The organism is Burkholderia sp. AU45251 (assembly GCF_030482905.1).
Taxonomy (GTDB): Bacteria; Pseudomonadota; Gammaproteobacteria; order Burkholderiales; family Burkholderiaceae; genus Burkholderia; species Burkholderia aenigmatica.
The window spans coordinates 113302-226557 of record NZ_JAUJQH010000009.1 but is presented as its reverse complement, the minus strand read 5'-3'; the positions used below and the strand labels follow the sequence as shown (position 1 = coordinate 226557).

The 113256-nt window shown below is 66.7% G+C and carries 107 protein-coding genes and 1 tRNA gene; 72 read left to right on the top strand and 36 right to left on the bottom strand.

Translation table 11 applies throughout. The features are described 5' to 3' along the window. Positions 1-98 precede the first annotated feature (98 nt). From secA to QZM67_RS20075, 4 genes are all read left to right on the top strand, one after another. A complete protein-coding gene (secA, locus tag QZM67_RS20090) occupies positions 99-2897 on the top strand; it encodes a preprotein translocase subunit SecA (RefSeq protein WP_043191460.1) in 2799 nt (932 codons plus the stop codon). 144 nt (positions 2898-3041) lie between these two features. Next, positions 3042-4283: a bifunctional glutamate N-acetyltransferase/amino-acid acetyltransferase ArgJ gene (argJ, locus tag QZM67_RS20085; RefSeq protein WP_175021534.1), complete on the top strand. Its 1242-nt coding sequence runs from the start codon at positions 3042-3044 to the stop codon at positions 4281-4283. Between the two features lie 19 nt (positions 4284-4302). Continuing rightward, positions 4303-5172, top strand: a complete 870-nt coding sequence (locus QZM67_RS20080) for an ATP-binding protein (RefSeq protein WP_301806075.1) — start codon at positions 4303-4305, stop codon at positions 5170-5172. After that, entirely contained in the window at positions 5169-5612 is a 444-nt protein-coding gene (locus QZM67_RS20075) for an NUDIX domain-containing protein (protein ID WP_301806073.1), read from the top strand. The genes QZM67_RS20080 and QZM67_RS20075 overlap by 4 nt, the downstream gene beginning before the upstream one ends. Positions 5613-5672: 60 nt before the next feature. Here the strand turns inward: QZM67_RS20075 and QZM67_RS20070 are convergent, their stop codons facing one another. The 7 genes from QZM67_RS20070 to QZM67_RS20040 all read right to left on the bottom strand — a co-directional run bounded on the left by QZM67_RS20070 (position 5673) and on the right by QZM67_RS20040 (position 12189). Beyond that, positions 5673-5873 (bottom strand): DNA gyrase inhibitor YacG, encoded by a 201-nt coding sequence (locus tag QZM67_RS20070; RefSeq protein WP_027788444.1) that lies wholly within the window; start codon positions 5871-5873, stop codon positions 5673-5675. A gap of 25 nt (positions 5874-5898) precedes the next feature. Continuing rightward, a complete protein-coding gene (gene zapD / locus QZM67_RS20065) occupies positions 5899-6654 on the bottom strand; it encodes a cell division protein ZapD (RefSeq protein ID WP_043191449.1) in 756 nt (251 codons plus the stop codon). Between the two features lie 109 nt (positions 6655-6763). Then, positions 6764-7372 carry a dephospho-CoA kinase gene (gene coaE / locus QZM67_RS20060; protein ID WP_301806072.1) on the bottom strand — a complete coding sequence of 203 codons (609 nt, stop codon included), beginning with the start codon at positions 7370-7372 and terminating at the stop codon, positions 6764-6766. 1 nt (position 7373) lies between these two features. Further along, the gene (locus QZM67_RS20055; RefSeq protein ID WP_301806069.1) at positions 7374-8285 is read right to left on the bottom strand and encodes an A24 family peptidase; all 912 of its coding nucleotides are present in this window, start codon (positions 8283-8285) and stop codon (positions 7374-7376) included. A 45-nt stretch (positions 8286-8330) separates the two neighbouring features. Further along, the gene (locus QZM67_RS20050) at positions 8331-9542 is read right to left on the bottom strand and encodes a type II secretion system F family protein (RefSeq protein ID WP_301806066.1); all 1212 of its coding nucleotides are present in this window, start codon (positions 9540-9542) and stop codon (positions 8331-8333) included. Then, on the bottom strand, positions 9539-10813 hold the full coding sequence (locus tag QZM67_RS20045; protein WP_301806063.1) for a GspE/PulE family protein: 1275 nt from the start codon (positions 10811-10813) through the stop codon (positions 9539-9541). Before QZM67_RS20045 ends, QZM67_RS20050 begins: the two co-directional genes overlap by 4 nt. An 83-nt stretch (positions 10814-10896) precedes the next feature. After that, positions 10897-12189 carry an HlyC/CorC family transporter gene (locus QZM67_RS20040; protein ID WP_051890409.1) on the bottom strand — a complete coding sequence of 431 codons (1293 nt, stop codon included), beginning with the start codon at positions 12187-12189 and terminating at the stop codon, positions 10897-10899. Between the two features lie 222 nt (positions 12190-12411). Between QZM67_RS20040 and QZM67_RS20035 the strand changes: the two genes are divergently transcribed. Next, the gene (locus tag QZM67_RS20035) at positions 12412-13176 is read left to right on the top strand and encodes a hypothetical protein (protein ID WP_301806060.1); all 765 of its coding nucleotides are present in this window, start codon (positions 12412-12414) and stop codon (positions 13174-13176) included. A 442-nt stretch (positions 13177-13618) separates the two neighbouring features. Here the strand turns inward: QZM67_RS20035 and QZM67_RS20030 are convergent. After that, positions 13619-13695 (bottom strand) — tRNA-Pro (locus QZM67_RS20030). Positions 13696-13870: 175 nt separating this feature from the next. Then, positions 13871-14866, bottom strand: coding sequence for a polyprenyl synthetase family protein (locus QZM67_RS20025; protein ID WP_175021541.1), 996 nt, complete (start codon positions 14864-14866; stop codon positions 13871-13873). A 210-nt stretch (positions 14867-15076) separates the two neighbouring features. On the opposite strand from QZM67_RS20025, the gene rplU reads away from it, so the two are divergent. The 4 genes from rplU to proB all read left to right on the top strand — a co-directional run bounded on the left by rplU (position 15077) and on the right by proB (position 18186). Continuing rightward, a complete protein-coding gene (rplU, locus tag QZM67_RS20020) occupies positions 15077-15388 on the top strand; it encodes a 50S ribosomal protein L21 (protein WP_006025184.1) in 312 nt (103 codons plus the stop codon). A 24-nt stretch (positions 15389-15412) separates the two neighbouring features. Next, on the top strand, positions 15413-15676 hold the full coding sequence (rpmA, locus tag QZM67_RS20015) for a 50S ribosomal protein L27 (RefSeq protein ID WP_006476999.1): 264 nt from the start codon (positions 15413-15415) through the stop codon (positions 15674-15676). Between the two features lie 188 nt (positions 15677-15864). Beyond that, complete coding sequence (obgE, locus tag QZM67_RS20010; protein WP_175021542.1) at positions 15865-16977, top strand: GTPase ObgE; 1113 nt, start codon at positions 15865-15867, stop codon at positions 16975-16977. A gap of 90 nt (positions 16978-17067) precedes the next feature. Beyond that, entirely contained in the window at positions 17068-18186 is a 1119-nt protein-coding gene (gene proB / locus QZM67_RS20005; protein WP_301806055.1) for a glutamate 5-kinase, read from the top strand. 99 nt (positions 18187-18285) lie between these two features. Here the strand turns inward: proB and QZM67_RS20000 are convergent, their stop codons facing one another. Together QZM67_RS20000 and QZM67_RS19995 are read right to left on the bottom strand one after the other, a co-directional pair. After that, entirely contained in the window at positions 18286-18894 is a 609-nt protein-coding gene (locus QZM67_RS20000; protein ID WP_301806052.1) for a CNP1-like family protein, read from the bottom strand. Between the two features lie 13 nt (positions 18895-18907). Then, entirely contained in the window at positions 18908-19555 is a 648-nt protein-coding gene (locus QZM67_RS19995; RefSeq protein ID WP_011350862.1) for an RNA pyrophosphohydrolase, read from the bottom strand. Positions 19556-19783: 228 nt separating this feature from the next. On the opposite strand from QZM67_RS19995, the gene QZM67_RS19990 reads away from it, so the two are divergent. Both QZM67_RS19990 and QZM67_RS19985 read left to right on the top strand, forming a co-directional pair. After that, positions 19784-21520, top strand: a complete 1737-nt coding sequence (locus QZM67_RS19990; RefSeq protein ID WP_175021544.1) for a proline--tRNA ligase — start codon at positions 19784-19786, stop codon at positions 21518-21520. 21 nt (positions 21521-21541) lie between these two features. Further along, positions 21542-22144, top strand: a complete 603-nt coding sequence (locus QZM67_RS19985; RefSeq protein WP_043191416.1) for a MarC family protein — start codon at positions 21542-21544, stop codon at positions 22142-22144. Positions 22145-22238: 94 nt separating this feature from the next. On the opposite strand, the gene QZM67_RS19980 is transcribed toward QZM67_RS19985, so the two are convergent. Further along, positions 22239-22790, bottom strand: coding sequence for a hypoxanthine-guanine phosphoribosyltransferase (locus tag QZM67_RS19980; RefSeq protein WP_043191413.1), 552 nt, complete (start codon positions 22788-22790; stop codon positions 22239-22241). Positions 22791-22884: 94 nt separating this feature from the next. Continuing rightward, positions 22885-24252, bottom strand: coding sequence for a signal recognition particle protein (ffh, locus tag QZM67_RS19975; protein ID WP_021159890.1), 1368 nt, complete (start codon positions 24250-24252; stop codon positions 22885-22887). An 89-nt stretch (positions 24253-24341) separates the two neighbouring features. Here ffh and QZM67_RS19970 point away from each other — a divergent pair, with 89 nt between their 5' ends. From QZM67_RS19970 to QZM67_RS19940, 7 genes are all read left to right on the top strand, one after another. Next, complete coding sequence (locus tag QZM67_RS19970) at positions 24342-25235, top strand: inner membrane protein YpjD (RefSeq protein ID WP_043191410.1); 894 nt, start codon at positions 24342-24344, stop codon at positions 25233-25235. Positions 25236-25248: 13 nt separating this feature from the next. Beyond that, complete coding sequence (locus QZM67_RS19965) at positions 25249-25566, top strand: PP0621 family protein (protein WP_175021545.1); 318 nt, start codon at positions 25249-25251, stop codon at positions 25564-25566. Then, complete coding sequence (ampD, locus tag QZM67_RS19960) at positions 25563-26153, top strand: 1,6-anhydro-N-acetylmuramyl-L-alanine amidase AmpD (RefSeq protein WP_175021546.1); 591 nt, start codon at positions 25563-25565, stop codon at positions 26151-26153. Before QZM67_RS19965 ends, ampD begins: the two co-directional genes overlap by 4 nt. A 451-nt stretch (positions 26154-26604) precedes the next feature. Continuing rightward, on the top strand, positions 26605-29601 hold the full coding sequence (locus tag QZM67_RS19955) for a ribonucleoside-diphosphate reductase subunit alpha (protein WP_301806045.1): 2997 nt from the start codon (positions 26605-26607) through the stop codon (positions 29599-29601). Between the two features lie 365 nt (positions 29602-29966). Then, positions 29967-31178, top strand: a complete 1212-nt coding sequence (locus QZM67_RS19950) for a ribonucleotide-diphosphate reductase subunit beta (RefSeq protein WP_043191395.1) — start codon at positions 29967-29969, stop codon at positions 31176-31178. Positions 31179-31261: 83 nt separating this feature from the next. Next, positions 31262-31588, top strand: coding sequence for a hypothetical protein (locus QZM67_RS19945; RefSeq protein ID WP_175021548.1), 327 nt, complete (start codon positions 31262-31264; stop codon positions 31586-31588). 28 nt (positions 31589-31616) lie between these two features. After that, on the top strand, positions 31617-32366 hold the full coding sequence (locus QZM67_RS19940) for a histone H1-like DNA-binding protein (RefSeq protein ID WP_301806042.1): 750 nt from the start codon (positions 31617-31619) through the stop codon (positions 32364-32366). Between the two features lie 249 nt (positions 32367-32615). On the opposite strand, the gene QZM67_RS19935 is transcribed toward QZM67_RS19940, so the two are convergent. From QZM67_RS19935 to QZM67_RS19890, 10 genes are all read right to left on the bottom strand, one after another. Continuing rightward, the gene (locus QZM67_RS19935; RefSeq protein ID WP_021161893.1) at positions 32616-33089 is read right to left on the bottom strand and encodes a glycine zipper 2TM domain-containing protein; all 474 of its coding nucleotides are present in this window, start codon (positions 33087-33089) and stop codon (positions 32616-32618) included. Positions 33090-33108: 19 nt separating this feature from the next. After that, on the bottom strand, positions 33109-34047 hold the full coding sequence (locus tag QZM67_RS19930; RefSeq protein ID WP_301806040.1) for a carbohydrate kinase family protein: 939 nt from the start codon (positions 34045-34047) through the stop codon (positions 33109-33111). An 85-nt stretch (positions 34048-34132) separates the two neighbouring features. Further along, the gene (tpx, locus tag QZM67_RS19925; protein ID WP_043191388.1) at positions 34133-34636 is read right to left on the bottom strand and encodes a thiol peroxidase; all 504 of its coding nucleotides are present in this window, start codon (positions 34634-34636) and stop codon (positions 34133-34135) included. Between the two features lie 73 nt (positions 34637-34709). Further along, complete coding sequence (locus QZM67_RS19920; RefSeq protein WP_301806037.1) at positions 34710-36056, bottom strand: DUF3426 domain-containing protein; 1347 nt, start codon at positions 36054-36056, stop codon at positions 34710-34712. Positions 36057-36101: 45 nt separating this feature from the next. Continuing rightward, the gene (gene prmA / locus QZM67_RS19915) at positions 36102-37004 is read right to left on the bottom strand and encodes a 50S ribosomal protein L11 methyltransferase (RefSeq protein ID WP_205822259.1); all 903 of its coding nucleotides are present in this window, start codon (positions 37002-37004) and stop codon (positions 36102-36104) included. A gap of 2 nt (positions 37005-37006) precedes the next feature. Then, the gene (gene accC, locus QZM67_RS19910) at positions 37007-38374 is read right to left on the bottom strand and encodes an acetyl-CoA carboxylase biotin carboxylase subunit (protein ID WP_021161890.1); all 1368 of its coding nucleotides are present in this window, start codon (positions 38372-38374) and stop codon (positions 37007-37009) included. Positions 38375-38458: 84 nt separating this feature from the next. Then, positions 38459-38929: an acetyl-CoA carboxylase biotin carboxyl carrier protein gene (accB, locus tag QZM67_RS19905; RefSeq protein WP_175021552.1), complete on the bottom strand. Its 471-nt coding sequence runs from the start codon at positions 38927-38929 to the stop codon at positions 38459-38461. Positions 38930-38995: 66 nt separating this feature from the next. Further along, entirely contained in the window at positions 38996-39448 is a 453-nt protein-coding gene (gene aroQ, locus QZM67_RS19900; protein ID WP_060372817.1) for a type II 3-dehydroquinate dehydratase, read from the bottom strand. Between the two features lie 194 nt (positions 39449-39642). Next, a complete protein-coding gene (locus QZM67_RS19895) occupies positions 39643-40194 on the bottom strand; it encodes a TlpA disulfide reductase family protein (protein WP_175021632.1) in 552 nt (183 codons plus the stop codon). Positions 40195-40201: 7 nt separating this feature from the next. Then, the gene (locus QZM67_RS19890) at positions 40202-40846 is read right to left on the bottom strand and encodes a hypothetical protein (protein ID WP_043191369.1); all 645 of its coding nucleotides are present in this window, start codon (positions 40844-40846) and stop codon (positions 40202-40204) included. Between the two features lie 246 nt (positions 40847-41092). Here QZM67_RS19890 and mpl point away from each other — a divergent pair, with 246 nt between their 5' ends. From mpl to QZM67_RS19800, 18 genes are all read left to right on the top strand, one after another. Continuing rightward, positions 41093-42478, top strand: coding sequence for a UDP-N-acetylmuramate:L-alanyl-gamma-D-glutamyl-meso-diaminopimelate ligase (mpl, locus tag QZM67_RS19885; RefSeq protein ID WP_175021554.1), 1386 nt, complete (start codon positions 41093-41095; stop codon positions 42476-42478). Beyond that, positions 42475-43044, top strand: coding sequence for a YqiA/YcfP family alpha/beta fold hydrolase (locus QZM67_RS19880; protein WP_175021555.1), 570 nt, complete (start codon positions 42475-42477; stop codon positions 43042-43044). Before mpl ends, QZM67_RS19880 begins: the two co-directional genes overlap by 4 nt. Positions 43045-43124: 80 nt before the next feature. Beyond that, on the top strand, positions 43125-45212 hold the full coding sequence (locus QZM67_RS19875; protein WP_301806030.1) for a ribonuclease catalytic domain-containing protein: 2088 nt from the start codon (positions 43125-43127) through the stop codon (positions 45210-45212). Beyond that, a complete protein-coding gene (aroE, locus tag QZM67_RS19870; protein WP_175021557.1) occupies positions 45209-46075 on the top strand; it encodes a shikimate dehydrogenase in 867 nt (288 codons plus the stop codon). The genes QZM67_RS19875 and aroE overlap by 4 nt, the downstream gene beginning before the upstream one ends. 14 nt (positions 46076-46089) lie before the next feature. Then, the gene (mtgA, locus tag QZM67_RS19865; protein WP_301806029.1) at positions 46090-46827 is read left to right on the top strand and encodes a monofunctional biosynthetic peptidoglycan transglycosylase; all 738 of its coding nucleotides are present in this window, start codon (positions 46090-46092) and stop codon (positions 46825-46827) included. Positions 46828-47264: 437 nt separating this feature from the next. Beyond that, positions 47265-48875, top strand: coding sequence for a S10 family peptidase (locus tag QZM67_RS19860; RefSeq protein WP_175021559.1), 1611 nt, complete (start codon positions 47265-47267; stop codon positions 48873-48875). Positions 48876-48957: 82 nt separating this feature from the next. After that, the gene (locus QZM67_RS19855) at positions 48958-49356 is read left to right on the top strand and encodes an EF-hand domain-containing protein (RefSeq protein ID WP_301806026.1); all 399 of its coding nucleotides are present in this window, start codon (positions 48958-48960) and stop codon (positions 49354-49356) included. A 351-nt stretch (positions 49357-49707) separates the two neighbouring features. After that, positions 49708-50607 carry an IclR family transcriptional regulator gene (locus tag QZM67_RS19850; protein ID WP_175021561.1) on the top strand — a complete coding sequence of 300 codons (900 nt, stop codon included), beginning with the start codon at positions 49708-49710 and terminating at the stop codon, positions 50605-50607. Next, the gene (locus tag QZM67_RS19845; protein ID WP_301806023.1) at positions 50604-51629 is read left to right on the top strand and encodes a 2-dehydro-3-deoxygalactonokinase; all 1026 of its coding nucleotides are present in this window, start codon (positions 50604-50606) and stop codon (positions 51627-51629) included. The genes QZM67_RS19850 and QZM67_RS19845 overlap by 4 nt, the downstream gene beginning before the upstream one ends. A gap of 22 nt (positions 51630-51651) precedes the next feature. Continuing rightward, positions 51652-52329: a 2-dehydro-3-deoxy-6-phosphogalactonate aldolase gene (locus QZM67_RS19840; protein WP_043191348.1), complete on the top strand. Its 678-nt coding sequence runs from the start codon at positions 51652-51654 to the stop codon at positions 52327-52329. Further along, positions 52329-53108, top strand: coding sequence for an SDR family oxidoreductase (locus QZM67_RS19835; RefSeq protein ID WP_301806100.1), 780 nt, complete (start codon positions 52329-52331; stop codon positions 53106-53108). The genes QZM67_RS19840 and QZM67_RS19835 overlap by 1 nt, the downstream gene beginning before the upstream one ends. A gap of 102 nt (positions 53109-53210) precedes the next feature. Next, complete coding sequence (locus tag QZM67_RS19830; RefSeq protein ID WP_043191343.1) at positions 53211-54206, top strand: arabinose ABC transporter substrate-binding protein; 996 nt, start codon at positions 53211-53213, stop codon at positions 54204-54206. A gap of 67 nt (positions 54207-54273) precedes the next feature. After that, the gene (gene araG / locus QZM67_RS19825) at positions 54274-55785 is read left to right on the top strand and encodes an L-arabinose ABC transporter ATP-binding protein AraG (RefSeq protein WP_089449879.1); all 1512 of its coding nucleotides are present in this window, start codon (positions 54274-54276) and stop codon (positions 55783-55785) included. Between the two features lie 70 nt (positions 55786-55855). Further along, entirely contained in the window at positions 55856-56872 is a 1017-nt protein-coding gene (gene araH / locus QZM67_RS19820) for an L-arabinose ABC transporter permease AraH (protein WP_175021564.1), read from the top strand. A gap of 23 nt (positions 56873-56895) precedes the next feature. Further along, positions 56896-57702, top strand: a complete 807-nt coding sequence (locus QZM67_RS19815) for an SDR family NAD(P)-dependent oxidoreductase (RefSeq protein WP_301806018.1) — start codon at positions 56896-56898, stop codon at positions 57700-57702. A 49-nt stretch (positions 57703-57751) separates the two neighbouring features. After that, a complete protein-coding gene (locus QZM67_RS19810) occupies positions 57752-58813 on the top strand; it encodes an aldose 1-epimerase (RefSeq protein ID WP_301806015.1) in 1062 nt (353 codons plus the stop codon). Positions 58814-58852: 39 nt separating this feature from the next. Continuing rightward, positions 58853-59680 (top strand): orotidine-5'-phosphate decarboxylase, encoded by an 828-nt coding sequence (gene pyrF / locus QZM67_RS19805; protein ID WP_047899773.1) that lies wholly within the window; start codon positions 58853-58855, stop codon positions 59678-59680. A gap of 216 nt (positions 59681-59896) precedes the next feature. Beyond that, on the top strand, positions 59897-60955 hold the full coding sequence (locus QZM67_RS19800) for a haloacid dehalogenase-like hydrolase (RefSeq protein ID WP_301806009.1): 1059 nt from the start codon (positions 59897-59899) through the stop codon (positions 60953-60955). A gap of 43 nt (positions 60956-60998) precedes the next feature. Here QZM67_RS19800 and QZM67_RS19795 read toward each other — a convergent pair whose 3' ends face one another. The 3 genes from QZM67_RS19795 to thiL are packed head-to-tail and all read right to left on the bottom strand — an operon-like array spanning position 60999 to position 63052. Beyond that, positions 60999-61499: a CinA family protein gene (locus tag QZM67_RS19795; RefSeq protein ID WP_034186407.1), complete on the bottom strand. Its 501-nt coding sequence runs from the start codon at positions 61497-61499 to the stop codon at positions 60999-61001. Positions 61500-61530: 31 nt separating this feature from the next. After that, positions 61531-62064: a phosphatidylglycerophosphatase A gene (locus tag QZM67_RS19790; protein WP_301806006.1), complete on the bottom strand. Its 534-nt coding sequence runs from the start codon at positions 62062-62064 to the stop codon at positions 61531-61533. Then, a complete protein-coding gene (gene thiL, locus QZM67_RS19785; protein ID WP_301806003.1) occupies positions 62054-63052 on the bottom strand; it encodes a thiamine-phosphate kinase in 999 nt (332 codons plus the stop codon). The genes QZM67_RS19790 and thiL overlap by 11 nt, the downstream gene beginning before the upstream one ends. A 135-nt stretch (positions 63053-63187) precedes the next feature. Between thiL and QZM67_RS19780 the strand changes: the two genes are divergently transcribed. The 6 genes from QZM67_RS19780 to QZM67_RS19755 all read left to right on the top strand — a co-directional run bounded on the left by QZM67_RS19780 (position 63188) and on the right by QZM67_RS19755 (position 69558). Beyond that, positions 63188-65530: an NADP-dependent malic enzyme gene (locus tag QZM67_RS19780; protein WP_043191318.1), complete on the top strand. Its 2343-nt coding sequence runs from the start codon at positions 63188-63190 to the stop codon at positions 65528-65530. A gap of 379 nt (positions 65531-65909) precedes the next feature. Next, entirely contained in the window at positions 65910-66341 is a 432-nt protein-coding gene (locus QZM67_RS19775; RefSeq protein ID WP_043191316.1) for a ribonuclease domain-containing protein, read from the top strand. A 16-nt stretch (positions 66342-66357) separates the two neighbouring features. Continuing rightward, a complete protein-coding gene (locus QZM67_RS19770; protein ID WP_301805999.1) occupies positions 66358-66921 on the top strand; it encodes a barstar family protein in 564 nt (187 codons plus the stop codon). Positions 66922-67133: 212 nt separating this feature from the next. Beyond that, a complete protein-coding gene (locus tag QZM67_RS19765) occupies positions 67134-67871 on the top strand; it encodes a hypothetical protein (protein WP_301805997.1) in 738 nt (245 codons plus the stop codon). Positions 67872-67906: 35 nt separating this feature from the next. Continuing rightward, entirely contained in the window at positions 67907-68662 is a 756-nt protein-coding gene (locus QZM67_RS19760) for a hypothetical protein (RefSeq protein ID WP_235995842.1), read from the top strand. A gap of 161 nt (positions 68663-68823) precedes the next feature. After that, the gene (locus QZM67_RS19755; protein WP_301805995.1) at positions 68824-69558 is read left to right on the top strand and encodes a hypothetical protein; all 735 of its coding nucleotides are present in this window, start codon (positions 68824-68826) and stop codon (positions 69556-69558) included. Between the two features lie 57 nt (positions 69559-69615). Here QZM67_RS19755 and QZM67_RS19750 read toward each other — a convergent pair whose 3' ends face one another. The 3 genes from QZM67_RS19750 to speE all read right to left on the bottom strand — a co-directional run bounded on the left by QZM67_RS19750 (position 69616) and on the right by speE (position 71836). Then, complete coding sequence (locus QZM67_RS19750) at positions 69616-70383, bottom strand: 16S rRNA (uracil(1498)-N(3))-methyltransferase (RefSeq protein WP_301805993.1); 768 nt, start codon at positions 70381-70383, stop codon at positions 69616-69618. Positions 70384-70400: 17 nt separating this feature from the next. After that, the gene (locus tag QZM67_RS19745; RefSeq protein ID WP_043191303.1) at positions 70401-70817 is read right to left on the bottom strand and encodes a glyoxalase/bleomycin resistance/extradiol dioxygenase family protein; all 417 of its coding nucleotides are present in this window, start codon (positions 70815-70817) and stop codon (positions 70401-70403) included. A gap of 161 nt (positions 70818-70978) precedes the next feature. Continuing rightward, entirely contained in the window at positions 70979-71836 is an 858-nt protein-coding gene (gene speE / locus QZM67_RS19740) for a polyamine aminopropyltransferase (protein WP_043191302.1), read from the bottom strand. Positions 71837-72052: 216 nt separating this feature from the next. Between speE and tkt the strand changes: the two genes are divergently transcribed. Beyond that, complete coding sequence (gene tkt / locus QZM67_RS19735) at positions 72053-74125, top strand: transketolase (RefSeq protein ID WP_301805988.1); 2073 nt, start codon at positions 72053-72055, stop codon at positions 74123-74125. Between the two features lie 87 nt (positions 74126-74212). Further along, the gene (gene gap, locus QZM67_RS19730; protein WP_122944451.1) at positions 74213-75223 is read left to right on the top strand and encodes a type I glyceraldehyde-3-phosphate dehydrogenase; all 1011 of its coding nucleotides are present in this window, start codon (positions 74213-74215) and stop codon (positions 75221-75223) included. Between the two features lie 89 nt (positions 75224-75312). Here the strand turns inward: gap and QZM67_RS19725 are convergent, their stop codons facing one another. After that, the gene (locus QZM67_RS19725; RefSeq protein WP_175021575.1) at positions 75313-76215 is read right to left on the bottom strand and encodes a LysR substrate-binding domain-containing protein; all 903 of its coding nucleotides are present in this window, start codon (positions 76213-76215) and stop codon (positions 75313-75315) included. Between the two features lie 151 nt (positions 76216-76366). Here QZM67_RS19725 and QZM67_RS19720 point away from each other — a divergent pair, with 151 nt between their 5' ends. From QZM67_RS19720 to QZM67_RS19705, 4 genes are all read left to right on the top strand, one after another. Next, positions 76367-77140, top strand: a complete 774-nt coding sequence (locus tag QZM67_RS19720; RefSeq protein WP_043191894.1) for an SDR family NAD(P)-dependent oxidoreductase — start codon at positions 76367-76369, stop codon at positions 77138-77140. 149 nt (positions 77141-77289) lie between these two features. After that, entirely contained in the window at positions 77290-78738 is a 1449-nt protein-coding gene (locus tag QZM67_RS19715; protein ID WP_301805983.1) for an MFS transporter, read from the top strand. 69 nt (positions 78739-78807) lie between these two features. Continuing rightward, positions 78808-79761: a 2-hydroxyacid dehydrogenase gene (locus QZM67_RS19710; protein ID WP_301805980.1), complete on the top strand. Its 954-nt coding sequence runs from the start codon at positions 78808-78810 to the stop codon at positions 79759-79761. A gap of 10 nt (positions 79762-79771) precedes the next feature. Beyond that, positions 79772-80830: an L-idonate 5-dehydrogenase gene (locus QZM67_RS19705; protein WP_175021577.1), complete on the top strand. Its 1059-nt coding sequence runs from the start codon at positions 79772-79774 to the stop codon at positions 80828-80830. Between the two features lie 112 nt (positions 80831-80942). Here the strand turns inward: QZM67_RS19705 and QZM67_RS19700 are convergent, their stop codons facing one another. Next, positions 80943-82142 carry an MFS transporter gene (locus tag QZM67_RS19700; protein WP_301805978.1) on the bottom strand — a complete coding sequence of 400 codons (1200 nt, stop codon included), beginning with the start codon at positions 82140-82142 and terminating at the stop codon, positions 80943-80945. A gap of 312 nt (positions 82143-82454) precedes the next feature. On the opposite strand from QZM67_RS19700, the gene cynR reads away from it, so the two are divergent. Continuing rightward, positions 82455-83345 (top strand): transcriptional regulator CynR, encoded by an 891-nt coding sequence (gene cynR, locus QZM67_RS19695; RefSeq protein ID WP_301805977.1) that lies wholly within the window; start codon positions 82455-82457, stop codon positions 83343-83345. A 45-nt stretch (positions 83346-83390) separates the two neighbouring features. Here cynR and QZM67_RS19690 read toward each other — a convergent pair whose 3' ends face one another. Next, positions 83391-84113, bottom strand: coding sequence for a FadR/GntR family transcriptional regulator (locus QZM67_RS19690; protein ID WP_080741831.1), 723 nt, complete (start codon positions 84111-84113; stop codon positions 83391-83393). A 212-nt stretch (positions 84114-84325) separates the two neighbouring features. Between QZM67_RS19690 and QZM67_RS19685 the strand changes: the two genes are divergently transcribed. The 3 genes from QZM67_RS19685 to QZM67_RS19675 all read left to right on the top strand — a co-directional run bounded on the left by QZM67_RS19685 (position 84326) and on the right by QZM67_RS19675 (position 87294). Continuing rightward, a complete protein-coding gene (locus QZM67_RS19685; protein ID WP_175021580.1) occupies positions 84326-85648 on the top strand; it encodes a C4-dicarboxylate transporter DctA in 1323 nt (440 codons plus the stop codon). 105 nt (positions 85649-85753) lie between these two features. After that, a complete protein-coding gene (gene alc / locus QZM67_RS19680) occupies positions 85754-86761 on the top strand; it encodes an allantoicase (protein ID WP_301805972.1) in 1008 nt (335 codons plus the stop codon). Positions 86762-86775: 14 nt separating this feature from the next. After that, on the top strand, positions 86776-87294 hold the full coding sequence (locus QZM67_RS19675) for an ureidoglycolate lyase (protein WP_175021582.1): 519 nt from the start codon (positions 86776-86778) through the stop codon (positions 87292-87294). Positions 87295-87489: 195 nt separating this feature from the next. Here QZM67_RS19675 and fur read toward each other — a convergent pair whose 3' ends face one another. Continuing rightward, entirely contained in the window at positions 87490-87918 is a 429-nt protein-coding gene (fur, locus tag QZM67_RS19670; RefSeq protein ID WP_043191276.1) for a ferric iron uptake transcriptional regulator, read from the bottom strand. A gap of 142 nt (positions 87919-88060) precedes the next feature. Between fur and QZM67_RS19665 the strand changes: the two genes are divergently transcribed. The 9 genes from QZM67_RS19665 (at position 88061) to QZM67_RS19625 (ending at position 97357) form a co-directional block, all read left to right on the top strand. Then, entirely contained in the window at positions 88061-88876 is an 816-nt protein-coding gene (locus QZM67_RS19665) for an outer membrane protein assembly factor BamE (RefSeq protein WP_043191275.1), read from the top strand. Positions 88877-88938: 62 nt separating this feature from the next. Beyond that, positions 88939-89736, top strand: a complete 798-nt coding sequence (gene dapB / locus QZM67_RS19660; RefSeq protein ID WP_122944462.1) for a 4-hydroxy-tetrahydrodipicolinate reductase — start codon at positions 88939-88941, stop codon at positions 89734-89736. A gap of 18 nt (positions 89737-89754) precedes the next feature. Next, positions 89755-90423 carry a MotA/TolQ/ExbB proton channel family protein gene (locus QZM67_RS19655; protein WP_301805963.1) on the top strand — a complete coding sequence of 223 codons (669 nt, stop codon included), beginning with the start codon at positions 89755-89757 and terminating at the stop codon, positions 90421-90423. Positions 90424-90450: 27 nt separating this feature from the next. Continuing rightward, on the top strand, positions 90451-90912 hold the full coding sequence (locus QZM67_RS19650) for a biopolymer transporter ExbD (protein WP_122944464.1): 462 nt from the start codon (positions 90451-90453) through the stop codon (positions 90910-90912). 292 nt (positions 90913-91204) lie between these two features. Further along, positions 91205-93799, top strand: coding sequence for a leucine--tRNA ligase (leuS, locus tag QZM67_RS19645; RefSeq protein WP_175021585.1), 2595 nt, complete (start codon positions 91205-91207; stop codon positions 93797-93799). A gap of 38 nt (positions 93800-93837) precedes the next feature. Then, positions 93838-94392: an LPS assembly lipoprotein LptE gene (gene lptE / locus QZM67_RS19640; RefSeq protein WP_301805955.1), complete on the top strand. Its 555-nt coding sequence runs from the start codon at positions 93838-93840 to the stop codon at positions 94390-94392. 18 nt (positions 94393-94410) lie between these two features. Then, positions 94411-95505 (top strand): DNA polymerase III subunit delta, encoded by a 1095-nt coding sequence (holA, locus tag QZM67_RS19635; RefSeq protein ID WP_043191265.1) that lies wholly within the window; start codon positions 94411-94413, stop codon positions 95503-95505. A 138-nt stretch (positions 95506-95643) separates the two neighbouring features. Beyond that, the gene (locus QZM67_RS19630; RefSeq protein WP_175021586.1) at positions 95644-96915 is read left to right on the top strand and encodes a glutamate-5-semialdehyde dehydrogenase; all 1272 of its coding nucleotides are present in this window, start codon (positions 95644-95646) and stop codon (positions 96913-96915) included. A 19-nt stretch (positions 96916-96934) separates the two neighbouring features. Next, the gene (locus tag QZM67_RS19625) at positions 96935-97357 is read left to right on the top strand and encodes a CopD family protein (RefSeq protein WP_089449897.1); all 423 of its coding nucleotides are present in this window, start codon (positions 96935-96937) and stop codon (positions 97355-97357) included. A 96-nt stretch (positions 97358-97453) separates the two neighbouring features. Here QZM67_RS19625 and QZM67_RS19620 read toward each other — a convergent pair whose 3' ends face one another. After that, the gene (locus QZM67_RS19620; protein ID WP_011350936.1) at positions 97454-98302 is read right to left on the bottom strand and encodes a MurR/RpiR family transcriptional regulator; all 849 of its coding nucleotides are present in this window, start codon (positions 98300-98302) and stop codon (positions 97454-97456) included. 281 nt (positions 98303-98583) lie between these two features. Here QZM67_RS19620 and edd point away from each other — a divergent pair, with 281 nt between their 5' ends. From edd to QZM67_RS19600, 4 genes are all read left to right on the top strand, one after another. Beyond that, positions 98584-100440 (top strand): phosphogluconate dehydratase, encoded by a 1857-nt coding sequence (edd, locus tag QZM67_RS19615; protein WP_301805950.1) that lies wholly within the window; start codon positions 98584-98586, stop codon positions 100438-100440. 19 nt (positions 100441-100459) lie between these two features. Then, complete coding sequence (gene eda / locus QZM67_RS19610; RefSeq protein WP_301805947.1) at positions 100460-101086, top strand: bifunctional 4-hydroxy-2-oxoglutarate aldolase/2-dehydro-3-deoxy-phosphogluconate aldolase; 627 nt, start codon at positions 100460-100462, stop codon at positions 101084-101086. Between the two features lie 220 nt (positions 101087-101306). After that, positions 101307-102668: a GntP family permease gene (locus tag QZM67_RS19605; protein ID WP_043191253.1), complete on the top strand. Its 1362-nt coding sequence runs from the start codon at positions 101307-101309 to the stop codon at positions 102666-102668. Between the two features lie 13 nt (positions 102669-102681). Next, on the top strand, positions 102682-103185 hold the full coding sequence (locus QZM67_RS19600; protein WP_175021588.1) for a gluconokinase: 504 nt from the start codon (positions 102682-102684) through the stop codon (positions 103183-103185). Positions 103186-103265: 80 nt separating this feature from the next. On the opposite strand, the gene QZM67_RS19595 is transcribed toward QZM67_RS19600, so the two are convergent. Then, on the bottom strand, positions 103266-103913 hold the full coding sequence (locus QZM67_RS19595) for a TetR/AcrR family transcriptional regulator (protein WP_301805942.1): 648 nt from the start codon (positions 103911-103913) through the stop codon (positions 103266-103268). Positions 103914-104190: 277 nt separating this feature from the next. Between QZM67_RS19595 and QZM67_RS19590 the strand changes: the two genes are divergently transcribed. Next, entirely contained in the window at positions 104191-105612 is a 1422-nt protein-coding gene (locus QZM67_RS19590) for an FAD-binding oxidoreductase (RefSeq protein WP_175021591.1), read from the top strand. Positions 105613-105682: 70 nt separating this feature from the next. On the opposite strand, the gene purB is transcribed toward QZM67_RS19590, so the two are convergent. Next, complete coding sequence (gene purB / locus QZM67_RS19585; protein WP_043191242.1) at positions 105683-107071, bottom strand: adenylosuccinate lyase; 1389 nt, start codon at positions 107069-107071, stop codon at positions 105683-105685. A gap of 231 nt (positions 107072-107302) precedes the next feature. Between purB and QZM67_RS19580 the strand changes: the two genes are divergently transcribed. The 6 genes from QZM67_RS19580 to QZM67_RS19555 all read left to right on the top strand — a co-directional run bounded on the left by QZM67_RS19580 (position 107303) and on the right by QZM67_RS19555 (position 113174). Further along, positions 107303-108256, top strand: coding sequence for a LysR substrate-binding domain-containing protein (locus QZM67_RS19580; protein WP_039361477.1), 954 nt, complete (start codon positions 107303-107305; stop codon positions 108254-108256). 264 nt (positions 108257-108520) lie between these two features. Continuing rightward, positions 108521-109807 (top strand): Glu/Leu/Phe/Val dehydrogenase, encoded by a 1287-nt coding sequence (locus QZM67_RS19575; protein ID WP_301805938.1) that lies wholly within the window; start codon positions 108521-108523, stop codon positions 109805-109807. Positions 109808-110056: 249 nt separating this feature from the next. Then, a complete protein-coding gene (locus QZM67_RS19570; RefSeq protein ID WP_175021594.1) occupies positions 110057-110950 on the top strand; it encodes a glutamate/aspartate ABC transporter substrate-binding protein in 894 nt (297 codons plus the stop codon). Positions 110951-111034: 84 nt separating this feature from the next. Continuing rightward, the gene (locus QZM67_RS19565) at positions 111035-111775 is read left to right on the top strand and encodes an amino acid ABC transporter permease (RefSeq protein ID WP_175021596.1); all 741 of its coding nucleotides are present in this window, start codon (positions 111035-111037) and stop codon (positions 111773-111775) included. Further along, positions 111775-112452 (top strand): glutamate/aspartate ABC transporter permease GltK, encoded by a 678-nt coding sequence (gene gltK, locus QZM67_RS19560; protein ID WP_043191232.1) that lies wholly within the window; start codon positions 111775-111777, stop codon positions 112450-112452. The genes QZM67_RS19565 and gltK overlap by 1 nt, the downstream gene beginning before the upstream one ends. Continuing rightward, positions 112449-113174 (top strand): amino acid ABC transporter ATP-binding protein, encoded by a 726-nt coding sequence (locus QZM67_RS19555; RefSeq protein ID WP_011350949.1) that lies wholly within the window; start codon positions 112449-112451, stop codon positions 113172-113174. Before gltK ends, QZM67_RS19555 begins: the two co-directional genes overlap by 4 nt. Positions 113175-113256: the final 82 nt, after the last annotated feature.

Genomic DNA, 113256 nt, shown 5'->3' with positions numbered 1-113256 from the left:
CTCGTTTGAGTCCACTAATTCGCTAAGCCGCCGAGGCTCGGGCGTCGGGGCGCGCAATACGCGCCGGGCGCCGGTGCTGCGACGCAGGATCCGATCCGATGACAACCGGTTTTCTCCAGAAAATTTTTGGCAGCCGCAACCAGCGGCTCGTCAAGCAATACCAAAAGACCGTCACGACGATCAATGCGCTCGAAACGCAGATCGAGAAGCTGACGGACGACCAGTTGCGCGGCAAGACGGACGAATTCCGCCAGCGAGTCGCGGCCGGCGAGTCGCTCGACAAGCTGCTGCCCGAGGCGTTCGCGGTTTGTCGCGAGGCCAGCCGCCGAGTGCTGAAGATGCGGCACTTCGACGTGCAGATGATCGGCGGCATGGTGCTCCACTACGGCAAGATCGCGGAAATGCGCACCGGCGAGGGCAAGACGCTCGTCGCGACGCTGCCCGTGTACCTGAACGCACTGGCTGGCCGCGGCGTGCACGTCGTGACCGTCAACGATTACCTCGCGCAGCGCGACGCCGAATGGATGGCGCGCCTCTACAACTTCCTCGGTCTGTCGGTCGGCATCAACCTGTCCGGCATGGAGCACGACCAGAAGCAGCAGGCCTACGCGGCGGACATCACGTACGGCACGAACAACGAGTTCGGCTTCGACTACCTGCGCGACAACATGGTCTACGAGACCGACGCGCGCGTGCAGCGGGCACTGAACTTCGCGGTCGTCGACGAAGTGGACTCGATCCTGATCGACGAGGCGCGCACGCCGCTGATCATTTCGGGTCAGGCCGAGGATCACACCGAGCTGTACGTGCGGATGAACGCACTGCCGCCGCTGCTCGAGCGCCAGATCGGTGAAGAGAAGGCCGACGGCACGGGCGTCGAGAAGCCGGGCGACTACACGCTCGACGAGAAGGCCCGCCAGGTGTTCCTGACGGAATCGGGCCACGAGAAGGCCGAGCGCCTGCTCGCCGAATGGGGCCTGATCGGCGAGGGCGAGAGCCTGTACGCGCCGCAGAACATCACGCTGATGCACCACGTGTACGCGGCGCTGCGCGCACACACGCTGTTCCACAAGGATCAGCACTACGTCGTGCAGAACGGCGAAGTGGTCATCGTCGACGAATTCACCGGCCGCCTGATGGCCGGCCGCCGCTGGTCCGACGGCCTGCACCAGGCCGTCGAGGCGAAGGAACACGTGAAGATCCAGAGCGAGAACCAGACGCTCGCATCGATCACGTTCCAGAACTACTTCCGGATGTACGCGAAGCTGGCCGGCATGACCGGTACCGCCGACACCGAAGCGTACGAATTCAACGAGATCTACGGTCTCGAGACGGTCGTGATCCCGACCAACCGCCCGCCGAAGCGGATCGACAAGCAGGACCAGATCTACAAGACGGCCAAGGAGCGTTATGACGCGGTGATCCGCGACATCCGCGAATGCTATGAGCGCGGTCAGCCGGTGCTGGTCGGCACGACGTCGATCGAGAACTCAGAGCTGCTGTCGCACCTGCTGAAGCAGGCCGGGCTGCCGCACGAGGTGCTGAACGCGAAGCAGCACGAGCGCGAAGCCGCGATCGTCGCGGAAGCCGGCCGTCCGAAGCGCGTCACGATCGCAACCAACATGGCCGGTCGCGGTACCGACATCGTGCTCGGCGGCAATGCCGAGAAGCAGGCTGCGTTCATCGAGGCCGACGAAGCCATCCCGGCCGACGAGAAGGCGCGCCGCATCCAGCAGCTGCACGACGAGTGGGAAACGCTGCACGAGCAGGTGAAGGCCGCGGGCGGCCTGCACATCATCGGCACCGAGCGTCACGAATCGCGCCGGATCGACAACCAGCTGCGCGGCCGTGCGGGCCGTCAGGGCGATCCGGGCTCGTCGCGCTTCTACCTGTCGCTCGACGATCCGCTGCTGCGCATCTTCGCGGGCGACCGCGTGCGTTCGATCATGGACCGCCTGAAGATGCCGGAAGGCGAGGCGATCGAGGCCGGCATCGTCACGCGCTCGATCGAGTCCGCGCAGCGCAAGGTCGAAGCGCGCAACTTCGATATCCGCAAGCAGCTGCTCGAATACGACGACGTGTCGAACGACCAGCGCAAGGTGATCTACCAGCAGCGTAACGAGCTGCTCGAAGCGCACGACATCACCGAGACGATCACCGCGATGCGTCATGGCGTGGTGACCGAAGTCGTCCGCCAGTTCGTGCCGGAAGGCAGCATCGAAGAGCAGTGGGACGTGCCCGAGCTCGAGGAAGCGCTGCGCAACGACTGGCAGCTCGACCTCGCGATCCAGGAAATGGTGAACGAGTCGTCGTCGATCACCGCCGAGGAGATCCTCGACGCCGTGATGACGGCCGCCGACGAGCAGTACGAGGCGAAGGTCGCGATGGTCGGCCGCGAATCGTTCAGCGCGTTCGAGCGCTCGGTGATGCTGCAGACGGTCGACCGCCTGTGGCGCGAGCACCTCGCGGCGCTCGACCACCTGCGCCAAGGTATCCACCTGCGCGGCTACGCGCAGAAGAATCCGAAGCAGGAATACAAGCGTGAAGCGTTCGAGCTGTTCGCCGCGATGCTCGAAGCGATCAAGCAGGAAGTCACGCGCGTCGTGATGAACGTGCAGATCCAGTCGCCGGAGCAGCTCGAGCAAGCCGCCGAGCAGATCGAGGAGCGCAGCGGTCATCTCGAGAACGTCGAGTACCAGCACGCCGATTACGCGGAAGCCGGTGCGCCGGTGGCGAACGTCACCGCTGCCGCGGCGGCCACGGCGACGGCCGAGATGGTCGGCAGCGCGATGACGCACAGCGGCCCCGGCGGCGAAATGCCGAAGGTCGGCCGCAACGATCCGTGCCCGTGCGGCAGCGGCAAGAAGTACAAGCAATGTCACGGGAAGCTGTCATGATCGACGGCGGCGCGCATCACGCGTGCCGCTTCGTTCGCAGCTTCGAGTGAGTGATGTGAGTTGCGGCGGCCCGCGCGTGCGGCCGCCGGTTCTTCCAATCGATGCCGGCGCATGCCGGCATTTTCCATCCGGCAGGTGTGCCCCATGGCTGTCAATTTTCCGTCGATCGATCCCGCCCAACTGCATCCCGTCGCCGGCGTCACGCTCGGCTGGGCGGAAGCGAACATCCGCAAGCCGAATCGCAAGGACGTGCTGGTCATCTCCGTCGACGAAGGCGCGACGGTCGCGGGCGTGTTCACCGAAAACCGTTTCTGCGCCGCGCCGGTCATCGTCTGCCGCGAGCACCTGGCAAAGGTGCGCGCGGGCGGCGCGGGCATTCGCGCGCTCGTCGTGAATACGGGTAATGCGAACGCGGGCACCGGCGAGCCGGGCCTCGTGAACGCGCGCGAAACCTGCATGGAACTCGCGCGCCTCGCGGGCATCGAGCCGGCGCAGGTGCTGCCGTTCTCGACCGGCGTGATCCTCGAGCCGCTGCCGATCGACCGCCTGAAGGCCGGGCTGCCGGCCGCGCTCGCGAACCGCAAGGAAGCGAACTGGTTCGACGCCGCGCACGCGATCATGACGACCGACACGCTGCCGAAGGCCACGTCGCGCCAGGTGACGATCGACGGCCACACGGTCACGCTGACGGGTATCAGCAAGGGTGCGGGCATGATCAAGCCGAACATGGCAACGATGCTCGGCTTCCTCGCGTTCGACGCGAACGTCGCGCAGCCGGTGCTCGACACGCTCGTGAAGGAAGTGGCCGACCGCTCGTTCAACTGCATCACGATCGACGGCGATACGTCGACGAACGACTCGTTCATCCTGATCGCGTCGGGCAAGAGCACGCTGCCGGCGATCACGTCGACCGATTCGCCGGCCTATGCGGCGCTGCGCGATGCGGTGACGGAAGTCGCGCAGGTGCTGTCGCAACTGATCGTGCGCGATGGCGAAGGCGCGACGAAATTCATGACGGTGCAGGTTGAAGGCGGCAAGAATGTCGCGGAATGCCGCCAGATCGCTTACGCGATCGGCCATTCGCCGCTCGTGAAGACGGCCTTCTACGCATCCGACCCCAACCTCGGCCGGATTCTCGCGGCGATCGGCTATGCGGGCGTCGCGGATCTCGACGTCGACAAGATCGACCTCTATCTCGACGACGTTCTCGTCGCGAAGGCAGGTGGCCGCAACCCGGCCTACCAGGAAGAGGACGGCCAGCGCGTGATGAAGCAAAGCGAAATCACGATCCGCGTGCTGCTCGGCCGCGGCGACGCGCAGGCCACGATCTGGACGTGCGACCTGTCGCACGACTACGTGAGCATCAACGCGGATTACCGTTCCTGATCGGGAGCGGTCGAACGACATGGACAAACTTGAACAGTTTCTGACGCGCGCCGAAGCGTTGCTCGGCCGTCTCGAGGGGATGCTGCCGCCTGCACCGGCGGCGGTCGATTGGAATGCCGCACACGCGTTCCGCTGGCGCAAGCGCCAGGGGCGCGGCTATCTGCAGCCGGTGCCGGCCGTGTCGTCGATCACGCTCGACGATCTCCACAACATCGATCGCCAGAAAGGGCTGATCGAACAGAACACGCGGCAGTTCGTGCAGCAGAAGCCGGCGAACAACGTGCTGCTGACCGGCGCGCGCGGTACCGGCAAGTCGTCGCTGATCAAGGCGTGCCTGAACGCGTATGCGAAGGACGGCCTGCGCCTGATCGAAGTCGACAAGGACGACCTGCATGATCTCGGCGACATCGTCGACCTGATCTCGCAGCGTCCCGAGCGCTTCATCGTGTTCTGCGACGACCTGTCGTTCGAGGAAGGCGAGTCGGGTTACAAGGCGCTGAAGGTCGCGCTAGACGGCTCGATCACCGCGCAGTCGGACAACGTGCTGATCTACGCGACGTCGAACCGCCGCCATCTGCTGCCCGAGTACATGAGCGACAACGAGACGTACAAGCATCTCCCGGATGGCGAGATTCACCCCGGCGAAGTCGTCGAGGAGAAGATCTCGCTGTCGGAGCGCTTCGGCCTGTGGGTCAGCTTCTATCCGTTCAAGCAGGACGATTATCTCGACATCGTCGGGCACTGGCTGCGTCATTTCGGCTGCCCGGATACGGAGATCGAGTCCGCACGCGGCGACGCGCTCGTGTGGGCGCTCGAGCGCGGCTCGCGATCGGGGCGCGTCGCGTGGCAGTTTGCGCGTGACTGGTCGGGCCGCAAGGAGCAAGCATGAGCGCGGATCTCGCACAAGGCGCGGTGCGCGCACCCGATGGCCGCAAGGTGACGGAAGTCGCGGTCGGCGTGATGGTGCAGCCGGACGGCAGCTACCTGCTCGCGCAGCGGCTGCAAGGCAAGCCGTATGAAGGTTACTGGGAGTTTCCGGGCGGCAAGCTGGAGGCCGGCGAAAGCGTCGAGGACGCGCTTGCGCGCGAACTGCACGAGGAGCTCGGCATCGAAGTCACGGCCAGCCATCGCTGGCACACGCTCGAGCACGATTATCCGCATGCCTACGTGCGGCTTTATTTCTGCAAGGTGACGGGATGGACGGGCCAGCCGCACAGCAAGGAAGGGCAGGCGTTCGTATGGCAGCAACTGCCGGTCGAGGTCGCGCCGTTGCTGCCGGCTGCGCTGCCGGTGCTCGAACTGCTCGAGAAGGAAGCGGCGTCGAACTGACGCCATGATGGCCTGCCGGAAAGGCGGGCCATATCACTAGCGGGCGGTGCCGCGCACCGCTCAGCTGTCGCGGCGGCCGTCCGTGCCGTCTTCTTCCGACGAGGGGCCCTCGTCGGAGGAGCCGCCGATCCGGTACTTTTCCGCGGCCCATGCGCCGAGGTCGAGCTGCTTGCAGCGGGCCGAGCAGAACGGGCGGAACTGATTTTCGGGTGTCCAGCGCACTTCGGCGCCGCACGACGGGCACTTCACAACGGTAGTCATACGAAAGCGATCCGGCACGCGGCCGTTACAGATTGCATAGTGTCAGATGGAACGGCACGTCGATGTCCACCGCGCGCGGCCGCACATCGCCGTCCTGCATGGTGAACCGTACCCACAGCATGTATTTGTTGGCGCTCGCTTCGGGAATGACGCGTAGCTCCGGCGCTACACGCACCTGCATCAACTGGTAGGTGCGGCCGGACAGCATCTGCTGGTAGCTGCCCTGCATCGCCATGACCTTCGACGCCTGGCCCGATTCGCGCGCGAGCCGCAGCACGATCGTCACGGCGTCGCGCAGCGGCAGCATCGGCAGGATCCACTTCGCGATGTCCTGGCGCCGCTGCTCGGCGGGCCATTGCTGCCACGCATAGTACGACGGCAGGTCGAACTTGCACGTGCCGCCGGGAATCACTGCGCGGCTGCGGATGCTGGCGAGCCACTCGTTGTCGACGAGGTGCTGCCCAGTCTTGCCCTGCATCTGCGCGAGATTCGCGAGCGTCTGCTCGATTTCGCCGAGCACCGCTTCGAGCGCGTTCTGCTCGATGCCCGGATTGCCGCGAAAGGGGGCGAGCGTCTGGCGCTGACGTTCGAGCTCTTTCATCAGATCCGATTTCAGATCCGCGCGGCCCGTTACCTCGGCGATTTCGAACAGCGTCGTCAGCGCGACGTGGTGTTCACGCGGGTCCTCCTGAGCCAAAAAGAACGCGAAGCGCTCGAAGAGATCTTCGAGGCGCAACAGCGTGCGAATTCGCTCGTTGAACGGATACTCGTAAAGAATCAAGCGCGCTCGCCTCTAGGGTAGGAATTGAAACAATGCAGGACATTCTAATGCTCACTCTCTACCCTAGCAACGCGCCAATTTCGTACACCATCACGATTGCGCACGATGCTCAGCGCGCGGCGGCTGCCAACCCGAGATAACGTTGGTGCAGTGCATCGACCTGCGCGGCGAGCACGTCGGGCGTCGTCGCATCGTTGACGATCACGTCGTCGGCCGCCGCGAGACGGGCCTCACGCGTTGCCTGTTTCGCGATGATCGCTTCGACCTGCTCGCGCGTGAAGCCGTTGCGCTGCATCACGCGTGCGATCTGCGTTTCGACCGGGCAATCGACGACGAGTACGCGATCGCTGCGCGTCTTCCAGTTGCCTGACTCGACGAGCAGCGGCACGACGAACATCACGTACGGGCCCTGCGCGTCGCGCGCTTCGCGATCGGTCTCCGCGCGGATCAGCGGGTGCGTGATCGCTTCGAGGCGCCGGCGCGCGGCGTCGTCGCCGAAGATCAGTGCGCGCATTTTCGCGCGGTCGAGTGCGCCGTCGGCGGCAACGAAGCCGTGGCCGAAAGCCTGTTCGATCGCGGGCATCGCGAGGCCGCCCGGTGCGGTGATGCGATGGGCGATCAGATCGGTATCGACCAGCGACGCGCCGCGGGCGCCGAACAGATCGGCGACGGTTGTCTTGCCGCTGCCGATGCCGCCGGTGAGTCCAATTGCGAACATGTCAGCCTCCGAGCGCCGAATAGAAAGGGGTGCCGAAAAACAGCGTCGCGACGCCGCCTGCCGCGAGGAACGGGCCGAACGGAATCGGCTCCTCGAAGCGCATGCGGCCGCGCCAGGTCGCAACGAGCCCGACGATCGCGCCCGTCACCGCGGCGAACAGCACGACCTGCGGCAGCGCGGCCCAGCCCATCCATGCGCCGAGCGCAGCGAGCAGCTTCAGGTCGCCGAACCCGATCCCCTCGATGCCGCGCAGCCATTTGAACAGCCAGTAGATCGACCACAGGAACAGGTAGCCGGCCATGGCTCCGATCACGGCCGAGCGCAGCGACGTGAACGTGCCGCCGAGGTTCAGCACGAGCCCGGCCCAGAGGAGCGGCAGTGTCATCGAGTCGGGCAGGTAGCCGGTCCGGATATCGATTGCGCTCATGGCGAGCAGCGCGGCACACAGCGCGAACGCGGCAAGTGCGGCGACGGTCGGGCCGAATGCGGCGAGGGAGCCGGCGGCGAGCAGTGCGCACGCGAGCTCGACGAGCGGATAACGGATGCCGATCGCGTGGCCGCAGCGACGGCAGCGCCCGCGCAGCATCAGGTAGCTGACGAGCGGGATGTTTTCCCATGCGCGCAGTACATGGCCGCAATGCGGGCACGCGCTGCGCGGGCGCCACAGATTGTAGTGCGGCGGGTAGCCGTCGTCGGGCGGGGCGCTCGCGTTGCCGGTCGCTTCATCGATCTCGGCTTGCCATGCGCGCTGCATCATCACGGGCAGCCGGTGCACGACCACGTTCAGGAAGCTGCCGATGCAGAGGCCGATGACGGCCGCGAATGCATACTGCAACGTAGGCGGCAGCATCGCCAGCGCGAGCAGCGTACTCTCGGGCGAATCGGTAACGGCGTACAGGGGCGCTGGCGTCATGAGGCTCAAGGTTCGGACAAAAGGGCGACAGAATCGGTTGCGATGCTACACCACGTTGCCGAGCTGGAGGATGGGCAGGTACATCGCGATCACGAGGCCGCCGACGAGTGCGCCCAGCACGATCACGATCAGCGGTTCGCCGAGCGCGGCAAGTGCATCGAGACGCGCGTCGAGCTGGCGTTCGCATAGCGCGGCGATGTCGGCGAGCATCGTGTCGAGCGCACCGGTTTCCTCGGCGACGGCGATCGGCTGCACGACGTCATCCGGAAAGCAGCCGGCCGACTGCATTGCATCCGCGAGACGCGCGCCGCGCAGCACGCGAGCCGCGATATGCGCGGTGGCGCGCTCGAACACCGGATGGCCGGCCGCGCGCTCGAGCGTGGCAAAGGCGTCGGCGAGCGGTACGCCGGCGCCGAGCAGCGTCGCAAGCGAGCGGCACCAGCGTGCGGCTGCGTACCGGCTGAGCGCACTACCCGCGAGCGGCGCGTGCAGCAGGTGCCGCGCGACCGCGTGGCGCAGCGGTGCCGACTGCCGCAGCGTGTAATGTGCGGCCAGCCCGGCTGCTGCCGTACCGGCAACGAGCACGCCGCCCCACGCAGACAGCGCGGAGGACAGCGCGAGCAGCGCACGGGTCGGCGCCGGGAGTGCGGCGCCAAAACCGTCGAAGAGCTGCCGGAACGTCGGCACGACCCATACCATCAACGCGGCCGAGATCGCGACTGCGAACAGGATGACGGCCATCGGATAGGCGAGCGCGGCCCGCAGCTTGCGCCACTGCGCGTCGGCGCGCTCGCGGTGTTCGGCGACCCGTGTCAGCACGACGCCGAGCGAGCCGGACGCTTCGCCGACCTCGATCAACTGGCGATACAGCATGCCGAACTGCGATGGATAGCGTGCGAGCGCATCGGCGAAGCGCCGGCCGGCGAGAATCTCGCGGGCGAGACCCGCGGCGATGCGCGGCAGTCCGTCGCGCGGCCGCGTACACGCGAGCATCTCGAGCGACGGCGCGAGCGGCAATCCGGCCTGTAGCAAGCTCGCGAGCTGGCGCGTGAAGCGTGTGACGTCCCGCGCGCCGGCCGTTGGCGGCCGGGCCGGCCCGCGGACGTCGAGCGACAGCACGGCGATGCCGTCGCGTGCGAGCGCGGCGCGCGCCGCTTCGATGTCGAACGCGATGACGATCCCGCTGCGTGGCGTGCCATCGCGACGGCGGCCGCGCCACGCGAAGCGGGTTTCGCGCGGCGGTGTGCGCATGCTCATGCCGCAGGTGTCGCGGCGAGGGCTTCGGCGATGCTCGTCGTGCCGTCGTGGACGCGCGCGAGCGCCGCATCGCGCAGACTGCGCACGCCTTCGGCTGCCGCGCATTGCGCGAGTTCGCCGACGCTCGCCCGTGCGACGATGCGCTCCGCCAGCCTGGGCGACACCGGCATCGTCTGATGCAGGCCGACACGGCCGCGATAGCCGATTCCATGACAGGTCGAACAGCCTCGCGCGACGAACGGCCGCCATCCGGCTGCGAGGGCGGCGGGGTCGCAGCCGGCCTCCCGCAGGACGGGTACCGGTGCGTCCGAGTGCACGCGGCAGGCGGCGCACAGCCGCCGGACGAGGCGCTGCGCGGTGACGAGGTGCAGCGCGGCCGCGAGGTTGTATGGTGCGACGCCGATGTCGAGCAGCCGCGCGACGGCGGCCGGCGCGTCGTTCGTGTGCAGCGTCGACAGCACCAGATGGCCGGTCTGCGCGGCCTTGATCGCGACGTCGGCCGTCTCCGCATCGCGAATCTCGCCGACCATGATGATGTCCGGATCCTGCCGCAGCAGCGCGCGCAGCGCAGTCGCGAACGTGAGCCCCGCCTTTTCGGCGACACCGACCTGGCTGATGCCGTCGAGCTGGATCTCGGCGGGATCCTCGACCGTGCAGACGTTGTGCGCGTCGCGGTCGAGCATCTGCAGCGCGCAGTAGAGCGACAGCGTCTTGCCGCTGCCGGTCGGGCCCGTGACGAGCACGAGGCCATGCGGCGCACGTATCGCGGCCTCCATCGCGGCCGCCTGCTGCGCGTCGAAGCCGAGGCGGGCGAGCCTGAGGTCGGGCGGCAGCGTTTCGAGGCGCCGCAGCACAAGCTTTTCACCGAACAACGTGGGCAGCGAACTGACCCGGAAGTCGCCGCGCGTACCGCCGTCGATCGCGATGCGCAGCCTGCCGTCCTGCGGGAGCCGCCGCTCGGCGATGTCCATGCGCGCGAGCACCTTGATCCGCGTGACGAGCGCGTCACGCAGATGAAGCGGCGGCCGCGCATGTTCGTGCAGCACGCCGTCGATGCGCAGGCGGATGCGCCAGCCGGCTTCGAACGGCTCGACGTGGATGTCGGATGCGTCGCGCACGCGTGCCGCGTGAAGCGTATCCGTCAGCAGCCGCACGGCCGGCGCATCGTCGAGCTGGGCCGCGTCGAGTGCGCGCGGTGCGGTGGCGGGCGACGCATCTGAGTGGGTGGGCGGCGGCTTGCGCAGCGGCGCCCCGGGAGGAGGGAAATGCATGTGAGCCGGCGCGCTGGCCGCCTGTTGACCGTGACCAGCAGATGGTCGCGCGTCTCGGGCGGCGCCGGCAGTCGGCCGTTCGGCTAGCGCGCGTTAGTACGTGCGGTGCGCGAGCTGCGCGGTTTGAAGAGCTTGACCGTGCGCACGGCCTGGTCATCGCTGCGCATCACCTCGAGCATCACGTCACCAATTTTCAGGCACACGTCGTCTTCCGGAATTTCTTCGAGGATTTCGAGAACGAGTCCGTTCAGCGTCTTCGGCCCGTCGGTCGGCAGCTTCAGGTGCAACCAGCGGTTCAGTTCGCGCAGCGGCATGCTCGCCGAGACGATGCATTCGCCGTTCTCGTCCCAGCCGCCCTTGCGTTCGCTGCGCGGCATCGACGTCGTGAATTCGCCGATCAGCTCCTCGATGATGTCTTCGGGCGTGACGAGCCCTTCGAGCTCGCCATACTCGTTGACGACGAGCGCGGTCCGCTGCCGCGTTTCCTGGAAAAACTGGAGCTGCTGAACCACCGGCGTGCCCGACGGCACGTAGTACGGCTCGGCGAGCAGCGTGCGCAGCGTCTCGCGGTCGAACTCCTGGTTGTGCAGCGCAGTCAGCGTCTTGCGGACGTGCAGCACGCCGAGCACCCTGTCGATGTCGCCTTCGTAGACGACGAGCCGGTTGTGGTAGCAGGTTTCGAGCTGGTGCAGGACGTCGTCGAGCGGTGCGTAGAAGTTGAGCGACTCGATCTGGCGGCGCGGCACCATCACGTCGTCGACCGTGATGTTCTCGAGGTCGAACAGATTGAGCAGGATGCTGCGGTGCTTGGTCGGCATGAAACTGCTCGACTCGAGCACGATCGCGCGCAGCTCGTCGGCCGACATGCGCTGGTCGCGCCCCTTCTTCGTGTTGATGCGCAGCACCCACAGCACGCCGTTCGCGAGCGCGTTGACGAACCAGACGACCGGTTTGAACACGCGCATCAGCGGCGCGATCACGAGGCTCGCGGGCAGTGCGATGCGTTCGGGGAACGTCGCGCCGACGATCTTCGGTGCGATTTCCGCAAACACGATGATCAGGAACGCGACGATGCCGGTCGCGATCGACAGCGCGAGGTTGTTGCGGCCGAACGTATGCAGCGCGAGCGACGTCGTCAGGACCGGAATGATCGTGTTGAACAGGTTGTTGCCGATCAGGATCACGCTGAGCAGCAGGTCAGTGCGCGTGAGCAGTCCCTGCGTGGTCTTCGCGCCGAGCGCGCCCTGGGTGGCGAGATGCTTCAGCCGATGGCGGTTGAGCGCCATCATCGCGGTCTCGGAAATCGAAAAGAAGCTGGAACAGAGGAGAAGCAGGAAGACGGCGCCGATTTGCGCCCATAAGGGAATTTGGTCCACGCGTTGGAAGGGCAGTGAAGGACAGGAATGGAGGGAATATAGCAGAGGCCGGCGACCGTGATGTGTCTGACGGGGCCGCGCGCTCGGCAACTCTAGTCAATTCTCGGCAATTTGTAAAAATCTTCGATAACCTTTCACATCTGTCAAGCGGTGGGCGCAAGCTTTGCGTTTCATGAAGCGGGCGTACAGTCGTGCGGCGCCTGCTGACAATTGACGAGACACGTGTATGCCTATGATGGAGCCGGTCGTCCGGAGCGGGGCGAGTCGGACTTCGATACCCTGGCTTATCGATGGGACAAGCGCGGTCAGGTGACATCGGCTGTCGGCCTGCATCAGCCGGCCGAGCATTATCAATACAACGCGGTGATGAATCTCGCGGCCCACGGCAGGCAATCGCCAATCGATACACATCGATATTCGCGAGGCGGTTTGCCGGAGCAGGCAGGTCATCCGCGGTACAAGTGCGATGCCGAACATCAAGATACTGCAATGAATCCGACGGAATTCGACGTTTTGACCGCCATCCGAGGTGGGTGGCTCGCGAGTGTATTGCGCGGCGAGGCGTGTGTGTTCCGCACACCGCCCGAGATCAACGACGACATGCGTCCGACCGATCATGCGGAATTGCTGGAACGCACGCTGTATCCGCTCAGCCGAACGGAAGGTGTCGATTTCGTCCAGCGTGAACTCGAGAACGCTTTGCAAGCCGCATGCAATGACCCGGTGGGTGTCTTCTGTGCGATTCAGTGTTTTTACATGGCGCAGATGGACGAGCAGAGCGGCAGCTCGCCATTCCATCTGAATTGCGACCGGTTGCCGAAGCTTTTGGCATCGGCGTTCCTCAAGGAATCGGCAGGACTGCATGCGCTTGCGTTGCGGCCGAACGATCATCTATATGATCGCTCGTATCGTGTGACGCTATCCCGGATGCGCATGCTGGCAAAGGATTGCAGCATCGATTGGGGAGTTGCCTTGCCGCAACTCTGAAATTCCGGATTATCGGGTTGGCGATCGCGTCTTTTACTCTCCGCGAAGATCGGCAAGGACAGGTGCGCGAAGCCTTTGATGCGTGCCGGGATTGGTCTGGCGGGTCCGAGTAACAGGTTTCGGCTCCGGAGGTGGAGCGGAAAATCCAAGGAGGCCCGATCAATCCGGCCATACGAAGTCCGGAGCTTGAGCTGAGAGATTGCGTGAGCGCAGGATTCCGTATTTCGCGAGGCGGGATGTTTTCGCTTTGGCGTCAATCCGCCCGCGCCGGCGGTTTTGGGGATGGTCTGTTTCGTGCCAAGGACCGGCGCCATCCGGCGTTTGCCGATGTATGGAAAGCGGGCAAAAAAAATGCCCCGTCATTCGACAGGGCATTCTTTGTACAGCGTTGACTACAACATCAAGCTGAAAAGGATCGGTGTTTCGATGATCCTTGAAAATCTGGTCGGGGTGAGAGGATTCGAACCTCCGGCCTCTACGTCCCGAACGTAGCGCTCTACCAGGCTAAGCTACACCCCGATTTACTCTTCCGATTTCGCGGTTTTCTTTAAAACCGCTGCGTCATCAAGCAAGAACATAACTATAACGACGTTTCTTCAAAAAGGGAAGCCCCTGGAGAAGAAATTTTTCGAGACAGGTGATTTTCCCGTGTCGAACGTACGTCGCAGCCGGGGCGGCGACGTACGACATGCACTTACGACTGCCGCGACGTCGAGTACGAGCACAACGTGAGCAGGCTTTCCTTGTAGATCGAATCGGGGAACGCGGCGATCGCCGCCGCTGCCGCCTGCGCTTCCTGGCGTGCGCACTCGAGCGTGTGATCCAGTGCGCCCGAGCGCGTGATCGCTTCGAAGATCGTGTCGAAGCGATCGGTGCCGCCCTGTTCGATCGCCTCGCGTGCCAGCGCCGACTGCTCAGGCGTGCCGCGTTCGATCAGATAGATGAGCGGCAGCGTCGGCTTGCCTTCGCGGAGGTCGTCGCCGGCATTCTTGCCCATTGCCTCGACGGTGCCCGCGTAGTCGAGCCAATCGTCCATGATCTGGAATGCGGTACCGATCCGGCGGCCGTATTCGGCGGCGGCGGCCTCGGTCGGCGCATCGGCGCCCGCGAGCACCGCGCCCAGGCGGGCCGACGCCTCGAACAGCTTGGCCGTCTTGTAGCGGATCACCTGCATGTAGCGCGTTTCGTCGACGTCCGCGTCGTGCATATTGAGGAGCTGCAGCACCTCGCCTTCCGAGATGATCGTCGTGGCTTCGGACAGGATCTCCATCACGCGCATCTTGCCGACGCCGACCATCATCTCGAACGAGCGCGAATAGAGGTAGTCGCCTACCAGCACGCTCGCGGCGTTGCCGAACAGCGCATTGGCGGTCTGGCGGCCGCGGCGCAGCTCGGATTCGTCGACGACGTCGTCATGCAGCAGCGTGGCCGTGTGGATGAATTCGACGACGGCGGCCAGCACGTGCCGCTGGTGCGACGTCTCGCCGAGCGCACCGGCGACGAGCAGCAGCAACGCCGGACGCAGCCGCTTGCCGCCCGCGCCGATGATGTACTCGGCGATCTGGTTGATCAGCAACACGTCGGACGCGAGGCTTTGCCGGATAACGCGATTCACCTGCTCCATGTCACTGGTGATCGGAGCGAGCAGGTGGGCGGCGCTGAGGGTGGGGGAGGCGGTGGACGACGACATGATGATGGAATTGGGTGATGCGGCGGATTATAAGGCGAATCCGAGATATCCCGGTCTGTGACACGTGCCGCAGCCGCGAATTTGGCCATTCGGCCGAGGCCGGCACACGGCAATCGTCGATGGGTTTTGACTTCGGTGCTAAGCCCATGTATAATCACGTGTTTTCCGCGCGTGGTGTGCGGAAAATTTGGATCCAGAGTGAGGTTCTCAATGTACGCGGTCATAAAAACCGGCGGCAAGCAGTACAAGGTTGCCGTTGGCGAAAAACTCAAAGTAGAACAGATACCGGCTGACATTGACGCTGAAATCACGCTCGACCAGGTTCTCGCAGTGGGCGAAGGCGAATCGATTAAGTTCGGTACGCCGCTGGTCAGTGGGGCTTCCGTCAAGGCCACCGTTGTGTCGCACGGTCGTCATGCCAAGGTCACCATCTTCAAGATGCGTCGCCGGAAGCACTACCAAAAGCACGGCGGCCACCGCCAGAACTACACTGAGCTGCGCATCGACGCGATCAACGCGTAAGCGCCTCGGTAAAGGAGCAATCAGATGGCACACAAAAAGGCAGGCGGCTCTTCCCGGAACGGCCGCGACTCCGAGTCGAAACGTCTCGGCGTGAAAGTGTACGGCGGCCAGGCAATCAATGCCGGCGGCATCATCGTGCGTCAGCGCGGTACGCGCATGCACGCAGGCGAGAACGTCGGCATGGGCAAGGATCACACCCTGTTCGCGCTGGTCGATGGTCACGTCAAGTTCGCGACGAAGGGCGCGGACAAGAAGCATCTGGTCATCGTTGTCCCGGCGGCTGCCTAAGTTCAGGCACCCAAGGGCTTCGTAGCCGAAAGGCCCCGCAGTCTTCGCGGGGCCTTTTTTTATTTGGCCGCCGGGCGCGTGTGCGTTCGGGCGGCCATCGCGCAACCGGCGTACGATCGGCCGAACGGCAGATTGTTCAAGCGTGCCGGCGCGCGGCACAATAGCGGAAATACTGGGCGGAGTGACGAATGAAGTTCATTGACGAAGCACGAATCGAAGTCATCGCCGGAGACGGAGGCGATGGCAGCGCGTCGATGCGCCGCGAGAAATTCGTCCCGTTCGGCGGGCCGGACGGCGGCGACGGCGGCCGGGGCGGTAGCGTGTACGCGATCGCCGACCGCAACATCAACACGCTGATCGACTACCGTTACGCGAAGAAGCATCTGGCGCGCAACGGCGAAAACGGGCGCGGCTCGGATTGCTACGGCAAGGGTGGCGACGACGTCACGCTGCGCATGCCGGTCGGCACGATGATCAGCGACATGGATACCGGCGAGCTGATCGCCGACCTGACCGAGCACGACCAGCAGGTGATGCTGGCGCAGGGCGGGTCCGGCGGGCTCGGCAACCTGCATTTCAAGTCGAGCACGAACCGCGCGCCGCGCCAGAAGACGGACGGCAAGCCCGGCGAGCGTCGCATGCTGAAGCTCGAGCTCAAGGTGCTCGCCGATGTCGGTCTGCTCGGCATGCCGAACGCGGGCAAGTCAACGTTCATCTCGTCGGTGTCGAACGCAAGGCCGAAGATTGCCGACTACCCGTTCACGACGCTTGCGCCGAATCTTGGCGTGGTGCGTGTCGGCCCGAGCAAGAGCTTCGTGATCGCCGACATCCCGGGGCTGATCGAGGGTGCCGCCGAAGGCGCGGGCCTCGGCCATCAGTTCCTGCGCCACCTGCAGCGCACCGGCGTGCTGCTGCATCTCGTCGATCTCGCGCCGTTCGACGAAAGCGTCGATCCGGTTGCGGAAGCGACGGCGATCGTCGGCGAGCTGCGCAAGTACGACGAAGCGCTCTACGAGAAGCCGCGCTGGCTCGTGCTGAACAAGCTCGACATGGTGCCGGAAGACGAGCGCAAGGCGCGCGTCGCGGATTTCCTCGAGCGCTTCGAGTGGGACGGCCCCGTGTTCGAGATCTCGGCACTGACGGGCCAGGGCTGTGAAGCGCTGTGCTACGCGATCTTCGACTACCTCTCCGAACATTCGGACGCGCATCGCGCGGCGGAGGCGGAAGATCTCGCGGCGGACGTGCGCTTCCGCGACGCGCCGCCTGCCAAAGGCGATGTGACGCCGGGCGACGACGCCTGAGTTGTTCCGGAACGCGCCGGGCGTGCCGCCCGGCGTCGGCGTTCAATCGCGTCCGGCCGGGCAGGCATCAGATACAGGAGACAGTGCAGGATGCGTTCGATCATCGCGGATTCGAAGCGATTGGTGGTGAAGGTGGGTTCCAGCCTCGTGACCAACGACGGCAAGGGGCTCGATCATGCAGCAATCGGCCGCTGGGCGGCGCAGATCGCCGCGCTGCGTGCGCAAGGCAAGGAAGTCGTGCTCGTCAGTTCGGGCGCGATTGCCGAAGGGATGCAGCGGCTCGGCTGGAGCAAGCGGCCGCGGGAAATCGACGAGTTGCAGGCTGCCGCCGCAGTCGGCCAGATGGGGCTCGCGCAGGTCTATGAGAGCCGCTTCACCGAGCACGACATCCGCACCGCGCAGATCCTGCTCACGCATGCCGACCTGGCAGACCGCGAGCGTTACCTGAATGCGCGTTCGACGCTGCTGACACTGTTACGGCTTGGCGTCGTGCCGATCATCAACGAGAACGACACGGTCGTCACCGACGAAATCAAGTTCGGCGACAACGACACGCTCGGCGCGCTCGTTGCAAACCTGATCGAAGGCGATGCACTGATCATCCTGACCGACCAGACGGGGCTGTTCACGGCCGATCCGCGCAAGGATCCGAACGCGACGCTCGTTGCGGAAGCCAGCGCAGGCGCGCCGGAACTCGAGGCCATGGCGGGCGGTGCAGGCTCGAGCCTTGGCCGCGGCGGGATGCTGACGAAGATCCTCGCGGCGAAACGTGCGGCGCACAGCGGCGCGAATACCGTGATCGCGAGCGGCCGGGAGACTGACGTGCTCGTGCGTCTGGCGGCCGGCGAGGCGATCGGCACGCAACTGATCGCACGTACCGCGCGGATGGCGGCGCGCAAGCAGTGGATGGCCGACCATCTTCAGGTGCGCGGCCACGTCGTGATCGACGCAGGCGCGGTCGAGAAGCTGACGGCCGGCGGCAAGAGCCTGCTGCCGATCGGCGTGGTCGGCGTGCAGGGCGCGTTCGCGCGCGGTGAAGTCATCGCGTGTGTCGATCCTGCCGGGCGCGAAGTGGCGCGTGGGCTTACGAACTACAGCAGTGCGGAGACGAAGCTGATTCACCGCAAGCCGAGCGGCGAGATCGAATCCGTGCTCGGCTACATGCTGGAGCCCGAGTTGATCCATCGCGACAACCTGGTGCTGGTGTGACCATTCGCGTCTTCGGTTCCGGCCATCAAATGTAAAAGCCCGCGTGATGCGGGCTTTTTTCATGCGGCGGACAGGCGGCACGGCGGGCGCCGCGCGCCGTCAGCGCAACTGGCTCATCGCGGTGCGGTGAAACCGGATGTTCTCCAGGATCTGCTGGGTCGTGCCCTGCGGCATCTTGTTCGAGCAGAAGTAGTCCTGATAGAGCGCCGAGTGGTAGGCATTCAGCTCGCCGTTCTCGATGCGCCGCCAGTCGTTCTCGACCGTGCGATCCCAGCCGTCGTGTTCCGAATTCAGGCCGGCATACTGGCGCCACTCGTAAGTGTCGCAGCGGATACCTTCGTAGTTCACGTTGCGCGCACCGGCCGGGCTCGTGATGACGACTGCGAAGCGCACGACGCCATCGGTGCCGACCGCGAGCGACTTCGCATCGACGAAGAACTTGAGCGGTGTGTTCTGCGATACGTTGAACGGCAGCAGGTCACCCGCCTGCGGCAGCGGCGGCAGCGAATCGACCGCGTTTTCCTTCCAGGTTCCCTGGCGGTCCAGCAGATACACGAACTCGCTGTCGTCCTTGTTGGTCGGCGTCTTCGAATTCGCGCAACCTGCCAGCGTGGTCACCGCGGCAATCGATGCGAGCGCGAGAGCAATCGCTTTCAATATGCATTCCTCGTAAAAAAAGGGCGCGACACCAAGGTCGCGCCCGGTCATGCAGTTCGATTCGTCATTTACCGACGATCACGTGGGGCGGCATCTCGTCGAGCGTGCTCGCTTCCACTTCGATCTCCGAACAGACTACCGATGTGTCGACAATCGTCAGCGTCTGCTGGGCCTGCACGCCAATGACGCGCGGATAGCGCGACAGACGCGGCCCGCGCGGCTTCTCGGCTCGCTGCGCCGGGCGGCGCAGGAAGCGCGACAGTTCCGTCAGCGCCAACTGATAGACATCCCGCTTGAACTCGATCACCGCATCGAGCGGCACCCAGTACTCGTTCCAGCGCCACGCATCGAACTCCGGGTGGTCGGTCGCGCGCAAGCAAATGTCGCAATCGCGTCCAACCATCCGCAGCAGGAACCAGATCTGCTTCTGGCCGCGGTAATGACCGCGTACTTCGCGTTTAATGAACTTGTCAGGCACCTCATAACGCAACCAGTCGCGGGTGCGGCCGATTATCTTGACGTGTTCCGGATGCAGGCCCGTTTCCTCGTGCAGTTCCCGGTACATCGCCTGCATGGGGGTCTCGCCGTACTTGATCCCACCTTGAGGAAACTGCCAGGAATGCTCGCGGAGCCGCTTGCCCCAAAACACCTCGTTGCGCGCGTTCAAGAGGATGATGCCGACGTTCGGGCGAAAGCCTTCACGATCCAGCATACAACCACCTTCGAATCCTTTAAAATTGCTTTGATTATAAACAGATAACGGGCGCTGCGCACCGTGACGGAGCGAATCCGCACGGTGCGTGCCGGTTGAATTGTCCCTGATTAGTCTGCTACGTCGTCTGCGCCATCGTCGTTCATCGTTGTTCGCCGCGCGCAGCTTTTTCACCTTGAAACTTTTTCGGGCGCCCCGCCTGGGGGCGCCGTTTTTGGAACCGTCCGCATGAAAGCTTCCCGTTTCTTTATCGGCACCCTGAAAGAAGCACCCGCCGACGCAGAGATCGTCAGCCACAAGCTGATGGTGCGCGCCGGCATGATCCGTCGTGTCGCCGGCGGCATCTATAACTACCTGCCGGTCGGCCTGCGTTCGATTCGCAAGGTCGAGGCGATCGTGCGCGAGGAAATGAACCGGGCGGGCGCCATCGAGCTGCTGATGCCGGCCGTGCAACCAGCCGAACTGTGGCAGGAATCGGGCCGCTGGGAACAGTACGGCCCCGAGCTGCTGCGCTTCAAGGACCGCAAGGACAATGACTTCGTGATCGGGCCGACGCACGAGGAAGTCATCACCGACATCGCGCGCAACCAGATCAAGAGCTACCGGCAGATGCCGGTGAACTTCTACCAGATCCAGACGAAGTTCCGCGACGAGATCCGCCCGCGCTTCGGCGTGATGCGCGGCCGCGAATTCATCATGAAGGACGCGTACTCGTTCGACAAGGATGCGGCCGGCCTGAACGAGTCGTATCGCAAGATGTACGACGCGTACGTGCGCATCTTCACGCGCCTCGGCCTGGAATTCCGCGCGGTCGCGGCCGACAGCGGCTCGATCGGCGGCAACTTCTCGCACGAATTCCACGTGATCGCCGACACCGGTGAAGACGCGATCGCCTACTGCCCGACGTCCGAATTCGCGGCGAACATCGAGGCGGCCGAAGCACTGCCGCTGATCGCCGAGCGCGCGGCGCCGGCCGAAGCGATGGAGAAGGTCGCGACGCCCGGCAAGGCGAAGTGCGAAGCCGTCGCCGAACTGCTGGCCATCCCGCTCGAGCGCACGATCAAGTCGATCGTGCTCGCGACCGACAACGAAGGCGCCGAGCCGACCATCTGGCTCGTGATGCTGCGCGGCGATCACGATCTGAACGAGATCAAGGTGTCGAAGCTGCCGGGCCTGAAGAACCACCGCTTCGCGACCGAACAGGAAATCGTCGAGTGGTTCGGCACGCCGCCGGGTTATCTCGGCCCGGTCGGCACGAAGAAGCCGGTGAAAGTGATTGCCGATCGCACGGTCGCAAACATGAGCGACTTCGTCGTCGGCGCGAACGAGGTCGACTATCACATCGCGGGTGTGAACTGGGGCCGCGACCTGCCGGAGCCGGACGTTGCCGACGTGCGCAACGTGAAGAAGGGCGATCCGTCGCCGGACGGCAAGGGCGTGATCGACATCTGCCGCGGCATCGAGGTCGGCCACGTGTTCCAGCTCGGCACCAAGTATTCGGAAGCGATGGGTGCGACGTTCCTCGACGAATCGGGCAAGCCGCAGCCGATGCTGATGGGTTGCTACGGCGTCGGCGTCACGCGTATTCTCGGCGCGGCGATCGAGCAGAACTTCGACGACAAGGGCATCATCTGGCCGGAATCGATCGCGCCGTTCGAAGTCGTGCTGTGCCCGATGGGCTATGACCGCAGCGACATGGTGCGCGAGACCGCCGACAAGCTGTACGCGGAACTCGTCGCAGCCGGCATCGACGTGATCCTCGACGACCGCGGCGAGCGCCCGGGCGTGATGTTCGCCGACTGGGAGCTGATCGGCGTGCCGCATCGCCTCGTGATCGGCGAGCGCGGGCTGAAGGAAGGCAAGATCGAGTATCAGGGCCGCCGCGACGCCGAAGCGACGCTGCTGCCGGCGGAATCGGCCGCGGCCACGGTCGTGGAGAAGATCCGCGCCGCGCTCGCGCGCTAAGCGCACCGACCGGGGAACGCGGTGGAATACACCTTCATGTCGGCCACCGTGCTCCTGGTGCTGATCACCGATCCGCTCGGTAACATCCCGCTGTTCATTTCGGCGATGCGGGATGTGCCGCGCGAGCGGCGCGTGAAGCTGATCCTGCGTGAAGTGGGGATCGCGTTCGTGATCCTGCTGTTCTTCATGCTGGTCGGCGATCGCTTCCTGCGGATGATGAGTCTCACCGACCTGTCGCTGCGGCTCGGCGGCGGGATCGTGCTGTTCCTGATCGCGCTGCGGATGATCTTCCCGCATCCGGACGGTGCGCTCGGCAGCGATCCGCGCGCGGGCGGCGAGCCGTTCATCGTCCCGCTCGCGATTCCGGCGCTCGCCGGGCCGTCCGCGCTCGCGACGGTGATGCTGCTGACGTCGCAGGGGCCCGGCAAGATGCTCGAGTGGGTCGGCGCGCTGACGGTCACGATGATCGTCTGCGCGGTGACGCTGGTGCTGGCCGAGCGGATCCAGCAATGGATCGGCGAGCGCACCGTCGCGGCGTTCGAGCGGCTGATGGGGCTCGTGCTCGTCGCGATTTCGGTCGAGATGATGCTGGGCGGTATCCGCGCGTTCGTGCACCAGTTGTAGGGCGGGGCGGCGCGCACCCAAGACGCCCCAAAAAAAGCGGCGCTCCGGGAAACCGGAGCGCCGCTTTCTATTGATAGCGTGCGGAGCGGGGCGCTCAGACGTTCGTGGTCAGCGCACGGATCGTCGGCAGGTTGCGCCAGTAGCCCTTTGCATCCATCCCGCAGCCGAACACGTAACGGTCCGGCACCGCGAAACCGCAGAAGTCGGGGTGCAGCGGCTTGGCCTTCGCGAGCGTCTTCTCGCACAGCACGGCCGACATGAAGCGCTTGGCGCCCATGTCCAGGATACGGTCGCGGATCGCGGCCATCGTCTCGCCTTCGTCGAGGATGTCGTCGAGCACGAGCACGATCCGGTCCTTCACCGATTCGCGCGGCGCGACGCGCCAGTGCATTTCCGGGCTGCCCTGCGTCGTATTGCGGTAGCGGGTCAGGTGGATGTAGTCGAATTCGAGCGGGAAATCGAGATGCGGCAGCAGCATCCCGGTAAACACCGCGGCGCCACCCATCACCGAGAGAACGAGCGGGAACGCATCGCCGATCTCGGCGCGGATCGCGTCGGCCATCCGGGAGATCGACGCATTGACGGCGTCCACCGAGACGATCTCTTCGGAGTGGTTGAAAATGTGGAGGGCTTCTTCGCGGTTCATGTGTTCTGGCGGGCAGTCGGTATACAAATAAGAATGAAGCAGAACGGCTGGCGCGCGCTACAGCAAAAACCCGCGCGCCGGCCGCCGGGCGGAATCAGCGCATGCCGGGCATCATGCCCTTCAGGCCGCGCATCATCTTCTGCATGTTGCCGCCCTTCAGCTTCTTCATCATCGTACGCATCTGGTCGTACTGGTTCAGCATCCGGTTGACTTCCTGCACCGGCACGCCCGCGCCGGCTGCAATGCGGCGCTTGCGCGTCGCCTTGATGATCTCGGGTTTCGCGCGCTCGGCGGGCGTCATCGAGCTGATGATGCCTTCCATCCGGCGGATCGACTTCTCGGCCTGGCCCATGTCGGCGCCGGCCGCCGCCTGCTGGAACTGCGCAGGCAGCTTGTCCATCAGCGACGACAGGCCGCCCATGTTCTTCATCTGCGAGATCTGCGCGCGGAAATCGTTCAGGTCGAAGTCGCCGCCTTTCTTGACCTTGTCGGCGAGCTTCTGTGCGGCCTGCACGTCGACGCCGCGTTGCGCCTCCTCGACGAGCGCGAGGATGTCGCCCATGCCGAGGATCCGGTTCGCCATCCGGTCGGGGTGGAACACCTCGAGGCCGTCGAGCTTTTCGGCGACACCGACGAACTTGATCGGCTTGCCCGTGACGTGACGCACCGACAGCGCGGCGCCGCCGCGCGAATCGCCGTCGAGCTTGGTCAGCACGACGCCGGTGAGCGGCAGCGTGTCGTTGAACGCCTTCGCGGTGTTGACCGCGTCCTGGCCGAGCATCGCGTCGACGACGAACAGCGTTTCGGCCGGCTTCAGCGTGCCGTGCAGCGCGGCGATTTCCTGCATCATCGCCTCGTCGATGCCGAGGCGGCCGGCCGTATCGACGATCAGCACGTCATGGTAGTGGCGCTTCGCCCAGTCGACGGCCGCGACTGCGATGTCGACGGGTTTCTGGTCCGGCGTGGACGGGAAGAAGTCGGCACCGACCTGTTCGCTCACCGTTTTCAGCTGCATGATTGCGGCCGGGCGATACACGTCGCACGATACGGTCAGCACCTTCTTCTTGTACTTCTCGCGCAGCAGCTTCGCGAGCTTGCCGGCGGTCGTGGTCTTGCCCGCGCCCTGCAGGCCGGCCATCAGGATCACCGCGGGCGGCGTGACCGCGAGGTTCAGCTCGGCGGCCTTGCCTTCGTAGTCGCCGCCGATCACGGCGGTCAGTTCCTTCTGGACCACGCCGACCAGCGCCTGACCCGGCGACAGGCTGCTGATCACTTCTTCGCCGAGCGCCTTTTCCTTGACCTTGGCGATGAATTCGCGGACGACCGGCAGCGAGACGTCGGCCTCCAGCAATGCGAGACGCACCTCGCGGAGCATCTCCTGCGTGTTCGCCTCGGTAAGCCGGGCCTCGCCGCGCAGCGTCTTGACGACGCGCGCCATCCGTTGAGTGAGATTGTCGAGCATGGGGAGCGATGGACAGTGGGGCCCGAAGGCGCGGCGGAACCGAACAAAGGGAGCCGTCGCGGGAAGGGGGCCTAGTGTAAACTTCGAACATGGATATTGTACTGTATGCCCTCACTGCATTCCTGTACGGCGGCCTTGCCGTCGCAGGCTGGCGCACGCACCGCCAAGGCGCGACGCCGCTCGTCGCGAGCGTGCCGGCCGTGCCGGTTCCCGCGTCCGCCGCGTCCGGGATGAGCGGGGCCGGCCGCGCGCTGCTGTTCGCCGCGCTGGTCGCGCATGGCGTACTGCTCCACATGACGATCTTTCCGAACGACTCGATGGTGTTCGGCTTCGCGTTCGCGCTGTCCGCGATGTTCTGGCTCGGCGCCGGCATCTACTGGATCGAGAGCTTCTTCTTCCCGCTCGACAGCCTGCGCCTGCTGGTGCTGCCGCTGGCGTGCGTCGCGTCGTTGCTGCCGCTCGTGTTTGGTGGCGTGCGGGTGCTTCCTTATGCCGCAGCGCCGCTGTTCAAGCTGCATTTCCTGATCGCGAACATCGCATACGGCCTGTTCGCGATCGCGGCGCTGCACGCGATCCTGATGCTGATGGTCGAGCGGCGCCTGCAGTCGCTGAGGAGCGGCGGGCGCGACGGCTCGACGGGCTGGATCGCGAGCTGGCTCGAGACGCTGCCGCCGCTGCTGACGCTCGAGAAGCTGCTGTTCCGCCTGATCGGCGCCGGCTTCGTGCTGCTCACGCTGACGCTTGCGTCGGGCATCCTGTTCAGCGAGCAGGTCGACGCGCGCGCGCTGCGGCTCGACCACAAGACCGTGTTCGCGATCCTGTCGTGGCTGATGTTCGGCGGCCTGCTGGTCGCCCGCAAGACGTCGGGCTGGCGTGGCCGTGGCGCCGCGCGCTGGGTGCTCGTGTCGTTCGCCGCGCTGCTGCTCGCGTATGTCGGCAGCCGGTTCGTTTTCGAGGTGCTGCTGCACCGTTCCGTGGTTTGAACGCAGGTTTCCGATGCGACAGATTCTTCTCCTGATTCTTCTCTTCTTCGCGGGTTCGTGGATCACGCGCAAGCTGCGCCAGGCCCAGGAACAAGCGCAGGCGCGCACCGGCCGTGGCGCCGGCTACGACGGTACGCCCGGCGCCGGCGGCGCGGGTTCGGCGCGCCCGAACGGCGACGCGCGGTCGCTGCCCGAGCCGATGGTGCGCTGCGCCGAATGTGGCGTGCATGCGCCGAAGGGCGACGCCGTCACCGCGGGCGGCGAATACTTCTGCAGCGCCGAGCACGCGCAGCGCCACGCTGCGCGTACGAGCGGTCACGACGCACGATGAGCGACGCGCCGCTGCTGTCGGTCGACGCGAACGGTTGGGTGCGCGAAGCGCGCCATGCACCGTCGCCGAACTTCGAGGTGCGGCCCGCGGGCGCGGTGCCGACGCTCGTGGTCGTCCACAACATCAGCCTGCCGCCCGGCGAATTCGGCGGCGATGCGATCGAGGCGCTGTTCCTCAATCGCCTCGACTGCGATGCGCACCCCTATTACCAGCGCCACCTGCTCGACGTGCGCGTGTCTGCACACTTCCTGATCCGCCGCAGCGGCGAGCTCGTGCAGTTCGTGTCGTGCGACGAGCGCGCGTGGCACGCGGGCTCGTCCGAGTTCTTCGGCCGGCCGCGCTGCAACGACTTCTCGATCGGCATCGAGCTCGAAGGCGCGGACGACGTGCCGTTCGACGACGCGCAGTACGCGATGCTCGCCGCGCTCTCCCGCGCGCTCGCCGCACGCTATCCGGTCGATGCATTCGCGGGACACTCGGACGTCGCGCCGGGCCGCAAGACCGACCCGGGCCCGCATTTCGATTGGCAACGCTTCGCGAGCGATGCCGGTTTTTCCGCCGAATACTTTCCTTTCCGTCAGCACTGATCGCGGGGTTTTTTGAGCGGAGAAAGTTTTTTCTCCGACCAATGCCTTGTCGTGTCTGCGCGTGAGCGATGTCAAGACCTCCATCGCAAATTATCCGTTTGGACGTCCTCCGAATGTCCACTATACTTGGTGCCAGTTGAGCAGTTCTGCACTAGATCTAGTGTGTGTCGCAGGGGAAACCCGAGCGGCACCGGCCGGCGGGCAACGCCGGCGGACAGGGTTCTCAGGGCGGCGCGTCAGGCCGGGCGGTCCGGGCGTCGCGATCAGCGCAGCGAACTTCGACGGGGCAGGGTACACATGACGAAGCACACGACCGGATCGGTTGTCGCGCATCGACCGAACCGGCTTCCCCGACGCATCGCTCGCCTCTTACCGCTCGCGCACCGCGTTGCGCAGCGTTCGTTTTAATCCGCGGTTCTCTCCGCACCATCCAACACCAGGAGCTTTGCACATGCAAACCACCGACAACGCGACGTCCCAGTACGAGAGCGCCTCGAGCCGTCCGCTCGGCGGGACCGAACAGGGCGCGAAGGCGCTCGCGCCGCAGGCCACGTTCGCCGACTACAAGGTGATCCGCCGCAACGGCAGCGTCGTGTCGTTCGAACCTTCGAAGATCGCGATCGCGGTGACCAAGGCTTTCCTGGCCGTCAATGGCGGGCAGGGTGCGGCATCGGCGCGCGTGCGCGAGCAGGTCGAGCAACTGACGCACAACGTCGTGCGCGCGCTCGTGCGCAGCCGCCCGAACGGCGGTACGTTCCATATCGAAGACATCCAGGACCAGGTCGAACTCGCGCTGATGCGCGGCGGCGAGCACAACGTCGCGCGTGCGTACGTGCTGTATCGCGAGAAGCGTCACCTCGAGCGCCAGAACGCGGGCGAGGAAGCAGCGGCAGCAGGCGGCGAGGCGAGCACCGGCATCAACGTCGTCGACAACGGCGTCACGCGTCCGCTCGACCTGAACGCGCTGCGCGCACTGATCGTGTCGGCCTGCGAAGGCCTTGGCACCGCGGTTAACCCTGATCCGATCGTCGCCGAAACGGTGAAGAACCTGTACGACGGCGTGCCGATGAGCCAGGTCTACGACTCGGCGATCCTGGCTGCGCGCACGATGATCGAAAAGGATCCGGCATACAGCCAGGTCACGTCCCGCATCCTGCTGCACACGATCCGTCGCGAGATCCTCGGCGAGGAAGTGGTCCAGGCCGAGATGTCGACCCGTTACGCGGAATACTTCCCGCAGTTCCTGAAGCGCGGCGTCGACGCCGGCCTGCTCGACGACAAGCTGCTGCAGTTCGACCTGACGCGCCTCGGCGCAGCGCTCGACGCGAACCGCGACCTGCAGTTCGGCTACCTCGGCCTGCAGACGCTGTACGACCGCTACTTCCTGCACGTCGACGGCAGCCGCATCGAAATGCCGCAGGCATTCTTCATGCGCGTCGCGATGGGCCTGTCGCTGAACGAGATCGACCGCGAAACGCGCGCGATCGAGTTCTACAACGTGCTGTCCAGCTTCGACTTCATGAGCTCGACGCCGACGCTGTTCAACTCGGGCACGCACCGCTCGCAGCTGTCGTCGTGCTACCTGACGACGGTCGCGGACGATCTCGACGGCATCTATGAAGCGCTGAAGGAAAACGCGCTGCTGTCGAAGTTCGCCGGCGGCCTGGGCAACGACTGGACGCGCGTGCGTGCACTCGGCTCGCATATCAAGGGCACGAACGGCAAGTCGCAAGGCGTGGTCCCGTTCCTGAAGGTCGTCAACGACACGGCCGTCGCGGTCAACCAGGGCGGCAAGCGCAAGGGCGCGGTCTGCGCGTACCTCGAATCGTGGCACCTCGACATCGAGGAGTTCCTCGAGCTGCGCAAGAACACGGGCGACGACCGCCGCCGTACGCACGACATGAACACGGCGAACTGGATTCCCGACCTGTTCATGAAGCGCGTGATGGAAGGCACCGACTGGACGCTGTTCTCGCCGTCGACCTGCCCGGACCTGCACGACAAGTTCGGCGCGGAATTCGAGGCGGCTTACACGGCTTACGAAGACAAGGTCGCGCGCGGCGAGATCAAGCTGTTCAAGAAGATCCCGGCGCAGCAACTCTGGCGCAAGATGCTCGGCATGCTGTTCGAGACGGGCCACCCGTGGATCACGTTCAAGGATCCGTGCAACGTGCGCTCGCCGCAGCAGCACGTCGGCGTCGTCCACTCGTCGAACCTGTGCACGGAAATCACGCTGAACACGAGCGACACCGAAATCGCGGTGTGCAACCTCGGCTCGGTGAACCTGGTCGCCCACCTGGTGAAGCAGGCCGACGGCAGCTACGCGCTCGACCACGAGAAGCTGAAGCGCACGATCAGCGTCGCGATGCGCATGCTCGACAACGTGATCGACATCAACTACTACGCGGTGCCGAAGGCGCGTAACTCGAACCTGAAGCACCGTCCGGTCGGCATGGGCATCATGGGCTTCCAGGACTGCCTGCACCTGCTGCGCACGCCGTACGCGTCGGAAGCGGCCGTCGAGTTCGCCGATCGTTCGATGGAAGCGGTCTGCTACTACGCGTACTACGCGTCGACTGAGCTGGCCGAAGAGCGCGGCCGCTACTCGAGCTACCGCGGCTCGCTGTGGGATCGCGGCATCCTCCCGCAGGACACGCTGAAGCTGCTGACGGAAGCACGTGGCGGCTACGTCGAAGTCGACACGTCCGAATCGCTCGACTGGACGTCGCTGCGTTCGCGGATCGCCTCGCACGGCATGCGCAACTCGAACTGCGTCGCGATCGCGCCGACGGCGACGATCTCGAACATCATCGGCGTGTCGGCGTGTATCGAGCCGACCTTCCAGAACCTGTACGTGAAGTCGAACCTGTCGGGCGAATTCACGGTGGTGAACGAGTACCTGGTGCGCGACCTGAAGGAACGCGGCCTGTGGGACGAAGTGATGGTCGCCGACCTGAAGTACTTCGACGGCATGCTGTCGCGCATCGACCGCATCCCGGCCGACCTGCGCGCGATCTACGCGACCGCGTTCGAAGTCGACCCGACGTGGCTGGTCGAAGCGGCGTCGCGTCGCCAGAAGTGGATCGACCAGGCGCAGTCGCTGAACATCTACATGGGCGGCGCGTCGGGCAAGAAGCTCGACGAGGTCTACAAGCTCGCATGGCTGCGCGGCCTGAAGACGACCTACTACCTCCGCACGATGGCGGCGACGCACGTCGAGAAGTCGACGGTCGCACACGGCGCGCTGAACGCAGTTCCGACGAGCGGCGGTTCGAGCAGCGGCGGCGCGCAAGGCGCGGCCGGCGGCTTCGGTGCGGCAGGCGGCGCAGCATCGTCGTCGGGCGCAGTCGACGCGGCACCGGCACTCGCGCCGGTCGAGGCAGATGGTCCGGTGTGCACGATGCGTCCGGGCGATCCCGGCTTCGACGAATGCGAAGCGTGCCAGTAACGCAGTGCGCCTGACCTGAGAAGACGGTCAGCGCGGCGCACACGGCAACCGATCGAGGTTGAAGTGTGCGCCGCTCTCAACTAAAAAAATGATAAGGAATCTGTAACGCGGCACCTGCGTTGCAGGCAGTGACAAGCGATCGAAACATCCCCGACGACGTCGCGTTTCGATCAGCGTTCGATGCGTCGAGCGCACCTCGCGAACCATGCTTGACTCACATCGCGCGCTGCATGAACGACGATGCGTTGCTCAAAGTGTTGTATCGAGGTCGCAGCGCGAATCGAAAAAAGGATTTTTCGTGAGCGAACCCTTTTATCGCTCAGGAAAAGATGGTACAAACCGTTCTAAATTGATGGTGAGAATTTATGCTCAACTGGGATGAAGAGAAGACTGCCGTAACTCCCGCGAGCGGAGCGCAGCAAAACGCGATGCGCCCCTCCGCAGGAACGGCTGTCGGACTGCAGGCTGCAACGCCTGCCGCCCATCAGGTCCGCGACATTTTCGAAGGCGATCTTGCGGTGCCGCCGCAAGCATCGGCTGTTCCCGCCGGCGGTTCGGAAGCGCGGGTCAATGTCGCCGACAAGCGCATCATCAACGGCCAGACTGACGTCAATCAGCTGGTGCCGTTCAAGTACAAGTGGGCGTGGGAAAAGTATCTGGCCGGTTGCGCGAACCACTGGATGCCGCAGGAAATCAACATGTCCCGCGACATCGCTCTGTGGAAGGACCCGAACGGTCTGACCGAGGACGAGCGCCGCATCGTGAAGCGCAACCTCGGCTTCTTCGTGACGGCCGATTCGCTCGCGGCGAACAACATCGTGCTCGGCACGTACCGCCACATCACGGCGCCCGAATGCCGGCAGTTCCTGCTGCGCCAGGCGTTCGAAGAGGCGATCCACACGCACGCGTACCAATACATTGTCGAATCGCTCGGTCTCGACGAAGGCGAGATCTTCAACGCGTACCACGAGGTCACGTCGATCCGCGCGAAGGACGAATTCCTGATCCCGTTCATCCACACGCTGACGGATCCGGCCTTCAAGACCGGCACGCTCGAAGCGGATCAGAAGCTGCTGAAGTCGCTGATCGTGTTCGCCTGCATCATGGAAGGCCTGTTCTTCTATGTCGGGTTCACGCAGATCCTCGCACTCGGCCGCCAGAACAAGATGACGGGTGCTGCAGAGCAATATCAGTACATCCTGCGCGACGAGTCGATGCACTGCAACTTCGGCATCGACCTGATCAACCAGATCAAGCTCGAGAATCCGCATCTCTGGACCGCCGAATTCCGCGCCGAGATCCGCGAGCTGTTCAAACAGGCTGTCGAACTCGAATACCGCTACGCCGAGGACACGATGCCGCGCGGCGTGCTGGGTTTGAACGCGTCGATGTTCAAGAGCTATCTGCGCTTCATCAGCAACCGCCGTTGCCAGCAGATCGGCCTCGACCCGCTGTACCCGAACGAGGAAAACCCGTTCCCGTGGATGAGCGAGATGATCGACCTGAAGAAGGAACGCAACTTCTTCGAGACGCGTGTGATCGAGTATCAGACGGGCGGCGCGCTGTCCTGGGAATAACCCGCAGCAGCGAACCCGTCACATGATGTGAGCAGCCGGCGGCCTCTCGGCCCCGGCCCAAGGTTTAGGAGCAAGAACGCCTGATGCAAAGCATGCCCGGTGCCTTAACGGCCCAACGATACGACAGGCACTTTGCGAACCCTTCAGTGGGATGGGCAAACTTCCCTCCGGAAAAAGCGGACAGCCGTGTGGCGGTCCGCTTGATCAAGCGATTAGGGGTAGCGGCGCGAGGCGCGCCGGCTACCGACTTGATTTGGCGCGCGAGGCCGGGTGGTCACGCGCGCCATACCGTATTCATTAGCGTAAGCGCGTGGTATCCGCGTACGCCGATGAATAGCCCGCTTCGAAGCGCACGTCCTGAACAGCGTCCGCGGGAAGCGGGTTTTGACGAAGGGTGTAGTTTGAACTGACTCTCATCTGAACCTGAAGGAGAACAACATGGCTACCGCCAAGAAGAAACCGGCTGCTAAGAAGGTTGCTGCCAAGAAGACCGTTGCGAAGAAGGCTGCTGCTCCGGCGAAGAAGGCCGCTGCAGTGAAGAAAGTTGCTGCGAAGAAGGTCGCGGTGAAGAAGGTTGCCGCGAAGAAGGCAGCACCGGCCAAGAAGGCCGCAGTGAAGAAGGTTGCTGCGAAGAAGGCAGCACCGGCGAAGAAGGCCGCAGTGAAGAAGGTTGCTGCGAAGAAAGTCGCAGTGAAGAAGGTTGCTGCGAAGAAGGCAGCACCGGCGAAGAAGGCCGCAGTGAAGAAGGTTGCTGCGAAGAAAGTCGCAGTGAAGAAGGTCGCTGCGAAGAAGGCCGCACCGGCGAAGAAGGCTGCTGCGAAGAAGGCCGCGCCGGCGAAGAAGGCTGCTGCCAAGAAGGCTGCGCCTGCTGCGAAGAAGGCTGCCGCGAAGAAGGCTGCGCCTGCCGCGAAGAAGGCTGCGCCTGCTGCGAAGAAGGCTGCCCCTGCGAAGAAGGCCGCTGCTCCGGCGAAGAAGGCTGCTGCTCCGGCGAAGACGGCTGCTGCTGCTCCGGCTCCGGCCAAGAAGGCTGCTGCTCCGAAGAAGGCTGCTGCGCCGAAGAAGGCCGTCGTGAAGAAGGCTGCACCGGCAACGACCGCGTCGACCGCATCGGTTGCGCCGGCATCGGGCGTGAAGACCGCGCTCAACCCGGCAGCGGCATGGCCGTTCCCGACCGGCAGCCGTCCGTAATCGAGGCTGACCCGGACACTCACGTGGTGTCCGTGGGTTGAGTAGCGCTACTCAATCAGTCCCGCCATCTGGCTCAGGTGGCGGGATTTTTTTCGTCCGTCTTTGCCGATGTGCCGAGGGCCGTACGCCGGGGGCCCGTATGCCGGGTGCCCCGTATGCCGGCCCACGGCGAGTACGGACAAAAAAAACGCATGTGCAGCTTCGCACATGCGTTCGACCGCGGCTTGCGCCGCGTGCTGAGGTACCCGGTTAGTGCGTGACGCGCGTGACACCGCCGCTCGACAGCAGTCGCACGCGCTCGCCGGCGCGGAACGCTTCGCCGCTTGCCGCTTGCGTGATCGAGCGCAGATCGCCGTTGTCGAGGCGCACGGTGATTTCGACACCGTTCGCCGTGCTGAGGTTTTCGCCGACCGCGTTGCCTGCGACCGCGCCGACGAGGCCGCCGGCGATCGCGGTCAGGATCGATCCCTTGCCGCCGCCGATCGCGCTGCCTGCGACTGCGCCGAGCGCGCCGCCGCCGAGCGTGCCGATTGCGCTGCCGCCGCCGTCGGACTGGATGCGCACCGCACGGACGCTTTCCACCGTGCCCATGCGGACCGTCTGTTCGCGCTGCGCCTGGCCGACGCTATAGACATCCGCCGAGCCCGGTGCGGTGAAGCAGCCGGTGAGCGTCAGCGAGGCCGTCAGCATGGCCGCGAGCGTGAGGGTCTTTTTCGTCAACATCTTTGCTCTCCCACAATATTCATTTGAGACTGTAACCGAATGCAGCCTCGAAGCGCGCGTCGATCTCGGCGCGCGTCAGTACGTAAGTCTGGGGCCCCTGGTGGGCGATCTTGATCGAGCCCATCAGGCTCGCGAGGCGGCCCGTGGTTGCCCAGTCGAGGCCATGTTCGATGCCGTACAGCAGGCCACCCCGGAAGGCATCGCCACAGCCGGTCGGATCGGCGATCCGCTCGGCCGGCACGACAGGAATCTGCTCCGTGCCCTGCTTGTGGCGGATGGTCGCGCCGTGCTCGCCACGCGTAATGACGAGGGCGTCGACCCGGCTGGCGATTTCATCTTCGGACCATCCCGTCTTGTCGCTCACCAGCTTGGCCTCGTAGTCGTTGACCGCTACATAGGTCGCAAGTTCAATGCTGCGGCGCAGCGTCGCACCGTCGAACAGCGGCAGGCCCTGGCCCGGATCGAACACGAACGGCACACCGGCCTTGGCGAGCTCTTCCACGTGCTGCACCATCCCGTCGAAGCCGTCCGGGCCGACGATCGCGAGCTTGATGCCCGGCGCGTCGCCTGCGTGGTTCAGGTGCGACTGCATCATCGCGCCCGGGTGGAACGCCGTGATCTGGTTGTTGTCGAGATCGGTCGTGATCATCGCCTGCGCCGTATACGTGTCGGGCAGCACGCGAACGTGGTCACGGCGCAGGCCGAGCTGGTCGAGCCGGTCGAGATACGGCTGAGCGTCGAGCGCGCCTATCGTCCCCATGATGCGCGCATCGCCGCCGAGCAGGTGCAGCGCGTACGCGATGTTGCCCGCGCAGCCACCGAATTCGCGGCGCATCGTCGGCACGAGGAAGCTCAGGTTGATGAGGTGCACCTGGTCGGGCAGGATGTGCTCGCGGAACCGCCCTTCGAAAGTCATGATGGAATCGTAGGCGATCGAGCCGCAAATCAACGTAGCCAAGGTGTGCGTTCCTGTAGAAATGAGGGACCCTGCGCGACAGCGCCGCGCGAAAGGCGCGGCGCGGCAGGGAAAAGCGAAAGAAAGCTTACTTCAGTGCGGCGAGCGCAGCATCGTAGTTCGGCTCGTCCTTGATTTCGCCGACGAGTTCCGCGTGGATCACCTTGTCCTGCGCGTCGAGCACGACGACTGCACGTGCGGTCAGGCCGTTCAGCGGGCCGCTCGTCACGTCGACGCCGTACGCGTTCGCGAACGCGCGGCCGGTGCGGAACGTCGAAGCCGTCACGACGTTCTCGAGGCCTTCGGTCGTGCAGAAGCGCGTGGCGGCGAACGGCAGGTCGGCGGACACGACGACGACCACCGTGTTGTCGAGCGACGATGCGGCTTCGTTGAACTTGCGGGTCGACGTCGCGCAGGTCGGCGTGTCGAGGCTCGGGACGATGTTCAGCACCTTGCGCTTGCCGGCGAAGCTGGCGAGCGACACGTCGGCGAGATCCTTGCCGACCAGCTTGAAATCGGCGCCTTGTGCGCCGACGGCCGGGAACGTGCCGGCGAGATCGATCGGGTTGCCACCCAGCGTAACTTTGCTCATGTTCGTGCTCCGAAATAGCGCGCCGCTCGGGCGCGCGGGTTGAGACGGGCGCGCATGTGCGCGCCGCGGCGCGTCACGGATAGAAGATCTGGACGCGGAAATTCGAGGCGGGCGTGCCGTTCGTTTCGAGGCGGACGACCATCGTCTGCGTCGTACCGGGCGGCAACCCGGCGTCGATCGGCGTACCCGGGCGCACGTAGTCGCGCGGCGCGAGCACGCGGCGCACGGTGACGTGGTTGGTATCGTCGAGCAGCGTCAGCTCGAGCGACGGGTACGCGAGTGCGACGCGGTAGCGGTTCGTCAGCGGCACTTTCAGCTCGAGCTCACGCGGGCCGTCGAGCTGGCGCAGGTCGGTGGCGTCGAGCCGCAGGCCGTCGATCGCGCGCGGCGGTGCGACCGTGCAGCCGAGCGGCGCGCAGGCCTGCCGGAACCAGCCCTGCGTGACGGGCCAGTAGATCATCAGCGTTTCGCGCTGCCACCACGCGAGTTGCGCAACGAGCAGCACGGTCAGCGCAGCGGCGACGAGGCCGCCGAAAAAACCGCCGAGCATGCTGCGCCGCTGCGGTGCGCGCGTCTCGCGCGTGACGGCGAAGTGCGGACGATCGTCGTCGGTCAGCGCAGCGGGGAACGGTGCGGCTGGTGCGTTGGCGGCCGTGGCGGGTGTCTCGTCGTGCCGTGTGGTGCTGGTGTCGGGCTCGGATCCAGGTATGGCGACGGCCGGCGCCGGTGTGAACGCAAAACGCGGTTCGCGCGGCGCGTGTTCGTCGTCCGGCACGGCGAAGTGCGCGGTACCGACGGGCTCTGCGGCATCGCGAGCGGTATCTGCGTCCGACGGACGGTGGGCAACGAAGCGGGGCTCACGCGGGTCGCGTTCGACGGGCGCGGCGGATGGTTCGGTATCCTGCGGCGTTTGCGTCTGCGCCGGCAGCGATTCGGCCGCTTGCGCGACGGCAGTGGAGGTGTCCAGTTCAGCCGGGGAGGGCGCGAACGGTGCGGGCGTACCCGACAGGTGAACGACGCCGGCTTCGATGGACGGAAGTGCGAGCGGGATCAGCGGCTCGGTGCGCACGGTCTGCACGCTGTGCTGCAGCGACGGGTCGACGCCGGCATCGAGCCACGGCGCCCACATGTCCCAGCCTTCCGGCTTGTAATCGGTGTCGGAAGGCGACCCGGCCGGCGCATCGGCCGCGAACAGCCGGGCAGGCGGGGCCGGATGGTGCGCGTCGCCGTCATCCGGCGCGGCAGCCGGTTCAGTCAGGACCGGCCCGGCCTGCTGCGCATGCTCGGAAATGAGCGACTCGGATGCGTTGAAGACTTCGTGGCAATGCCCGCAGCGCACGAGCCCTTGATGCAGCGAGAGCTGTTCCTGCTGCAGCCGGAAGACGGTTTCGCAATGAGGGCAGCGCGTCGCAAGAAGCATGTCGAGCCGGGCGGCCTGCTGGCCAGAGTGAAGGACAGCGCTATTCTAATGGCTTTCGCGCCGGGTTCCGGCGAGGCATACCCAACCTTCGTGTTCACGCCAGACCGAGATGTCGACGTAGCGTGCATAGACGGCCGCGACTTCGTCCGCCTGGCGCGCGAGCACGCCCGACAGCGCGATGCGCCCGCCCGGCTTGACCTTCGATGCGAGCATCGACGCCATCAGCTTCAACGGATTCGACAGGATGTTCGCGACGACGATGTCGAATTCGCCGTCCGGGCATGCATCGGGCAGCCCGTACGTGACGTCCGCACGGTTGCGTTCGCTGTTCTGCCGCGCCGATTCGACCGCCTGCGGATCGATGTCGATGCCAATCACGGGGTTCGCCCCGCATTTCTTCGCGAGGATCGCGAGAATGCCCGAGCCGCAGCCGTAGTCGAGCACCGACTGGCCGGGCTTCACCGACTGTTCGAGCCACTCCATGCACAGGCGCGTGGTCGGGTGGCTGCCGGTGCCGAACGCGAGGCCGGGGTCGAGCTCGAGGACGAGCGCATCGGGATCGGGGGCATCGTGCCACGACGGCACGACCCAGATCCGCTCGCCGATCGGGATCGGCTCGAACTGCGATTGCGTGAGCCGCACCCAGTCCTGTTCCTCGACTTCGCGGACGATGAACGTCGGCGTCTCGGCGACGCCGATCTCGTTTGCGGCCGCCGCGAGCAGCACGGCCGGCTCATGGTCGGCCGACAGCAGCGCGACCACGCGCGAGTGCTGCCACGCGGTGCGATCGGGCACGAGGCCCGGCTCGCCGAAGAGCGGCTGTTCGTCGGGCGTGTCGGCGTCGGCGTCTTCGACGGACACCGACAGCGCGCCGAGTTCGAGCAGCGCGTCGGACAGCGCCTCCGCATGCTCACGGGCCAGTTCGACGACGAGTTCGCGGTAGCTCATGCTTACGCTTCTTCCGGTGCGACCTGCTGCTTCTGGGCGAGCCGGTTTTCGAGGTAGTGGATGCTGGTGCCGCCTTCGACGAACTTCGAATCGATCATCAGCTCGCGGTGCAGCGGGATGTTGGTCTGGATGCCTTCGACCACCATTTCGGACAGCGCGATGCGCATCCGGCTGATCGCCTGCTCGCGCGTCGCGCCGTAGGTGATCAGCTTGCCGATCATCGAATCATAGTTCGGCGGCACGAAATAGCCATTGTAGGCGTGCGAATCGACGCGCACGCCAGGACCACCCGGCGTATGCCACGACGTGATCCGGCCCGGCGACGGCGTGAACTTGAACGGATCTTCTGCGTTGATCCGGCATTCGATCGCATGTCCGCGGAACTGGATGTCGCGCTGGCGCAGCGTGAGCTTCTCGCCGGCCGCGATGCGGATCTGTTCCTGCACGATGTCGACGCCCGTGATCAGCTCCGATACCGGGTGCTCGACCTGCACGCGCGTGTTCATCTCGATGAAGTAGAACTCGCCGTTTTCGTACAGGAATTCGAACGTACCCGCGCCGAGGTAGCCCATCTTCTTGCACGCGTCCGCGCAGCGGTCGCCGATGCGGTCGATCAGGCGGCGCGGAATGCCGGGTGCCGGCGCTTCCTCGATCACCTTCTGGTGGCGGCGCTGCATCGAGCAATCGCGCTCGCCGAGCCAGATCGCGTTCTTGTACGCGTCCGACAGCACCTGGATTTCGATGTGGCGCGGGTTCTCGAGGAACTTCTCCATGTACACCTGCGGGTTGCCGAACGCACGGCCGGCTTCCTCGCGGGTCATGTTGACCGCGTTGACGAGCGCGGCTTCGGTGTGCACGACGCGCATCCCGCGCCCGCCACCGCCGCCTGCCGCCTTGATGATGACGGGATAACCGATCGCGCGCGCAATCTTGACGATCTCCTTCGGATCGTCCGGCAACGCGCCTTCCGAGCCCGGCACGCACGGCACGCCGGTCTTGATCATCGTCTGCTTCGCGGTGACCTTGTCACCCATCATGCGGATCGTTTCCGGGCGCGGGCCGATGAACGTGAAGCCCGATTGCTCGACGCGTTCCGCGAAATCGGCGTTCTCCGACAGGAAGCCGTAGCCGGGGTGGATCGCCTCGGCGTCGGTGACTTCCGCGGCGCTGATCAGCGCCGGCATGTTCAGGTAGCTCAGGTTCGACGGGGCCGGGCCGATACAGACGGCTTCGTCCGCGAGGCGCACGTACTTGGCTTCCTTGTCGGCTTCCGAGTAGACGACCACCGTCTTGACGCCGAGCTCGCGGCACGCACGCTGGATGCGCAGCGCGATTTCACCGCGGTTGGCAATGAGGATTTTTTCAAACATAGCGAGTATTCGTCTCTTCGAGGGGCGCGCGAACGGCGCCTGGCGAGCATCGGCGGCGCGCGGCCCGCAGGCCGCGCGGCGGACTTAGCCGATCACGAAAAGCGGCTGGCCGTATTCGACGGCCTGGCCGTTCTCGACGAGGATTTCCTTGATCACGCCGGCCTTGTCCGACTCGATCTCGTTGAGCAGCTTCATCGCTTCGATGATGCAGATCGTCTGGCCTTCCTTGACCGTGTCGCCCACCTGGACGAACGGGTCCGAGCCCGGCGACGGCGCGCGATAGAACGTGCCGACCATCGGCGACGTCACGACGTGGCCCTGCGGGACCGCCGGTGCGGCAGCGCCGCCTGCGACCGGCGCGGCAGCGCCTTCGGTCGGCAGCGCGACCGGAGCGGGCGCGCTGACTTGCGGGGCATACCCAGCCGTCGGCTGCACGTAGACCGGCGGCGCGTTCTTGACGATGCGCACCTTGCCTTCGCCTTCCGTGACTTCCAGCTCGGAGATGCCGGATTCGGAAACGAGGTCGATCAGAGTTTTCAGCTTACGAAGATCCATCGGGAATTCCCCTTTCAATACGTGAAAGCGCCGGTTAGGAGCCGGCGCTGAATCTAGATCGCGAAATCAGCCGCGCGACGTGCCTTGCAGCTTGTCCAGCGCGTACTCGAGCGCGTACAGATAACCTTTCCAGCCGAGCCCGCAGATCACGCCTTCGGCCTGGTCGGAAAAGTAGGAGTGGTGCCTGAACGCTTCGCGGCGGTGCACGTTCGACAGGTGAATCTCGACGAACGGGATGCCAACGCCGGCGATCGCGTCCCGGATCGCGACGCTCGTGTGCGTATACGCGGCCGGATTGATCAGGATGAAATCGGTCTGTTCCTCCCGCGCGGCCTGGATGCGGTCGACCAGCGCACCTTCATGGTTGCTCTGGAACGACGACAGCTCGGCGCCGGCTTCCCGGGCGCGCGCGGCAAGCGCCTGATCGATCTGTGCGAGCGTGACGCGGCCGTACACCTCCGGTTCCCGGGTGCCGAGAAGGTTCAGGTTGGGGCCGTGCAGCACCAGCAATCGTGTCATGGTCGCTTCTATTTCTGCGGAATTGCGCGAACTTTAGCGCTATTTAGAGAAATTTGTCTAGTTTTGCCGAACGGCCGAGCGCGCCGGACCTGCAAGAATTACCGGCACGCATGCAAAGTATCGGCGAATTCACGCGAAATTGCGGCGATCCACGGGCAAATCGCCGCCAACGTGCGGGCCGCCGTTCGGGCAGGTTACAGCGCGTCGAGCGTCTTTTTCAACTCGGCCGGTTGGATTTGTCCCAATTTTGTCTCGCGAATTTTGCCGGTTTCGTCGATGACGATCGTAAACGGCAACGCGCCGGCGGTATTTCCGAAATTACGGGCCAGATCGGCGCCCGCATATCCGCTGACGAAGACCGGATAGTCGACCTTCACCTTCTGCAGAAAGTTCTTCACGTTCTGTTCGGAATCGACGCCGATCCCGATGAAACGGATGCCCTTCTGTTTGTACTGATGCGACAGCGCGACGAGCTCCGGCATCTCCTCGACGCACGGGCCGCACCACGACGCCCAGAAATTGATGACGACCTTCTGCCCCTTGAAGGCGGACAGCGTGGCCGGCTTCCCGTCGGTGCCCGTCAGTGACGCCGCCCACAACTGTTCGACCGGGCTGCCGTGTGCGGCGGGCGCGGCGACGGCGACGCCGTCATCGGCGGTGCCGCGGAACCAATGGCCGGCGGTGAGCCCGCCGGCAACGGCGGCGGCCGCGACGACCGCGAGCGCCAACATGCGTTTCATCATCATCGTTGAATCATTCCGGTTCGGAAGGGGCCTTGCCTGCTTCGACGAGCGCGCGCAGCGCGGCGGCATCCGCCCGGGCGACCCGGCCGCGCGCGTCGGCCTTGACCGCGCCGCGCAGGTCGTCGCTCGCATAGAGCGCGAGGTGGATGCCGATTGCATCGACGTCGCGTCGCGGGCGCCACAGGAAACTGAGCGTCTCGACATCGGCGCGGCCCGCGAAGTGCCGCGTCTCGGATACGTCGTACTGGACGTTCTGGTTCAGCAGGTAGATCGCGACGTCCTTCGGGTTGTCGGTGAATGCCTGCAAATGAATATCCGAATGCGCGTTCGCGGTGCCGTTCAGCACGGCACCCGTCACATAAGGATGGAACTCGGCGAGCCGGCGCATCCAGTCGAGCGCGACTTCGCGCAGGCGGCGCAGTTCGTCCGGCTGCGTGTCGCTCTGGAACAGGGCGAGGTACTCGCGCAGTTCTTCCTCGATCTGGTCGTTATCCGGCAGCCATTCGCCGGCAACGCGCGTGTCGCCCAGCAACTGGCGCGCGGCCTTGCGTTTCGCGCCGGCATAGTCCAGGCCGTCCTCCGCAATCAGGCGGGCGGCGGATTGGGCGATTTCCTCGCGGACGCGCCGCGGGTCGAGAAGGGTTTTGCGAGACATGATCCGGCAATCATACTCGATCGCCGCAGGGCCCGAGCGCGGGTGCGGCGGCCTGCCGCCCGGCGTGCCGGCGCCGTTCGCGCGCAGCGTTCGGGCCGCCGGGCACGGCAGGCCGTCAGTTACAATACTGTTCTTTGTGTCGCGGCAAAGGCCGTTGGCCGGGCGCCGGCCGCACGGCCCGTCCGGTGCGCCGCACACACATCCTTTCCGAATCGACGGCGCCCGGCGGCGCGAAAGCATTCATCTATGCACATCCACATTCTTGGCATCTGCGGCACCTTCATGGGCGGTCTCGCCGTACTCGCGCGCGAGGCGGGCCACACGGTGACGGGTTGCGACGCGGGCGTCTATCCGCCGATGAGCACGCAGCTCGAGGCGCAGGGCATCACGCTGATCGAGGGCTACGGCGCCGAGCAGATCGACCTGAAACCGGACCTGTTCGTGATCGGCAACGTCGTCACGCGCGGCAATCCGCTGATGGAGGCGATCCTCGATCGCGGCCTGCCGTACGTGTCGGGCCCGCAGTGGCTCGGCGAGCACGTGCTTGCCGGCAAGTGGGTGCTCGCGGTCGCGGGCACGCACGGCAAGACGACCACGTCGTCGATGCTCGCGTGGCTGCTGGAAGACTCGGGCCTGAATCCGGGTTTCCTGATCGGCGGCGTGCCGCTGAACTTCGGCGTGTCGGCGCGGCTCACCGATTCGAGCTTCTTCGTGATCGAGGCCGACGAATACGATACGGCGTTCTTCGACAAGCGCTCGAAGTTCGTCCATTACCGGCCGCGCACCGCGGTGCTGAACAACCTTGAATTCGATCACGCCGACATCTTCCCGGATCTCGCCGCGATCGAGACGCAATTCCATCATCTCGTGCGTACCGTGCCCGGTGTCGGCCGGATCGTCACGAATGGCCGCTCGGACGCGCTCGAGCGCGTGCTGGCGCGCGGCTGCTGGAGCGAGGTCGAGCGCTTTGGCGTCGACGGCGGCTGGCAGGCGCTGCCGGCCGAGGACGGCGTGCCGGTCGACGAGCGCTTCGCGGTGTATTCGCACGCGGAACGCGTCGGCGAAGTCGCGTGGCAGGTGCAGGGCGATCACAACCGGATGAACGCGCTCGCGGCGATCGCGGCCGCGCGCCATGTCGGCGTGCCGCCCGCGCAGGCCGCCGCCTCCCTCGCATCGTTCCGCAACGTGAAGCGCCGCATGGAAGTGCGCGGCAGCGTCGACGGCGTGACCGTCTACGACGACTTCGCGCACCATCCGACCGCGATCGACACCACGATCGCCGGCCTTCGTGCGCGCATCGGCCGCCAGAATGCCCGCATCCTCGCCGTGCTCGAGCCGCGCTCGAACACGATGAAGCTCGGCGTGATGAAGTCGCAACTGCCGGCGAGTCTGGCAGACGCCGATCTCGTGTTCGGCTACGGCGCGCCGACCGGGCGCGACGCGCTCGGCTGGAACCTGGCCGAGGCGCTGGCGCCGCTCGGCGACAAGGCGCACGCGTTCGACGATCTGCACCTGCTGGTGAAGTCCGTCGTCGCAGCCGCCCGCCCGGGCGACCACGTGCTCGTGATGAGCAACGGCGGCTTCGGCGGCGTGCACCAGAAGCTGCTCGATGCGCTCGGGAGCCGCACGTGATCCTGTATCTGCATGGCTTCCGGTCGTCGCCGGAATCGCAGAAGTCGCGCCAGCTCGCCGCGCGCATGGCCGAGCTCGGCCGCACCGACGAGTGGCGGTGCCCGTCGCTGTCGGTGTCGCCGCTCGAAGCGATCGCGGTCGCGGAAGCCGAGGTGGCCGGCGCGCGCGACGTGACCGTCGTTGGCAGCTCGCTCGGCGGCTATTACGCCACCTGGCTGGCCGAAAAGCACGGCTGGAAGGCCGTGCTGCTGAATCCGGCCATCGTGCCGCAGCGCGATCTCGAGCAGCATCTGGGCGAACAGCCGCTGTACCACGGCGGCGGCACGATCGTCGTCGAGCGTCGTCATCTGCATGAACTCGATGCGTTGCGCGTGCCGGCGATCACGCGTGCCGAACGCTACTATCTGTTCGCGGCGACCGGTGACGAAGTGCTCGATTACCGCGAGATGCTCGCGCATTACCCGGGCGCGAATACGCGCGTGATCGAAGGCAGCGATCACGGGATTAGCGAATTTGCCGACTATGTCGACGACGTTCTCGCTTTTTGCGACGGAAAGACGTCTTAAACCGGCCACGTGCCGATCGAATTCCCATCATCATGCGGCGCCGCCGACGCGGCGCCCGGCAGTCTGAACGAGAGTACTGAGTGAACGTTTTCTTCGAGGAATCGGGCAGTTTCAAGGCGGGCAGCGTGCTGTCGCGCCAGGGCGACGCGTTTCAGGTCGAGTTGCCCGGCGGGCGGCGGGCGAAGGTGCGCGCGAAAGACGTGCTGATCGAATTCGACAAGCCGGCCGCAAGCGAACTGATGCAGGAGGCCGACACGGCCGCGCAGCAGATCGACCTGGATTTCCTGTGGGAATGCGCGCCGGCCGACGAGTTCGCGTATACGGCGCTGGCCGCCGAATACTTCGGCGCGACGTACGGCCCGGTGGAGCGTGCGGCGCTGGTGCTGCGATTGCACGGTTCGCCCGTCTACTTCCGCCGCAAGGGGCGCGGCCAGTACCAGCGCGCGCCGGAAGAGCAGCTCAAGATGGCGCTCGCGTCGCTCGAGCGCAAGCGCCAGCAGGCGCTCGTCCAGGTGCAGTACGAAGAGGAACTGAAGGCCGGCAAGCTGCCGGACGCGTTCGTGGGCAAGGTGCTCGGGCTGCTGACGCGGCCGGACAAGAACGCGATCGAATACAAGGCGATGGAAGCGGCAGCCGGTGCGCGCGGCGTGTCGCCGGCGCGGCTGATGCTCGACTGCGGCGGCATCGCGTCGCCGCGTGCGCTGCACGAGGCGCGCTTCCTCGCGGAGTTCTTCCCGCACGGCACGGGCTTCCCGGCCGTCACGGTCGGCGCGCTGCCGGACGATCTGCCGCGCGCGGACGTGCAGGCGTTCTCGATCGACGACATCACGACGACCGAAATCGACGACGCGTTCTCGGTCGAGCACCTGTCCGACGGCCGTGTGCGGATCGGCGTGCACATCGCGGCGCCGGCGCTCGGCATCGTGCGCGGCGACGCGGTCGATGCGATCGCGCGCACGCGCCTGTCGACCGTCTATATGCCGGGCGACAAGATCACGATGCTGCCGGACGACGTCGTCGACGTGTTCACGCTGAAAGAGGGCGATTACCGCCCGGCGCTGTCGCTGTACATCATCGTCAACCGCGAAACCCAGGAGATCGTCGCGAACGAGACGCGCGCCGAGCTCGTGTTCGTGAAGAACAACCTGCGGCACAACCACCTCGACGAGCTCGTCAACGAAGAGACGCTCGCGGCAGGCACCGGCGACTATCCGCACAAGGACGACATCGCCGTGCTGTGGCCGCTCGCGCAGGCGCTGTTCGAGAAGCGCCAGGTCGCGCGCGCGGGCTACGGCCTGAAGCGCGAAGTGCAGCGCAACACCGACTACAACTTCTACGTCGAAGGCGAGCATGTGTCGATCACGCCGCGCCGTCGCGGGTCGCCGCTCGACCTGATCGTGTCGGAGCTCGCGATTCTCGCGAACTCGACCTGGGGCGCGTTCCTGCACGACCACACGGTGCCGGGGATCTACCGCTCGCAGCGCGGCTTCGGCGCGCCGGGCCCGAAGCGCACGCGGATGCAGACGACGGCCGCGCCGCACGAAGGCCTCGGGGTGGCGCAGTACGCGTGGAGCACGTCGCCGCTGCGCCGCTACGTCGACCTCGTGAACCAGTGGCAACTGCTCGCGTGCGTTCAGCATGGCGTCACCGCGAAGCTCGCCGCGCCGTTCAAGCCGAAGGACGCCGACCTGTACGCAGTCGTGCAGGGCTTCGACGACACCTATACGGCCTACGCCGACTACCAGCGGCGGATGGAGTATTTCTGGTGCCTGCGCTGGCTCGCGCAGGAGCAGAAGAAGCACGTCGTCGCGAGCGTCGTGAAGGGCGATCTCGTGCGCCTCGAGGAAATTCCGCTGCTGCTGCACGTGCCGGGGCTCGGCGTGCATGCGCGCGGCACGCGCGTGCTGCTCGACGTGATGTCGCTCGACGAGCTGACGATCGAGGCATCGGTGCGGCTGCTGAACGTGCTCGACGCGCCGACCGTGACGAGTGGCGACGCGGCCGAGGAAGAGGATGACGCCGAAGGCGGCGACGACACGCTGATCGACGCCGAAGACGCGACGGCCGAAGCCGAGGCGGAAGCGCTGGCGGAAGCGGACGGCGCGGCGGCCGGTGAAGGCGGCGAAGCCGCGGGCGGCAACGCCAGCGAAGAGGGGCGCGCATCATGACGGCAGCTGTGTCGACGAGCGGCGCCGACCGCTATGTCGTATTCGGCAACCCGGTGGCGCACAGCAAGTCGCCGTTCATCCACACGCAGTTCGCCGCGCAGACGGGTGAGCCGGTCGAATACGCGCACCGGCTCGCGCCCGTCGACGGTTTCGAGGCGGCTGTGCGGGCATTCGTCGCCGAAGGCGGGCGCGGCGCGAACGTGACGGTGCCGTTCAAGCTCGAAGCGCATGCACTCGCCGACACGCTGTCGCCGCGTGCGGCGGCGGCGGGCGCGGTGAATACGCTACGCATCGACGCCGACGGCCGCATCCACGGTGACAACACCGACGGCGTCGGCCTCGTGCGCGACATCGAAGCGAATCTCGGCGTGTCGCTGGCAGGCGCACGCATCCTGCTGCTCGGCGCGGGCGGCGCGGCACGCGGTGTCGTGCTGCCGCTGCTCGACCGTGCGCCGCTGTCGATCACGATCGTGAACCGTACCGCGAGCAAGGCCGAGGCGCTCGTCGGCCAGTTCATGCAGGCCGCGCACGATGCGGGCTGCACGCTCGCGGGCGGCGGCCCCGACGTGGTGCGTGCGGAGCCGTACGACGTGGTGATCAACGCGACGGCCGGCAGCCTCGATGCCGCCCTGCCGGCGTGCGACGCGGCGGCATTCGGCGCGGGCACGCTCGCGTACGACATGATGTACGGCGCGCAGCCGACGGTGTTCATGCAGCATGCGGCATCGCTCGGCGCACGCACGGCCGACGGGCTCGGGATGCTCGTCGAGCAGGCGGCCGAATCGTTCTTCATCTGGCGCGGTGTGCGGCCGGACGGCGCACCGGTGCTGGCCGCGCTGCGCCAGGCGCTCGCGGCGAGCTGAACGGAGCGCGGCACGTGGTAGCGGTGAGCGACACGCAGCACACGCGGACGGTGAGCCCGGCCCGCTGGATCGTCTATGCGGGATCGGTGTTCGCGGGTGCATGGTTCGCGACGCAACTGTTCTATCTCGCGCAGATCGCGTTGTGGTCGTTCGTGAACCCGGGCTCGACCGCGTTCATGCGTACCGACGCGTGGTGGCTGTCGCGCGACAAGCCACCCGCGCAGATCCAGCATCAATGGGTGCCGTACGACCAGATCTCGCGCAACCTGAAGCGCGCACTGATCGCGTCGGAAGACTCGACCTTCGCGACCAACAACGGCTACGACGTCGACGCGATCCTGCAGGCGTGGGAGAAGAACAAGGCGCGCGGCCGGATCGTCGCGGGCGGCTCGACGATCACGCAGCAGCTCGCGCGCAACCTGTTCCTGTCGCGCGAGAAGAGCTACATCCGCAAGGGGCAGGAGCTCATCATCACGTGGATGCTCGAAACGGTGCTCGACAAGGAGCGGATCTTCGAGATCTACCTCAATTCCGTCGAGTGGGGCCGCGGCGTGTACGGCGCCGAGGCGGCCGCACGCTATTACTACCGAATTCCCGCGAGCCGGCTCGGCGCGTGGCAGTCGGCGCGCCTCGCGGTGATGCTCCCGAAGCCGCGCTGGTTCGACGCACATCGCGGCTCGGCGTACCAGGCGCAGCGTGCGGCAGTCATTGCCCGCCGGATGGGCGCGGCCGCGCTGCCGCAATCGGAGTGAACGGCGCGCTCGCGCCATCGCATTGACCGTTTCGCCGTCCGTGCGCCGCGCGTGGGTCGTTGGTGCGCCGCAGCGCAATCGTGTCGCGCGCATTTCGGGTCACATCCTTTAGACGAATTCGTCTATTTCGTTTTGCTGAGCAATCTCGGACGCCATGCGATTTTGTTGGTCGATATGGCACGAAATTCAGGAATTTTTAGTCTTCCAGGCTAAACGCGAAAGCCCGTGAAAGGTATGTGAAATGCAACGTTTCGCGAACCGAAGCAATCCTGAAAGGTGTGCGCCGCACCGGTCGTCCGCCAAATATTTCAAAATTTTTCAAAGCTGACGGGCTCGCGTATATTGGCCAGCGCCTCGGCTTATCGGCCGCATTCGAGGCGGGGGGCGGCTTATCCGGCTGCTCGACACAAAAAACATCCGAGAGAAGGAACGCAACGATGCCAGCGAGCAAAGCGAAGCTGTTGTTGGGAGTGGTGTTTTCTTCGCTGATTCTGACGGCCTGCAACGACGACGTGACCTCGTCCGCTGCTGCCAGCGCCGACAATTCAGCCGATCCCGCCAGTCAGGTGGACAGGGCGTACAACGATCCGAACAGTTATTCGTCGAGCGCGAACGCGTCGCTCGACGCCTCCGCCGCGGTTGAAAAGGCCGCCGTCACGCATCACCAGATCACACTCAACGGCAAGACGATCCGCTACACGGCCACGGCCGGCCACCTCGTCGCGCGCAATCCGCAGACCGGCGCGCCCGAAGCATCGTTCTTCTACGTCGCCTATACGGCCGACAACCAGCCCGCGGCGAAGCGGCCCGTCACGTTCCTGTACAACGGCGGCCCCGGCTCGGCATCGGTGTGGCTGCATCTCGGCTCGTTCGGCCCGCGCCGGATCCAGACGGGCGACCCGAACGCGAACACGTCGACGTTCCCGTTCGTCGACAACCAGGAAAGCCTGCTCGACACGACCGACCTCGTGTTCGTCGATGCGATCGGCACCGGCTTCTCCGAAGCGGTCGCGCCGAACACGAACCAGACGTTCTGGGGCGTCGACCAGGACGGCGGCGCGTTCCGCGATTTCGTGACGCGCTACATCGCCGTGAACCAGCGCAACGATTCGCCGAAATACCTGTTCGGCGAGTCGTACGGCACGCCGCGCACCGACGTGCTCGCGAACCTGCTCGAGACGGCCGGCGTGAAGCTCGACGGCATCGTGCTGCAGTCGTCGATCCTGAACTACAACGTGAACTGCGACATGGCGAGCGACTACATCGGCAACTCGAACAACGGGTCGAGCCCGGTGAGTTGCGCGGGCTTCGTGCCGTCGTATGGCACCGTCGGCGCGTACTACCAGCTCGACAACCCGAACCCGTCGAGCCTGCCGTCGTATGCGGACCAGATGCGCCTGCTGACGGCCGGCAGCTATGCGCCTGCCGTGAACGCGTACCTGGCGAGCCATACGCCGCCGCCGCCGACCCTCGTCACGACGATGGTGAATTCGACCGGCGTGAAGCAGTCGCAGTGGAATGCGGACTTCAACGTGATCCCGACCTTCTTCGACAACAGCTTCCAGCTGTCGCTGATCCCGGGCACGCTGATCGGCCGCTACGACGCGCGCGTGAACGTGCCGGTGTCGAGCCCGCTCGCGTCGGGCGGCGACCCGTCGAGCACGTACATCACGCAGCCGTTCACCGACACGATCGGCAAGTACCTGCCGAACGAGCTGAAGTACACCGCGCAGTCGGCGTATTCGTTGAGCAGCAACGCGATCAACACGTGGGACTGGACGCACGACGGCCTCGCGATGCCTGACACGATCCCCGATCTCGCCGCGGCGCTGTCGCTGAATCCGCAGCTGAAGGTGCTGTCGCTGAACGGGTACCACGACATCGCGACGCCGTTCTACCAGACCGAGCTCGACCTCGCGCGGCTCGGGACGCAACCGAACCTGACGATCAAGGACTATCAGGGCGGACACATGGTCTATCTCGACGACACGTCGCGTCCGCAGGAGAAAGCCGACCTCGTGACCTTCTACAACGCGGCCGCGCACTGATGCGATGCGCAGGGCAGGCGACGTGCGTCCGCAACGGCGCCGCGCCTGCCGTCGACGACCTCATTCCAGACTGGAGCCTGATATGAAGAATCGTTTCATTGTCGTTGCCGTGGCGCTCGCCTGTGTCGGCGCCGCAGCATCCGTATCCGCGTTCGCGCAGGCGAGCGACGCCGCCGCACCGGTGCGTGCGCGCCAGGCGCAGCTCGGCGATCCGTATGTGCCGCCGGCCGCGCGCAGGCCGACCGCCGGCACGCAGACGACAGGCGCCGCGCTGCATGCGCAGGTGGTGCGCAAGCTCGCGCGGCAGTTCAGCGCGGCCGACACGCAGAACACGGGTTCGCTCACCGAGTCGCAGGCACGCGCGGCCGGCCTCGGCTATGTCGCGAACCACTTCCGCCAGATCGACTCGGGCGGCAACGGCCGCGTGTCGTTCGCGGACGTCCAGCGCTACATGCAGGCACGCAGTACGAGCCAGCAGTAAGCGCGGCGCGCGGTGAGCAAACGGGGGCGGAACCTGCGGCACGGCGGGTTCCGCCCCCGTGCACATGGCGCCTCCGTTACGTCGTGTACGTGGCGGATTCGCGCCGAATTCTCATTATCTGGGCAACGCATTCAAATATTGGAGACGAGTGCGTGCGCTCCTACAATCCGAAGCACATCGACAGCTTCGGACCCACGCATCGCGCGGCGCCCGTCGCACACGGAGACACCTTCCATGAAGTTCGCCGGGCGCTTTACTCGGTGCATCGACCGCCGCCTCGCCGCGATGCCGGACGCCGTTCCGGCATCGTACGAACGGCTTCACCGGTTCCGTTGAAGAAGCCCGCTCCCCATGACCAAGATGCCCGACTCACTTGCCCTCGACGCCCGGCGCGCGCCGCCGGACGATGCGTCGCTGACCGACAGCATCGGCGCGACCAGCACGCCGCTCGATCTTGCTGCCCAGCAGGCCGGTACGCAGACGCTGCTGCGCGGTCTTGCGATCCTCGAGGCGATTGCGAACGGCGCGCGCGACATGCGCGCGATCGGCGCCGCGCTCGGCACGACGCGCAGCACTACGCACCGCCTCGTCAGCAGCCTCGTGCAGGCGCGCTACCTGCGCCAGGTGCAGGGCGGCTACCTGCTCGGCCCGAAGTTGATCGAGCTCGGCACGATCGCGCTCGAGCAGATGCCGCTTACCGCGGTCGCGCGCCCGCACCTCGAAGCGCTCGCGGAAGCGACGCTCGACACGATCCATCTCGGCGTGCGCGACGGCGACGACGTGCTGTACATCGACAAGATTCCCGGCACGCGCGGCCTCGAGATGCGCTCGCGCGTCGGCCACCGGATGCCGCTCGCGTCGACCGGCATCGGCAAGGCGATGATGCTCGACACCGATCCCGACACGTGGCGCTCGCTGTTCGAAGCCGCCCGGCGTGCACTCGCGGGCGTCAATTTCAAGCCGGACAACCGGCCCGAGACGAGCGCGTTCCTGCAGCGCATGGCGCATTACGCAGCCGGCGGCTACACGTTCGATCTCGAGGAGAACGAGGCGTCGATCCGCTGCGTGGCCGCGCCGATCCGCGACGCCTCGGGCGCGATCGTCGCGGCCGTGTCGGTGGCGAGCACGATTCCGTACATGCCGCACGACCGGATGGACGAACTGATTCCGCTCGTGCAGCGCGAAGCGCGAGCCATTTCCGCGGAACTGGGCTGGAGCCCGCCGCAGGGTACCCGCAGGATCAAACGATGACGACTTCGACCCGGCCCGTTCCGGATGCCAGCTCCGCCACCCCGTCGCTGATCGCGCTCGACTGGGGTACGACGTCGCTGCGCGCTTACCTGTACGACGCGCACGGCGCGCTCATCGACACGCGCAGCCGTGCGGCGGGCGTGATGCATGTGCCCGGCGGCGGCGCGCGCGCATTCGACGCGGTGTTCGAGGAAGCGTGCGGCGACTGGCTCGATCGCACCCCCGGCCTGCCGGTGCTCGCCGCCGGGATGGTCGGCAGCGCACAGGGCTGGCGCGAGGCGCCGTACGTCGCGGTGCCGGCCGGCGCCGACGCGCTCGTCGCGGGCCTCATCACGGTGACGACGGCGCGCGGCACGACGATCTCGATCGTGCCGGGCGTCATCGCCACGGGCGAATTGCCCGACGTGATGCGCGGCGAAGAAACGCAGATATTCGGTGCACTCGCGGGCGATCCCATGCTTGGCACCGATCGTTCAGGGGTACTGATCGGCTTGCCGGGAACCCATGCGAAATGGGCGTGGGTGAGGGACGGGCTGATCGAGCGCTTCCAGACTTTCATGACGGGCGAGCTGTTCGCGGTGCTGCGCGACCACACGATCCTCGGCCGCACGATGCGCGCCGGTGCGTCGCCCGATCGCGCCGCATTCGTGCGCGGCGTCTCGGTCGCGCGCGGCGCGCGGCACACCGGGCTGCTCGCGACGATCTTCAGTACGCGCACGCTTGGCCTGACCGACCGGCTCGCGCCCGATGCGCAAGGCGACTACCTGTCCGGCCTGCTGATCGGCCATGAGCTCAACGCGCTCGACGCAATGCTCGCGGAGCGCGGCATCGCGCTCGCGGACCAGCCGCTGCTGCTGATCGGCGACGACGGTCTGTGTGCGCGCTACGTCGATGCGCTCCAGGAATTCGGCCACCCGCACGCACGCGTCGTCGCGCATGCGACCGAGCGTGGCCTGTGGCGGATCGCATCGCGCGCTGGGCTCGTGCGCGCGGATGGCGAGCCCGTCTGCGCTGACCAATGAACCGTTTGCAGAGGAACCTTCGATGCCGTCCGACCTGACCTTGCCCGCGCCTTACGCGCCCCACACCGCGCTGATGCGCGCGTTCGACGCGTGCCCGCTGATCGCGATCATGCGCGGGATCACGCCCGCCGAAGCGGCCGACCACGGCCATGCGCTCTACGAAGCCGGCTTCCGGATCGTCGAGGTGCCGCTCAACTCGCCGGATCCGTTCGACAGCATCGCGGCGCTGCGCCGTGCGTTGCCCGACGACGCGATCGTCGGCGCGGGTACCGTGCTGCGCGCCGAGTATGTCGACCGCGTGCAGGACGCGGGCGGCGCGCTGATCGTGATGCCGCACAGCGACGCGGCGGTGATCCGCCGTGCACGCGAGCGCGGCCTCGCGAGCGCCCCGGGCGTCGCGACGCCGACCGAAGCGTTCGCGGCGCTTACGAATGGCGCCGACGTGCTGAAGATGTTCCCGGCCGAGCAGCTCGGCGTGCCGGTCGTGAAGGCATGGCGCGCGGTGATCGACCGCGCAGTGCCGCTGATTCCGGTCGGCGGCATCTCGCCCGACAACATGGAGCCGTTCCTCAGCGCCGGCGCGAACGGTTTCGGGCTCGGCTCGGCCTTGTACCGCCCCGGCCAGTCGGCCGATGCGACCGCGGCAAACGCGCGCGCGTTCCAGGCCGGGTTGCGCGTCGCGCGCGGCGGAGCCGCATGATGAACCGCCTCGCGGGCAAGGTCGCGATGGTGACGGGCGCGGGCCGGGGCATCGGCGCCGCGATCGCCCGCGCGTTCGTTCGCGAGGGCGCGGCCGTCGCGCTCGTCGATCTCGACTTCCCGCAGGCGCAGCGCACGGCGGCCGGGATTGCGCACGACATTGCCGGCGCGCGCGTGCTGCCGCTGCTGGCGGACGTCGCGCGGCAGGATGCGGTACGCGATGCGCTGGCGCAGACCGAGGCGGCGTTCGGCCCGCTCGACGTGCTGGTGAACAACGCGGGCATCAACGTGTTCGCCGATCCGCTGACGATGACCGACGACGACTGGCGCCGCTGCTTCGCGGTCGACCTCGACGGCGTGTGGCACGGCTGCCGCGCGGCGCTGGAGGGGATGGTCGAACGCGGTCGCGGCAGCATCGTGAACATCGCGTCGACGCATGCGTTCAGGATCATCCCGGGCTGCTTTCCGTACCCGGTCGCGAAGCACGGCGTGCTGGGCCTCACGCGTGCGCTCGGCATCGAATACGCGGCGCGCAACGTGCGCGTGAATGCGATCGCACCGGGCTACATCGAGACGCAGCTCACGCGCGACTGGTGGGACGCGCAGCCCGATCCGGCCGCTGCGCGCGCAGAAACGCTCGCGCTGCAGCCGATGAAGCGGATCGGCCGGCCGGAGGAGGTCGCGATGACGGCCGTGTTCCTGGCGTCCGACGAGGCGCCGTTCATCAATGCCGCGTGCATCACCGTCGATGGCGGGCGCGCGGCGCTGTATCACGACTGACGCAACGATTCGAAAGACCGCACGTGCGACGGCCGCGCGCACGCTGCGTCGAAACCAACAAGCGGCTGCATCCTGTTCGATGAAGACAAGGAGACACTGGAGATGAAACGCAGAACGTTCGTAACGCTGGCTGCCGCGGCCGCCGTGGTGATCGGGAGCCCCGTCGTGCACGCGGCCGATCCGGTCAAGATCGGTTTCCTCGTGAAGCAGCCGGAAGAGCCGTGGTTCCAGGACGAGTGGAAGTTCGCCGAAATGGCGGCGAAGGACAAGGGCTTCACGCTCGTGAAGATCGGTGCGCCGTCCGGCGAAAAGGTGATGAGCGCGATCGACAACCTGTCCGCGCAGAAGGCGCAGGGCTTCATCATCTGCACGCCGGACGTGAAGCTCGGGCCGGGCATCGTCGCGAAGGCGAAGTCGCATAACCTGAAGATGATGACGGTCGACGACCGCCTCGTCGACGGCGCGGGCAAGCCGATCGAGTCGGTCCCGCACATGGGGATCTCCGCGTACAACATCGGCAAGCAGGTCGGCGACGGCATCGCGGCCGAGATCAAGAAACGCGGCTGGGACATGAAGGACGTCGGCGCGATCGACATCACCTACGAGCAGCTGCCGACCGCGCACGACCGCACGAGCGGCGCGACCGACGCGCTGGTGGCCGCCGGCTTCCCGAAGGCGAACGTGATCGCGGCGCCGCAGGCGAAGACCGACACGGAAAACGCGTTCAACGCGGCAAACATCGCACTCACGAAGAACCCGCAGTTCAAGCACTGGGTTGCGTACGGCCTGAACGACGAGGCCGTGCTCGGCGCGGTGCGCGCGGCCGAAGGGCGCGGCTTCAAGGCGGACAACATGATCGGTATCGGCATCGGCGGTTCCGATTCGGCGCTGAACGAGTTCAAGAAGCCGCAGCCGACGGGCTTCTACGGCACCGTGATCATCAGCCCGAAGCGCCACGGCGAGGAAACCTCGGACCTGATGTACACGTGGATCACGCAGGGCAAGGCACCGCCGGCGCTGACGCTGACGACCGGCATGCTCGCGACGCGCGACAACGTGTCGAAGGTGCGCGAGGAGATGGGGCTCGCGTCGAAGTAAGCGGCCCGCCGGCTGCCGCGGCGATGCGGCGGCCGGCGGTCGATCGATCCGGAAGTGGGGAGACGACGTGTCAGCGGCACTGCGTTTTGACAATATCGGCAAGGTCTTTCCCGGCGTGCGCGCACTCGACGGCATCTCGTTCGACGTGCATGCGGGCGAGGTGCATGGCCTGATGGGCGAGAACGGCGCGGGCAAGTCGACGCTGCTGAAGATTCTCGGCGGCGAATACCAGCCCGATGCGGGCAGCGTGCTGGTCGACGGCCAGCCCGTGCAGTTCGCGAATGCGGCCGCGTCGATCGCGGCCGGCATCGCGGTGATCCACCAGGAGCTGCAGTACGTGCCCGACCTGACGGTCGCGGAAAACCTGCTGCTCGGCCGTCTGCCGAATGCGTTCGGCTGGGTGCGCAAGCGCGAGGCGAAGCGCTACGTGCGCGAGCGGCTCGCCGCGATGGGCGTCGACCTCGATCCCGACGCGAAACTCGGGCGGCTGTCGATCGCGCAGCGGCAGATGGTCGAGATCTGCAAGGCGCTGATGCGCAATGCGCGCGTGATTGCGCTCGACGAGCCGACGAGTTCGCTGTCGCATCGCGAGACCGAGGTGCTGTTCAAGCTCGTCGACGACCTGCGCGCGCAGGGCCGCGCGCTGATCTACATCTCGCACCGGATGGACGAGATCTACCGGCTGTGCGATGCGTGCACGATCTTCCGCGACGGGCGCAAGATCGCGTCGCACGAATCGCTGGCCGACGTGCCGCGCGAACGGCTCGTCGCCGAGATGGTCGGGCGCGAGATTTCGGATATCTATCATTACGCGCCGCGCACGCTCGGTGACGTGCGGTTCTCCGCCGAAGGTGTCGACGGCCATGCACTGCGCGAACCCGCCAGCTTCTCGGTGCGCGCAGGCGAGATCGTCGGCTTCTTCGGGCTCGTCGGAGCGGGCCGCAGCGAGCTGATGCGGCTCGTGTACGGCGCGGATCACCGGCGCGCGGGCGTGCTGACGCTCGACGGTGCGCGCATCGACGTGAAGCGCACCGGCGACGCGATTCGCCACGGCATCGTGTTGTGCCCCGAGGATCGCAAGGAAGAGGGGATCATCGCGATCGCGTCGGTCGCGGAGAACATCAACATCAGCTGCCGCCGCCACTCGCTGCGTGCGGGGCTCTTCATCAACCGCAAGGCCGAAAGCGAAACGGCCGACCGCTTCATTCAGCGGCTGAAGATCAAGACGCCGAACCGGCGGCAGAAGATCCGCTTCCTGTCGGGCGGCAACCAGCAGAAGGCGATCCTGTCGCGCTGGCTCGCGGAGCCCGACCTGAAGGTCGTGATTCTCGACGAACCGACGCGCGGCATCGACGTCGGCGCGAAGCACGAGATCTACGACGTGATCTACCGGCTCGCGGAACGCGGCTGCGCGATCGTGATGGTGTCGTCGGAGTTGCCGGAAGTGCTCGGCGTGTCCGACCGCATCGTCGTGATGCGCGAAGGCCGGATCGCGGGCGAGCTGCCGCGCGACCAGGCGAACGAGCACGCGGTGCTGAGCCTGGCGCTGCCGCAGACGAGCGCCGTCGAGGCGGCCTGACACGGAACACGACAATCGAATCGGACACGCGCGGCGCGGGCCGTGCGATGCAGGAGCAGGAGACACCATCATGCAAGTCAACGAAAACCTTGGCAGCGCCGCCGTGAAGCCGTCGGCCGACGCGCTGGTGCCGCAGCAGAGCGACCGCCGGAAGTGGTGGCAGCATCTGACCGAATACAGCCTGATCGCGATCTTCGCGGTGATGTTCATCACGATGTCGCTGACCGTCGATCACTTCTTCTCGATCGACAACATGCTCGGCCTCGCGCTGTCGATCTCGCAGATCGGCATGGTCGCGTGCACGATGATGTTCTGTCTCGCATCGCGCGACTTCGACCTGTCGATCGGCTCGACCGTTGCGTTCTCGGGCGTGCTGTGCGCGATGGTGCTGAACGCGACCGACAACACGTTCGTCGCGATCATTGCGGCGGTCGCGGCCGGCGCCGCGATCGGCTTCGTGAATGGCGCGGTGATCGCGTACCTGCGTATCAATGCGCTGATCACGACGCTCGCGACAATGGAGATCGTGCGCGGGCTCGGCTTCATCGTGTCGAAGGGGCAGGCGGTCGGCGTGTCGTCGGATACCTTCATCGCGCTCGGCGGGCTGTCGCTGTTCGGCGTGTCGCTGCCGATCTGGGTCACGCTGCTGTGCTTCATCGCGTTCGGCGTGCTGCTGAACCAGACGGTATACGGCCGCAACACGCTCGCGATCGGCGGCAACCCGGAAGCGTCGCGGCTCGCGGGGATCAACGTCGAACGCACGCGCGTGTACATCTTCCTGATCCAGGGCGCGGTGACGGCGCTCGCCGGCGTGATCCTCGCGTCGCGCATCACGTCGGGCCAGCCGAATGCCGCGCAGGGCTTCGAGCTGAACGTGATTTCCGCGTGCGTGCTCGGCGGCGTGTCGCTGATGGGCGGCCGTGCGACGATCTCGGGCGTCGTGATCGGCGTGCTGATCATGGGCACCGTCGAGAACGTGATGAACCTGCTGAACATCGACGCGTTCTACCAGTACCTCGTGCGCGGCGCGATCCTGCTCGCGGCCGTGCTGCTCGACCAGCTGAAGAACCGCGGCGTCCGCGACTGACCGCTTTCACGGAGACGATTCGCATGACACTCGACACTTCCGCGCAGGACCCGAACCACGCGCGCCATGCGCGCTATCCGAGCCTCGAGGATCGCGCGGTGCTGATCACGGGCGGCGCGACCGGCATCGGTGCGTCGTTCGTCGAACACTTCGCCGAGCAGGGCGCGCGCGTCGCGTTCGTCGATCTCGACGCGGCGGCCGGTGCCGCGTTGGCGGAACGCCTCGCGCACGTGCCGAACGTGCGTCACGCGCCGCTGTTCATCCAGTGCGACCTGACCGACATCGACGCGCTGCGCCATGCGATCGACGCGATCCGCGCGCGCATCGGCGCGATCGCGGTGCTCGTGAACAACGCGGCGAACGACGCGCGCCATGCGATCGGCGACGTGACGCCCGAGTCGTTCGACGCGGGCATCGCGGTGAACCTGCGTCATCAGTTCTTCGCCGCGCAGGCGGTGATCGACGACATGAAGCAGCAGGGGGGCGGCGCGATCGTCAATCTCGGCTCGATCAGCTGGATGCTGAAGAACGGCGGCTATCCCGTGTACACGATGGCGAAGGCCGCCGTGCAGGGGCTCACGCGCGGGCTCGCGCGCGACCTCGGCCCGTTCGGCATCCGCGTGAATTCGCTGGTGCCCGGCTGGGTGATGACCGACAAGCAGCGCCGGTTGTGGCTCGACGACGCAGGCCGCGCGGCGATCAAGGCCGGCCAGTGCCTCGATGCCGAGCTGTTGCCCGCCGATCTTGCGCGGATGGCGCTGTTCCTCGCGGCCGACGACAGCCGGATGATCACCGCGCAGGACGTGATCGTCGACGGCGGCTGGGCCTGACCGTTCGCACGACCCGCATCGTTTCTTCGACGAAGGAAAGGAGTTCATCATGACCGCCACGTCCTCGCGCGCATCGTCGTCCACCAGCCAGTCGCGCCGTGCGCGCCTCGCCGCCGCCGCGCAGCCGGTCAGCCCCGGCCCGCAGACGGCGGCCTTCGCGCAGGGCGTCGGCGCCGCGCATGCGGCGGCCGTCACGCTGTCGAACGCGTCGCTGCGGCTCGACGTGCTGCCGCATCTGGGCGGCGGCATCGCGCGCTTCGACTGGCGCGGCGACAACGGCGCGCTGATGCCGGTGTTTCGCCGCTGCGAGCAGCCGGAGGCGGCGACCGATCCGAACGAGCTCGCGTGCTATCCGCTGCTGCCGTACTCGAACCGGATCGGCGGCGCGCGGTTCGAATGCGACGGACGCAGCGTCGCGGTGCCGCGCAACCGACGCGACGAGCCGCTGCCGATCCACGGCGACGGCTGGCTTGCGCCGTGGCAGGTGGACGATGCGACCGGCACGTCGCTGCAGCTGTCGCTCGATCGCACCGCCGGCGCGCCCTATGCGTTCCGCGCGATCCAGTCGTTCGAGCTCGACGATGCGACGCTGTCGATCGCGCTGACGATCGAGAATGCGGGGCGCGCGCGGCTGCCGTTCGGGCTCGGCGTGCATCCGTTCCTGGTGCGCGATGCCGTGACCGAGCTGGCCGCGGCGGCCGGCGGGTTGTGGCTGTCGGGCGCCGATTTCCTGCCGGTGCGGCACGTGAGCGTGCCGCCGGCCTGGCAGTTCGGCGTCGCGTATCCGCTGCCGGCCGCGCTCGTCAATCATGCGTTCACCGGCTGGGGCGGCCACGCGACGGTGAGCTGGCCGCGCCGCGGACTGTCGCTGACAGTGGCGGCCGACGCCGACGCGTACGTGCTCTATACGCCGCCCGGCAAGGATTTCTTCTGCTTCGAGCCGGTCGATCATCCGATCAATGCGGTGAACCTGCCGGGCGGCGCGGCCGCGCACGGGATGACGCTGCTCGCGCCGGGCGAGCGGCTCACGCGGCGTTTTTCGTTCACCGTCGAGCGTGCCGATGCGCGTAGCGACGCCGCTTCGCGCGAAGGACGCCGGCGACGCGGGTAAAATACGCGGTCTACCAACGGTTTGCCGCGAGTATCCGCCATGTCTTCCCCGCTTACTTTCATCGAATCGCTGCGCGCCGCGTGGCAGCGCACGAATTCGCTGCTGTGCGTCGGCCTCGATCCCGAGCCGTCGCGCTTTCCCGTGCAGTTCGACGGCCAGCCCGACGCGATCTTCGAATTCTGCCGGCAGATCGTCGACGCGACCGCGCAGTATGCGAGCGCGTTCAAGCCGCAGATCGCGTACTTCGCCGCGCACCGCGCGGAAGATCAGCTCGAGCGCCTGATCGCGCACATCCACCTCCAGCACCCGGGCCTGCCCGTGATCCTCGACGCGAAGCGCGGCGACATCGGCAGCACGGCCGAGCAGTACGCGCGCGAAGCGTTCGAGCGCTATCGCGCGGACGCCGTCACGGTGAACCCGTACATGGGTTACGACTCGGTCGAGCCGTACTTCGAGCACGAAGGCAAGGGCGTGATCGTGCTGTGCCGCACGTCGAACCCGGGCGGTTCCGACCTGCAGTTCCTCGACACGAACGGCCGGCCGCTGTACCAGGTCGTCGCCGATCTCGCGGCGAACAAGTGGAACGCGAAGAACGGCCAGCTCGGCCTCGTGGTCGGCGCGACGTTCCCGAAGGAAATCGAGATCGTGCGCGGGATCGTCGGCGACATGCCGCTCCTGATTCCCGGCATCGGCGCGCAGGGCGGCGACGTGCAGGCAACCGTCAACGCGGGCCGCACGGCCGACGGCACCGGCATGATGATCAACTCGTCGCGCGCGATCCTGTACGCGAGCAACGGCGAGGATTTCGCCGAAGCGGCGGCGCTCGCCGCGCAGAAGACCCGCGACACGATCAACGCGCATCGTTGATGTCGCGCCGGCCGCCTTCCCGGGCGGCCGGTTCCGGCCGGCCCGCGCGCGCGGGCCCGGGCTGTTTCCCTCGCTGTTCCCGCCTTTCCGCCCGCCCCGCACTGGCGCACGCGGACAACTTCCCGTCGCTTCCGTACCGCATGCCCGCAATTTAGTCGCGCGATGCTCCCGCTTGTCATCGATCCGTAACGAAAATGTCAAGAAAGGAGCGACGCCATGCCCAAGCTGTCCCGACGTCTTCTGAGCGCGCTAGCCGCATCGCTGTGCATGAGCTTCGCCCATGCGGCGGATCTCTCGCACTGGCCGGCCGACAGCGCGAAGGCGCTGAACGAGATGATCGCCGCGCATGCGCACCGCGGCGACTACGCGGTGTTCGACGCCGACAACACGACCTACCGCTACGACCTCGAGGAGTCGCTGCTGCCGTACCTCGAGCACCGCGGCGTGCTGACGCGCGACACGCTCGACCCGTCGCTGAAGCTGATCCCGTTCAAGGATTCCGCCGACTACCAGGAATCGCTGACGAGCTATTACTACCGGCTGTGCGAGATCGACGACCTGGTCTGCTACCCGTGGATCGCGCAGGCGTTCGCCGGGCAGTCGCTGGCCGACCTGAAGCGCCACGTCGACGCGATGCTCGCCGACGGCAAGCCGATCCCGATCCGCTACTGGCAGGGCGACAAGGTAGTCGACGGCACGGTGAACCCGCCGCGCTTCTTCCGCGGGATGCAGGAGCTGTACAACGCGCTGCGCGAGAACGGCATCGAGGTCTACGTGATGACGGCCGCGCACGAGGAGCTCGCGCGGCTCGTGCTGTCCGACCCGAAGTACGGCTACAACGTGAAGCCGCAGAACGTGATCGGCGTGACGACGCTGCTGCGCAACCCGGCGACCGGCGCGCTGACCACATCGCGGCTGCAGATCAAGGCCGGCAAGTACGACGAGGCCGCGAACCGCGGCCTGGTGATCACGCCGTTCCTGATGAACCCGATGACTTGGTACGAAGGCAAGCTCGGCTCGATCGTCGGCTGGATCGACCAGTGGAAGAAACCGGTGCTCGTCGCGGGCGACACGCCGACGTCCGACGGCTACATGCTGCTGAACGCGACCGATATCGCGCGCGGCGGCGTGCGCGTGTGGGTGAACAAGAAGGACAAGCAGATGGCGCAGATTCGCGCGTGGTCGGATGAATCGGCCGCGCAGCAGAAGTCGCTCGGCCTGCCGGTGACGGCGGACAAGAACTGGATCGTCGTGAAGCCCGACGCGATCCAGTAAGCAGCAAGCGACGACGAGGGCGCCGCGGGCGCCCGTCGATCGATCAGCCCTCGCGCTCGTCGAGCAGCTTCAGCAGCCCGCGCAGCGCATGCGCGGCCGCCTGCGTGCGGATCTGTTCGCGGTCGCCCTTGAACACGAGCGTCTCGACGTCGGTATGCAGCCGGTTGCTCCAGCCGAACGACACGGTGCCGACCGGCTTCTTCTCGCTGCCGCCGGCCGGGCCCGCGATGCCGGTGACGGACAGCGCGACCTGCGCGCGGCTGTTGCGCAGCGCGCCTTCGGCCATCGCGCGCGCGACGGGCTCGCTGACTGCGCCGTGCTTGTCGATCAGGTCGGGCGGCACGCCGATCATCTCGATCTTGGCCTGGTTCGAGTACGTGACGAAGCCGCGCTCGAACCACTGGCTGCTGCCGGAGATGTCGGTGATCGCCGCGGCGATCATGCCGCCGGTGCAGGATTCGGCGGTGGCGAGCGTCAGGTGCTCGTCACGCAGCTTGTTGCCTGCGCGGATCGCAAGCTGGTGGACGACGGAATCGGTTGGCATGCGCGTCGGGAAACGGGAGTCGGGAAATCGGTCAGCCGACGACGGAGCGCCACAGGGCGATCACGAGCAGCGTCATGAACGCGGCAACCAGGTCGTCGACCATGATGCCGAGCCCGCCTTTCAGGCGGCGGTCGAAATAGCGGATCGGCGGCGGCTTGAGCATGTCGAAGAAGCGGAACGCGACGAACGCCCACAGCTGGCCGACGAAGGTCGCGGGCGTGACGAACAGCATCACGAGCCAGATCGCGACGATCTCGTCCCAGACGACGGCGCCCGGATCGGACGACCCCATCTTCTTCGCGGTGAAACCGGTGAGCCACGTGCCGGCCACGAAGCCGGCCGCGATCAGCGCCCACCATTCGGGCACCGTCAGGTAGCGGTTGAGCACGACGAACGTGAGCCAGCCGAACAGCGAGCCGAACGTGCCGGGCATGAGCGGCGCAAGCCCGCTGCCGAAGCCGAGCGACACGATATGCGCCGGATGCGACAGCATGAAGCGCGCGGTCGGGCGCGGCGCGGCGCCGGGCTCGGTCGCCTGCGGTGCGGGCGTCGGGTCAGTCTGCATGGAAGTGGTCGAAACCGTGCAACGTGAGAGCCAGGGGCGCGCCGGCGGCGTCGCGCCACGCGATCGCGGGCCGCTCCGACGGCGCGGACAAGCCGCGTATTGTACCGATTCGCGTGACCGCCACGCCGGCCTTCGCGCCGGCCGCCTCGACTGCTGCGCGGGCCGCGGCGGGCGCGGTAAAGCACAGCTCGTAGTCGTCGCCGCCGGCGAGCGTGCAGCGTCGCTGTACGTCGGGCGGCAGCGTCGCGAGCGCGGCCGAACGCGGCACCGCGTCGGCGTCGATCTCGGCAAGCACGTTCGAGCGCGTCAGGATGTGCTGCAGGTCGCCGGCGAGGCCGTCCGAGATGTCGAGCGCCGCGTGCGCGACGCCCGCGAGCGCGAGGCCGAGCGCGATGCGCGGTTCCGGGCGCTCGAGCGCCTGCCGGAATGCGGCCGCTTCGTTCGCGCCGGCCGTCCATTCGCCGCGGGCGACGCCGAGCCCCGCGCGCGCATCGCCGAGCGTGCCGGACACCCAGACGTCGTCGCCGTCGCGCGCGGCGTCGCGACGCAGCGCCGCGTCGGGCGCGACTTCGCCGAATACGGTCACGCACAGGTTCAGCGGGCCGCTCGTCGTGTCGCCGCCGATCAGCTCGCAGCCGTACCGTTCGGCGAGCGCGAACAGCCCGTTGCTGAACGCTTCCAGCCACGCCGCGTCGGCACGCGGCAGCGCGCACGCGAGCGTGAAGGCACGCGGTTCGGCGCCCATGGCGGCGAGGTCGGACAGGTTGACCGCGAGCGTCTTGTGGCCGAGCGCGTCGGGCGCGACGTCGGGGAAGAAGTGGCGGCCCTCCACCAGCATGTCCGTCGAAATGGCCAGCAATTTCCCGGATCGGGGCGTGATCAATGCGCAATCGTCGCCGATGCCGAGCGTCGACGCACGTGCGCCTTGCGCGGCGCGGCGCGTGAAGAAGCGTTCGATCAGCGAAAACTCGGAGAGGGCGGCTGGCACGGCGGGCGGATCCGAAACGATTGAAGGAACGGCATTGTACGAGGCGAACGGCGGCGTTCCTGCACCGTTCAGCCCATTTTTGTCGCGGCTGTTGCACCTGAATCGCCGGTTTGGCGGCCGATGATTGGCGCTACAATGCCGTCGAAGAGTCATTCTAATCCGCCCGCCAAGAGACACATGTCTACCCAAGCCTCCTCCAAAGCCAAGCTCCGCGAAGCCGCGCTCGACTATCACGAATTCCCGACCCCCGGGAAAATCGCGATCGCCCCGACCAAGCAGATGATCAACCAGCGCGACCTCGCGCTCGCGTACTCGCCGGGTGTGGCGTACGCGTGCGAGGAGATCGTCGAGAATCCGCTGAACGCGGCACGCTTCACCGCGCGCAGCAACCTGGTCGGCGTCGTCACGAACGGCACGGCGGTGCTCGGTCTCGGCAACATCGGGCCGCTCGCGTCGAAGCCGGTGATGGAAGGCAAGGCCGTGCTGTTCAAGAAGTTCGCGGGCATCGACGTGTTCGACATCGAGCTGAACGAGTCGGACCCGCACAAGCTCGTCGACGTGATCGCTGCGCTGGAGCCGACCTTCGGCGGGATCAACCTGGAAGACATCAAGGCGCCTGACTGCTTCATCGTCGAGCGCGAAGCGCGCAAGCGGATGAAGATCCCGGTGTTCCACGACGACCAGCACGGCACCGCGATCGTCGTGGCCGCGGCCGTCACGAACGGGCTGAAGGTCGTCAACAAGGACATCAAGAAGGTCAAGCTCGTCGCGTCCGGCGCAGGGGCGGCCGCGCTCGCGTGTCTCGACCTGCTGGTCGACATCGGCCTGCCGCTCGAGAACATCACGGTGACCGACCTGGCCGGCGTGGTCTACAAGGGCCGCACCGAGTTGATGGATCCGGACAAGGAGCGTTTCGCCCGTGAAACCGAAGCGCGGACGCTGGCCGAAGTGATCGACGGCGCGGACATCTTCCTCGGCCTGTCGGCCGCCGGCGTGCTGAAGCAGGAGATGGTGAAGGGCATGGCGGAGCGCCCGCTGATCCTCGCGCTCGCGAACCCGACGCCGGAAATCCTGCCGGAACTCGCGCTCGAAGTGCGTCCGGACGCGGTGCTGGCCACGGGCCGCACCGATTACCCGAACCAGGTCAACAACGTCCTGTGCTTCCCGTTCATCTTCCGCGGCGCGCTCGACGTCGGCGCGACGACGATCACGCGTGAAATGGAGATCGCGGCCGTCAACGCGATCGCCGAGCTCGCGCAGCACGAGCAGAGCGACATCGTCGCGACCGCGTACGGCATCCAGGACCTGTCGTTCGGGCCCGAATACCTGATTCCGAAGCCGTTCGATCCGCGCCTGATCGTGAAGATCGCACCGGCCGTCGCGCAGGCCGCGATGGACGGCGGCGTCGCGACGCGCGCGATCGAGGACATGGAGGCGTATCGCGTCCATCTGCAGCAGTTCGTGTATCACAGCGGCACGACGATGAAGCCGATCTTCCAGATCGCGCGCGCCGCGCCGGAAGAGAAGAAGCGCGTTGTGTTCGCGGAAGGCGAAGAAGAGCGCGTGTTGCGCGCCGTTCAGATCATCGTCGACGAAAAACTCGCGAAGCCGATCCTGATCGGCCGCCCGTCGGTGATCGAGCACCGTATCCAGCGCTACGGCCTGCGCCTGACGCCGGGCACGGATTTCACGGTCGTCAACACCGAGCACGACGAGCGCTACCGCGACTTCTGGCAGACGTACTACAAGATGATGGCGCGCAAGGGCATCAGCGAGCAGCTCGCGCGCGTCGAGATGCGCCGCCGCACGACGCTGATCGGCTCGATGCTGGTGAAGAAGGGCGAAGCGGACGGGATGATCTGCGGGACGATCAGCACCACGCACCGTCACCTGCACTTCATCGACCAGGTGATCGGCAAGCGCCCGGGCTGCAGCGTGTACGCGGCGATGAACGGCCTCGTGCTGCCGGGCCGCCAGATTTTCCTGGTCGACACGCACGTGAACGTCGATCCGACCCCGGAAGAGCTGGCCGAGATCACGATCATGGCTGCGGAAGAAGTGCGCCGCTTCGGCATCGAGCCGAAGGTCGCGCTGCTGTCGCACTCGAATTTCGGCACGAGCAACGCACCTTCGGCGAAGAAGATGCGCGATACGCTCGCGATCCTGCAGGAACGTGCACCGGAGCTGAAGGTCGACGGCGAGATGCACGGCGACGTCGCGCTCGACGCGGCGCTGCGCAAGGAAATCCTGCCGGAGTCGACGCTGGAAGGCGAAGCGAACCTGCTGATCCTGCCGAACATCGACGCCGCGAACATCGCCTACAACCTGCTGAAGACGGCCGCGGGCAACAACATCGCGATCGGGCCGATCCTGCTGGGCGCTGCGCAGCCGGTGCACGTGCTGACCGAATCGGCGACCGTTCGCCGCATCGTCAACATGGCGGCGCTGCTGGTCGCCGACGTGAACGCCACGCGCTGAGCCAAAACGAGCGCGCCAGGCCGGTCGAACCGGCGTGGCGCGTCGGGCGAAATTGTAAACAAAAGCAAAAAAGAGGCGTGCCCGCAATGGGCACGCCGCGGGTAGGGCGCAAACGCGCTTCCCTCAAGCAACATCAGCACCTCTCTCCACTCAACGTAGCAGGCGCGGCAAGGAGGCAGAGTCTCGCCACGCCAGAGATGCCGGTCGCATTTTATCTCATGTAAGGTAAATGTAGTGTGATTTCGGTAAAAAATGCGCAATTCTGGATATCACGACGCTTTCGATTCCCAAACGGACATTGATTCGCGCGGCCAATAACGCTACGCTAACGCCTTTGTTGGTCGTCAACTACTTGATTTAACAGCGGGAACCCTGGTTCATGGCACGCAAGTGGCTCCGCAACGGCGCGCTCGCGTCCGTCTTCGCGATGTTCGCGATGGGTATCGTCGGCACGCCGACGGGCAGTCTGGTTTCCGCCGCTTACGCACGGCAGGCCGTACCGGCCGATGTGGTGGCGAGCGGGCTCGATACGATTCCGACCGCCAGTCTTCCGCGCGAGGCCGTGACCACGCTGGGCCTGATCGGAGCCGGCGGCCCCTATCCGTACGAGAAAGACGGCGTCGTGTTTGGCAACCGCGAGCGGATCCTGCCAAAAGCGAAGCGCGGCTACTACCATGAGTACACGGTACCGACGCCGCGTGCCCGCAATCGCGGCGCGCGCCGGATCGTCTGTGGCGGGCCATTGCGCCGGATCGACAACTGTTATTACACGGGCGACCACTACAACAGTTTTAAACGTATTGTTGAATGACTTCGGGACGAATGGCATGAGCGACTCCATCTACGCGCACGAAACGGCGGCGGCGGAACTGTTCGCAGCCGGCGACGGCAATCTGTTTCAGCGCGTGATCCAACTGCACGCGGCGGCGCAGGCTGGCGGCACGCCGGAGCAACAGGAAGCCGAGCCCGGGCTTTCATCGAACGAGGAGCCTATGAGCCTTTTCACGACCGTGCGACCCAATCTCGTGCAGTCGATCCGCGCGTTCCGCGTGCAGGATCTCGCCGACGAAGCCGGCCGGCTCGGCCAGCATTTCCTGTATGCGTATTGCGGCGCCGCGCAGTCGAAGCAGGAAGTGATGGAAACGATCGCGACGTCGTTCCTGTTCCCGAAGCATTTCGGGAAGAACTACGACGCGCTGTACGACTCCCTGACCGACCTCGTCGCGAAGGCCGGCACGCAGCCCGGTTTCGTGATCGTCCTCGAGGGGCTGCCGATCGCACAGAAGTTCGACAAGGAAGGGCGCGAGACGCTGCTCGACGTGTTCCGCGAGGCGGCCGAATTCTGGGGCGAGCGCAAGGTCGCGTTCCGCGTGTTCTACTCGTTCGCGTAAGCGCGCGTCGGCCAGCGGCCGATCCGGCGAAACCCCGTCAAAAAAAGCCCGCTTCGAGCGGGCTTTTTTGCGTCCGCGCGTGTCGCGCGCACAGCATCTGGCCCGACAAAAACCTTTCATCGCACACCTTTTTCCGCGACAATCGGTCAGCCCGGCCGCGGCCACCGCGCCGGGCGCACAACACCAATCATTCGAGAGAGGGCCGTTTTCCCATGATCGCTACCCGATTCGCGGCGCGCGCGTGCGTGCGCCGCCCGCTTGTGCACGCGCTGGCCGCGTGCGCCCTGTCGCTCGGCATCCCGCTGGCCGCGCAGGCCGCGTCGCTCACCCCCGAACAGACCCTCGACATTTATCTGGGCGCGATCGTCAACAACGACGCGGCCAAGGTCGAGCAATTCAACGCCACGGTAAGCGCGACCGCCGATCCGAAGGATGCCAAGAACATGCTGCTGCCGGCCGACATGTACAGCGAGATGCGCGAACAGATGCTTGGGCAGGTGATGGCGTCGATGTCGGATGCCGGGCGCGAGGCGCTGGCGCCGTCGCTCGACTCGATGCTGGTCGCGTACACGGGCGCGTTGCGGCGCTCGCAGTGCAAGGCCACCGGTGCGAAGCGCACGCCGCGTGCAGGCGGGAAGGGGCAGGAACTCGCCACGGTCAGTTTCGAATGCAAGGTGGCCGACGTCACGCCACCGAGCGACGCGGTCATGACGGCCGGCAAGGACGCGAAGACCGATCAGCAGCGCTTCGCGGCGGCCAGGACGGGGTTCATCGGCGTGGCGCGCGCGTTCAACGACGCACGGGTCACCCGGCGCATCACGGGGCAGGTCGAGATGGTCGGTTCGGACCGCAAGGGCTGGACGACCGACAGCCCCGAGAGCCTGCTGAAGCCCGTCGTCGACGCGCTGTCCGGCCCCGTTGTCGCGGCGGTCGCCGCCAGCCAGCAATGAGGCCGCCACGCCGGCCCGAGCGATACGAACCCTTCATGACCCGACCGATGAACCTTTCCCTTCATGCGCGCCGCGGCGCGCGTCTTCCGTTGTTCCGTGCCACCCGCGCGGCCGTGCTGTCCATGCTCGTCGTGGCCGGTGCCGCGCACGCGGCGGTGCTGACGCCCGAGCAGACCACCGACCTGTATCTCGGTGCCTTCGTCAATGGCGACGTCGCGAAGGCGGCGCAGTTCAACGATGCGATGCGCACGCGCTTCGACGGCAAGGACGCGCTCGACGTGGCGGCCGTCTCGAAGCTCGGCGACACGATGCACGAGCGTCTGGTCACCGGCTTGCTGGCGAGAATGCCGCCCAAGTCCCGTTCCGCATTGCGCGGGCCGGTCAGCGCGTCGATCACGTCGTATCAGCAGGGGCTGGCCCGTTCCGAATGCAAGGCCACCGGTTCGACGCAGAAGCCCAACGAATACGTCGAGGGTCAGTCGATCGCGACGGTCGATTTTTCGTGCCGCGTCGTGGACGTCGAGCCCGGCGTGAACGCGCTGAAAGAGAAGCTCGGCAATCCGCGCCTGAAAACCAACAAGGCCCTGACGACCTTCATCACGGCGTATTTCACGGGCATCGCGAAAGTCTATGACGACGCGCCGATGAGCCGCACGGTGACGGGGCAGCTCGACCTCTACGGCACGAACGAAACGGGCTGGCTCACGGGTTCCCCGGGTGACGTGCTGTCGCCGCTGGTCGACGCGTTGCTCGACCCGATCAGCAAATCGGGCGGCGAAGCCGATCAGTAAGCGATGGCATCCCGGCGGTCGGCGCGCGTCGCCGGCGCACCGGGCCTGCAAACGGGGAGCGAGCGATGAGGATCTTCACGCGAGGGCTGCGGGTTGCCGCAGCCGTTGTTTTGATCGGCGGCGCGGTCGTTGCGGACGCCGGCGCGACCGAACCGGCTCCGATGACGGCTTCGCCGGCGGCGCATGTCGCCGTCGAGCGGCTGCTTGCCGATCTGCGCACGCGCTCGACGCCCGGCCAGTATGCAGCGGTGGCCGGCGCGATTCACGCGTCGCCGGCACTGGCGACGCAACTGGACGAACTGGTCGAGGCTGGTCTGTTGACGCGCATCTCGGTCGACAGCGGCGACGCCGCGCTCGGCAGGACGACCGGCGCGTTGCGCAACGGGAGCGTGTGGATCCTGACGCCGGCGTTCGTCGCGAACCAGGCGCCGCGGCGCCTGTTCGACGTGGTGCAGGACGACGACATCCTGCCGGACAACATGGTGTTCGCGCTCGGCTACATGGCATGGCGGGCGAAGCACGATGCCGACGTGAGCCGTGCATCCGAGGCGCTGAAGGCATCGGACGACGGCGCGGATGCGAAGAAGCAGCGCTGGATCGACCTGAACACGCGGATCGACGCCGGCGGCTTCATCCAGGGCTGGAACGACACGGTGGATGCCGCCACGTTTCAGCATGACGGCCGGCCGATCACCATCGTGCAGACGGCCCAGATGATGATGAACCTGCGCTATCGCGGTCCGCTGATCAAGGCGATCCGGGCGACGCCGCCGGCCCCGAGGCTGCGGTTCTTCGCGCCGGCGCTCGCGCTCGACGCGGACAACCTCGACGCGCTGGCGTCGGCGCTCCAGGCTTCTCCCGTCATCGACATCGAGCCGTTGAGCGCGGCGCGGTGAGGGTCGGCGCGGTGCGTCGACGGCATGCCGCGGCGCGTGCCCGGCCGCGCCTTGCCATCACCACCCGCCCCAGCGCGCGGCGAGCGCGGCGAGCACGGCCGCGCCGGCCGTCTCGGTGCGCAGCACGCGCGGCCCAAGCGACAGCGCGGTGAACCCGCGTGCGCGCGCCGCGTTTTCCTCGTCGGGCGACAGCCCGCCTTCCGGCCCGATCAGCAGCGTGACGGTTGCGGCCGGCGGCGCGTCGGGCAAAGACGCGAACGGGATGCTCGCGCGTGGCGACAGCAGCAGCCGCAGCTCGCCGTCGGCCGGTGCGGCCGGCAGCGTATCGAGCCACGCGTGGAAGCCGACGACCTGAGCGACGTCGGGCACGCGGTTGCGCCCGCATTGCTCGCACGACGCGCGCACGACGCCGCGCCAGTGCGCGACGCGCTTGTCCGCGCGCTCGCCGGTGAGCTTCACGACGCCGCGCGCGGTCGACAGCGGCACGACCGCCGTTACGCCGAGCTCGACGGCCTTCTCGATCACCCAGTCCATCTTGTCGCCGCCGGCGATGCCTTGCGCGAGCGTCACGCGATAGGGCGGCTCGGCTTCGGCCGGGTCGAACGTGTCGATCTGCGCGAGCGCGCTGCGCTTGTCGATCTCGACGAGCCGCGCGCGGTACTGGCCGCCGGTGCCGTCGAACAGCGCGAGCATGTCGCCGGGCTGCAGGCGCAGCACCTGCGCGTGGCGCGCGACATCGGCCGGCAACGCGAGCGTGGCGTCGGCGCGCAGTGCCGCGTCGACGAAAAAGCGCGGCACGGCCGCGGTGGTGGTGGCTTCGTTCATGCGTGTAGCAGTGTGGGTCATGCGTCGAGACGGCGCCCGAGCGCCCATCGGTAGCCGTCGAGATCCTCGATCTGCGCGAACCGGTCGCCCCAGAACTGATCCTGCGGCGCACTCAGCGATTTCGCGCCCGCGTCGAGCGCGCGCTGCCAGGTGGCGTCGACGTCGTCGACATACAGATAGAACGATTGCGGCGCGATGGCGTTCGCGCTCTTCGGCGTGAGCGCGGTCGAGCCGAACGCGCCCTCGGGCGCGAACATCACGATCAGCTGGCCGCGGTAGGCCATCTCGACGTGCATGATCGCGCCGTCCTCGTCGTGCACGTCGCGCAGCTCGAAGCCGAACGCGGCCTGGAAGAAATCGATGGCCGCGCGCGCGTTGCGTACGGCCAGGTAGGGCGTCAACCAAGGCACGTTGGCCGGACGTGGATCGGTCATGAAAATCTCCTGTGGGGGCGCTTCGGCACGTGCTCTGATTCCATGCGCCGGCGTTCGTTCAGGGGGCGGTGCGGCGTCCGGGGCGTTCCGCTCCGGTGCGATGCATCACGAATCCTGCGAAGACGCGATGGAAAACGGAAGCGAGGCGGCCGCCCGGACGTTCAGCGGCGAACGCCCAGTGTATCGCGCAGCGCGCACGGCAGGGCAAACAGGGACGCATGCAGCCGCGCGTCGTAGTAGCGCAAGCCCTGGACGCGACGGGCGGCGAGCCGTTCGTCGATGTCGTGGGCGAACAGCGCGGCCGCGTCGAGCGTGTCGCTCGCGATCGCCATCAGCCACTGCGAGCCGTACAGCGGCACGTGCGCGGACAACGGATCGACGACCGCGAAGCACGCGCGCAGGTCGTCGAGCAGCGCGGCGATGCGCGCCGCGTGGAACACCGGCGAGCCGAGGTGCATCGAGATCGCGCCGCACGGCGTCAGGATCCGCTTGAGCCGCGCGTAGAACGCGCGGGTATAAAGGCCGGCCGCCGGCGAATCGGGCGGGGTGAGGTCGAACACGACGAGATCGAAATGCTCGACGGTCGACTCGACGAAATGCGCGGCGTCGCCGATCACGACCTCGACGCGCGGATCGTCGAGCGCGCCCTGGTGCACGTCGTCGAGATAGCGGCGCGCCATCCCGACCACCTCGTCGTCGAGTTCCGCGATCACGATCCGCTCGATGCACGCATGCTTGAGCAACTGGCGCGCCGCGCCGCCGTCGCCGCCGCCGAGCACGAGCGCCCGGCGCGGCGACGGGTGCGCGAGCGCGGCCGGGTGCGTCATGCACTCGTGATAGACGTACTCGTCGCCGACCGACGTCATCGGCCGGCCGTCCAGCGTAAACAGGCGGCCGAGCTGCGGGGTTTCCCAGACTTCGATCTGCTGGTGCGGGGACGCGACGCGCGCGAGCCGCCGGGCGTTCGGGAAGCCGTAGGCGGCGTCGGGCGTAGGGTGGAAGAGAAGTGTCGTGCTCACGGGCGGGCGGCTCAGGGCTGGCAGTTCCGACGTCTGAATTATAGGAGGCGGGCAGTTTGACGGAAAACCGTGCCGGAACACTGTGCATAGACAAGGGAAATGTCAGCCCATCTGTTAAAATGACGAGCTTTGCAGCCCCGTCCGTAGGCTCCGTCCGCTTCGCGTCCGTCAGGCGCCGCACCGCGCGCCGGGAACGATTGACGCTCGAGCTTCCGGATGCCGCCGTGCCCCCGTTTCCTCGACTCGTTCTCCGGACTCGACATGACGACTTCGTCTCCCGCCTCCACCACCCTGATGGCCAACGCGATCCGTGCGCTCGCGATGGACGCCGTCCAGCAAGCGAACTCCGGCCACCCCGGCATGCCGATGGGCATGGCCGAAATCGGCGTCGCGCTCTGGTCGCGCCATCTGAAGCACAACCCGACGAACCCGCACTGGGCGGACCGCGACCGCTTCGTGCTGTCGAACGGCCATGGCTCGATGCTGCTGTACTCGCTGCTGCACCTGACCGGCTACGACCTGCCGATCGAAGAGCTGAAGAACTTCCGCCAGCTGCACTCGAAGACGCCGGGCCACCCGGAATACGGCATCACGCCGGGCGTCGAGACGACCACCGGCCCGCTCGGCCAGGGTCTCGCGAACGCGGTCGGCATGGCGCTCGGCGAAGCGCTGATGGCCGACGAGTTCAACCGTGACGGCGCGAAGATCGTCGATCACCACACGTACGTGTTCCTCGGCGACGGCTGCCTGATGGAAGGCATCTCGCACGAAGCCTGCTCGCTCGCCGGCACGCTGAAGCTGAACAAGCTGATCGCGCTGTACGACGACAACGGCATCTCGATCGACGGCGACGTCGTGAACTGGTTCCACGACGATACCCCGAAGCGTTTCGAAGCCTACGGCTGGAACGTGATCCCGAACGTGAACGGCCATGACGTCGACGCGGTCGACGCAGCCATCGCGAAGGCGAAGCTGTCGGACAAGCCGACGCTGATCTGCTGCAAGACGGTGATCGGCCAGGGCGCGGCGACCAAGGCCGGCGGCCACGACGTGCACGGCTCGGCGCTCGGCGCGGAAGAAATCGCGAAGACGCGCGAAGCACTCGGCTGGACGTGGGCACCGTTCGTGATTCCGCAGGAAGTCTATGCGGCATGGGACGCGAAGGAAGCCGGCAAGCGCGCGGAAACCGAATGGGATGCGACGTTCGCTGCTTATCGCGCCAAGTTCCCGGCAGAAGCCGCTGAATTCGAGCGCCGGATGGCCAACCAGCTGCCGGCCGACTGGGCGCAGAAGGCTGCGGCGATCGTCGCCGGCGCGAACGAGCGCGGCGAGACGGTGGCGACCCGCAAGGCGTCGCAGCAGGCGATCGAAGGCTTGGCTGCCGCGCTGCCCGAGCTGCTCGGCGGCTCGGCCGACCTGACCGGCTCGAACCTGACCAACTGGAAGGCGTCGAAGGCCGTCCGTGCGAATCCGGAAGGCCCGGGCGTCCAGCTGGGCAACCACATCAACTACGGCGTGCGCGAATTCGGCATGAGCGCCGCGATCAACGGCCTCGCGCTGCATGGCGGCCACAAGCCGTTCGGCGGCACGTTCCTGACGTTCTCCGACTACAGCCGCAACGCGCTGCGCGTGGCTGCGCTGATGAAGGTGCCGTCGATCTTCGTGTTCACGCACGATTCGATCGGCCTCGGCGAAGACGGCCCGACGCACCAGTCGATCGAGCACGTGTCGAGCCTGCGCCTGATCCCGAACCACGACGTGTGGCGTCCGGCCGACACGGTCGAGACGGCCGTCGCGTGGACCCACGCGATCGCAGCCGACCGTCCGTCGAGCCTGATCTTCAGCCGCCAGAATCTCGCCTTCAACCCGCGTACCGATGCGCAGATCGCGAACATCGAGAAGGGCGGCTACGTGCTGAAGGACTGGGACGAAGAGATCGTCGCGCGCAAGATCATCCTGATCGCGACGGGCTCGGAAGTCGAACTCGCGATGAAGGCCGTCGCACCGCTCGCGCAGCAGGGCATCGCGGCCCGCGTCGTGTCGATTCCGTCGACCAACGTGTTCGACCGCCAGGACGCCGAATACCGCGAACGCGTGCTGCCGCACGGCGTGCGCCGCGTCGCGATCGAAGCCGGCGTGACCGCCTTCTGGCACAAGTACGTCGGCCTGGAAGGCGGCGTCGTCGGGATCGACACGTTCGGTGAATCGGCGCCGGCCGGCGTGCTGTTCAAGCACTTCGGCTTCACCGTCGAGCACGTCGTCGAGACGGCCAAGGCCGTGCTGGCCTAAAGACATACGCGATGCGCGCTACCCCTCGCGCGCGTCGCACCGTGAAGCTGCACGAAACGAATTTTTTCAGCCATCAGGAGATAGACCATGACGATTCGCGTCGCAATCAACGGCTACGGCCGTATCGGCCGCAACACGCTGCGCGCGTTCTACGAGAACGGCAAGAAGCACGACATCGAGATCGTCGCGATCAACGATCTGGGCGATGCGAAGACCAACGCGCACCTGACCCAGTACGACACCGCGCACGGCAAGTTCCCCGGTGAAGTGTCGGTCGACGGCGATTACCTCGTCGTGAACGGTGACAAGATCCGCGTGCTGGCGAACCGCAACCCGGCCGAACTGCCGTGGGGCGAGCTGGGCGTCGACGTCGTGATGGAATGCACGGGCTTCTTCACGACGAAGGAAAAGGCGAGCGCGCACCTGAAGGGCGGCGCGAAGAAGGTGATCATCTCGGCGCCGGGCGGCAAGGACGTCGACGCCACGATCGTCTACGGCGTGAACCACAACGTGCTGAAGGCCGAGCACACCGTCATCTCGAACGCATCGTGCACGACGAACTGCCTCGCGCCGCTCGTCAAGCCGCTGAACGACAAGATCGGCCTCGAAACCGGCCTGATGACGACGATCCACGCGTACACGAACGACCAGGTGCTGACGGACGTCTACCACGAAGACCTGCGCCGCGCGCGTTCGGCCACGCATAGCCAGATCCCGACGAAGACGGGCGCTGCTTCGGCCGTCGGCCTCGTGCTGCCGGAACTGAACGGCAAGCTTGACGGTTACGCGATCCGCGTCCCGACGATCAACGTGTCGGTCGTCGACCTGTCGTTCATCGCGAAGCGCGACACGACGGTCGAGGAAGTCAACGCGATCATGAAGGAAGCATCGGAAGGCGCGCTGAAGGGCATCCTCGGCTACAACGACGCACCGCTGGTGTCGATCGACTTCAACCACAACCCGGCTTCGTCGACGTTCGACGCAACGCTGACCAAGGTGTCGGGCCGCCTCGTCAAGGTGTCGAGCTGGTACGACAACGAGTGGGGTTTCTCGAACCGCATGCTGGATACGGCTGTCGCATTCGCGAACGCGAAGTAATCCCGCACGTTGCGCGGCCGCCGCAAGGCGGCCTGCGTAGCGAACGAGCCCGGCCCGGTTTTCCGGCCGGGCTTTTTTATTGCCTGTCGTTATTGCCCGCCGTTATTGCTTGAAGCGGCCGTCACCTGCTCGAGCGCGGCGACGAACGCGCGCTTCAGCGGGCTGTCGAGATCGGTCCATGCGAGGCCGATGCCGGTGCGGTGCCCGGCCAGGTCAAGCGGCCGCGAGAGCACGTTCGGCGGCAGCGCGCTGGCGGCTTCCGCCGGAATCAGCCCGATTCCCATCCCCGCCGCGACGAGCGCGAGCATCGTCGTGAATTCCCCGAACTCCTGCGCGATCTCGAGCGTCGTGCCCGCGCGGCTCAGCGCGAGCAGCATGTCGTCGTGAAAGCCCGGCGCGTAGCGGCGCGCGAGCACGAACGCGGGCTGGCCGCGCAGCGCGGCCGGCGAGATCGCATCGTGCGCGGCGAGCGGATGGTCGAGCGGCAGCGCGACGACGAAGCCTTCCTCGAGCACCACACGCGTGTCGATGCCCGCATACGCGGCCGGCAGCCGGATCATCCCGAAATCGATCCGCCGGTCGCGCAGCGCGGCGATCTGGTCGGGCGTCGGCAGGTCCTTCAGTTCGAGCGCGATCAGCGGATAGCGCTCGCGCATCGTGCGCAGCACGGCCGGCAGCAGTACGGGCAGCACCGACGACACGAACGCGATCCGCAGCGTGCCGATCTCGCCGCGGCTCGACAGCCGCGCCATCTGTTCCGCACGCGCGGCCTGCTGCAGCGTGGCGCGCGCCTCGGGCAGGAACACGCGCCCCGTATCGCTCAGTTCGACCTTGTGCCGGTCGCGCTCGAACAGGCGCGCGCCGAGCTCTTCCTCGAGCGCCTTGATCTGCATGCTCAGCGCGGGCTGCACGATGAACAGGCGCTGCGCGGCGCGCCCGAAATGCAGCTCTTCCGCGAGCGTGACGAAGGCGCGCAATTGCTTGAGTTCCATGGGCGGCGGGCAGGCGAGCGTTGTAATCAGATTTCATGATAACCGGATCAAAAAAGACCATTGGCGCGGCGCCCGGCCGGCGGCCGAAGATACCGTCAACGCGAGACCGGCCGCGATGGGCCGCCGGCTCGACTGGCACGAGGAGACACGCATGACCAACGCGCTTGACCGGTTCCGCCTCGACGGCCGCCGCGCACTGATCACGGGTTCCGGTCGCGGGATCGGGCTGACGCTCGCCCGTGGGCTGGCCGAAGCAGGGGCGGCGATCGTCATCAACGATCGCAATGAGGAGAAGGCCGCGACGCTCGTCCGGCACTTGCGCGAAGAAGGCTTCACGGCCGACTACGCGGTGTTCGACGTCGCCGAGCACGCGCAGGTACGCGCGGCGATCGACGATTTCGAGGCGCGCATCGGCGCGATCGACATCCTCGTGAACAACGCGGGCATCCAGCGCCGCGCGCCGCTCGACGCATTCGAACCCGACGACTGGCATGCGCTGATGCGCGTGAACCTCGACGGCGTGTTCAACGTTGCGCAGGCCGTCGCGCGGCACATGATCGCGCGCGGCCGCGGGAAGATCATCAACATCTGCTCGGTGCAGAGCGAGCTCGCGCGGCCGACGATCGCGCCGTATGCGGCGACCAAGGGCGCGGTGCGGATGCTGACGAAGGGGATGTGCGCCGACTGGGCGCGCCACGGCATTCAGGCGAACGGCCTTGCACCCGGCTATTTCGAAACCGAACTGAATCGCGCGCTGGTCGACGACGCGGCGTTCTCGGACTGGCTGTGCAAGCGCACGCCGGCCGGCCGCTGGGGGCGCGTCGACGAGCTGTGCGGCGCGGCGATCTTCCTCGCGTCGGCCGCCTCCGATTTCGTGAACGGCCAGACGCTGTTCGTCGACGGCGGGCTGACCAGCGCCGTTTGAGCGACGGTGCTTGCGCCGTGTGCGCAGTACCGTTGCGCCGGCTCGCGCCGGCATCCGAATTCCCAGAAGAGTCCGCCATACGAGCGGGCCGATGTCCCGGCGCGATGGCGCCGGGTTCCGGAACGGAAGGCAGGAGACAGGAGACAACGATGGATCGCATTTCCCCGCCGCCCGCGCGGCACGATGCAGGGTCCGGCACGCCGGGCGACACCGTCGAGCGCCGCGGCGTCGACACGAAGCAGCTCAACCGCGCGGCATGGACCTGCTCGCTCGGCAGCGCGCTCGAATACTACGATTTCGCGTTGTACACGCTCGCGTCGGCACTGGTGTTCGGGCCGCTGTTCTTTCCCGCGCAGACCGCCGAGATGCGGCTGATCGCGAGCTTCGGCACCTACTTCGTCGGCTTCGCGGTGCGCCCGCTCGGCGGCGTCGTGTTCGGCGTGCTCGGCGACCGGATCGGCCGCAAGTTCGTACTGACCGCGACGGTGCTGCTGATGGGCATCGCGAGCACGCTGATCGGCGTGCTGCCGACCTTCGCGACGGCCGGCTACTGGGCGCCCGCGCTGCTGATCCTGCTGCGCATCCTGCAGGGCCTCGGTGCCGGTGCGGAACAGGCCGGCGCTGCCGTCCTGATGACCGAATATGCGCCGCCGGGCAAGCGCGGCTTCTATGCGTCGCTGCCGTTCCTCGGCATCCAGCTCGGCACGGTGCTCGCGGCGGCCGTCTATTTCCTGCTGCTCGCGAACATCGATCGCGTCACCGACGGCTGGGGCTGGCGCGTGCCGTTCCTGTTCAGCGCGGTGATCGTCGCGGTCGGGATCTACATGCGTGTGCGGCTGCACGAGTCGCCGACCTTCGTGCGGCTCGAGAAGCGCGCGCAGGTCCTGGCGAATCCGCTGAAGAGCGCCGTGCAGCATTCGAAGCGCTCGCTGCTGATCGGTATCGGTCTGCGGATGGCCGAGAACGGCGGCTCGTCGATTTACCAGGCACTCGCCGTCAGCTATCTCGCCGGCGTGATCGGGATGAAGGGGCCGATCGGCGCGCTGGCGCTGGTGTGCGCGGCGACCGTCGGCGCGTGCACGGTGCCGCTGGCCGGCCGGCTCAGCGACCGCTTCGGCCGCGTGCGCGTGTATCGCACGTTCGCGTGGCTGCAACTCGCGCTCGCGTTCCCGGTGTGGTGGATCTTCAGCCAGGGGAACGTGGTCGCGAGCGTGATCGCGATCTCGGTCGCGCAGGGCTTCGCGAACTGGGGGATGCTCGGCGCGCAGGCCGCGCTGCTGCCCGAACTGTTCGGCGCGCGCCATCGCTACATGGGCGTGTCGTTCTCGCGCGAAGTGTCGGCCGTGCTCGCAGGCGGGATCGCGCCGCTCGTCGGCGCGACGATCATCGCGACCGTGATCGCGCTGCACGGCGGCGACCACACGGCCGGCGTGCGTGCCTGGGTGCCGATCGCCGTCTATCTGGTGCTGCTGACGCTGATCACGCTGTTCACGACATCGCGGATGCCGGAAACGCTGAACCGCGATCTCGACGATCCGCTCGACGCGGCACAGACGGCGCCGGCACCGGACGCCGATGCGCTCGCGCGGCACGCATGAACGCGCCGGGCGGCTGACGCGGCCCGGCACGCTTTCGCATTCAACTTACCTCGACAGGAGCAAGCGCAGATGGCGCACGAATCGACCCAGCGGCCCGAACTGCTGATGACGGGCCCTTACCAGCCGTGGGACGACGCATGGTTGGCCGGCTATAACGTTCACCGGCTGTGGGAAGCCGCCGACCGCGCGGCGTTCCTCGCCGAACACGGCGCCGGCGTGCGCGCGATCGCGACGCGCGGCGATCTCGGCGCGAATGCCGAGCTGATCGCGGCGCTGCCGAAGCTCGAGATCATCTCCTGCTATGGCGTCGGCACCGATGCGATCGATCTCGCCGCCGCGCGCGCACGTGGCATCCGCGTAACGAACACGCCCGACGTGCTGACCGGCGACGTGGCCGACCTCGGCGTCGGGCTCGCGCTCGCGATGATGCGCCGCATCGGCGCCGGCGACGCGTACGTGCGTTCCGGCGCATGGCGCGACGGCGACATGCCGCTCGTCACGCGGCTTTACGGCAAGCGCGTCGGCGTGGTCGGCTTCGGCCGGATCGGCTCGACGCTCGCGCGCCGGCTGTCGGGCTTCGATGTCGAACTCGGCTACTTCGACGTCGCGCCGCGCGAGGACAGCCCACACCGGTTCTTCGGCGACCTTGCGGCGCTGGCCGGCTGGTGCGACCTGCTGATCGTCACGCTCGCGGGCGGGCCGACGACGCGCCACCTTGTCGACGCCGCCGTGCTCGACGCACTCGGGCCGCAAGGCTATCTGGTGAACGTGTCGCGCGGCACGACCGTCGACGAACCGGCGCTGCTCGACGCGCTCGAGCGCGGCGCGATCGCCGGTGCCGCGCTCGACGTGTTCTGGAACGAGCCGCACATCGACCCGCGTTTCCTCGCGTTGCCGAACGTGCTGCTGCAGCCGCACCATGCGAGCGGTACGATCGAGACGCGCCAGTCGATGGGCTGGCTCGTGCGCGACAACCTCGCCGCGCACTTCGCCGGCGCGCCGCTGGTCACGCCGGTCGCCTGAGGAGGCTGTCATGCGTATGCGTTGCATGTGCGTCGTGATCCACGGGCCGAACGACCTGCGGGTGGAAGAGCAGGATCCGGGCGAGATCGGCCCGGGCCAGGTGCGCGTCGATGTCGCGATGGGCGGCATCTGCGGCTCCGATCTTCATTACTTCCGGCACGGCGGCTTCGGTGCAATCCGGCTGCAGCAGCCGATGGTGCTCGGCCACGAGGTGGCCGGCACGGTCGCGGAAGTCGCGCCGGACGTCACGTCGGTGAAGGTCGGCGATCGCGTCGCGGTCAATCCGAGCCGGCCGTGCGGCGCGTGCCGCTACTGCCTCGAGGGGCTGCCGAACCAGTGTCTCGACATGCGCTTCTACGGCAGCGCGATGCGGATGCCGCACGTGCAGGGCGCGTTCCGCAACGCGCTCGTGTGCGATGCCGTGCAGTGCGTGAAGGTCGCCGATCACGTGCCGCTGTCGCTCGCGGCGCTTGCCGAACCGTTCGCGGTCGGGCTGCATGCGGTGTCGCGCGCGGGCCCGCTAATCGGCAAGCGCGTGCTCGTGTCGGGCTGCGGGCCGATCGGCGTGCTGGCCGTCGCGGCGGCGCGCGTGCATGGCGCGGCGGAGATCGTCGCGACCGACGTCGTCGAGGCGCCGCTCGAAGTGGCGAGCGCGCTCGGCGCCGACCGCACGATCAATGCGGCGGTCGATACCGGATGGGTCGAGCGTTACGGCGCCGACAAGGGCACGTTCGACGTGATGATCGAGTGTTCGGGCAATGCGCGCGCGCTGCGCGACGGGCTGGACGTGATGCGTCCGCGCGGGGTCGTCGTGCAGCTCGGGCTCGGCGGCGATGTCAGCCTGCCGCAGAACGTCGTGGTCGCGAAGGAGTTGTCGATCTGCGGATCGTTCCGCTTCCACGCGGAATTCGCGCTCGCGGTGCAGTTGATCAACGCGGGGCGCGTCGACTTGCGGCCGGCCGTCACGCGCGTGTTCCCGATGCGCGACGCGAACCTCGCATTCGAACTGGCCGGCGACCGGCAGCGCGCGATGAAGGTGCTGATCGATTTCGCGGACGAGGCCGCTTAGCGGTCACGCGCTGGCGCGCGTCGGACGGTATCGACCACCCTCGTAAAGAAGGCACGCCCGCGCTTCGCGCGGCGTGCCTTGTTTCGTCGTGCTGCGCAAACGCGCTACCGCATCACTGCGTGACCTGCCGCACGCCGACGCGCTGCGACGCGAGCCACAAGGCGATCAGCACGCCCGCGAGCGCCGCTCCCGCGACGCACACGCCGCGCCAGCCGTCGATGCCGTACGCGACGCTCGCCGCGAACGACCCGAACGCACCGCCGATGAAGTAGCTCGTCAGGTAGATCGTCGTCACGCGGCTGCGCGCGTTGCCGGCCAGCGCATAGATCACGCTCTGATTCGAGATGTGGATGCCTTGCACGCCGACGTCGAGCAGCAGGATGCCCGCGATCAGCGCCGCGAGCGAGTGCGCGCCGGTGGCGATCAGCGCGAACGACGCGAGCACGGCCGCCGCGAACAGCCCCGTCGCCGCATTGCCGTGGCCGCGATCGACCAGCCGGCCGGCCGACGTCGCCGCGAGCGCGCCCACCGCGCCGACGATCCCGAACAGGCCGATCTGCCCTTCGGAATAGCTGTACGGCGGCTGGCTCAGCAGGAACGTGAGGCCCGTCCACAGCAGGCTGAAGCACGCGAACACGAGCGCGCCGTAGGTGGAGCGCAGCGCGATCAGCGGTTGCGCGCGCACCAGCGCGACGAGCGACTTCATCAGCGCCGCATAGTCGAGGCGCGCGTCGCGGCGATCCTTCGGCAGCTTCACGGCGAGCACGGCGGCGAGCGCCGCCACCATCACCGCGGCGATGCCGTACACCGCGCGCCAGCCGAACCCGTCGGCGATCGCGCCGGCCGCGACGCGTGCGAGCAGGATGCCGAGCAGCAGCCCGCTCATCACGGTGCCGACCGCGCGGCCGCGCGAGCGCGCGTCGGCGAGCGATGCGGCGAACGGCACGAGCAGCTGTGTCGAACAGGTGACGAAGCCGACTGCGACGTTCGCGACGACGAACATCGTGAAGTTGGTGCTGAACGTGACCGCGACCAGCGCGACGACGTTGAGCATCAGCAGCCGCACGATCAGCGTATGACGGTTGACCGCGTCGCCGAGCGGGACGATCAGCAGCAGGCTCGCCGCATAGCCGAGCTGCGTCAGCGTGACGAGATAGCCGAGCTCGGTCGGCGCACGCCCGAAGCTGCGTGCGATCGCGGCGAGCAGCGGCTGCGCGTAGTAGATGTTGCCGATGACGATGCCGCACGCGCAGGCGAACAGCAGCGTCATGCCGCGGGTGAGGGGAGGATGGGTGTCGTGATGCGGTTCCATGGTCGCGAAAAACAGCGGCGCCGTCCGGCGGCACGGGGCCGTCGGCTGCGCGGGGTGACGGAAATCGGGGCCGGCGTCAACGGATCGGCGGTGAACCGATGCGCGCCGGGCGGATCGCGGCCGGGCCCGGATCGGGCGGGCGGCGGATCGTCGTGCGGCGGGCGGAGGCAGGGCGGGCCCGGGCGGGCCGATCCGGTGCGGCGCCAGACGCGATGCACGGGAACGGATGTGCGTATGATGCGGGAATCGAACCATAGCGTCCAAGACTGGATCGTTATGCGCTTCATTGGTGAAACCAATACGTCGGCCGCCATGCTCCTCCGCCACATCCGCTATTTCCTGGCCGTCGCCGAGCAGCGCAGTTTCACGCGCGCGGCCGACGTGCTGCACGTCTCGCAGCCGACGCTGTCGCAGCAGATCCGCCAGCTCGAGGAAACGCTCGGCGTGCAGTTGTTCGACCGCTCGGGCCGCACGGTGCAGCTCACCGAGTTCGGCGAGGTCTATGCGCGCCACGCGCGCGCCGCGCTGCACGAGCTCGAGACGGGGCAGCGCGCGCTGCACGACGTCGCCGATCTCGGCAGCGGGTCGTTGCGGCTCGCGATGATGCCGACCTTCGCGGCCTACCTGAGCGGCTCGCTGATCGACGCGTTCCATGCCGACTATCCGAACGTCGCACTGACGATCGACGCGATGCCGCAGGAGCGCATCGAGGCGCTGCTCGCCGACGACCGGCTCGACGCGGGCTTCGCGTTCATGCCGCCACGTGCGCCGGACATCGATGCGCTGCCGCTGTGGGACGAGCCGCTCGCGCTCGTGACGGGCCGCACGCATCGTCTCGCGCGGCGCCGTCGCGCACTGACGCCGGCCGAGCTCGGCGGCGAGCCGCTGGTGCTGCTGAGCCGCGCGTTCGCGACGCGCGAAAGCATCGACCGGTATTTCATCGAGCATGGCGCGCGGCCGTTGATCGCGATCGAGACGAATACGGTCAGCGCGGTGCTGGAGCTCGTGCGGTGCGGCCGGCTCGCGACGGTGCTGCCCGACGCGGTCGCGCGCGAGAGCGCCGACCTGTGCGCGCTCGAGATCGATCCGCCGCTGCCCGCGCGCACGGCTGCGCTGCTCACGCGCAAGGGCGCGTACCGCAGCGTCGCGGCGCGCGCGTTCATCGAGCGTGCGCTCGCGTATCGCGATCCGTCGGGAGGGTGACCGGTACGGCCGGGCGGCGCGCGCGACGGGCGCCCGCCCGGGCCGTCATGTACGCGGTGTCGGGAAGAAGATGCCCGCGCGCTGCGCGGCGTTCGCGATGTGCGTTTCGATCGCGGTGCCGGCGGCAGCCGCGTCGCGCGCGATCAGCGCGTCGACGATCGCACGGTGCTCGTGCCACGTCGACAGCAGCAGTTCGCGCCGGTAGAACGGCATGCGCTGGCTTTCCTTCATGATGTCCGCGCTGCTGCGCAGCACCGATTCGATCGCCGCGTTGCCGGCCAGGTGGATGATCCGCATGTGGAAGTCGAAGTCGAGCTGCGACGCTTCGTCGAGCGCGTTTTCGGTGAGCGCGACGTGCAGGTCGGCGAGGTTGTCCTCGAACCACGCGATGTCGCCATCGCTGACGACGTGCGCGGCCATCCGCGCGGCGAACCCTTCGAGCGCATAGCGCATCTGGTACGTGTCGGGCGGCGACGACTGCTCCGCGAACCGCCATGCGTGCGCGGCCGTGGCCTGCGCGCTTTCGACGTACACGCCCTTGCCGGCGCGGATGCGCAGCATCCCGAGCGCCTCGAGCGTCGACAGTGCCTCGCGCAGCGACGCGCGGCTGATCTCCAGCTCTTCGGAGAGCTGGCGCTGGGCCGGCAGCAGGCTGCCGACCGGATACACGCCTGCCTCGATCCGGTCGCGGATCGTCGCGATGGCGGCGTCGGTCACGGTGTGCGGAACGTTTTTCATGATGTGAACTTTGGCCGGTCTGACCGGCATTGTAATCCGCACGCAGGCGGTGCATGGCCGGCCTACGGGAAAGCCACGATCTGCCCCTGTCAGGTGCATCGAAACCGGGCGGGCAGGGGCGGGAAATCCCTATTTCGTCCGTCCTTGACGCCACTATATCGGCTTCCTACTATCCACCATAACATCACTGGTCTTACCAGTATGAACAGACGAAACTGCAACCGTTGGATCGGGAGAGCGCCGTGTCGAAATTCCTCAATTCGCTGTTTGGCCGGGTAGTCGTCGCACTTGTTCTGGGGATCGCGCTGGGCGCGTTCTTCCCGCATTTCGCCGAGTCGTTGCGACCGCTCGGCGACGGCTTCCTGAAGCTGATCAAGATGGTGATCGGGCCGATCGTGTTCTGCGTGGTGGTCAGCGGGATGGCCAACGCGGGCGACCTGAAAAAGGTCGGCCGGGTCGGCCTGAAGGCCGTCGTCTACTTCGAGATCATGACGACGCTCGCGCTCGGCATCGGCCTCATCCTAGCGTGGCTCACGCGTCCGGGCGTCGGGATGAACATCGACCTGCGCTCGCTCGACGCGTCGTCGCTCGCGTCGTACGCGAAGAACGCCGAAAGCCTGAAGGACACGGCCGGCTACCTGATGAAGATCATCCCCGAGACCGCGATCGACGCGTTCGCGAAGGGCGACATCCTGCAGATCCTGGTGTTCGCGGTGCTGTTCGGCTCCGCGCTGTCGCTGCTCGGCGACAAGGCGCAGCGCGTCAACTCGCTGATCGAGGAACTGTCGCACGTGTTCTTCCGGATCATCGGCTTCATCATCAAGCTCGCGCCGCTCGGCGTGCTTGGCGCGATCGCGTTCACGACCGGCAAGTACGGCGTCGCGTCGCTCAAGCAGCTCGGCTATCTCGTCGCGGTGTTCTACCTGAGCTGCTTCGTGTTCGTCACGGTCGTGCTCGGCACGGTGATGCGGCTCGCGGGCTTCTCGGTGTTCAAGCTGATCCGCTACCTGCGCGAAGAGCTGTCTATCGTGCTCGGCACGGCGTCGTCGGACGCGGTGCTGCCGCAGGTGATGCGCAAGCTCGAATACATGGGCGTGAAGGATTCGACGGTCGGCCTCGTGATTCCCACCGGCTACTCGTTCAACCTCGACGGCTTCTCGATCTACCTGACGCTCGCCGTGCTGTTCATCGCGCAGGCCACCAACACGCCGCTGTCGACGCATGACCTGATCGTCGTGCTGCTCGTGTCGCTCGTCACGTCGAAGGGCGCGCACGGGATCCCGGGCTCGGCGATCGTGATCCTCGCGGCAACGCTGTCGGCGATCCCCGCGATTCCGGTGCTCGGCCTCGTGCTGATCCTGCCGGTCGACTGGTTCGTCGGCATCGCCCGCGCGGTGACCAACCTGATCGGCAACTGCGTCGCGACGGTGGTCGTCGCGGTGTGGGAGAACGACATCGATCGGGCCCGCGCGAAGCGCGTGCTGAACCGCGAGCTGCGCTACGTACCGGCCGAAGAGGAAGATCGCGCGGCGCCGGTCGCCGGCGATCAGGCTCACGCGCTCTGAGCGCAACCCCGCGCGCGGCGGCTTCCCCTGGTCGTCCCGCGCAACCGGAATTCAGGTGGCCGGCGCCTCGATGCGCCGGCACTTCATCGCACCCCAGGAGACGACATGGCAGCCCCCATCCTCGATCCGAACGCGCCGGCCTTTACGCGGCGTTACATGAACCTCGCCGACCCGCGCCTCGGGGCGCAGGCGCTCTTTGCCAGCGACGAATTCTTCGCGCCGAAGGAGCGCATGCTGAATCCCGAGCCGGCCGTGTTCATTCCCGGCAAGTACGACGACCACGGCAAGTGGATGGACGGCTGGGAGACGCGCCGCAAGCGCACGACCGGCCACGACTTCTGCGTGGTGCGGCTCGCGCGGCCGGGCGTGATCCACGGTGTCGACCTCGATACGAGCCACTTCACCGGCAACTTCCCGCCGGCCGCGTCGATCGACGCGTGCGTGGCCGAAGGCGACACGCCGCCCGATGACGCCGAATGGCGCCCGATCGTCCCGGCGACGACGCTGCAGGGCAATTCGCATCACTACGTGAGCGTCGGCGATGCGCGGCCCTATACGCACCTGCGCGTGAACCTGTATCCGGACGGCGGGCTCGCGCGGCTGCGCGTCTACGGCCAGCCGCAGCGCGACTGGCGCCAGGTGCCGGCCGGCGAGCTCGTCGATCTCGCGGCGATCGAGAACGGCGGCTACCTGGTGGCCGCGAACAACCAGCACTTCGGCCCGGCCTCGCAGATGCTGATGCCGGGGCGCGGCGTGAACATGGGCGACGGCTGGGAAACGCGGCGCCGCCGCGAGCCGGGCAACGACTGGGCGATCGTCGCGCTTGCGCGGCCGGGCATCATCCGGCGCGTCGAGGTCGATACCGCGTTCTTCAAGGGCAACTTCCCCGACCGCTGCTCGCTGCAGGCCGCGCATGTCACGGGCGGCACCGACGACTCGCTCGTCACGCAGGCGATGTTCTGGGCCGAACTGCTCGGCGAGCAGAAGCTGCGGATGGATCACGTCCACACGTTCGACCCGCTCGCGGCGCTCGGCCCCGTCACGCATGTGCGTTTCAACATCTTCCCGGACGGCGGCGTGTCGCGCCTGCGTCTGTGGGGCGAGCCGGTTTGAAGGAGGGCAACGGCATGAGCGGATCCCACCTGCTGCGCGTCGAGCGCCTGACCCGCGAAGCGTTCGCGCCGTTCGGCGATGTGATCGCGCTCGAAGGCGCACGGCATTTCCCGATCAACGGCGGCACGACCGAGCGCTTCCACGATCTCGCGACGATCGACGTGTGCGCGGACGGCGGCCGCCCGCTCGTCAGCGTGTTCCGCGCGCAGCCGCGGACGCTGCCGGTCGCCATCACGCTGATGGAGCGCCATCCGCACGGCAGCCAGGCATTCATCCCGCTCGCGGCCGTGTCGCGCTACGCGATCGTCGTCGCGCCGGCCGGCGATTTCCGGCCCGACGCGATGCGCGCGTTCCTCGCGGAAGGCTGGCAGGGCGTGAACTATGCGAAGGGTGTCTGGCACCATCCGCTGCTTGCGCTCGACGCGGTCAGCGATTTCGTGATCGTCGACCGCGGCGGCCCGCAGCCGAACTGCGACGAGATCCCGCTCGAGCGCGCGTGGGCGCTCGAGTTCGAGCCGGCCTGCGCGGCCTGACGCAGGCACAGCGTCAGGCTCGGGCTGCCTGACGGCAGCCCGCGCGGGCACGTCGAAGGGATTTCGAAAGCCTGGGCCGCACGGCTCGCACGGCGGTACGCCGACGCCATCCCGATCCGGGTGCTATCCCGAAAAGAACACGGCCCGGGCGGCGAGATGCCGGCCGGGCCGTGCTGCGTGCGAGGGTCGCGCGACTCAGTGCTTGCGATGCGGGCAGTTCTCGGTCGTGCAGGAACCGTACATCGCGAGCGAGTGCTCCTGGAGCTTGAAGCCGCGCTCCTTGGCGATGGCCTGCTGGCGGCCTTCGATCTCGGCGTCGAAGAACTCCTCGACACGGCCGCAATCGAGGCACACGAGGTGATCGTGGTGCGAGCCTTCGTTCAGTTCGAACACGGCCTTGCCGGATTCGAAGTTGCTGCGCGTCAGCAGGCCGGCCTGCTCGAACTGCGTCAGCACGCGGTAGACGGTGGCGAGCCCGATGTCGAGCTGCTCGTTGAGCAGGTTCCGGTAGACGTCTTCTGCCGTCAGATGGCGCACGGGGCTCTGCTGGAAGATCTCGAGAATCTTGAGGCGCGGTAGGGTGGCCTTTAGCCCGATATTCTTGAGATCCGTCGGATTGGTCATGGCTAGGCATCCCTAGAGTACAATGCAGGGCTTCAATGTTACCGGCTTTTCGCCGTTCCAGAAACACGCGCGGCCTGCGATGCGGGCCTGCACGGTGAGGGAAATGATTCCAGAATCTCTTTCGCACTTTCAGAGGAGCCGCATGCGGAGTGTCATCATCGCTGCCGCCGCCGTTGCCGCGCTGGCTGGTTGTTCGTCGTACGACAGCGTGACGCAGCGCATCGCGCAGAGCATCACCCCCTACCGGATCACCGTCGTGCAAGGCAACTTCGTGTCGCAGGAGAAGGCCGCGCAGCTGCAGGTCGGCATGTCGCGCGAGCAGGTGCGCGCGCTGCTCGGCACCCCGCTGCTGGCCGACATGTTCCACGCCGACCGCTGGGATTACCTCTTCTACTTCAAGCGCGGCTCGACGGCAGTCGTCCAGCAGCGCGATCTGGTCGTGACGTTCTCGGGCGATCGCCTGGCGGGCTGGACGGGGGCGGACAACCTGCCTTCGGAACTCGACCTGCTGGCCGATATCGACGGCGACCGTGGCGGCAAGAAGGCGAAAGCGGCCGCAGCGGCGAAGAAGGCCGCCGAGGCCGCCGCCGCCGCGAGCGCCGCGCAAGCGGCGAGCGCGTCGGCGCCGGAGGCTGTCGCCAGCCCGGCCGCCGTGCCGGCGTCGGGCGCGGTGGTCGACCAGGATGCGAACGCGCAGGCCGCCCGCGCGGCGAACCGTGCGACCAACCAGGTGTCGGGTCAGGGCACGGCCGCGCGGCGGTTCACGCCGTCCACGCAGGCTGCCGGCGGTGCGCCGGTGCCGGGCGGCCAGCCGCCGGGCGCGGTTCCGGCGATCCAGCCGCAGTTCCAGTTCCATCGTCCGCCGCAGCCGAACGTGTCGAACGAGGCGTCGCCGCCGGTCGGCCCGCAAGGCTCCGACACGCTGCAGAACCAGCCGCTCACCGCGCCGGCGCAGTAAGTCCGCGTGTGGAAACAGGGCGGCATGCGCCGCCCGTCTTTAGACCTGTCGTGTAGAAAGCCATGAAGATTGCGATTGCCGGCGCATCGGGCCGAATGGGCCGGATGCTGATCGAAGCCGTTCTCAACGATTCCGACGCGCAGCTGGTCGGCGCGCTCGACCGTGCCGACTCGCCGTTCCTCGGCCAGGACGCCGGCGCGTTCCTTGGCAAGGACACCGGGGTCAAGCTGACCGCCGATCTCGACGCCGTGTTCGCGCAGGCCGACTACCTGATCGACTTCACGCGTCCGGAAGGCACGATGGCCCATATCGAGGCCGCGCTGCGTCACGACGTGAAGCTCGTGATCGGCACGACCGGCTTCACCGCCGAGCAGAAGGCCGAGTTGCAGGCCGCGGCGGGTAAGATCGGCATCGTGTTCGCGGCGAACATGAGCGTCGGCGTGAACGTCACGCTGAAGCTGCTCGAATTCGCGGCGAAGCATTTCTCGCACGGCTACGACATCGAGATCATCGAGGCGCATCACCGTCACAAGGTCGATGCGCCGTCCGGCACCGCGCTGATGATGGGCGAAGCCGTCGCTGGCGCGCTCGGCCGCTCGCTCGACGATTGCGCTGTGTACGGCCGTCACGGCGTGACGGGCGAACGCGACCCGTCGTCGATCGGCTTCGCCGCGGTGCGCGGCGGCGACATCGTCGGCGACCACACCGTGCTGTTCGCCGGGATCGGCGAGCGCATCGAGATCACGCACAAGTCGTCGAGCCGCGTGTCGTACGCGCAAGGCGCGCTGCGCGCGGTCCACTTCCTGTCGGCGCGCGGCGCCGGCCTGTTCGACATGCAGGACGTGCTCGGCCTGCGCTGACCCCACGGGGAAACTCCGATGGCGATACCCACCGGCGTTGTCCACTACCTCGAAAGCGGCGATGCGATCACGCACGCCGTCGCCTATGTGCTGCTGGCGATGTCCGTCGCCAGCTGGTGCTTCCTCCTCACGAAAGCCTGGCTGCTGGTCCGTGCGAAGCGGCAGGGGCCGCGCGCGCTCGCCGCGTTCTGGCGCGCGGCGTCGCTCGACGCGGGCATTGCCGCGCTCGCCGGCGCCGATCGCGAGCGCGTGTTCGTGCCGCTGGCCGAAGCCGCGCGCGATGCGGCCGACGACCACGATCCGGCCGCACTGGCCGCGCGCGTCGAGCGCAGCGAGCGCGTGCTGCGTGCGTTGCGGCACGCGATGCTGCGCTCGCAGCGGCGTCTCGAATTCGGCCAGGTGCTGCTCGCGTCGATCGGCAGCACCGCACCGTTCGTCGGGCTGCTCGGCACTGTGTGGGGCATCTACCACGCGCTCGGCAGCATCGCCGCGAGCGGGCAGGCGCAGATCGAGAACGTCGCGGGGCCGGTCGGCGAGGCGCTGATCATGACCGCGTTCGGGCTCGTCGTCGCGATTCCCGCGGTGCTGGCCTACAACATCCTCGGGCGGCTCGTGCGGCAGCTCGCCGAGGAACTCGACGGCTTCGCGCGCGACCTGCACGTGTTCGTGTGCGCGCAGGAAGCCTGACGCGCCCATTCCGGGGGAGGAGCGACCATGGCATTCGGCGGACTCGAGCACCACAAGACGTCCGCGCCGATGGCGGAGATCAACATGACCCCGCTGATCGACGTGATGCTGGTGCTGCTCGTCATCTTCATCATCACCGCGCCGCTGATGACGCACGCGATCCGGCTCGACCTGCCGAAGGTGGCGGCCAGCGTCGCGCGCGATACGCCGCAATCCGTCACCTTGTCGATCGACGATGCGGGCAAGCTGTACTGGGACGACACGCCCGTGGCGCTCGACGCGCTGCCCGCGCGCTTTCGCGCCGCCGCCGCGGGTGGCGCGCCGCCCGAGTTGCGGCTGCGCGCGTCGCGCGCGACCCGCTACGACACGATCGCGCAGGTGATGGGCGCCGCGCAGGCCGCCGGCCTCACGCGGATCGGCTTCGTGACCGACGTGCCGCCGCAGGCGGGCGGTTCGGCGGCAGCGCCTGCCGTGCCGGCCAACCGCTGAGCGGATCCCGTGGGCCCATCCCTGCCGCGGGATCGGGCCGCACGCCGCAAGACCGGTCGAATGGGCCGGCGCGGGCGGTATAATCAACGTTTTTCCCGGTTGGCAGGCTTTTTTCAGGTAACCCGGAATTTTCCAGGCTACCCGGGCATGCCGCGGGTTACCCGGAAAATTCCCGGAAACCGTGAACAGGTCCGGCAACAGCGAACCTGCCAGTCCGCCGGGCCAGCACGACTTTCGATCCACATCCGCGCGCGAGCCGTCGCGCCGCTTAAAGCCTAGTCCGAACCACACCATGCACGAGAGATACGTACCCGCCGACGTCGAAGCCGCCGCCCAGGGCGACTGGCGCGCAGCCGATGCCTACAAGACGCAGGAAGATTCGCAGAAGCCGAAGTTCTACTGCGTGTCGATGCTGCCGTACCCGTCCGGCAAGCTGCACATGGGTCACGTGCGGAACTACACGATCAACGACGTGATGTACCGCTATCTGCGGATGAACGGCTACAACACGCTGATGCCGATGGGCTGGGACGCGTTCGGGATGCCGGCCGAGAACGCCGCGATGGCGAACGGCGTGCCGCCCGCGAAGTGGACTTACGACAACATCGACTACATGAAGGGCCAGATGCAGTCGATGGGTCTCGCGATCGACTGGTCGCGCGAAATCGCGACGTGCAAGCCCGACTACTACAAGTGGAACCAGTGGCTGTTCCTGAAGATGCTCGAAAAGGGCATCGCGTACAAGAAGACGGGCACCGTGAACTGGGACCCGGTCGACCAGACCGTGCTCGCGAACGAGCAGGTGATCGACGGCCGCGGCTGGCGCTCGGGCGCGCTCGTCGAGAAGCGCGAGATCCCGATGTACTACCTGCGCATCACGCAGTACGCGGATGAGCTGCTGAACGACCTCGACGGCCTCGGCTGGCCGGAGCGCGTGAAGATCATGCAGCAGAACTGGATCGGCAAGAGCTTCGGCGTGAACTTCGGCTTCCCGTACGAACTCGACGGCGAGAAGACGCTGCTGCGCGTGTTCACGACGCGCGCCGACACGATCATGGGCGTCACGTTCTGCGCGATCGCGGCCGAGCATCCGCTCGCCACGCGCCTCGCCCAGGACAAGCCCGAGCTGCTCGCGTTCATCGACGAATGCAAGCGCGGCGGTGTCGCCGAGGCCGACGTCGCGACGATGGAGAAGAAGGGCGTCGCGACGGGCTTCTCGGTCATGCATCCGCTGACCGGCGAGCCGGTCGAGGTGTGGATCGGCAACTACGTGTTGATGAGCTATGGCGAAGGCGCGGTGATGGGCGTGCCGGGCCACGACGAACGCGATTTCGCGTTCGCGAAGAAATACGACCTGCCGATCAAGCAGGTGATCTCGGCCGAAGGCCAGCAGTACTCGCTCGACGCATGGCAGGAGTGGTACGGCGACAAGGAAACCGCGGTCTGCGTGAACAGCGGCAAGTACGACGGCCTGCACTACGCGGAAGCCGTCGACGCGGTCGCGGCCGACCTGAACGCCGGCGGCTTCGGCGACAAGCAGGTCACGTGGCGCCTGCGCGACTGGGGCGTGTCGCGCCAGCGCTACTGGGGCACCCCGATCCCGATCATCCACTGCCCGTCGTGCGGCGACGTGCCGGTGCCGGAGCAGGATCTGCCCGTCGTGCTGCCGGAAGACCTCGTGCCGGACGGCTCGGGCAACCCGCTCGCGAAGTCGGAAGCGTTCCTGAACTGCGCGTGCCCGAAGTGCGGCGCGGCCGCGAAGCGCGAAACCGACACGATGGACACGTTCGTCGATTCGTCGTGGTACTTCTCGCGCTACACGGCGCCGGACGCCGAGACGATGGTCGACGCGCGCACCGACTACTGGATGCCGATGGATCAGTACATCGGCGGTATCGAGCACGCGATCCTGCACCTGCTGTATTCGCGCTTCTGGACCAAGGTGATGCGCGACCTCGGCCTCGTGAAGTTCGGCGAGCCGGCGAAGAACCTGCTCACGCAGGGGATGGTGCTGAACGAGACGTACTACCGCGAGGACGCATCGGGCAAGAAGACCTGGTACAACCCGCTCGACGTGACGGTCACGCACGACGACAAGGGTCGCCCGGTCGGCGCGACGCTGAACGCGGACGGCCAGCCGGTCGTGCTCGGCGGCATCGAGAAGATGTCGAAGTCGAAGAACAACGGCGTCGATCCGCAACTGTTGATCGACCAGTATGGCGCCGATACCGCGCGCCTGTTCACGATGTTCGCCGCGCCGCCCGAGCAGCAGCTCGAGTGGTCGGGTGCGGGTGTCGAGGGCGCGAGCCGCTTCCTGCGCCGCGTGTGGAGCTTCGGCGCGACGAACCGCGAAGCGCTCGCCGCGCGCGCGGGCTTCGATGCGGTCGCACTCGGCGAAGCCGACAAGGTGCTGCGCCGCGAGATCTACAGCGTGCTGAAGCAGGCCGATTTCGACTACCAGCGTCTGCAGTACAACACGGTCGTGTCGGCCGCGATGAAGATGCTGAACGCGATCGACGGCGCGAAGGGCGCGACGCCCGGCGTGCTGCGTGAAACGTACGGCGTGCTGCTGCGCGTGCTGTACCCGGTCGTGCCGCACGTCACGTTCGAGCTGTGGAAGGCGCTGGGCTATGCGGACGAATTCGGCCCGCTGCTCGACGCACCGTGGCCGAAGGTCGACGAGGCCGCGCTCGAGCAGGCCGAGATCGAACTCGTGCTGCAGGTGAACGGCAAGGTGCGCGGCGCGCTGAAGGTGGCGAAGGACGCGAGCCGCGAGGCGATCGAAGCCGCGGCGGTGGCCGACGACGCGTTCGCGAAGTTCAGCGACGGCAAGCCGGCGAAGAAGATCGTCGTCGTGCCGGGCCGCCTCGTGAACATCGTCGTCTGACGGCCGCTGGCCGTCGGACGTACCCAGAAGGAGCGAAGGTGATCCGCAGATCGTTTTTGATGCTCGCTGTCGGCAGCGCGGTTGCGCTGTCGGCATGCGGCTTCCAGTTGCGCGGCCAGCAGGACTACGCGTTCAAGCGCCTGCTGATCGCCGGCGCGCCGCCGCCCGTCGAGGCGCGCCTCGTGCGTCTCGTCGAGGCCGGCAGCGACACGAAGATCGTCCAGTCGGCGGGCGACGCCGATGCCGTGCTGACCATGTGGGAAGCGCGTAGCCTGAATACGCTGACGCTCAACAAGTACGGTTCGGCACAGGAATACGCGCTCTTTTATACGTTGCGCTACCAACTGACGAGCAAGGACGGCACGGTGCTGATTCCGATGAGTGCGATCGCGCTGAACCGCGCGATGACGTACAGCGATCAGTACACGAACGCAAAGGCGCAGGAATCGGAACTCCTGTACGGCGACATGCAGAACGATGCGGTCGACCAGCTGATGCGACGTCTCGCGATCGTCCACTCGCTGACGCCGGCGTCGGAAGATGTGGTGCCGGGCGTCGCTCCGCGCGCGCCGCTGCCGCCGCCGCCGCTCTGATCGACGGCGTACGTACCGATGCAACTGCGACTTGATGCGCTGGAGCCGCACCTCGCGAAGGGGTTGGCCGGGCTCTATACCGTCTACGGCGACGAGCCGCTGCTCGCGCAGGAAGCGTGCGACCGCATTCGTGCGGCCGCGCGCGCGGCCGGCTTCACCGAGCGTTCGGTGCATACGGTCGAGCGCGGTTTCGACTGGAGCGTGCTGCTCGGCGCTACCCAGGCGATGTCGCTGTTCGGCGAGCGCCAACTGATCGAGCTGCGCATTCCGTCGGGCAAGCCCGGCAAGGAAGGCGCCGATGCGCTGAAGACGCTCGCGGCCACGCCGAACCCCGACGCGCTGATGCTCGTCACGTTGCCGCGCCTCGACGCGGCCACGCAGAAATCCGCGTGGTTTACCGCGCTGCAGAACGGCGGCGTCGCGTTGAAGATCGATCCGGTCGACCGCGCGCAGCTGCCGAACTGGATCGGCCAGCGTCTTGCCATGCAGGGCCAGCGCGCCGCGCCCGGCGAGGACGGGCGGCGCGCGCTGCAGTTCATCGCCGAGCGCGTCGAAGGCAACCTGCTTGCCGCGCACCAGGAAATCCAGAAGCTCGGGCTGCTGTATCCGCAGGGCGCGCTGTCGTTCGAGCAGGTGCACGACGCGGTGCTGAACGTCGCGCGTTACGACGTCTTCAAGCTGAACGAAGCAATGCTCGCCGGCGACGCCGCGCGGCTCGCGCGGATGATCGACGGGCTGAAGGGCGAGGGCGAGGCGATCGTGCTCGTGATGTGGGCCGTCGTCGAGGAGTTGCGCACGCTGCTGCGGATCAAGCGCGGCACGACGGCCGGCAAGCCGCTCGCGACGCTGCTGCGCGAGAACCGCGTGTGGGGGCCGCGTGAGCGGCTGATCGGCCCCGCGCTGAACCGCGTGTCGGAAGCCGTGCTCGAGAAGGCGCTCGCGTTTGCCGCGAAGCTCGACCGGCAGGTCAAGGGGCTCACGGCCGTCGCGCCGGGTCGCCGCACGCAGGACGAACCGCCGCCCGATCCGTGGGACGGGCTGTTCCAGCTCGCGATGACGGTGGCCGGTGCCCGCGGCGAGCGACCGCCGACCGCGGGCCACGTGCGACGCTAAGTCCCGTTCGGGCCTTCAGCGCGCGCTGCGCAACCCGCTTACAATGTTTTGATCGCTGGCGCGGCTCTCCGGCCGCGGCCGCTCACGCTTCCCCACGAATTCATGCCGCCCAGCGCGGCGCGCTTCTCGAGTCACACGATGGATATCGATCAGTACATGACCGACCTGGGCCGTCGCGCCCGGCACGCTTCCCGCGCGATGGCGCGTGCCAGCACAGCCGCGAAGAACGCGGCGCTCGACGCCGTGGCGCGCGCGATCGAACGCGACGCGCAGGCGCTGAAGGATGCGAATGCGCGCGACGTCGAACGTGCCCGTGAAAAGGGGCTCGATGCGGCGTTCGTCGATCGCCTGACGCTGTCGGACAAGGCGCTGAAGACGATGGTCGAAGGCTTGCGCCAGGTGGCGTCGCTGGCCGATCCGATCGGCGAGATCAGCAACCTCAAGTATCGCCCGAGCGGCATCCAGGTCGGCCAGATGCGTGTGCCGCTCGGCGTGATCGGCATCATCTACGAATCGCGCCCGAACGTGACGATCGACGCAGCTGCGCTGTGCCTGAAGTCGGGCAACGCGACGATCCTGCGCGGCGGCTCCGAAGCGCTCGAATCGAACGCGGCGCTCGCGAAGCTGATCGGCGAAGGGCTCGAAGCAGCCGGCTTGCCGCAGGACGCAGTGCAGGTCGTCGCGACGGCCGATCGCGCGGCGGTCGGCAAGCTGATCACGATGACCGAATACGTCGACGTGATCGTGCCGCGCGGCGGCAAGAGCCTGATCGAGCGCCTGATCAACGAGGCCCGCGTGCCGATGATCAAGCATCTCGACGGCATCTGCCACGTGTACGTCGACGATCGCGCCGATCTCGCCAAGGCGCTGACCGTCTGCGACAACGCGAAGACGCACCGCTACGGCACCTGCAACACGATGGAGACGCTGCTCGTGTCGAGCGGCGTGGCGGCGAAGCTTCTGCCGCCGCTCGGCAAGCTGTATCGCGACAAGCAGGTCGAACTGCGCGTCGATGCGGCCGCGCGCACGGTGCTCGCCGATGCGGGCGTCGGCCCGCTCGTCGATGCGACCGAGGAAGACTGGCATACCGAGTATCTCGCGCCGGTGCTCGCGATCAAGGTCGTCGACGGCCTCGATGCCGCGATCGAGCACATCAACCATTACGGCTCGCACCACACGGATGCGATCGTCACCGAGGATCACGACCGCGCGATGCGGTTCCTGCGCGAGGTCGATTCGGCGAGCGTGATGGTCAACGCGTCGACCCGTTTCGCGGACGGCTTCGAATTCGGCCTCGGCGCGGAAATCGGCATCTCGAACGACAAGCTGCACGCACGCGGCCCCGTCGGCCTGGAAGGGCTGACGTCGCTGAAGTACGTCGTGCTTGGGCACGGCGAAGGCCGCCAGTAACCAGCGAGGCGCGCAACCGATGGCAATGCTCTGGGTCAAGACGTTCCATATTGTTCTGATCGCCGCGTGGTTCGCGGGGCTGTTCTACCTGCCGCGCATCTACGTGAACCTGGCCATGGAAACCGATCCGGCCGCGGTGCGGCGCCTGCTGCTGATGGCACGCAAGCTGTTCCGCTTCATGACGATGATCGCGGTGCCGGCGCTGGCCTGCGGGTTGTGGCTCTGGCTGTCGATCGGTATCGGGCAGGGGCAGGGCTGGATCCACGCGAAGGTGACGGTCGTGCTGCTGCTGATCGTCTACCACGCGTATTGCGGGCATCTGCTGAAGGTGTTCGAGCGCGGCGAGAACCGCCGCACCGACAAGTGGTATCGCGTGTTCAACGAGCTGCCGGTGCTCGGCATGCTCGCGGCGGTCGCGCTGGTCGTGATCAAGCCGTTCTGAGCGGCATGGCCGGCGAGGTTGCCGGCGCCGCCCGATGCGCAACGGCGCCCCACGGGGCGCCGTTGGTCGTTTACGCGCGGTATGCGTGGCGCGCGCTCAATCCTTCGCGCCGTCGTCGATCCGGCGGCGCGTGATCGCCTCCTTCGCACGGCCGACCCGTTCCATCAGTGCGGGGCCGCGCGACAGCGCGACGCCGACCGCGAGGATATCGCCGATCGCGAGATGCGACATCCGCGACGTCATCGGCGAGAACACGTCCGTTTCCTCCGCCACGTTCGACGCGAGACTCACCGTCGCGAGCTTCGCGAGCGGCGAATGGCTCTGCGTGATCGCGACGACTTTCGCGCCGCACGCGAGCGCGGAGCGCGCGGCGTCGACGATGTCGCGCGTGCGGCCGGTGTTCGAGATCGCGACGACGACGTCGTGCGGCCCGAGCAGCGCCGACGACATCGAGAACGTGTGCGGATCCGAATATGCGACGCTCGGCACGCCGAGCCGGAAGAACTTGTGCTGGATGTCCTGCGCGGCGATGCCCGAGCCGCCGGCGCCGTAGAACTCGATCCGGGATGCGTTCGACAGCAGCGCGATCGCATCGGCGACGCTGCCCGCGGACAGGCTGTTGCGCACCTCGATCAGTGCGCCGATCGTGCGGTCGAACACCTTGCCGATGATGCCGGGTGCCGGTTCGTCGGGCTCGACGTCGCGATAGACCGACGACACGCCCGGCGCGACGCTCTGCGCGAGCCGGATCTTGAATTCGCGAAAGCCGCTGCAGCCGAGCGCCTGGCAGAAGCGCGCGATCGTCGGCTGGCTGACGCCCGCGCGCGTCGACAGCTCGGTCATCGCTAGGTCGAGCACCTCGCGCGGCGCGGCGAGGATGTAGTCGGCGAGCTTGCGCTCGGACGGGCGCAACTCGGCGCGGATCGCTTCAATGCGGGGCAGCATGGGACGGCAGGCAGAAATCGGGTTCGGATGAGCGAGTGTATCGCAATCGAATTGTAGAAAATCTACATGAAAATGCTAGCGCCGACGTGGTTCTTTTGTTGAGGCAGGTTAGGGTTTTCACTAGGTAAAGCCTTGCTGGTAGCGGGAATAAGGGTTGCGGGGCGACGAATCTGCATTGCGTGCGTGTAGTTTTTCTACTAGACTGACTTCGTTCTGTCGACGTGTTCGACCGTCCCCACGATTCCAACGCCGGTGTCGGCCGGCATACAGGAGCGCCCAGCATGACGTCGCTGCACCCCACCCTGGCGAAGGTCACCGAACGCGTGATCGCCCGCAGCCAATCGACCCGTTCCGCCTATCTGCAGCGCATCGACGGCGCGCAGGGCAAGTTCCCGGCGCGTGGCGCGCTGTCGTGCGCGAACCTCGCGCACGGCTTCGCAGGCCTCGAGGGTAACGACAAGTTCGCGATCAAGGCGATCCGCGAACCGAACATCGGCATCGTGTCCTCGTACAACGAGATGCTGTCCGCGCACGCGCCGTACAAGGATTTCCCCGACATCATCAAGGCGGCCGCGCGCGAGAACGGCGGTGTCGCGCAGTTCTCGGGCGGCGTGCCGGCGATGTGCGACGGCGTCACGCAGGGCAATCCGGGGATGGAGCTGTCGCTGTTCTCGCGCGAGGCGATCGCGATGGGCACGGCCATCGCGCTCACGCACAACATGTTCGACGCGGCGCTGTGCCTCGGCATCTGCGACAAGATCGTGCCGGGCCTGCTGATCGGCGCGCTGCAGTTCGGCCACCTGCCGACGATCTTCGTACCGGCCGGCCCGATGACGAGCGGCCTGTCGAACGACGACAAGGCGAAGATCCGCCAGCAGTTCGCGACCGGCCAGGTCGGCCGCGACGCGCTGCTCGAAGCCGAATCGGCCGCCTATCACGGCCACGGCACCTGCACGTTCTACGGCACCGCGAACAGCAACCAGATGCTGATGGAGCTGATGGGGCTGCACCTGCCGGGCTCGGCATTCGTCCACCCGCACACGCCGCTGCGCACCGCGCTCACGGCCGAGGCCGCGCGCCGCGTGCTCGACCTGACCGTCGAGCGCGGCCAGTACACGCCGATCGGCCATGTGATCGACGAGAAGGCGATCGTCAACGGGATCGTCGCACTGCTCGCGACCGGCGGCTCGACCAACCACACGCTTCACCTCGTCGCGATCGCGCGCGCGGCCGGCATCCTGATCGACTGGAACGATTTCGACGAACTGTCGGCCGTCGTGCCGCTGCTCGCGAAGATCTACCCGAACGGCAAGGCCGACGTGAACCACTTCCACGCGGCGGGCGGCATCGCGTTCCTGGTGCGCAACCTGCTCGAAGGCGGGCTGCTGCACGAGGACGTGACGACGGTCGCCGGCCGCGGCCTGTCGCACTACACGAAGGAGCCGAAGCTGATCGACGGCAAGCTCACGTGGGTCGACGGCGCGGCCGAGAGCCACGACACGAAGGTGCTGCGCGGCATCCGCGAGCCGTTCCAGCCGGACGGTGGCCTGCGCCTGATGCAGGGCCGGCTCGGCCGCGGCGTGATCAAGATTTCGGCGGTCGCGCCCGAGCACCGCAAGGTGACCGCGCCCGCGATCGTGTTCGATTCGCAGGAAGCCGTGCAGGAAGCGTTCGATCGTGGCGAGCTGAAGCGCGATTTCGTCGCGGTGGTGCGCTTCCAGGGTGCGCGTGCGAACGGGATGCCCGAGCTGCACCGTTTGACGCCGCTGCTCGGCGTGCTGCAGGATCAGGGCTTCCACGTCGCGCTGGTCACCGACGGCCGCATGTCGGGCGCGTCGGGCAAGGTGCCGGCCGTGATCCACGTGTCGCCGGAAGCGCTGCTGGCTGGCCCGCTGGGCAAGGTGAAGACGGGCGACACGCTCGTGATCGACGCTGAAGCCGGCGTGCTCGACATCGAGATCGATGCGGCCGAGTGGCAGGCGCGCCCGGTTGCGCAGCCGCTGCACCAGGCCGAGAACGAGGTCGGATTCGGGCGTGAACTGTTCGGCGTGTTCCGCGCGGCCGCCGCGCCGGCAGAGCAGGGCGCATCGGTTTTCGGTACGCTGGTCGGCGAAACGGCCACCCACGTCGCCGCATGAATTTCAAGGAGCCACATCAATGAAGACGATTGCTGAAATCGTGAAGCTGGGCCCGGTCATCCCGGTGCTCGCATTCGACTCGGTCGAGCAGGGCGAACACGTGTCGCGCGCGTTGCACGCGGGCGGCGTGAAGGTGCTCGAGATCACGCTGCGCACGCCGGCCGGCCTGGAGGCGATCCAGCGCGCGAGCCAGCTCGCGGACGACATCATCGTCGGCGTCGGCACGATCACGAAGCCCGAGCATTGCGCGCAGGCGAAGCGCGCGGGTGCGAAGTTCGGCGTGTCGCCGGGGCTGACCAAGGAACTGCACCTCGCATCGCTCGACGCGGGCCTGCCGCTGCTGCCGGGCGTGATGACGCCGAGCGACATCATCCAGGCGCTTGAATTCGGCTACGAGATCGTGAAGTTCTTCCCCGCGCAGCAAGCCGGCGGCGTGCCGATGCTGCAGGCGTTCCACGGTCCGTTCCCGGCGCTGAAGTTCTGCCCGACCGGCGGCATCACGGTCGACACCGCGCCGAATTTCCTGAAACTGCCGAACGTCGTGTGCGTCGGCGGTTCGTGGCTCACGCCGAAAGCCGCGCTCGCCGCGCAGGACTGGGCCGAAGTCACGCGCCTCGCGCAAGCCGCGAGCCAGCTCCCCCGTTAAGAATTGTACGAAATGACGGTTTAACCCTCGGACGACGAGCGCTTAGTGCTTGTTTTACCGAGGGTTTTTGCTGATGGAACCGGTTCTATCCGCGAGCCGCAAAGATCAGTAAAATTCAGCGTCCTGACGGGGTGGGTACCCCCCGTGTTTCGGAGACCTGCATAGCCGGGCATACTCGCAACAACTCGCCCGGTTCGAACAATTCTAGGAGGAGTGCCACATGGGGGCTGTCCAAGGCAGCATGCTGCTCGTATTCACGCTGATCGCGATCGCCGCGCTGATCCTGATGATCGCGCGCTTCAAGATCTACCCGTTCCTGGTGCTGATCATCGTTTCGCTCGGCCTCGGTCTCGTCGTCGGCATGCCGATGGACAAGATCGTCAAGTCGTTCGAGGCGGGCACCGGTGGCACGCTCGGCCACATTGCGATCGTCGTCGGCCTCGGCACGATGCTCGGCAAGATGATGGCCGAATCGGGCGGCGCCGAACGGATCGCGACCACGCTGATCGACTGGTTCGGTGAAAAGAACATCCACTGGGCGATGATGTTCGTCGCGATCATCGTCGGCCTGCCGGTGTTCTTCGAAGTCGGCTTCGTGCTGCTGATCCCGATCGCGTTCAACGTCGCGAAGCGCACCGGCAAGTCGCTGCTCGTCGTCGGCCTGCCGATGGTGGCCGGCCTGTCCGTCGTGCACGGCCTGATCCCGCCGCACCCGGCCGCGCTGCTCGCCGTCCAGCAATACGGCGCCGACATCGGCAAGACGATCGCGTTCGGCCTGATCGTCGGCGTGCCGACCGCGATCATCGCGGGCCCGCTGTTCGCGCTGACGATCTCGAAGTTCGTGAAGCTGCCGGAGAACAATCCGCTCGCCGCGCAGTTCGTCGATACGCATACGGACGGCCGCAAGCGCGAACTGCCGAGCTTCGGCATCACGCTGTTCACGATCCTGCTGCCCGTCGTGCTGATGCTCGTCGGCAGCTGGGCCGACCTGCTGTTCACGCCGAAGTCGCTGCCGAACAACCTGCTGCGCTTTGCCGGCAACTCGGACGTCGCGCTGCTGATCGCCGTGCTCGTGAGCTTCTTCACGTTCGGCAAGCTGCAGGGCTTCAACCGCGACCAGATCCAGAAGTTCTGCGGCGAGTGCCTGGCACCGATCGCCGGCATCACGCTGATCGTCGGCGCGGGCGGTGGCTTCGGCGGCGTCCTGCGCGACAGCGGGATCTCGCAGCAGATTGTCGAGACCGCGAAGCACGCGCACCTGTCGCCGCTGCTGCTCGGCTGGTTCGTCGCGGCGCTGATGCGTCTCGCGACGGGTTCGGCGACGGTTGCGATGACGACGGCCTGCGGCATCGTCGCGCCGATCGCGGCGGCGGCCGGCACGACGGTCAGCCCGGAATTGCTGGTGCTGGCCACGGGCTCGGGCTCGCTGATCTTCTCGCACGTGAACGACGGCGGTTTCTGGCTGATCAAGGAATACTTCGGGATGACGGTCGGTCAGACGTTCAAGACCTGGTCGTTGCTCGAAACGATCATCTCGGTGCTCGGCCTCGGCTTTACACTGCTGCTGAGCATGGTTCTGTAACAAGGGGTAGTCAATGATTCTGATCGCAATGGGCGTGTCGGGTGCGGGCAAGTCGCGAATCGGCGAAATGCTGGCGGAACGCCTGTCGTGCAGCTATACCGATGGCGACGCGTTTCACAGCGCGGCGAACAAGGAAAAGATGCACCACGGCATTCCGCTGACCGACGACGACCGCTGGCCGTGGCTGCGCACGATCCGCGAGGCCATCGAGGAAAAGCAGCGTGCCGGTGAGACGGCCGTGTTCACGTGTTCGTCGCTGAAGCGGTCGTACCGCGACGTGCTGCGCGGCACCGACACCGACGTGCGGTTCGTGTATCTGAAGGGTTCGTTCGAGGTGTTGCACGAGCGCCTGAAGAGCCGCACCGGCCATTTCTTCGATCCGGCGCTGCTGAAGAGCCAGCTCGACACGCTCGAGGAGCCGGGCCCGGACGAAGCGATCGAGGTCAGCATCGAGCTGACGCCCGAACAGATCATCGATCAGGTCATGCTGAAGATCGGCATCGCGCAGCAGCACTGAGCGCGGTTCGCGGCAATCGTCATGAAAAAGGCGCCCTTCGGGGCGCCTTTTTCGTGGGCGGCCCGCGGGCCGTAGGCGGGTCAGGCCGCGCGTGCCTGCTTCGCGATGCCGTCGAGCAGCACGTCCAGCATCGTGTCGTGCACGGCTGCCGGATCGAGCTGCGCATAGAGCGGGGCGGCCGCCTTGACGAGCGGATGCGCGGTGTCGGACAGCGCTTCCATCTCCGCGAGCTCGACGTCGTTCGCGGCGCGCGTGAGGCCGCCGGCTTCGGCGGCGGCCAGCCCGATCACGCTCGCATACCAGCCGACGCACACCGACGGCAGCGCTGCGCGCGGGATGCCGGCGTCGGCCAGCGCGCGATGCACGGCCTCGATGTGCGCGAGATCGGCCGGCCCGGTACTCATGTGCCGCTGCAGCAGCGCGAACGCGGCCGGGTAGCGCAGCGCGAGCGCGCGGTACTGGCGCGCGAGGTCGCGCAGCCGTTCGCGCCACGGCAGGGCGGTATCGACCGGCACGAGCGAGCGCGACAGCGCGTTCGCGATCGCACGGCTCAGGCCTTCCTTCGACTTGAAGTGATACAGCACGCTCATCGGATCGCAGCCGACCGACTGCGCGAGCTTGCGCACGCTGAATGCGGCTTCGCCGACGTCTTCGAGCAGTGCGAGCGCGGCCGCGACGATCGCGTCCTTGTCGAGGCCGCGCGGGCCCTGGGCGGGTTTGTCTTTCATCGATGCGGGCTGACGGGCCGGCGTGGCACCGGCTGTAAACTTGACGAAAGCTTATTCTACACTGTAGAATTATTTCTGCGGTGTAGAAATTGGGTGTCCCGGCACCTTTCAATACGTGCTTTCGCACAGTCCGGGATCCAGGCGGCACGAGCGTGTCCGCCGTCAACACGGGCCATCGCGCCCCTTTATCTCGTTGACACCCATGTGGAACCGGCTGCCCCACCCGCGAAGCCAGAAGGCTCTTCGACAGGCGGCCCAAGACCATGCAAGTGCAATCATGACTTTCAACAATCAACCCCTGATCCAAGGCGAATCGCGTTTCGAACAAACGCAACTGAACATCGAAAAAGACAACTGGAACTGGTGCGACCCGGCCCGCTACGACGGCGAGCGCCCGGCGAACTGGTACGAGGCGTCGCTGTCGCGCCACGCGAACAGCGCGCCGCTCGCGCACGACGTGGTCTGCGACGTGCTCGTGATCGGCGCAGGCCTGCTCGGCGCATCGGCTGCGCTGCATCTCGCGGAAGCGGGTGTCGATACCATCCTCGTCGACAAGCACCACGTCGGCTCGGCCGCATCGGGCCGCAACGGCGGGCAGCTCACGCCCGGCCTCGCGCGCTGGGAAGCCGCCGACATGATCGATCACCTGTCGCACGACGACGCAAAGCGGCTGTGGCGCTTCGCATCGACCGAATCGATGGACCTGATCGATGCGATCGGCGCACGCTACGCGCTCGAGCTCGACCGCAAGCGTGGCCACGTGACGGCCGCGGTCCACCCGGGCCACATGAGCGCGCTGCTCGACGGCGCGGATGCGCGCCGCCATCTCGGCGACGCGGGCGTGACGCTGGTCGGCCGCCATCAGCTGCATGACGAATACGTGCGCTCGGGGCTCTACCACGGCGCGGCGATCGACGCGATCGGCGGACAGATCCATCCGCTCGCGCTGGTGCGCGGCCTCGTGCACGGCTTCCGGCTGAACGGCGGCGCGCTGTTCGAGGGCACCGAGGTGCTCGAACTCGTCGAAACGCCGGAGGGTGTCGTCGCGACGACGCCGGGCGGCACGATCACCGCACGCAAGGGCGTCGTGCTCGCGCTGCACAACACGACGTTCCGGCTGCTCGACGACGGCGCCGCGACGACCGTGCCGTTCTTTACCTACGTGAGCGTGACGGCGCCGCTCGACGTCGACGTCGCGACCTTGATGCCGGCCGGCATGCCCGTGTACGACACGCAGTTCCAGATCGACTACTACCGGCCGGTACGCGGCAACCGCCTGTTGTTCGGCGGGCAGGGCACCGGCACCTGCTGGGCGCAGCCGGACGTGAACGCGTATCTGCTGACGCGGCTGAACACGGTGTTCCCGCAGCACGACGGCCAGTTTGCGCTCGACTACTGCTGGAGCGGCGTCAGCGACTTCACGCTGAACGGCGCGACCGACAGCCGCAAGACCGACGGCCGCGTGCCGATGTACATGGTGCAGGGCTGGAGCGGCCACGGCGTCGCGCAGACGGTGCGGATCGGCAAGGCGATCTGCGACGATTTCGTCGGCCGCAACGACGACTTCTCGATGCTGACCGGCATCGACCATCGCGCGATTCCGCTCGGCCGCCAGCTGTCGCCGATCGCGATTCCGGCCGCGAAGGCGGCGATGAGCGTGATGAGCGCGCTCAATCCGGGCAAGATGATCTCGTTCTGATCGCCCGAACAGCAAAAAGCCCGATGCGATCGCTCGCATCGGGCTTTTTTATCGGCGGAGACGGCAGTGCTTACGCGATCCGCTTCGCCAGTTCGACGGCCTTGCCGATGTACGACGCAGGCGTCATCGCGAGCAGAAGATCCTTCGCGTCCTGCGGGATCGCGAGCGTGCCGACGAATTCCTGCAGCGCTTCGCGCGTGATGCCCTTGCCGCGCGTCAGTTCCTTCAGCTGCTCGTACGGGTTCTCGATGCCGTAGCGGCGCATCACCGTCTGCACCGGCTCGGCGAGCACTTCCCAGCAGTTGTCGAGGTCTTCGTTCAGGCGCTGCGGGTTCACTTCGAGCTTGTCGAGGCCGCGGATCAGCGAGTCGTATGCGAGCAGCGAGTAGCCGAGCGCGACGCCCATGTTGCGCAGCACCGTCGAGTCGGTCAGGTCGCGCTGCCAGCGCGACACCGGCAGCTTGTCGGCGAGGTGGCGCAGCGTCGCGTTCGCGAGGCCGAGGTTGCCTTCCGAGTTCTCGAAGTCGATCGGGTTGACCTTGTGCGGCATCGTCGACGAGCCGATTTCACCGGCCTTCGTCTTCTGCTTGAAGTAGCCGACCGAGATGTAGCCCCACACGTCGCGGTCGAGGTCGAGCAGGATCGTGTTCGCGCGCGCGACCGCGTCGAACAGCTCGGCCATGTAGTCGTGCGGCTCGATCTGGATCGTGTACGGATTGAACGTGAGCTTCAGGCGGTTCTCGATCACGTCGCGCGAGAACGCTTCCCAGTCGAATTCCGGATATGCGGAGAGATGCGCGTTGAAGTTGCCGACCGCGCCGTTCATCTTGCCGAGGATCTCGACCTTTTCGATGCGCGTGATCGCGCGGGCGAGGCGGGCCGCGACGTTCGCGAGTTCCTTGCCGAGCGTCGTCGGGCTGGCCGGCTGGCCGTGCGTGCGCGACAGCATCGGCTGTTCGGCGTGCGCGTGCGCGAGTGCGACGAGGCGCTGGTAGACCGTGCGCAGCGCCGGCAGGATCACGTGCTCACGCGCGCCGGCGAGCATCATGCCGTGCGACGTGTTGTTGATGTCTTCCGACGTGCACGCGAAGTGGATGAATTCGCTGGCCTTTTCGAGTTCTTCCTGGCCCTTCACCGATTCCTTCAGCCAGTATTCGACGGCCTTCACGTCGTGGTTCGTCACGCGCTCGATGTCCTTGATGCGGGCGGCGTCGTGCGCGGTGAAGCGCTCGGCGAGCTGCAGCAGGAACTGTTCGGAGGCATCGGAGAAGCGCGGGACTTCCGCGAAGCCGGCGCGCGACAGCGCGATCAGCCAGTGCACCTCGACGGTGACGCGGTGGCGCATGAAGGCGGCTTCGGAGAGCCAGTCGCGCAGCGCTTCGGTCTTGCTGGCGTAGCGGCCGTCGATGGGCGAAAGCGCGGTGAGGGCGAAAAGCGTATCGGGACGAGTGTCGGACATGATCGGGCGGGCCTTGGGGCCGGGTCGAGCGAGGGGAAGGAGAATCCGGCATTTTACCATCGGCGCGGGACGATCCCGGCTGAGCGTGGCCCGCGGGCGCCGCCGCATGCGGACACAGTGCCGGCGCCCGTTGGCGGCGGGGCGCCGCGCCGTTCGCTGCACCGCCGGCCGGGGCCGCCCACCGGTAGAATGCAGGCTTCTTCCCGACCGCCGCCCGCCGCGCCCGCCTGCATGGAACTGAAATGGCTCGAAGACTTCGTCTCGCTCGCGGAGACGCGCAGCTTTAGCCGGTCCGCCGAACTGCGGCACGTGTCGCAGCCGGCGTTTTCGCGGCGCATCCAGGCGCTCGAGGCATGGCTCGCGACCGAACTGATCGATCGTTCGGTCTATCCGACGCGGCTCACGCAGGCCGGGCAGATCTTCTACGAACAGGCGCTGACGATGCTGTCGCAGGCGCACGAGGCGCGCACGCTGCTGCGCGGCCACGTCGGCGCGCCGGTGCCGACGATCGAGTTCGCGGTGCCGCACACGCTGTCGCTCACGTATTTCCCGCGCTGGCTGCAGCGGATCGAGGCGAAGATGGGCCAGGTCCACACGCGGCTGCGCGCGCTGAACGTGCACGACGCGGTGCTGTCGCTCGTCGAGGGCGGCTGCGATCTCGTGATGGGCTACCACCACCCGAGCCATCCGGTCGCGCTCGACCCGGCGCGCTACGACATGCTGATCCTCGGCAGCGAGCCGATCAGCCCGTTCTCGGCGCCGGGCCGCGCGGGGCGGCCGCGCTATACGCTACCCGGCACGGCAGACGCGCGCGTGCCGTACCTGTCATATACGCCGAACGCGTATCTCGGCCGGATGACGGAGGTGATCGTCGCGAATGCGTCGACGCCGCTGTTCCTCGATCGCGTCTATGAAACCGACATGGCCGAAGGGCTGAAGGCGATGGCGCTCGCGGGCCACGGCATCGCGTTCCTGCCGCACAGCGCGGTCGAGGATGCGGTCGCCGGCGGCCGCCTGATCCGGCTCGACCGGTCGGTGCGTGGCGGCGCGTACCCGTTCACGCTGACGATGGAGATCCGCCTGTACTGCGACAAGCTCGCGCTGCAGGGCGACGATCCGCGGCAGAAGCTCGTGCGTGCGCTGTGGGACGTCGTGCGCGACGAACTGCGCGAAACCGCGGGTTAACCGTGGGCAGTTAACCGTCGGCCGGCTGTCGTCGAGCTTGCGGCGCCTGTCGGACGGCTGTCCGGCGGCCATCACGCATCCAGGAAACACGATTTTTCACGCACGCGATGCACGAGCGATCGCGTGCGTTCTTGCGCAAATCGACCGCAGATTTGCGAAAAATCGCGATCATGCAAGAAACGCATAATCGAATAAGCAAACGGCATTGGATAAAAAAAACGGGTTTTTCGACAATGTGCGCACCTGTTGACCGTTGGAGCATCCATGTCTTCGCAATTGCAGTCCATCCCGTCCTACCTGCACGCCGACGATCTCGGCCCGTGGGGCAACTATCTTCAGCAAGTCGATCGCGTCGCGCCGTACCTCGGCTCGCTGTCGCGCTGGCTCGAAACGCTGAAGCGCCCGAAGCGCATCCTGGTCGTCGATGTGCCGATCGAACTCGACAACGGTACCGTCGCGCACTTCGAAGGCTATCGCGTGCAGCACAACGTGTCGCGCGGCCCGGGCAAGGGCGGTGTGCGTTACCACCAGGACGTGACGCTGTCGGAAGTGATGGCACTGTCCGCATGGATGTCGGTCAAGAACGCGGCCGTGAACGTGCCGTACGGCGGCGCGAAGGGCGGTATCCGCGTCGACCCGCGCAAGCTGTCGCGTGGTGAGCTCGAGCGCGTGACGCGCCGCTACACCAGCGAAATCGGCATCATCATCGGCCCGAACACCGACATTCCGGCGCCGGACGTCAACACCAACGAACAGGTGATGGCGTGGATGATGGACACCTACTCGATGAACCAGGGCCAGACGTCGACCGGCGTCGTGACCGGCAAGCCGATCGCGCTGGGTGGTTCGCTCGGCCGCAAGGAAGCAACGGGCCGCGGCGTGTTCGTCGTCGGCTGCGAAGCGGCGAAGAAGAAGGGCCTGGAAATCGAAGGCGCACGCATTGCCGTGCAGGGCTTCGGCAACGTCGGCGGCATCGCGGCGAAGCTGTTCCAGGAAGCGGGCTCGAAGGTGATCGCGGTGCAGGATCACACGGGCACGATCTACCAGCCGGCCGGCCTCGATTCGAACAAGCTGCTCGACCACGTTGCCCGCACGGGCGGCGTCGCGGGCTTCGACGGTTCGGAGCCGATGCCGAACGACGAGTTCTGGACGGTCGAAACCGACATCCTGATCCCGGCGGCACTGGAAAACCAGATCACCGAGAAGAATGCAGCGAAGATCCGCACGAAGATCATCGTCGAAGGCGCGAACGGCCCGACGACGACGGCGGCGGACGACATCCTGACCGCGAACGGTGTGCTCGTGATCCCGGACGTGATCGCGAACGCAGGCGGCGTGACCGTGTCGTACTTCGAATGGGTGCAGGATTTCTCGAGCTTCTTCTGGACGGAAGACGAGATCAACCACCGTCTCGAGCGCGTGATGCGCGAAGCGTTCTCCGGCGTGTGGGCAGTCGCGGAAGAGCACAAGGTGTCGGTGCGTACGGCGGCGTTCATCGTTGCGTGCAAGCGCATCCTGATGGCACGCGAAATGCGTGGCCTGTACCCCTGATCGGCGGTTGCCGATTTCAGATCGGTTGACTACGATCAATCCATGACGCAATCCATCCGGTTGCGTGCATGAACCCTCGCGGGCGGTGCCGAATCCGGTACCGCCCGCGCGCGCATTCGGGCGCCGGAAGGGGCCGAAGCCGGGAGGAAGGCTTCGCGCAGTACGATTCGTAGTGCGGTAAACAACCAGTTCTTTCAAAAATATTACTTTGATACACTGGCGCGGGTTTTAGCCAAGGAGATGACCAAAATGAAATACCAAAAGGCAGTCCTGATGTTCGCGGCGCTTTGCGCGTTCGCAGGTGGCGCGCATGCCCAGGAGACGGGCACGCTGAAGAAGATCAAGGACACGGGCGTGATCGCGCTGGGGCACCGCGAGTCGTCGATCCCGTTCTCCTACTATGACGAAAAGCAGCAGGTGGTCGGCTATTCGCGCGAATTCCAGATGAAGGTGGTCGACGCGGTGAAGAAGAAGCTGAACCTGCCGAACCTGCAGGTGAAGAACATCCCGGTCACGTCGCAGAACCGCATTCCGCTGGTGCAGAACGGCACGGTCGACATCGAGTGCGGCTCGACGACCAACAACGCCGAACGCCAGCAGCAGGCCGCGTTCTCCGACACGATCTTCGTGATCGGCACGCGCCTGATGACGAAGAACGATTCGGGCATCAAGGATTTCGCCGACCTGAAGGGCAAGACGGTCGTGACCACCGCCGGCACGACGTCCGAGCGCCTGCTGCGCAAGATGAACAACGAAAAGCAGATGGGCATGAACATCATCAGCGCGAAGGATCACGGCGATTCGTTCAATACGCTGGAATCGGGCCGCGCGGTCGCGTTCATGATGGATGACGCGCTGCTCGCGGGCGAGCGTGCGAAGGCGAAGAAGCCGGGCGACTGGGTGATCGTCGGCACGCCGCAATCGGAAGAAGCGTACGGCTGCATGATGCGCAAGGGCGATGCGGACTTCAAGAAGGTCGTCGACGATGCGATCTCGCAAGTCGAGAAGTCGGGCGAAGCCGCGAAGATCTACGCGAAGTGGTTCGAGAACCCGATCCCGCCGAAGGGGCTGAACCTGAACTTCCCGCTGTCCGATTCGATGAAGAAGCTGTACGCGAACCCGAACGACAAGGCGCTCGACTGACCGCACGGCCGTTGATGCAGAAATGACGCTAATGAGACGGAAGAGGCCCCGCTTCTTCCGTCTCTTTTTGCTGGAGTCTTGCCCATGTCTTACCACTGGAACTGGGGCATCTTCCTGAGCCCCGTGTCGACCGGCGAGCCGACGACTTATTTCGGATGGCTGATGTCCGGCTTCTGGGTGACGATCGAAGTGTCGCTCGTCGCCTGGGTCATCGCGCTGATCGTCGGTTCGCTGTTCGGCGTGCTGCGTACCGTGCCGAACAAGTGGCTGTCCGCGATCGGCACCCTGTACGTGTCGATCTTCCGGAACATTCCGCTGATCGTGCAGTTCTTTGTCTGGTATCTCGTGATACCCGAGCTGCTGCCCGCGTCGATCGGCACCTGGATCAAGCAGTTGCCGCCCACCACGCAGTTCTTTACCGCGTCGATCATCTGTCTCGGCCTGTTCACGGGCGCGCGCGTGTGCGAACAGGTGCGCGCCGGGATCAACGCGCTGCCGAAGGGCCAGCGCGCCGCCGGCCTCGCGATGGGCTTCACGCAATGGCAGACGTACCGCTACGTGCTGCTGCCCGTTGCGTACCGGATCATCGTGCCGCCGCTCACGTCGGAATTCCTGAACATCTTCAAGAACTCCGCCGTCGCGTCGACCATCGGCCTGCTCGACCTGTCCGCGCAGGCGCGCCAGCTCGTCGACTACACCGCGCAGACGTATGAATCGTTCATCGCGGTTACGCTCGCGTACGTGATCATCAACCTCGTCGTGATGGCGTTCATGCGCTGGATCGAAGGCCGCACGCGGCTGCCCGGCTATATCGGAGGCAAGTGATGCATCAGTTCGACTGGAGTAGTATTCCCGGCGCGCTGCCGACGCTGTGGACGGGGGCGATCGTCACGTTGCAGATCACGCTGATCGCGATCGTGGTCGGGATCGTCTGGGGCACGCTGCTGGCGCTGATGCGGCTGTCGGGCGTCAAGCCGCTCGCGTGGTTCGCGCAGGGCTACGTGACGGTGTTCCGCTCGATCCCGCTCGTGATGGTGCTGCTGTGGTTCTTCCTGATCGTGCCGCAGCTGCTGCAGGGCGTGCTCGGGTTGTCGCCGACGATCGACATCCGTCTCGCATCGGCGATGGTCGCGTTCTCGCTGTTCGAAGCCGCGTATTATTCCGAGATCATCCGCGCCGGCATCCAGGCGGTGCCGCGCGGCCAGGCGAACGCCGCATTCGCGCTCGGCATGAACTACGCGCAGGCGATGCGCCTCGTGATCCTGCCGCAGGCGTTCCGCGCGATGGTGCCGCTGCTGCTCACGCAGGCGATCGTCCTGTTCCAGGATACGTCGCTCGTGTACGTGATCAGCCTCGCGGACTTCTTCCGCACGGCGGCCAACATCGGCGATCGCGACGGCACGACCGTCGAGATGGTCCTGTTCGCCGGCGCATGCTATTTCGTGATTTGCTCGTTGGCGTCTGCTCTCGTCAAGGGTCTCCAGAAAAAGGTCACAAGATGATTTCCATCAAGAACGTTTCGAAGTGGTACGGCCAGTTTCAGGTCCTCACCGACTGCACGACCGAGGTCAAGAAAGGCGAAGTGGTCGTCGTGTGCGGCCCGTCCGGTTCGGGTAAATCCACGCTGATCAAGACCGTGAACGGCCTCGAGCCGTTCCAGCAGGGCGAGATCCTCGTGAACGGCCAGTCGGTCGGCGACAAGAAGACGAACCTGTCGAAGCTGCGCTCGAAGGTCGGGATGGTGTTCCAGCATTTCGAGCTGTTCCCGCACCTGTCGATCACCGAGAACCTGACGCTCGCGCAGGTCAAGGTGCTCGGCCGCGGCAAGGACGAGGCGAACGAGAAGGGCATGAAGCTGCTCGATCGCGTCGGCCTGAAGGCGCATGCGCACAAGTTCCCGGGCCAGCTGTCGGGCGGCCAGCAGCAGCGGGTCGCGATCGCGCGCGCGCTGTCGATGGATCCGATCGCGATGCTGTTCGACGAGCCGACGTCCGCACTCGACCCCGAGATGATCAACGAAGTGCTCGACGTGATGGTCGAACTCGCGCAGGAAGGGATGACGATGATGGTCGTCACGCACGAGATGGGCTTCGCGAAGAAGGTGGCCCATCGTGTGATCTTCATGGACAAGGGTGCGATCGTCGAGGACGACCGCAAGGACGATTTCTTCTCGAATCCGAAATCGGAACGCGCGAAGGACTTCCTCGCGAAGATCCTGCACTGAGCGTTCGCGCTCGTCGACGCTGCATGTGCGTCGCTGCGAAAACCGCCCGGCCTCGCGCCGGGCGGTTTTTTTTCGTCCGCCG

What these genes read in the sequence shown, in the direction of transcription:
- QZM67_RS19860 (WP_175021559.1), top strand. Translation starts at nt 47,265, where the DNA reads ATGCCAGCGAGCAAAGCGAAGCTGTTGTTGGGAGTGGTGTTTTCTTCG.
- alc (WP_301805972.1), top strand. Translation starts at nt 85,754, where the DNA reads ATGGCAGCCCCCATCCTCGATCCGAACGCGCCGGCCTTTACGCGGCGT.
- QZM67_RS19780 (WP_043191318.1), top strand. Translation starts at nt 63,188, where the DNA reads ATGCCGTCGAAGAGTCATTCTAATCCGCCCGCCAAGAGACACATGTCT.
- QZM67_RS19855 (WP_301806026.1), top strand. Translation starts at nt 48,958, where the DNA reads ATGAAGAATCGTTTCATTGTCGTTGCCGTGGCGCTCGCCTGTGTCGGC.
- fur (WP_043191276.1), bottom strand. Translation starts at nt 87,918, where the DNA reads ATGACCAATCCGACGGATCTCAAGAATATCGGGCTAAAGGCCACCCTA.
- QZM67_RS19770 (WP_301805999.1), top strand. Translation starts at nt 66,358, where the DNA reads ATGAGCGACTCCATCTACGCGCACGAAACGGCGGCGGCGGAACTGTTC.
- QZM67_RS19700 (WP_301805978.1), bottom strand. Translation starts at nt 82,142, where the DNA reads ATGGAACCGCATCACGACACCCATCCTCCCCTCACCCGCGGCATGACG.
- QZM67_RS20070 (WP_027788444.1), bottom strand. Translation starts at nt 5,873, where the DNA reads ATGACTACCGTTGTGAAGTGCCCGTCGTGCGGCGCCGAAGTGCGCTGG.
- QZM67_RS20055 (WP_301806069.1), bottom strand. Translation starts at nt 8,285, where the DNA reads ATGACGCCAGCGCCCCTGTACGCCGTTACCGATTCGCCCGAGAGTACG.
- QZM67_RS19705 (WP_175021577.1), top strand. Translation starts at nt 79,772, where the DNA reads ATGCGTATGCGTTGCATGTGCGTCGTGATCCACGGGCCGAACGACCTG.
- QZM67_RS19995 (WP_011350862.1), bottom strand. Translation starts at nt 19,555, where the DNA reads ATGCTGGATCGTGAAGGCTTTCGCCCGAACGTCGGCATCATCCTCTTG.
- QZM67_RS19620 (WP_011350936.1), bottom strand. Translation starts at nt 98,302, where the DNA reads ATGCTGCCCCGCATTGAAGCGATCCGCGCCGAGTTGCGCCCGTCCGAG.
- araH (WP_175021564.1), top strand. Translation starts at nt 55,856, where the DNA reads ATGCAAGTCAACGAAAACCTTGGCAGCGCCGCCGTGAAGCCGTCGGCC.
- ampD (WP_175021546.1), top strand. Translation starts at nt 25,563, where the DNA reads ATGAGCGACGCGCCGCTGCTGTCGGTCGACGCGAACGGTTGGGTGCGC.
- coaE (WP_301806072.1), bottom strand. Translation starts at nt 7,372, where the DNA reads ATGTTCGCAATTGGACTCACCGGCGGCATCGGCAGCGGCAAGACAACC.
- QZM67_RS19950 (WP_043191395.1), top strand. Translation starts at nt 29,967, where the DNA reads ATGCTCAACTGGGATGAAGAGAAGACTGCCGTAACTCCCGCGAGCGGA.
- purB (WP_043191242.1), bottom strand. Translation starts at nt 107,071, where the DNA reads ATGTCCGACACTCGTCCCGATACGCTTTTCGCCCTCACCGCGCTTTCG.
- QZM67_RS19940 (WP_301806042.1), top strand. Translation starts at nt 31,617, where the DNA reads ATGGCTACCGCCAAGAAGAAACCGGCTGCTAAGAAGGTTGCTGCCAAG.
- QZM67_RS19655 (WP_301805963.1), top strand. Translation starts at nt 89,755, where the DNA reads ATGGCGATACCCACCGGCGTTGTCCACTACCTCGAAAGCGGCGATGCG.
- cynR (WP_301805977.1), top strand. Translation starts at nt 82,455, where the DNA reads ATGCTCCTCCGCCACATCCGCTATTTCCTGGCCGTCGCCGAGCAGCGC.
- dapB (WP_122944462.1), top strand. Translation starts at nt 88,939, where the DNA reads ATGAAGATTGCGATTGCCGGCGCATCGGGCCGAATGGGCCGGATGCTG.
- QZM67_RS19690 (WP_080741831.1), bottom strand. Translation starts at nt 84,113, where the DNA reads ATGCCGGTCAGACCGGCCAAAGTTCACATCATGAAAAACGTTCCGCAC.
- QZM67_RS19920 (WP_301806037.1), bottom strand. Translation starts at nt 36,056, where the DNA reads ATGCTTCTTGCGACGCGCTGCCCTCATTGCGAAACCGTCTTCCGGCTG.
- QZM67_RS19850 (WP_175021561.1), top strand. Translation starts at nt 49,708, where the DNA reads ATGACCAAGATGCCCGACTCACTTGCCCTCGACGCCCGGCGCGCGCCG.
- QZM67_RS19790 (WP_301806006.1), bottom strand. Translation starts at nt 62,064, where the DNA reads ATGCAGACTGACCCGACGCCCGCACCGCAGGCGACCGAGCCCGGCGCC.
- accC (WP_021161890.1), bottom strand. Translation starts at nt 38,374, where the DNA reads ATGTTTGAAAAAATCCTCATTGCCAACCGCGGTGAAATCGCGCTGCGC.
- QZM67_RS19600 (WP_175021588.1), top strand. Translation starts at nt 102,682, where the DNA reads ATGATTCTGATCGCAATGGGCGTGTCGGGTGCGGGCAAGTCGCGAATC.
- QZM67_RS19775 (WP_043191316.1), top strand. Translation starts at nt 65,910, where the DNA reads ATGGCACGCAAGTGGCTCCGCAACGGCGCGCTCGCGTCCGTCTTCGCG.
- QZM67_RS19835 (WP_301806100.1), top strand. Translation starts at nt 52,329, where the DNA reads ATGAACCGCCTCGCGGGCAAGGTCGCGATGGTGACGGGCGCGGGCCGG.
- QZM67_RS19555 (WP_011350949.1), top strand. Translation starts at nt 112,449, where the DNA reads ATGATTTCCATCAAGAACGTTTCGAAGTGGTACGGCCAGTTTCAGGTC.
- QZM67_RS19965 (WP_175021545.1), top strand. Translation starts at nt 25,249, where the DNA reads ATGCGACAGATTCTTCTCCTGATTCTTCTCTTCTTCGCGGGTTCGTGG.
- QZM67_RS19715 (WP_301805983.1), top strand. Translation starts at nt 77,290, where the DNA reads ATGGATCGCATTTCCCCGCCGCCCGCGCGGCACGATGCAGGGTCCGGC.
- QZM67_RS19755 (WP_301805995.1), top strand. Translation starts at nt 68,824, where the DNA reads ATGACGGCTTCGCCGGCGGCGCATGTCGCCGTCGAGCGGCTGCTTGCC.
- QZM67_RS19955 (WP_301806045.1), top strand. Translation starts at nt 26,605, where the DNA reads ATGCAAACCACCGACAACGCGACGTCCCAGTACGAGAGCGCCTCGAGC.
- pyrF (WP_047899773.1), top strand. Translation starts at nt 58,853, where the DNA reads ATGTCTTCCCCGCTTACTTTCATCGAATCGCTGCGCGCCGCGTGGCAG.
- tpx (WP_043191388.1), bottom strand. Translation starts at nt 34,636, where the DNA reads ATGAGCAAAGTTACGCTGGGTGGCAACCCGATCGATCTCGCCGGCACG.
- argJ (WP_175021534.1), top strand. Translation starts at nt 3,042, where the DNA reads ATGGCTGTCAATTTTCCGTCGATCGATCCCGCCCAACTGCATCCCGTC.
- obgE (WP_175021542.1), top strand. Translation starts at nt 15,865, where the DNA reads ATGAAGTTCATTGACGAAGCACGAATCGAAGTCATCGCCGGAGACGGA.
- QZM67_RS19760 (WP_235995842.1), top strand. Translation starts at nt 67,907, where the DNA reads ATGACCCGACCGATGAACCTTTCCCTTCATGCGCGCCGCGGCGCGCGT.
- QZM67_RS19675 (WP_175021582.1), top strand. Translation starts at nt 86,776, where the DNA reads ATGAGCGGATCCCACCTGCTGCGCGTCGAGCGCCTGACCCGCGAAGCG.
- QZM67_RS19945 (WP_175021548.1), top strand. Translation starts at nt 31,262, where the DNA reads ATGCAAAGCATGCCCGGTGCCTTAACGGCCCAACGATACGACAGGCAC.
- QZM67_RS19580 (WP_039361477.1), top strand. Translation starts at nt 107,303, where the DNA reads ATGGAACTGAAATGGCTCGAAGACTTCGTCTCGCTCGCGGAGACGCGC.
- QZM67_RS19890 (WP_043191369.1), bottom strand. Translation starts at nt 40,846, where the DNA reads ATGTCTCGCAAAACCCTTCTCGACCCGCGGCGCGTCCGCGAGGAAATC.
- tkt (WP_301805988.1), top strand. Translation starts at nt 72,053, where the DNA reads ATGCCGCCGTGCCCCCGTTTCCTCGACTCGTTCTCCGGACTCGACATG.
- QZM67_RS19765 (WP_301805997.1), top strand. Translation starts at nt 67,134, where the DNA reads ATGATCGCTACCCGATTCGCGGCGCGCGCGTGCGTGCGCCGCCCGCTT.
- QZM67_RS19595 (WP_301805942.1), bottom strand. Translation starts at nt 103,913, where the DNA reads ATGAAAGACAAACCCGCCCAGGGCCCGCGCGGCCTCGACAAGGACGCG.
- QZM67_RS19895 (WP_175021632.1), bottom strand. Translation starts at nt 40,194, where the DNA reads ATGATGATGAAACGCATGTTGGCGCTCGCGGTCGTCGCGGCCGCCGCC.
- prmA (WP_205822259.1), bottom strand. Translation starts at nt 37,004, where the DNA reads ATGAGCTACCGCGAACTCGTCGTCGAACTGGCCCGTGAGCATGCGGAG.
- secA (WP_043191460.1), top strand. Translation starts at nt 99, where the DNA reads ATGACAACCGGTTTTCTCCAGAAAATTTTTGGCAGCCGCAACCAGCGG.
- QZM67_RS19750 (WP_301805993.1), bottom strand. Translation starts at nt 70,383, where the DNA reads ATGAACGAAGCCACCACCACCGCGGCCGTGCCGCGCTTTTTCGTCGAC.
- QZM67_RS19575 (WP_301805938.1), top strand. Translation starts at nt 108,521, where the DNA reads ATGTCTTCGCAATTGCAGTCCATCCCGTCCTACCTGCACGCCGACGAT.
- ffh (WP_021159890.1), bottom strand. Translation starts at nt 24,252, where the DNA reads ATGCTCGACAATCTCACTCAACGGATGGCGCGCGTCGTCAAGACGCTG.
- QZM67_RS20045 (WP_301806063.1), bottom strand. Translation starts at nt 10,813, where the DNA reads ATGCATTTCCCTCCTCCCGGGGCGCCGCTGCGCAAGCCGCCGCCCACC.
- QZM67_RS19990 (WP_175021544.1), top strand. Translation starts at nt 19,784, where the DNA reads ATGAAAGCTTCCCGTTTCTTTATCGGCACCCTGAAAGAAGCACCCGCC.
- QZM67_RS19725 (WP_175021575.1), bottom strand. Translation starts at nt 76,215, where the DNA reads ATGGAACTCAAGCAATTGCGCGCCTTCGTCACGCTCGCGGAAGAGCTG.
- QZM67_RS19590 (WP_175021591.1), top strand. Translation starts at nt 104,191, where the DNA reads ATGACTTTCAACAATCAACCCCTGATCCAAGGCGAATCGCGTTTCGAA.
- eda (WP_301805947.1), top strand. Translation starts at nt 100,460, where the DNA reads ATGAAGACGATTGCTGAAATCGTGAAGCTGGGCCCGGTCATCCCGGTG.
- QZM67_RS20025 (WP_175021541.1), bottom strand. Translation starts at nt 14,866, where the DNA reads ATGTCGTCGTCCACCGCCTCCCCCACCCTCAGCGCCGCCCACCTGCTC.
- QZM67_RS19565 (WP_175021596.1), top strand. Translation starts at nt 111,035, where the DNA reads ATGTCTTACCACTGGAACTGGGGCATCTTCCTGAGCCCCGTGTCGACC.
- QZM67_RS20075 (WP_301806073.1), top strand. Translation starts at nt 5,169, where the DNA reads ATGAGCGCGGATCTCGCACAAGGCGCGGTGCGCGCACCCGATGGCCGC.
- QZM67_RS19935 (WP_021161893.1), bottom strand. Translation starts at nt 33,089, where the DNA reads ATGTTGACGAAAAAGACCCTCACGCTCGCGGCCATGCTGACGGCCTCG.
- accB (WP_175021552.1), bottom strand. Translation starts at nt 38,929, where the DNA reads ATGGATCTTCGTAAGCTGAAAACTCTGATCGACCTCGTTTCCGAATCC.
- QZM67_RS19710 (WP_301805980.1), top strand. Translation starts at nt 78,808, where the DNA reads ATGGCGCACGAATCGACCCAGCGGCCCGAACTGCTGATGACGGGCCCT.
- mpl (WP_175021554.1), top strand. Translation starts at nt 41,093, where the DNA reads ATGCACATCCACATTCTTGGCATCTGCGGCACCTTCATGGGCGGTCTC.
- QZM67_RS19605 (WP_043191253.1), top strand. Translation starts at nt 101,307, where the DNA reads ATGGGGGCTGTCCAAGGCAGCATGCTGCTCGTATTCACGCTGATCGCG.
- aroE (WP_175021557.1), top strand. Translation starts at nt 45,209, where the DNA reads ATGACGGCAGCTGTGTCGACGAGCGGCGCCGACCGCTATGTCGTATTC.
- leuS (WP_175021585.1), top strand. Translation starts at nt 91,205, where the DNA reads ATGCACGAGAGATACGTACCCGCCGACGTCGAAGCCGCCGCCCAGGGC.
- QZM67_RS19810 (WP_301806015.1), top strand. Translation starts at nt 57,752, where the DNA reads ATGACCGCCACGTCCTCGCGCGCATCGTCGTCCACCAGCCAGTCGCGC.
- QZM67_RS20000 (WP_301806052.1), bottom strand. Translation starts at nt 18,894, where the DNA reads ATGACCGGGCGCGACCTTGGTGTCGCGCCCTTTTTTTACGAGGAATGC.
- QZM67_RS19570 (WP_175021594.1), top strand. Translation starts at nt 110,057, where the DNA reads ATGAAATACCAAAAGGCAGTCCTGATGTTCGCGGCGCTTTGCGCGTTC.
- QZM67_RS20050 (WP_301806066.1), bottom strand. Translation starts at nt 9,542, where the DNA reads ATGAGCATGCGCACACCGCCGCGCGAAACCCGCTTCGCGTGGCGCGGC.
- QZM67_RS20080 (WP_301806075.1), top strand. Translation starts at nt 4,303, where the DNA reads ATGGACAAACTTGAACAGTTTCTGACGCGCGCCGAAGCGTTGCTCGGC.
- rpmA (WP_006476999.1), top strand. Translation starts at nt 15,413, where the DNA reads ATGGCACACAAAAAGGCAGGCGGCTCTTCCCGGAACGGCCGCGACTCC.
- QZM67_RS19845 (WP_301806023.1), top strand. Translation starts at nt 50,604, where the DNA reads ATGACGACTTCGACCCGGCCCGTTCCGGATGCCAGCTCCGCCACCCCG.
- QZM67_RS19630 (WP_175021586.1), top strand. Translation starts at nt 95,644, where the DNA reads ATGGATATCGATCAGTACATGACCGACCTGGGCCGTCGCGCCCGGCAC.
- QZM67_RS19840 (WP_043191348.1), top strand. Translation starts at nt 51,652, where the DNA reads ATGCCGTCCGACCTGACCTTGCCCGCGCCTTACGCGCCCCACACCGCG.
- QZM67_RS19830 (WP_043191343.1), top strand. Translation starts at nt 53,211, where the DNA reads ATGAAACGCAGAACGTTCGTAACGCTGGCTGCCGCGGCCGCCGTGGTG.
- QZM67_RS19795 (WP_034186407.1), bottom strand. Translation starts at nt 61,499, where the DNA reads ATGCCAACCGATTCCGTCGTCCACCAGCTTGCGATCCGCGCAGGCAAC.
- gltK (WP_043191232.1), top strand. Translation starts at nt 111,775, where the DNA reads ATGCATCAGTTCGACTGGAGTAGTATTCCCGGCGCGCTGCCGACGCTG.
- QZM67_RS19970 (WP_043191410.1), top strand. Translation starts at nt 24,342, where the DNA reads ATGGATATTGTACTGTATGCCCTCACTGCATTCCTGTACGGCGGCCTT.
- QZM67_RS19815 (WP_301806018.1), top strand. Translation starts at nt 56,896, where the DNA reads ATGACACTCGACACTTCCGCGCAGGACCCGAACCACGCGCGCCATGCG.
- rplU (WP_006025184.1), top strand. Translation starts at nt 15,077, where the DNA reads ATGTACGCGGTCATAAAAACCGGCGGCAAGCAGTACAAGGTTGCCGTT.
- QZM67_RS19980 (WP_043191413.1), bottom strand. Translation starts at nt 22,790, where the DNA reads ATGAACCGCGAAGAAGCCCTCCACATTTTCAACCACTCCGAAGAGATC.
- QZM67_RS19625 (WP_089449897.1), top strand. Translation starts at nt 96,935, where the DNA reads ATGGCAATGCTCTGGGTCAAGACGTTCCATATTGTTCTGATCGCCGCG.
- QZM67_RS19720 (WP_043191894.1), top strand. Translation starts at nt 76,367, where the DNA reads ATGACCAACGCGCTTGACCGGTTCCGCCTCGACGGCCGCCGCGCACTG.
- edd (WP_301805950.1), top strand. Translation starts at nt 98,584, where the DNA reads ATGACGTCGCTGCACCCCACCCTGGCGAAGGTCACCGAACGCGTGATC.
- QZM67_RS19650 (WP_122944464.1), top strand. Translation starts at nt 90,451, where the DNA reads ATGGCATTCGGCGGACTCGAGCACCACAAGACGTCCGCGCCGATGGCG.
- QZM67_RS19800 (WP_301806009.1), top strand. Translation starts at nt 59,897, where the DNA reads ATGCCCAAGCTGTCCCGACGTCTTCTGAGCGCGCTAGCCGCATCGCTG.
- holA (WP_043191265.1), top strand. Translation starts at nt 94,411, where the DNA reads ATGCAACTGCGACTTGATGCGCTGGAGCCGCACCTCGCGAAGGGGTTG.
- proB (WP_301806055.1), top strand. Translation starts at nt 17,068, where the DNA reads ATGCGTTCGATCATCGCGGATTCGAAGCGATTGGTGGTGAAGGTGGGT.
- QZM67_RS19745 (WP_043191303.1), bottom strand. Translation starts at nt 70,817, where the DNA reads ATGACCGATCCACGTCCGGCCAACGTGCCTTGGTTGACGCCCTACCTG.
- aroQ (WP_060372817.1), bottom strand. Translation starts at nt 39,448, where the DNA reads ATGACACGATTGCTGGTGCTGCACGGCCCCAACCTGAACCTTCTCGGC.
- QZM67_RS19665 (WP_043191275.1), top strand. Translation starts at nt 88,061, where the DNA reads ATGCGGAGTGTCATCATCGCTGCCGCCGCCGTTGCCGCGCTGGCTGGT.
- gap (WP_122944451.1), top strand. Translation starts at nt 74,213, where the DNA reads ATGACGATTCGCGTCGCAATCAACGGCTACGGCCGTATCGGCCGCAAC.